We start from the raw sequence: 112634 nt of genomic DNA on the forward strand, positions 1-112634 counted from the left end.
CCGCACGGCGAGCGAGAGGCCGATGCTGACGATCATGAGCGGGATGAGCCCGACGCCGCGTCGCCGCAGCGGCTTCCAGATCGCCGCGTCGTTCGCCCAGCCGAAGAGCCCGCTGAGCACGAGCGCGATCGGGATCGCGAGCCAGATCGGCACGTCGAGGAAGACGCCGAACAGCAGCGTCATGAGGCCGCCGAAGGTGATCATCTCGGCGTGGGCGAAGTTCGACAGGCCCGTCGTTCCGAAGATCAGCGAGAGGCCGATGGCCGCGAGGGCCAGCAGCAGGCCGAAGTTGAGGCCGTTGAAGACGCGGTCGAGCACCTGGTCGACGTAGCTGACGGTGTTCCGCTCGCCCTCGCCGATGAAGAAGTTGGCGACGGTGCTGCCGCTCTGACCGACCGTGACCTCGCGCACGTTCGGCGTCTCGTCCTCCTCGTCGATCACGGCGATGCCCTCGGGCAGCGACTCCTCGTCGAGGGTGACGTTGTAGTCGGCCTTGTCGGGCACGCCGACCGCCCAGCGGCCTTCGGCGTCGGTCTCGACCTCGACCTCGAAGCCGCTGCCGGTGATGACCAGGCGCACGTCCTCCAGGGGCGCGTCGTCGAGCTCGACGATGCCGAAGATGCGGAAGTCGTACTCGTCGAGCCCGACTTCGTCAGCCGCCGCCGGTGATGCCAGCGAGAGTGAGAGTGCAGCGAAGACCGTCGCGAACAGGCTCACGACGAGTCGCCGGGCCTTCCGCGCGGGTGGGCTGCTAGCAGCGTGTGCCACGAAACCTCCAGGTCGTTTCGGGTGAGGCGCTCTGCCCCGCGGGCCGATGGCCCGAGTTCGTCCACGGTGACGATACGGAGCGCATGTTGCGCGGGTGTTTCCCGCGTGTTCAGGCGAACCGCTCAGCCATTATGACGGCGGAATACCCTCCGGCCTAACTCGTTAAGATGAGTCACCGGCATCCAGCGACGCATCCCGCACACCACTCGGCTTCGCGCGCGATCTCACCAAGGGGACTCATGGACCAGCCCGACCCGTTCGGCTTCATCGGACTCACCTACGACGACGTCATGCTGCTGCCCGCGCACACCGACGTCATCCCCTCGGAGGCCGACACGACCTCGCGGCTGACCCGCCGCATCCGGGTGCACGCGCCGCTGCTGTCGGCCGCGATGGACACCGTGACCGAGGCGCGCATGGCGATCGCCATGGCTCGCCAGGGCGGCATGGGCATCATGCACCGCAACCTCTCGATCGACGAGCAGGCCGAGCAGGTCGACAAGGTCAAGCGCTCCGAATCGGGCATGATCTCGAACCCCGTCACGACGACGCCCGATGCGACGGTCGCCGAGGTGGATGCACTGTGCGGCCAGTTCCGCGTGTCGGGTCTTCCCGTGGTCGAGGGCGACGGGCGCCTCGTCGGCATCATCACCAACCGCGACATGCGCTTCGTCTCGCCGTTCGAGGCCTCCACGACGCTCGTGCGCGACGTCATGACCCCGACGCCGCTCATCACCGGCCCGGTCGGCATCTCGCAGGACGAAGTGGTGGCGCTCTTCGCCCAGCACAAGATCGAGAAGCTTCCCCTTGTCGACGATGAGGGTCGCCTGCACGGGCTCATCACCGTGAAGGACTTCGACAAGAGCGAGCAGTACCCCAACGCCACGAAGGACGAGGAGGGGCGTCTGCGCGTCGGCGCGGCCATCGGCTTCTTCGGCGATGCCTGGGATCGCGCCGGTCGCCTCCGCGACGCGGGCGTCGACGTCATCGTCGTCGACACCGCCAACGGCGACAGCCGCGGCGTGCTCGAGATCATCGCGCGCCTCAAGGCCGACCCGGCGTTCGCGCACATCGACGTCATCGGCGGCAACGTCGCGACCCGCTCGGGCGCGCAGGCGCTCGTGGATGCCGGCGCCGACGCCGTGAAGGTCGGCGTGGGCCCCGGCTCGATCTGCACGACGCGCGTCGTCGCGGGCGTCGGCGTGCCGCAGGTCACGGCGGTCTACGAGGCCTCGCTCGCCGCGCGCGCCGCGGGTGTGCCCGTGATCGCCGACGGCGGCCTGCAGTACTCCGGCGACATCGCGAAGGCGATCGTCGCGGGCGCCGACACCGTCATGCTCGGCTCGCTGCTCGCCGGCACCGACGAGAGCCCGGGCGACCTCATCTTCGTCAACGGCAAGCAGTTCAAGTCGTACCGCGGCATGGGCTCGCTGGGCGCGCTGCAGACCCGCGGTAAGAAGACCTCGTACTCGCGCGACCGCTACTTCCAGGCCGACGTGCCGAGTGACGAGCAGCTCATCGCCGAGGGCATCGAGGGCCAGGTGCCCTACCGCGGCCCGGTCGGCTCGGTCGTGTACCAGCTGCTCGGCGGCCTGCGGCAGTCGATGTTCTACACGGGTGCGCGCACGATCGACGAGCTCAAGCAGCGCGGCAAGTTCGTGCGCATCACGGCCGCCGGCCTCAAGGAGTCGCACCCCCACGACATCCAGATGGTCGTCGAGGCGCCCAACTACCGCCGCTGACCCGCTCGGCGGGGGCCGAGGCCCACGCCGGTAGGCTGAACCCGTGACGGACATCGAGATCGGGCGGGCCAAGCGCGCCCGGAGGGCGTACTCCTTCGACGACATCGCGGTGGTGCCCAGCCGCCGCACGCGCGACCCCGAGGTGGTCTCGCTCGCCTGGGGCATCGACGCGCTCAAGTTCGAGATCCCCGTCATCGCGGCGCCGATGGACTCGGTCGTGAGCCCCGAGACGGCGATCGCGATCGGGCGGCTCGGTGGTCTCGGCGTGCTCGACCTCGAGGGCCTGTGGACCCGCTACGAGGATGCCGCGGCGCAGCTCGCCCGCATCCGCGAGCTCGACGCGGCCGACGCGACCGCCGAGATGCAGCGCATCTACGCCGAGCCGATCAAGCCCGAGCTCATCAGCGCGCGCCTGGCCGAGATCCGCGCGGCGGGCGTGCCGGTGGCCGCGGCACTGAGCCCCCAGCGCACGCAGGAGCACCACCAGGCGGTCATCGACGCGGGCGTCGACCTCTTTGTGATCCGCGGCACCACGGTGAGCGCCGAGCACGTGTCGAAGACGAGCGAGCCGCTCAACCTCAAGAAGTTCATCTACGAGCTCGATGTGCCCGTCATCGTGGGCGGCGCCGCGACCTACACCGCTGCGCTGCACCTCATGCGCACGGGTGCGGCCGGCGTGCTCGTCGGCTTCGGCGGCGGGGCTGCAAGCACGACGCGCCTGAGCCTGGGCATCCAGGCCCCGATGGCGACCGCGGTGAGCGACGTCGCCGCCGCGCGACGCGACTACCTCGACGAGTCGGGCGGCCGCTACGTGCACGTGATCGCCGACGGCGGCCTCGGCACGAGTGGCGACATCGTGAAGGCCGTCGCGATGGGCGCCGACGCCGTCATGCTCGGCTCGACCCTGGCGCGTGCGCAGGAGGCTCCGGGCGGCGGCTGGCACTGGGGCGCCGAGGCGCACCACCCCGAGCTGCCGCGCGGCAACCGCGTGCACGTCGGCCAGCTCGCGCCGCTCGAGCAGCTGCTGTTCGGCCCGAGCTCGCACGCCGACGGCCAGGTGAACCTGATGGGTGCGCTGCGCCGCTCGATGGCGACGACCGGCTACTCCGACCTCAAGGAGTTCCAGCGGGTCGACGTCGTCGTCGCGCCGTACCGGGCCCAGTAGCGCCGTGTGGAGGATCGCCCGCCGCCCGAAGTGGATCGCGGCCCTCCTGCTCGCCCTCGCGGTCGCGGCCACGTTCGCCGCGCTCGGGCAGTGGCAGCTCGAGCGCTCGCTCGAGCAGGCGACGGTGCTCGAGCGCGACACCGAGACGGCCGTGCCGCTCGAGGAGGTCGCCGAGCCACAGGAGGTCATGACCTCCGACGCGAGCGGCCGCACCGTCACCGTCGAGGGCACCTGGGTCGAGGGCGATGAGGTGATCGTGACGGGCCGCGAGAGCGCGGGGGAGCCGGGCGACTGGGTCGTGCGCCACCTCGTGACCGACGACGGGGCCAGCCTCGCGGTCGTCGTGGGGTACGTCGCGCCGGGGGCGAGCATCCCCGACCTGCCGCTCGGCGAGGCGAGCCTCACCGGCCGCTACGTGCCGAGCGAGTCGCCGCAGCAGCAGGATTTCGAGGCCGGCGAGCGCACCGTCATCGCCGTCGCCGAGCTCGTCAACCTGTGGAGCGAGGTCGGCACCGTCTACTCCGGGTACCTGGCGGCGGCGGATGCTCCCGCCGGGCTCGAGGCGATCGCAGCCCCGCCGCCCGAGGCCGACGTCGAGCTCAACCTGCTGAACCTCTTCTACGCCCTCGAGTGGGTCATCTTCGGCGGATTCGCCGTGTACCTGTGGTGGCGACTGGTCAAGGACGAGCACGAGAAGGAGCAGGCGGCGCTCGCCGAGACCGAGGGCCACCCCTCGGCGGCGGAGGGCTCAGGCGCGCCCGCCTAGAATCGAGGCATGGCGCTCGGCCCCCAGCCCTCTGACATCCCGCTCATCCGTCGCACGCTCGCCGTCTTCAAGGTCTCGTCGATCGTCACCGGCACCTTCCTGCTCGGCCTCGTCGTCATGATGGTCACGCGCTACGGCTTCGGGCGCGACATCGAGCTGCTCGGCCCCGACGGGTTCCTCGCCCTTACGCCGAAGGAGGAGCTGGTCGGCGTGAACCTGTCGATCGTGCTCCTGACCGTGCACGGCTGGCTCTACGTCGTGTACCTCGCGTGCGACTTCGTGCTGTGGCGCGTCGCGTATCAGGGCTCGGTGCCGATGGCGTTCCTGCGCTTCCTCTGGATCGCCATGGGCGGCATCGTGCCCTTCCTCTCCTTCTACTTCGAGCGGCAGGTGCCGCGCGAGGTCGGCGCGATCGTCGCGCGACTCGAGCAGCAGACCACGACCCAGGAGGCCGCCGCGTGACCGAGACCGACCACCGCCCCGTTCTCGTCGTCGACTTCGGCGCCCAGTACGCGCAGCTCATCGCGCGCCGCGTGCGCGAGGCGAGCGTCTACAGCGAGATCGTGCCGCACACGATCACCGCGGAGGAGGTCGCGGCGAAGAACCCGGTCGGCATCGTGCTGAGCGGCGGGCCGTCGAGCGTCTACGAGCCGGGCTCGCCGAACCTCGACCCGGGCATCCTGCAGCTCGGTGTGCCCGTGATGGGCATCTGTTACGGGTTCCAGGTGATGGCGCAGCAGCTCGGCGGCGAGGTCGCGCAGACCGGCCGCCGCGAGTACGGCGCGACGACCACGACGGTGCACGGCGACGGCGGCTCGCTGCTGGCCGAGCAGCCCGCCACCCAGACCACGTGGATGAGCCACGGCGACTCGGTCGCGAAGGCGCCGGAGGGCTTCGAGGTGCTCGCCTCGACGCCCGACACCCCGGTCGCGGCGTTCGCGAACGACGAGAAGAAGCTGTACGGCGTGCAGTGGCACCCCGAGGTGAAGCACTCCGACTTCGGCCAGCGCGTGCTGGAGAACTTCCTGCACCGCGCCGCCGGCATCGCCCCCGACTGGAACAGCGGCAGCGTCATCGCCGAGCAGGTCGAGCGCATCCGCGCGCAGGTCGGCTCGTCGCGCGTCATCTGCGGCCTCTCGGGCGGCGTCGACAGCGCCGTCGCGGCGGCCATCGTGCACGAGGCGGTCGGCGACCAGCTCGTCTGCGTCTTCGTCGATCACGGCCTGCTGCGCGCTGACGAGCGCCGTCAGGTCGAGGAGGACTACGTGGCCGCGACGGGTATCCGTCTGGTGACGGTGGATGCTCGGCAGCAGTTCCTCGATGCGCTCGCGGGCGTCACCGACCCCGAGACGAAGCGCAAGATCATCGGTCGCGAGTTCATCCGCACGTTCGAGCAGGCGGCGGCCGACCTGGTCGCCGAGGCGCAGGGCGAGGGTGAGGCCGTGCGGTTCCTCGTGCAGGGCACGCTCTACCCCGACGTCGTCGAGTCGGGCGGCGGCACCGGCACGGCCAACATCAAGAGCCACCACAACGTCGGCGGCCTGCCGGAGGACCTGGAGTTCGAGCTCGTCGAGCCGCTGCGCACCCTCTTCAAGGACGAGGTGCGGGCGATCGGCCGCGAGCTGGGCCTGCCCGAGGCGATCGTGAACCGTCAGCCGTTCCCGGGCCCGGGGCTGGGCATCCGCATCATCGGCGAGGTGACGGAGGATCGCCTGGAGATCCTGCGCCAGGCGGATGCGATCGCTCGCGAAGAACTGACGGCCGCCGGCCTCGACGGCGAGATCTGGCAGTGCCCGGTGGTGCTGCTCGCCGACGTTCGGTCGGTGGGCGTGCAGGGCGACGGTCGCACGTACGGCCACCCGATCGTGCTGCGCCCCGTGTCGAGCGAGGACGCGATGACGGCCGACTGGACCCGCCTGCCCTACGACGTGCTCGCGCGCATCTCGAACCGCATCACGAACGAGGTGCGCGAGGTGAACCGGGTCGTGCTCGACGTCACGTCGAAGCCCCCGGGGACTATTGAGTGGGAGTAGTCAGGAGTTCTGGGAGGCTGGCAAGCCTCCCATCCTGACTGCTCCTGCGGCGCCCCCGCCCGCAGAGCCTTGAGCGCGCGCGGCATGAACGCTGAGGGTGGATCGGCAGGGCGAGGTCGAGCCCGCGTGCACCCCCAGCCGAGCATCCGCCCCGCACGAAGAAGGGCCGCCCCGAAGGGCGGCCCTCTCGCGTCGCTGATGCGTGTTACTCGCTACCGCGAAGGATCGCGAGCAGACGCAGGATCTCGATGTAGAGCCACACGACCGTGACCATGATGCCGAAGGCGGCGGTCCAGCCGAAGGCGGCAGGGGCCCCGCGCTCGACGCCCGTCTTGATCGAGTCGAAGTCGAGCACGAGCGAGTACGCCGCGAGCAGCACGACCAGGATGCCGAGCCAGAAGCCGAGCGGCAGGCCGAGGAACTCGACATCGCGAAGCCCGAACATGCTGTCGGTGACGCCGAACAGCATCAGGCCGAGGTTGACGAGCGAGAAGACTGCGTAGCCGATCATGGCGACCAGGAAGATCTTCGTCGCGCGCTTCGAGGCGCGGATCTTCCCGCTCGTGAACAGCCAGAGCGTCACGCCGACGACCGCGAGCGTGCCGAAGACGGCCTGCGGCACGATGCCGTCCCACTGCGACGCGAAGAACGCCGAGATGCCACCGACGAAGAGACCTTCGAGCGCCGCGTACGCGAGGGTGAGCGGCGCGCTCGGCTTCTTCTTGAAGATCAGCACGAGGGAGACAATGAAGCCGGCGATGGCGGCAGGCAGTGCGAGAAGCGGGATGAACCAACCGATCGCCGCAGCGAGGACTAGAACAGCGAACGATCCGAGGATCTTGCGGATCGTGTTTTCGTACGTCATCCGGTCGGTCTGCTCGGCGGTCGCGGCGGGGCGGCCGTACAGCTCATCGAGCTGCTCGGCGCTCGGCGTCTGCGAGAACTGGATGGCCTTCGTCGCGCTCTGCGTGAAGGCGGGGGAGTTCGAGAAAGCGGGGTTGGACGTCGCCATGGTTTCCTCTTCGGTGTGTCGGCCGCGGGGGAGCTCCCCGGTCGGCACTGCGATCAGTCTAGGGAGCGTTTCTCAGCGACGGAATGCGGAAGCCTATGCGCTCGCTGTGGGCGCAACGGGGCGACGGATGCTCGCCACGGGCCGAGCGAGGGCCCGAGCGCCCCAGGCCGACCCGACGAGCACGGCGGCGGTGAGGGCGAGGGCGACGGGCGTCCACCGGTACTCGGCGAACAGGGTGGCGCACAGCACGCCGTTGGCGAGCACCGGGCCGACGGCGAGCGCGCTGCGCCACGGTCGGTGCCGCACGAGCAGCCAGCAGAGGAACGGCACGGCGAGCGTCCACATCGAGGCGGGGCCGGAGAGCAGCAGCCACACGACGAGCGTCGAGGGGGCGAGCGGCACGATGCGGCGCCAGCCGGCGGCCGGCATGACGAGCCACCCGGCGACGTGGGCGGCCGAGCCGGTGATGAGCGGCAGGAGGTCGCCGGTGTCGGCAGACTGCAGGTGCAGCAGTCCGCCCGCGATGAGCAGCAGGCCGAGCATCCACCGATCGCGGTAGCGGCCCCACCGCAGCGGCAGCAGCGAGGTGGGCTCCACCCAGCGGGAGGTGGCGGGGGGCGGCGGCGCGGCGCTCACGACTGCAGGGCCACCCAGACCCCGCCGACGGCGATGACGAGGGCGAGGGTCCAGACCCAGCCGAGGCCGGCGGCGACGAGAGCCATGGCGAGTCCGCGCTCGGTGCCGTACGAGCGGGTGATCTGACCCGCGGCGAGGTGGCCGAAGAGGGCGGCGAGGGGGCTCAGCAGCAGGGCGAGCACGAGGGCGAGCACGGCGAGCGGGTTGCGGCGCGGGCGCGGTGCGGCGTCGGGGCCGGTATCGGGGCCGGCGGGCGTCGGCGAGGGGCTCGGGGCGGGCATCCCGTCGATCATGCTCGGCAGGCTACCGCGTAGGGTGGGCGCCGTGATCGAGCCCACGCGACCGCCGCTCGTCGTCGCGCACCGCGGCGCGAGCGGGTACCGGCCCGAGCACACCCGCGCCGCCTACGAGCTCGCGATCGCCCTCGGCGCCGACGCGATCGAGCCCGACATCGTCGCCACGCGCGACGGCGTGCTGGTGCTGCGGCACGAGAACGAGATCAGCGGCACGACCGACGTCGCCGACCGGCCCGAGTTCGCCGGTCGCCGCACGACGAAGACCGTCGACGGCGAGCGGCTCACCGGCTGGTTCACCGAGGACTTCACGTGGGCCGAGCTGTCGACGCTGCGCGCGCGCGAGCGCCTGCCCGCGGTGCGGCAGGCGTCGACGCGCTTCGACGACCGGTACCCGATCCTGCGCCTGCGCGACCTCATGGCGATCCTGGATGCGGCGCCCCGCCCGGTGGGCATGGTCGCCGAGATCAAGCACGCGACGCACTTCGCGGCGCAGGGGCTGCCGCTCGACGAGCTGTTCGCCGCGGAGGTCGCGGGCTGGAGCCCGGCGGCCCCCCTCGTCGTGGAGGCGTTCGAGCAGTCGGTGCTCGGCGGCATCCGCGAGCGCGGGGTGCGGGCGCGGTACGTCTTCCTGCTCGAGAAGAGCGGATCACCCGCCGACCTCGTCGCGCGCTTCGGAGCCGCCGCGCTGTCGTACGCCGGGCACCTGACGAACGCCGGCCTCGCGCGGCTCGCGCGCGCGGTCGACGGCATCAGCGTCGACACGGCGCTCATCGCTCGACCTGCGACGCGGGGCGGGCCGGTGGTCGTGAGCGACCTGGTCGAGCGGGCGCACGCCGCCGGGCTCTCGGTCTTCACCTGGACGCTGCGGCCGGAGAATCGCTTCCTGCCCGGCGCGCTGCGCGTCGGCTCGCGCGCGGCCGACCACGGCGACTGGATGACGTGGTTCCGCACGCTCATGGGCACGGGGCTCGACGGCGTCTTCGCCGATCATCCCGACCTCGCCCTGGAGGCGCGGGCGGCACTGTAGGCGGGGCTCCGCCGTCGGGGGTGCGACCTAGACTTGGGCGGTCATGACGTTCCTGCCCGACGAGACCCTCGACATCCCCGGCATGGGTGCCGCGCCCCGCGCGGGCGCGCCCGCCGCGAGCGCGCCGACGGGCGACGACCCCCTGCTCGCGGGCCTGAATCCGCAGCAGCGCAAGGCCGTGCTCTCGCGGGCCGAGGCGCTGCTGATCGTCGCCGGCGCGGGCTCCGGCAAGACGAGCGTGCTGACGCGCCGCATCGCGCGCCTGCTGCGCGATCGCGAGCTGTGGCCGAGCCAGATCCTCGCCATCACCTTCACCAACAAGGCCGCGGGCGAGATGCGCGAGCGCGTCGGGCAGCTCATCGGGCACGACGCCGCGCAGGGCATGTGGATCTCGACGTTCCACTCGGCGTGCGTGCGCATCCTCCGCCGCGAGGCGCAGCAGTTCGGGTTCACGCAGGCGTTCACGATCTACGACTCGGCCGATTCGCGTGCCCTCATCAAGCGCATCGTGAAAGACCTGCAGGCCGACACCCTCGGCCTCACGGTGAGCGCCGCCGCTGGCAAGATCTCGCGACTGAAGAACGAGCTCGTCGACGCGGAGGGCTACAGCAGGCAGCTCAACCCGAACGACCCGACCGAGGTGATGTTCCTCGAGGTGTTCCGGCGCTACACGGCCGAGCTCGCGCGCGCGAACGCCTTCGACTTCGACGACCTCATCGCGCAGACGGTGTACCTGTTCCGCGCCTTCCCGCAGGTGGCGGCGCTCTACCAGCGGCGCTTCCGGCACATCCTGGTCGACGAGTACCAGGACACGAACCACGCCCAGTACGCGCTCATCCGCGAGCTGACGCGGCCGGTCGAGCCGCAGCACGTGCCCGCCGACACTCGCATCGAGACCGACGTGAGCGGGGGCATCCCGGCCGCAGCTCTCACCGTCGTCGGCGACTCCGACCAGTCGATCTACGCCTTCCGCGGCGCCGACATCCGCAACATCGTCGAGTTCGAGCGCGACTTCCCCGGCGCCGAGGTGGTGCTGCTCGAGCAGAACTACCGCTCGACGCAGACGATCCTCGACGCGGCCAACGCCGTCATCGGCAACAACTTCGACCGCATCGCCAAGAACCTCTTCACCGAGGTCGGCGCGGGCGAGAAGATCGTCGGCTTCACCGGGTACAGCCAGCACGACGAGGCGCAGTTCGTCGCCGACGAGATCCAGAAGCTGCACGAGGCCGGCGTGCCGTACAACCAGATCGCCGTCTTCTACCGCACCAATGCGCAGACCCGCGCGCTGGAGGAGATCTTCATCCGCTCGGCCCTGCCGTACCGGGTGCTCGGCGGCACGAAGTTCTACGAGCGCGCCGAGATCAAAGACGTCATGGCGTACCTCATCGCGGTCGCCAACCCCGCCGACGCCCTCGCGGTGCGGCGCATCCTCAACACCCCCAAGCGCGGCATCGGACCGGCGACCGAGACGGCGCTCGCGCTGCACGCCGACGAGCTCGGCGGCACGATGCGCGACGCGCTGCGCGACGCCGCGGCGCTCGGCCTCGGCCCGAAGGTGACCGGCGCGATGCTCGAGCTCGCGCGTATCCTCGACGAGGCGAGCGAGAAGCTCGACACCGCGCTCGTGCCCGACATCCTCACCGCCATCCTCGAGAAGACGAAGTACGTCGAGCTGCTGCGCGCCAGCCGCGACCCGCAGGACGAGGCGCGCGCCGAGAACGTCGAAGAGCTCGTCGCGGTCACGCGCGAGTTCCAGCGCAACAACCCCGAGGGGCGACTCGTCGACTTCCTCACCGAGGTGGCCCTCGTCGCGGCCGCCGACGACCTCGACGACTCCAGCGGCACCGTCTCGCTCATGACCCTCCACACCGCGAAGGGCCTCGAGTACGACGCCGTCTTCATCACCGGCGTGGAGGAGAACCTGCTGCCGCACCAGATGAGCGCGAGCGAACCCGGCGGCCCCGCCGAGGAGCGCCGCCTCTTCTACGTCGGCATCACGCGCGCCCGCAAGAAGCTGCACCTGAGCCTGGCGATGACGCGATCGACCTTCGGTGACACGCAGGTCGCCGCGCCCAGTCGCTACCTGCAGGAGATCCCGGCCGAGCTCATCGACTGGCGCGACGCCCCCGGCATGGGCTACCGCTCGACCACGCAGCGCTCGCTCGGCACCACGCGCGGCGGCCGCGAGCAGTTCAGCTACGGCACCTCGCTGCCGCCAGGCAAGCCGAAGACTGAGTGGGCGAACCGCGTCACCGCGACCGTGCGCGACAACGGCGATCTCACGCTCGCCGTGGGCGACCGCATCCGCCACGTCGACTTCGGCGAGGGGCGCGTCACCGGCGTCACCGGCGTCGGACCGAAGAGCATCGCCGAGGTGCAGTTCGAGACGGCCGGCCGCAAACGCCTGCTCATCAAGATCGCTCCGATCGAGAAGCTGTAGCGCTCGCCCGTGCGTCTCGTCGTTCCGCGGGATGGACCGAGCCGACCTGCGCGCCGTTCCGAACCCAGCTCGAGCCGGGGCCAGAATGAGAGGACCCCTTCGGCACGCGTTAGGAGTCGCTCATGGACCTCGTCTCGATCCAGCACCCCGGTGGCATCACCGAGGTGAGCCTCGACGGGCGCCTCAACATGGTGACGGCCGCGCGTGTGCGCGAGGCCATCCACGAGGCGATCGTCGCGAACAGCCCGAACGTGGCCGTCGACCTCTCGCGCACGTCCTTCCTCGACTCGTCGGGGCTCGGCGCGCTCGTGTGGGGCTTCAAGGCAGCCCGCGAGGCGGGCGGCGACCTGCGGCTCGTCAGCCCGACCGAGCAGGTCAAGCTCGTGCTCGACCTCACGAACATGAACAGCACGCTGCGCTCGTTCGACAGCCTGGACGAGGCGTACCCACGTGGCTGACATGGTGGCGCGCACGCTGCGCATCACCGCTCCACCCGACGACGTCGATTCCGTGCATCAGGCGCTCGAGTCGGTCTGGGCGGTCGTTCCGGATCTGGAACCTCGCGACCGGATGTCAATCGAGACGGCGGTCATCGAACTCACGGCGAACGTCATCCAGTACGCCAATCGCGGGAGGGCCGTCTCGTTCGCCCTCACGATCGTGGTCTACGACGACCGGGTCGAGGCGACGTTGAGCGATAGCGGTGAGGTCGACGACGTCGGACTCCATTCGCGCGGGATGCCCGACGCGATGGCGGAGTCGGGCCGGGGCATCCCGATGATCCAGGCGCTCGTCGACTCCGTGGAGCACCGCCGCGTGGAGGGCTTCAACCATTGGACGCTCGTGCGCGCGCGCGAGGCGGCGCGCGATTCCGTGACACCGGCGCGGGGCATGCCGTCGGTTTCGATCAGCGGCGTCATCGATGAGATGTCTCGACAGCGAGCACTCGAAGAACTGGGGATCCTCGACACGCCGCCGGAAGAGCGCTTCGACCGCGTCACGCGGCTGGCCACCCAGCTCTTCGGGGTGTCCGGTTCGGCGATCAATCTCATTGATCGCGACCGTCAGTGGTCGAAGTCGATGGTCGGGTCGTTCCCATCCGAGGTTCCGCGCTCGCAGTCGGCGTGCGCGATCACGATCGAGACGGACCAGACTCTCATCGTGCCTGACCTCTCCCAATGGGAGGGCCACGAGCACATCGGCATCCCCGGCGAGTTCGAGTTCTACGCCGGTCATCCGCTCTATGCCCCCGGAGGGGAGCGCATCGGCTCGTTCTGCGTCTTCGACGCAAGCCCACGCCATTTCTCGGAACGGGAGGTCGCGATGCTCCGCGACCTCGCCAGCTGGGTGCAGCAGGAGCTCTCCGTGAGTCAGGAGCTCAGTCGCGCCGCGGAGGTGCAACAGGGCCTGCTGCCGCAGCAGCTCCTCAGCATGCCCGGATGGGATATCGCGGGTATGTGCCTTCCGGCCCGGGCCGTCGGGGGCGACTTCTACGACTGGTACCCGGTCGGGGAGGGCGCCGCGTTCACGCTCGCGGACACGATGGGCAAGGGCATCGGCTCGGCGATCATCGCGGCGACCGTGCGCGCCGTGCTGCGATCCGCCGCGCGCTTCGGCGACGTTACCGGCGCCGTCGACGCGGCGGCGGCGGCCCTCACCGGCGATCTCGACTCGACGGGCGTGTTCGTGACGCTGTTCCACGCGCGACTCGACATGGATACGGGCGAGGTGACGTACGTCGACGCCGGCCACGGGTTGACGTTCATCGCGAAGCAGAGCGGCGAGGTGCGGCGGCTGCGCTCGACCGCTCCGCCGCTGGGCATCGACATCGAGACCGAGTGGGTGGCGCAGACCGAGTCGCTCGAGGCCGGGGATGCGCTCGTGAGCGTGAGCGACGGCGTGCTCGACCTCTACGCCGGTGTGGAGGAGGCGCTCGAGAGCGTCACCTCGATCGTCATGCTGGCCGAGTCCGCGGAGGAGATCGTCGACGCGATGCGTGCTCGCGCCCGCGGCGTCGCCCCCGATGACGTCACCGTCCTCGTGGTCAGGAGAGACGCGGCATGACGCCACGATCCGACGGTGAACCGGTCGACGCCGTCCCCGAGTCGCCTGCGCGGGTCCTGCTGCTGAAGCTGCTCGTGCTGCTGACCCTCACGACAGGCTTCATCTACATCTCGTGGCGGTGGACGGCCTCACTCAACTTCGATGCGTGGTGGATCGCGATCCCCCTCGTCGCCGCCGAGACCTACAGCCTCATCGACGTAGCGCTCTTCGGCATGACGATGTGGCGCGCCCGACAGCGTCCCTCACCCGCCGAGCCGTCGCCGAGCGCGACGGTCGACGTCTTCATCACGACCTACAACGAGGACGTCGACCTGGTCATGGCGACGGCCCGAGCGGCGAAGGCAATCCGATTTCCCCACCGCACGTACATCCTCGACGACGGCGCGCGGGCGGAGATGGCCCGCGCCGCCGAGCAGCTCGGGGTCGGTTACATCACGCGGTCGCCCGACTGGCGAAACAAGCCCCTGCACGCGAAGGCCGGCAACATCAACAACGCCCTGATGCAGACCGACGGCGAGTTCCTTCTGATCCTCGACGCCGACCAGATTCCGCGTCCAGAGATCCTGGATCGCACCCTCGGCTACTTCGACGACCCGAAGGTCGCGCTCGTGCAGACGCCGCAGCGCTTCACGAACGTCGTCGCGGGCGACCCGCTCGGCAGCCAGGCACCGCTGTTCTATGGCCCCATCCAGCAGGGCAAGGATGGCTGGAACGCGGCGTTCTTCTGCGGCTCGAACGCCATCCTGCGGCGCGACGCACTCATGCAGCTCGGCATCACGCGCTACGTCATCGAGCTCGAGGAGGCGCTCGAGCGCGCGCTGCGCGGCGCTCGTCGGGTCATCGCGCGCGCGCGCCGCCATCCGGCCGCGTCGCGCGCGGACGTGCGGGCAGCGCTCGACGACGTCCAGTCGGCGATTGTGGATGCGCGTCGCTCACTCCATGGGGGCCGACCGATCGGGCGGGTCACCTTCGAGCTTCAGCGCCGCATCGGGGCGATCTCGAGCGCGCTCGTCGAAGCTGATCTGACGCTCATCCGCGCCGACCTGGATGCGCTCCGCGAGCTGCCCGTCGTCTCCGACGAGCACGTTGACACCGTGAGCGACGTCGGCACGACGGTCGACAGGCTGACGGCGCGCGAGCTCAGCCCGCTCGGCGCGATCGAGTCGGTGCAGCGGCTCATCCGCTCGCTCGACGTCGATCGGCACGAGGAGGCGCAGCCGCTCATGCCGCTCGCCACCATCTCGGTGACGGAGGACATGGCCACGTCGATGCGCCTCCACGCTCTCGGCTGGTCGAGCGTCTATCACCACGAGACGCTCGCCGACGGTCTCGCGCCCGACGACCTGGGCACGATGCTCAAGCAGCGTCTGCGCTGGGCGCAGGGCACGGTGCAGGTGATGCTGCGCGAGAATCCTCTCGCGAAGCGTGGCCTCAGCCTGGCGCAGCGCCTCATGTACTTCTCGACGATGTGGAGCTACTTCAGTGGCTTCGCAGCGATCGTGTACTTCACGGCGCCTGTCGTCTTCCTGCTCTTCGGCATCCTGCCCGTCGATACGACCGCCGCCGAGTTCTTCCTGCGGTTCCTGCCGTTCATGATCATCAACCAGTTGATGTTCCTGGTCGCGAGTCGCGGCATCTCCACATGGCGCGGACAGCAGTACAGCCTCGCGCTCTTCCCGGTCTGGAACCGCGCCGTCGTCAGCGCGGCCGGCAACGTCTTCGCGGGCCGACCGCTCGACTTCGTCGTGACGGCGAAGAGCCGGCAGGTTTCGAGCGGCAGTTGGCGCCTCGTGCGATGGCAGGCCCTCGTCGCGGTCGTGCTCGTGATCGCCTCGGTGGTCGGCATCGTGCGCCTCGCGCTCGGTGTCGGCGAGCCTATCGGCACTGCGGTCAACCTGTTCTGGGTCGTGTTCGACCTGCTGATCCTCGCCGTCCTCGTGCCTGCGCTGCGGTATCGCGGCTACCCCGAGGAGGGCGAAACCCACTCACACGACGATACGGAAGGAGCGGCTCGTGGAGCTGCGTGAACGAACCCTGCCCGACGGCGTCGCCGTCGTCGCGCCCGTCGGGCGCCTCACGATGGTCGGCGCTCCCGACCTTCGTGGAAAGCTCGCCGAGCTCGTCGCCGACGGCCATACGCGGATCGTCGTCGACCTCTCCGAGGTGGTGTTCCTCGATTCCTCCGGCCTGGGGGCGCTCGTGGCAGGCCTCAAGTCCGCGCGTCAGGCCGGTGGCGACCTCCGCATCGCGAGCGCGACCGAGCAGGTGCTGCTGGTCCTGAAACTCACGAGCCTGGACCGCGTGCTCGAGCCGCATGCGACGGCCGAGTCGGCTTTCGCCGAGCTGCGACCGCGCGACCGCGGTGGCCGGTGATCGGGGTCATGAGGCCGCTGCGCCGCGACGCCTGACGGCGCCGACGCGAACGGGGGATGACCGCCCGGCGCACACGGGCATCCGCCCGTCGATCGCGCTGGGGCCTCGTGTCATGGGCGCACGCCGACGGGAGTACCCTGGTCGAGGCCGTTTCTCTCGATATCGAGAGATCTCTCGACGTCGAACCACCTCGAGACCGAGTGCCGCCGGCCGGTTCCTAGTACATCGCACGCGGATGGGAAGAGCAGAGCGTGGATCTTTTCGAGTACCAAGCCCGGGACATGTTCGAGAAGCACGGTGTTCCCGTGCTGGCCGGCATCGTCGCCGACACCCCTGAGGAGGCGCGCGCGGCTGCCGAGCAGCTCGGCGGCGTCACCGTCGTCAAGGCGCAGGTGAAGACCGGCGGCCGCGGCAAGGCCGGCGGCGTCAAGGTCGCCAAGACCCCTGAGGATGCTCAGGCCGCAGCCGAGGCCATCCTCGGCCTTGACATCAAGGGCCACGTCGTCAAGCGCGTCATGGTCGCGGCCGGCGCCGACATCAAGGAGGAGTACTACTTCTCGGTGCTGCTCGACCGCGCCAACCGCAGCTACCTCGCGCTGTGCAGCTACGAGGGCGGCATGGAGATCGAGCAGCTCGCCGAGGAGCGCCCCGAGGCGCTCGCGCGGGTTGAGGTCGACCCGGGTCGCGGCATCGACCTCGACAAGGCGCGCGAGATCGCGGTGGAGGCGAAGTTCCCGACCGAGCTGGTCGAGAAGGTCGCGCCCGTCTTCGTGAAGCTCTACGAGGTCTACGTGCAGGAGGACGCCACGCTCGTTGAGGTCAACCCGCTCGTGCTCACCGGCGCCGGCGACATCGTCGCCCTCGACGGCAAGGTCTCGCTCGACGAGAACGCCGCGTTCCGCCAGCCTGACCACGAGGCGCTCGAGGACAAGGCCTCGGCCGACCCGCTCGAGGCGAAGGCCAAGCAGCATGACCTCAACTACGTCAAGCTCGACGGCGAGGTCGGCATCATCGGCAACGGCGCGGGCCTCGTCATGTCGACGCTCGACGTCGTCGCCTACGCGGGCGAGCGCCACGGCGGTGTGAAGCCCGCGAACTTCCTCGACATCGGCGGCGGCGCCTCGGCCGAGGTCATGGCCGCGGGCCTCGACGTCATCCTCGGCGACGAGCAGGTCAAGAGCGTGTTCGTCAACGTCTTCGGCGGCATCACCGCGTGCGACGCGGTCGCCAACGGCATCGTGAAGGCCCTCGAGATCCTCGGCGACGCGGCGACCAAGCCGCTCGTCGTGCGTCTCGACGGCAACAACGTCGAGGAGGGCCGCCGCATCCTCGCGGAGGCGAACCACCCGCTCGTGACGATCGCGAGCTCCATGGACGAGGGCGCCGACAAGGCCGCCGAGCTGGCTGCGAAGTAGAGGACGGTAGCGACATGTCGATCTTCCTGAACAAGGATTCCAAGGTCATCGTCCAGGGCATCACCGGCGGCGAGGGCACCAAGCACACCGCACTCATGCTCAAGGCGGGTACGCAGGTCGTCGGCGGCGTCAACGCACGCAAGGCCGGCACGACCGTGACGCACGCCGCGGCCGACGGCTCGAGCGTCGAGCTGCCGGTCTTCGGCACGGTGGCCGAGGCGATGGCCGCCACGGGCGCCGACGTCTCGATCGCCTTCGTGCCGCCGGCGTTCGCGAAGGACGCCGCGATCGAGGCCATCGACGCGGGCATCCCGCTGCTCGTCATCATCACCGAGGGCATCCCGGTGCTCGACTCGGCCGAGCTGTGGGCGCACGCCAAGGCGAAGGGCGGCGCGACGCGCATCATCGGCCCGAACTGCCCCGGCATCATCACGCCCGGTGAGGCGCTCGTCGGCATCACGCCCGCGACGATCACCGGCAAGGGCCCGATCGGCCTCGTGTCGAAGTCGGGCACCCTGACCTACCAGATGATGTACGAGCTGCGTGACCTGGGCTTCTCGACCGCCATCGGCATCGGCGGCGACCCCATCATCGGCACGACCCACATCGACGCCCTCGCGGCGTTCGAGGCCGACCCCGAGACGAAGGCGATCGTCATGATCGGCGAGATCGGCGGCGACGCCGAGGAGCGGGCGGCCGACTTCATCAAGGCCAACGTCACGAAGCCGGTCGTCGGCTACGTCGCCGGGTTCACCGCCCCCGAGGGCAAGACGATGGGCCACGCCGGCGCGATCGTTTCCGGCTCGGCCGGCACGGCGCAGGCCAAGAAGGAGGCCCTCGAGGCTGCCGGCGTCAAGGTCGGCAAGACGCCGAGCGAGGCCGCCGCCCTCATGCGCGAGATCATCGCCGGGCTCTAGCGAGCATCCGCACCATCGACGGGCCCGTCGCTCTTCGTGAGCGGCGGGGCCGTTCGCGTGGACGCTACTCCCGACGCTCGTGTTGCACGGGCAGAACGTGCGCGGGAGGGCCGTCGCCCGCCGGCGGGAACTCGCATCGGAACCGGCCCTCGTAGCCGAACAGGAACCCGAAGAGTCGGTTCCGCACCTCGAGCCGGATGACGTACTCGCCCGCGTCGTCGTCAAACGACTCGCGCAGGTCGGCGCGGCCCGAGAACAGCATCGGGAAGCGGAACGAAAGCGGCCCGGCGTGGAAGCGCTGGGCATCCGAGGTGAGGTGCAGCGAGCCGTCGGGCTCGGCGGCCAGGTGCAGGTCGACCGCGAGGTGCTGGTGCGTGCCGAGGTAGTCGACGATCCGCCCGTCGCGGCCCCGGATCATCGTCGCGTCAAAGCGCCCCGGGCGCGCGCGATCGGGGTAGGCGAAGGTGCGCACGAACGTTACGGTCTCGCGGCCGAAGGGGTCGCGGTACGGGTGGTTCTCCACCGTGAAGGGCACGGACTCGCCCGGGAACGGCGCGAGGATGTTCCGGATGCGGCCCAGGTGCAGGAACGGCACGGTCCACCATGGCCCGCGGCAGATGCGCGTCATGACGCCGCGACCGACGCACGCGTAGCCGGCCGCGAGGCTCACCCCGAAGCGTCGTTGCAGCATCGGGTGGAGTCGCTCGAAGTCAGCACCCATCGCTGCGGCGAACATGCTGCGGGCCGCGAGTGGGGAGGGGACGGCAGTGGCATCGACCTCGGTCACGGTGCCGCCAGGGCGGCGAGCGTGCGCGGAGCATCCGTCATCGCATGCGGTCTGCCGATGCTCCAGACGCAATCGGATGCCCGCGGGCGGTCTCGCCGTGGGTCGAGCAGTGCCCGCCAGACCGGCCAGCGCTCGGGCGGCTCGTCCCGCTCGGCCCATCGCCGCAGCCGCGCGAAGCTCGCGGCGGTGAGCCACGCGACGACGGGTCGCACGGCGCGATCGAGCAGGGCGCCCCAGCCGGGCGCGTAGTCGAAGCCCGTGATGAAGCGCGTGCCGCCCTCGACGGGCTCGTAGCGCCAGTAGCCGCGGCCGTCGCGCAGCGGCGACCGGCGGTCGTCGGTCGTGAAGCGCAGGGCAGAGGTGCGTGCGCCGCCGGCGCCCTCGCGCGTGCCGAGGGCGATGCCGGTGCCGCGGATGGTGAGCCCGAGCATCCCTCGCTCGTACCGGAACCTGCACGGCGCGTCGTCGCCCGGCGCGCTCTCGATCGGCGTGATGCGGCTGAAGCGGGCGTCCCAGCGGGTGTGGAGCGAGGGCTCCTGCGTGAGGCGCCAGACCGTCTCGAGGTCAGCGGCGATCACGATCTCGACACGGATCGGACGATCGCTCACGTGCACAGTGTGGCACGCCGCGCGCGTCAGTCGTCGTCGCGCGGGCTGACCGCGGGGGGCCAGCTCGTGAAGCCGAGCTCGCGCGAGATGTTGCGCGCGGTCTCGCGCAGGTCGTTCAGCACGCCGGCCTCGGGCGGCCACTCGCTCGAGGGCATGACCACCGAGACGGCGGCGATGACGGTGCCGCTGCGGTCGGCGACGGGCACGGCGACCGACGACTCGCCGAGCACGGCCTCGTCCTCCTCGAAGGCGAGGGCCCGCTCGACGATCTGCGCGAACTGCACGCGCAGCGCGGCCGGGTCGGTGATGGTGTCGCCGGTGAGGCTGCGCAGCGGAGTCGCGAGCAGCGCGTCGGCCGCCGAGGGGTGGTAGGCGAGCAGCACCTTGCCGAGGGCGGAGGCGTGCGAGGGGATCGTGAGGCCCGTCTCGAGCATCTGCTGGCTGCCGTCGGGTCGACGGTTGTGGTGGATGATGATGACCTCGTCGAACAGTTCGGCGCCGAGGCGGGCGGAGAGGCCGGTGCGGCGGGCGAGCTCCTGGGTCCAGCGCATCGCGCGGGCGCGCACGTCGAGGGTGTCGAGGTAGACGTTCGACAGCTTCAGCAGGGCAGGGCCGAGCATGTAGCGCTGACCACCCGGCTCCTTCGCGACGAGCCCGTGCGCCTGCAGCGACTTCACGATGCCGTGCACCGTCGATGGCGGCAGCTCGAGGATGCCCGCGAGCTCGGTGATGCCGAGGTGCCGGGCGCCCTGCAGCGAGGTGAGCACGCGGGCCGCGCGGTCGATCGCCTGGATCACGGGAACCTCCTCGGTCGTCGCCCCATTATGCGGGGCGCGGGGCCCGGCATGCGCGATGGTCGCAGATGGTGCGCCTTCACTCTTGACAGGAGCCCAGCATCCGTTGCATATTCGACATTGTCGAAAAGCGTTCCAGAATCTGACGCGCTGGGCGACCCCCCGCCCGCTCGATATCCGCATGTTCGAAGGAGCACATATGGATGTCAATCGCCCGTGGCAGAAGCTCGCCGCGGAGTTCCTCGGCACCGCCTTCCTCGTCTTCGTCGGGGTCGGATCGGTGCCCGCCACGCTCATCGTGAACGGTGACGCGCCGTTCACGATGGCCGACCTGGGCATGATCTCGCTCGCGTTCGGCACGATCGTCGTCGTCACCGTCTACGTGTTCGGCTACATCTCGGGCAACCACATCAACCCGGCCGTCACGATCGCGCTCGCGGTGAGCGGCAGATTCCCGTGGCGCGAGGTGCCCGCCTACCTCGCGGCGCAGCTGCTCGGGGCGATCGCCGGATCGCTGGCCATCGTTGGCGTGCTCGGCATGCGCGCGAGCGAGGTCGGCCTCGGCGTCGCCGCCTACGACGCGGCGACCGTGCCGTGGTACCAGGCGTTCTTCGCCGAGCTCGTCGGCACCTTCCTGCTGGTGTTCGCGGTCTTCGGCGTCATCTACCGTCGCGCCGCACCCGGCTGGGCGGGGCTCGCGATCGGGTTCGTGGTGTTCGCCGCGATCATTCCGGTCGCGCCCACGACCGGCGCCTCGATCAATCCCGCACGCACGACCGGCCCGATGCTCGTGCAGCAGCTGCTCGGCGGCGAGGTCGCCTGGGAGCAGTGGCCGGTCTACGTCGGCGCCGAGCTGCTCGGCGGTGTGCTCGCGGCTGTGGTGTTCGCTGTGATGGCTCACACCCAGTCGGATAAGACTGGCCTCCAGGACACCCTTGCGAAGAAGGAAGGAACCCTCTCGTCATGAAGAAGCTCATCAACGACCCCGATCGGGTGCTCGCCGACGCCCTGCGCGGCATCGAGCTCGCCCACCCCGACCTGCGCGTCGACCACGCCAACCGCATCATCTACCGCGCCACCCCGAAGGATCATGGCACCGTCGCCCTGGTCAGCGGCGGCGGCTCCGGCCACGAGCCCCTGCACGGCGGCTTCGTCGGGTTCGGGATGCTCGACGCGGCCTGCGCGGGCGAGGTGTTCACCTCGCCGACGCCCGACCAGATGCAGGAGGCGACGAAGACCGTCGACCGCGGCGCGGGCGTGCTGCACATCGTGAAGAACTACACCGGCGACGTCATGAACTTCGAGATGGCCGCCGAGCTCGCCGCGATGGAGGCGAGCGTGGAGGTGCGCACGGTCGTCGTCAACGACGACGTCGCCGTGCAGGACTCGCTCTACACGGCCGGTCGTCGCGGCGTCGGCCTCACGGTGCTGCTCGAGAAGCTCGTCGGCGCGGCCGCCGAGCAGGGCCGCGACCTCGACGAGTTAGTCGCGCTCGCCGAGAAGGTCAACGCCGAGGGGCGGTCGATGGGCATGGCGCTCACGAGCTGCACGGTGCCGGCCGCCGGCAAGCCGACGTTCGACCTGCCCGAGGATCAGATGGAGATCGGCATCGGCATCCACGGCGAGCCCGGTCGGCACCGCGTGCCGCTCGCGAGCGCCAAGGAGATCGCCGAGATGCTCGTCGAGCCGATCCTCGGCGACCTGTCGTTCGGCGACGCCCCGACGATCGTCATGCTCAACGGCATGGGCGGCACGCCGCTCATCGAGCTGTACCTCATGTACGGCGAGGTGGCGGGCATCCTCGAGCGGCACGGCGTGACCGTCGCCCGCAGCCTCGTCGGCAACTACATCACCTCGCTCGACATGGCCGGATGCTCGGTCACGGTGCTGCGCGCCGACGACGAGCTGGTCTCGCTGTGGGACGCCCCCGTGGAGACCAGCGGCCTGCGCTGGGGCCGCTAGACCGAGAGCGCCGCCGCGACCACCCGTATTCCGCACCGCCCGCCACCCCGGCGACGACGCCGAGACTGAGGAGCACCATGAGCACCACCGACACCCTGACGATGCCGGCCTTCACCGCCTGGCTGGCCGCCTTCCGCGACCGGGTCACTGAGCAGCGGTCGTACCTGACCGAGCTCGACTCGGCGATCGGCGACGCCGATCACGGCGCCAACATGGCGCGAGGCATGGCCGCCGTCATGGAGAAGGTGGAGGCCGCCGCGCCCCCGACCGCCGACGAGCTGTTCAAGACGGTGGGCATGACCCTCGTCACGTCGGTGGGCGGGGCGAGCGGCCCGCTCTACGGCACGTTCTTCCTGCGGTTCGGCATGGCCGCCGGAGCGGTGACGGAATGCGATGCGGCGGCGCTCTCCACCGCCCTGCGCGCGGGCCTCGACGGCGTCGTGGCGCGCGGCAAGGCCGAGGCCGGCGACAAGACGATGTTCGACGCGCTCGCCCCGGCCCTCGAGGCGATGGATGCGGCGGTCGCCTCGGGCGCGTCGCTCGCCGAGGCGACGGCGGCGGCCCGCGATGCCGCCGCAGCGGGTCGCGATGCGACCGAGCCGCTCGTGGCCCGCAAGGGTCGCGCGAGCTACCTCGGCGAGCGCAGCGCCGGCCACCTCGACCCCGGGGCGACGTCGGCCGCCCTGCTCATGGAGGCCCTCGCGGAGGTCGCGGCATCGTGAGCGCACCCACGCGCGTCGGCATCGTCGCGGTCTCGCACAGCCGCCCGCTCGCCGAGGCGGCGACGGCGCTCGCGCTCGAGATGGTCGCCGGCGATCCGCCGCCGATCGCGATCGCGGCCGGCACCGACGACGGTCGTACGGGCACCGACGCGGTGCGCGTCGCCGAGGCGATCGGCGAGGCGGCCGCGGGCGGGGGCGGGGTGCTCGTGCTCATGGATCTCGGCTCGGCCGTGCTGAGCGCCGAGATGGCGCTCGAGTTCGTCGCCGACCCGCCGCCGGTGCGGCTGGTCGCGGCGCCGTTCGTCGAGGGGCTGCTCGCGGCGGTCGTGCGAGCCGCGGGCGGCGCCGACCTGGACACGGTCGCCATTGAGGCGCTCGGCGCGCTGCGTCCGAAGCGCGAGCAGCTCGACGACGCGGCCCCCGACGATGCGGCGCCGCCTGCTTCCGGGGCGGCGGATGCTCCGCCCACCCCGTCCGCGCCGGTCGCCGACGGCATGCCCGCCCCCGCGATCGCGGAGGCCACCGTGCGCAACGTGGCAGGCCTGCACGCCCGCCCCGCCGCCGATCTCGCCCAGCTCGTCATGGCCTCCGGTGCCGCGATCACGTTCGCGACCCCGAGCCGAGGTCCGGTCGACGCGTCGAGCCCGATCGGCATCGCGACCCTCGGCGCGGGCCCGGGCACGGTCGTGCGCATCGCGGGCAGCGGGCCGCAGGCGGCCGCGACGGTGGAGGCGCTGCGAGCGCTCATCGACTCGGGCTTCGGCGAGGAGCTCGCGCCGGGGCTCGAGGGCGAGGGCGCCGGCGCCGCGACGGGCGCGGGGGAGGCGAGCGGGGCATCCGCCGCCGCTGTCGCCGCGCCGGCGACGCCCGCCGCGGCCGCGACGCCCGCCCCTGCCCGCCCGACGAGCACCGCGAAGCCCATCGGGGTGAGCGGCGGCCGCGTGGTCGGCCCCATCGCCGTGCTCGTGCACGCCGCCGACGAGCCCGACGCCGCCGCGCGCGTGCCCGAGGCCGAGCGCGCCGACGCCCGCGCCCGGCTGCGGGAGGCGATGCTTGCGATCGCGGGCGAGCTGCAGCAGCGCGCCGACCGGGTGAGCGGCCAGCGCCGCGACGTGCTGCGCGCGACCGCCGCGATCGCCGCCGACCCGGCCCTGCACCGCGCCGCTGAGGCGCTCGTGCGCGACGACGGGCTCACGCCCGAGCGCGCCGTGTGGGTCGAGCTCGAGCGCACGGTCGCCCAGTACCGCGAGCTCGGCGGCCGCATGGCCGAGCGCGCCACCGACCTGCGCGACGTGCGCGACCGCATCATCGCGCGGCTGCGCGGCGTCGAGCCTCCGGGGGTGCCGGAGCGCGAGCATCCGTTCGTGCTCGTCGCCGACGACCTCGCGCCGGTCGACACGGTCGGGCTCGACCCGGACCGCTGCCTCGCGATCGTCACCGAGCAGGGCGGGCCCACCTCGCACACGGCGATCCTCGCGCGCGAGCTGGGCATCCCGGCGATCGTCGGCGCGACGGGCGCCACGGCGCTGGCCGATGGCACGGTCGTGCTCGTCGACGGCGACACGGGCGAGCTCGTCGAGCGCCCCGACGAGCGCGCGCAGGCGACGGCGACGGGCGTCATCACGCTGCCGCCCTTCGTCGGCCCCGGGCAGACGGCCGACGGCCACCGCGTCGTGCTCGGGGCGAACGTCGGGGCGCCGCGCGACATCCGCCGCGCCGTCGAGCGCGGGGCGGAGGGCGTTGGCCTGTTCCGCACCGAGTTCTGCTTCCTCGACCGGGTGACGGCGCCGAGCGTCGACGACCAGGTCGCCGCCTACCGCGAGGTGTTCGCCGCGTTCCCCGGCCAGACGGTCGTCGTGCGCACGCTCGACGCGGGCAGCGACAAGCCCCTGCCCTTCCTCACCGCCCTCGACGAGCCGAACCCGGCCCTCGGTGTGCGCGGGTACCGCACGGCCCGTCGCGACCCCGCGGTGCTCGACGACCAGCTGCGCGCGATCGCGATCGCGGCGGCCGCCGAGCGGGCGGATGTCGAGGTCATGGCCCCGATGATCGCCACGGTCGGCGAGGCGGTCGAGTTCGCCGCGCGCGCCCGGGCCGCGGGGCTGGAGCGGGTCGGGCTGACGATCGAGACGCCCTCGGCGGCGCTCGTCGCCGACGAGCTGTGCGCCGCGGTCGACTTCGTCAGCATCGGCACGAACGACCTGTCGCAGTACACGATGGCCGCCGACCGCATGTCGGGCGAGCTCGCCTCGCTCGCCGACGCGTGGCAGCCGGCGGTGCTGCGCTCGATCCGGCTCATCGGCGAGGCCGGTGCGCGCACGGGCACGCCCGTCGGCGTCTGCGGCGAGGCCGCGGCCGATCCGGCGCTCGCGCCGGTGCTCGTCGGGCTGGGCGCGTCGAGCCTGTCGATGGCGGCGCGCGGCATCACCGCGGTCGGTGCGGTGCTGTCGTCGGTGACGCTCGCGCAGTGCCGGGCTGCGGCCGAGGCGGCGTGCGCGGCGGTCGACCCGGCGGCGGCGCGCGCGGCGGCTCGGGAGGCGCTGGCCCGCTGAGCGTCGCCCGCGCGCCCGGGCTGCCGGGTCGCGGCCCGCCGGTAGGCTCGCCCCCGATGAATCGCCGGTCGACCGTCCTCTTCTCCGCGCTCGAGGCGCTGCTGGTCGTCGGCATCGGCATCGGCATCCCGCTCGCGGTGCTCACCGTGATGTGGGCGGTGCAGTTCGGGTTCCAGCTCGACTGGCTCGTCTTCTGGCGGGCATCCGTCGACATCTGGGCGATCGGGCACGGCGCCGACGTGACCTTCACGCTCGACCCGGTGACGGCGACCGCGCTCGGAGCGCTCGGGCCTGACGGCACCCCGGAGCCGTTCCTGTTCTCGCTCGCCCTGCTCGGCTTCGCTGCGCTCACGCTGCTCGCCGGCTGGCAGATGGGCCGGCGCTCGCTCGGTGAGCCGCACCGCGCCCTCGGCGGCGCGGTGGCCGTCGCGGGCATCGTCGTCATCGGCGGGCTCGCGGCGCTGAGCGCGAGCCACCCGGCGGCGCTGCTCTCGCGCTGGCAGACGGCCCTCTTCCCGGCCCTCGTCTTCGCACTCGGCTTCGGCATCGCGTCGCTGCGCGCCCGCGGGCCGTGGCGGGCGCGACTCGACGACGCGATCGACGGGCTGCCGCCGCTCGTGACGGGCGTCGCCGGTGCCGCGGTGCGCGCTGGTCTTGGCAGCGTCGCGACGATCGTCGGCGCCGCGGGCGTCGTCACCGCCGGTGCGCTGCTCGTCGGCTACGGGCAGGTGATCGCCCTGTACGAGAGCGTGCAGGCCGACGTGCTCGGCGGCATCGCGCTGACGCTCGGGCAGCTCGCGCTCGTGCCGACCGCCGTGCTCTGGAGCGCCTCGTGGCTCATCGGCCCCGGCTTCGCCCTCGGCACCGGCTCGGCGATCTCGCCGCTCGGCACGATCGTGGGCCCGCTGCCGGCCATCCCGCTGCTCGGCGCCCTGCCGACGAGCGAGCACAGCCCTGGCCTCGTCGTGGTGCTCGTGCCCGTGCTCGCGGCGTTCGTCGCCGGCATCGCGGTGCGGCCGAGGCTCGTGGCGGCGCTCGGGCCTGAGCGGCGACGGGAGCCCTGGGCGCTCGTGACGGCGCTCGTCGCGGGGGCGCTCGCGGGCATCCTCGCCGCCTTCCTGGCGTGGATCGCGGCGGGCGCGGCCGGCCCGGGACGCCTGGCGACCGTCGGCCCCGACCCGATCGCCGTCGGCCTGTGGATGCTCGCCGAGACGCTCGTCGGCTGCGCCCTCGGGCTGCTCGCCGGCGGGGTGCGGGTGCCGTGGGCCGAGCGGGCGTCCGCTGCTCATCCGCGCACGCCGTAGGCTGGAGGCGTGCTGCGGGTCGTCGTGCTGATCTCGGGCGGCGGGTCGAACCTGCGCGCCCTGCTCGAGGCCTCGGCGCACGCCGACTACCCCGCGCACGTCGTCGCCGTCGGCGCCGACCGCGAGGCCGATGGTCTCGCGCACGCCGAGGCCTTCGGCATCCCGAGCTTCACAGTGCCCTACTCGTCGTTCCCCTCGCGCGAGGCGTGGGGCGAGGAGCTGCTGGCCACCGTGCAGGAGTGGGAGCCGGACCTCGTCGTGCTGAGCGGCCTCATGCGCCTGCTGCCGGCGAGCGTCGTCGACGCCCTCGCGCCGCGCATCATCAACACGCACCCCGCCTACCTGCCAGAGTTCCCGGGCGCGCACGGCGTGCGCGACGCGCTCGCCGCCGGCGTCGAGCAGACCGGGGCGAGCGTCATCGTCGTCGACGCGGGCGTCGACTCGGGGCCGATCCTCGCGCAGGAGCGCGTGCCCGTGCTGCCCGGCGACACCGAGCACAGCCTGCACGAGCGCATCAAGCCCGTCGAGCGGCGCATGCTCATCGACGTCGTGCGCGACATCGCCACGGGCGCGATCGACCTCGACGCGCTCTAGCCCCGAGCATCCACCACCCCACACCACGAGGAGCACCCCCATGGCCGGCCCCGCCCACGACCCCGCCTCGTACCGCCACCGCGACGCCGTTCCCGTGCGCCGCGCGCTCGTCAGCGTGAGCGACAAGACCGGGCTGCTCGAGCTCGCCGCGGCCCTCGCCGGTGCGGGCGTCGAGATCGTGTCGACCGGCTCGACGGCGGCGACGATCGCGGCGGCCGGGCATCCGGTGACCGAGGTCTCGAGCGTCACGGGCTTCCCGGAGGCGCTCGACGGGCGCGTGAAGACTTTGCACCCGAGCGTGCACGCGGGCGTGCTCGCCGACCTGCGCCTGGAGAGCCACGAGCAGCAGCTCGCCGAGCTCGGCATCGCGCCGTTCGACCTCGTGGTCGTGAACCTGTACCCCTTCGTCGAGACCGTCGCGAGCGGCGCGCAGGGCGACGCCGTCGTCGAGCAGATCGACATCGGCGGACCCGCCATGGTGCGCGCCGCGGCGAAGAACCACGCCAACGTCGCGATCATCGTCGACCCGGCCGACTACGTCATGATCGGCAAGGCGCTCACCCTCGGCGGCACGACGCTCGCGCAGCGCCAGCGCTTCGCGGCGAAGGCCTTCGCGCACACCGCCGCCTACGACACGGCCGTCGCCGCGTGGTTCGCCGACACCCTCGGGGTGCGCGCCGAGCACCCCGCGCACGACGGCAGCCCCTCGACCGTCGACGTGCACGCGACGCTGCAGCAGGTGCTGCGCTACGGCGAGAACAGCCACCAGACCGCCGCGCTGTACCGCGTCGACGGCCACCAGGGCATCGCGCACGCGCGCCAGCTGCACGGCAAGGAGATGTCGTACAACAACTTCGTGGATGCCGATGCTGCTGTGCGCGCCGCGTACGACCACGAGGCTGCCGCCGTCGCGATCATCAAGCACGCAAACCCCTGCGGCATCGCCGTCGGCACCACGATCGCCGAGGCCCACGCGGCCGCTCACGCGTGCGACCCCGTGTCGGCCTTCGGCGGCGTCATCGCCGCCAACCGCGTCATCACGGCCGAGGCCGCCGCATCGATCGCACCGATCTTCACCGAGGTCGTCGTCGCGCCCGGCTTCGAGCCCGAGGCGCTCGAGCTGCTGATGGAGAAGAAGAACATCCGCCTGCTCGAGCTGCCCGCCGGCTTCGCCGTGCCCGAGGTCGAGCTGCGCCAGGTGAGCGGCGGGCTGCTGCGGCAGCAGGCCGACCGCCACTTCGCGGCCGCCGCCGACTGGACGCTCGTGAGCGGCGAGCCCGCCGATGAGGCGACCCTCGCCGACCTCGCGTTCGCGTGGCGGGCGTGCCGCGCGGTGAAGTCGAACGCCATCCTGCTCGCCTCGGGCGGGGCGTCCGTCGGCGTCGGCATGGGCCAGGTCAACCGCGTCGACTCGTGCCACCTCGCCGTGACGCGCGCGGGGGAGCGGGCGCGCAGCTCGGTCGCCGCGAGCGACGCGTTCTTCCCCTTCGCCGACGGTCTGCAGGTGCTGATCGACGCGGGCGTGCGCGCCGTCGTGCAGCCCGGAGGCTCGGTGCGCGACGAGGAGGTCATCGCGGCGGCGCAGGCGGCCGGCGTGACGATGTACCTCACGGGCGAGCGGCACTTCTTCCACTAGAGGCCGGCACCGCGAACGACCGCGGGTGCGGTCGCGCACCCGGTGTCGACAACTCCTCGCGGGCGGGTCTAGGCTGAAAGGCTCTGCTGCGACGCGGCCACCTCGGCCGCGATCGCGGCGCAGCGCTCACCAGCAGCCACCAGCATCCGCCACCGCACGCGGCATCCGCCGCGTCGATGCGCGCCCCGTCACGAGCGGAGCGCGCCGCCTCGAGGACCCACCATGTCGACGACGCAGCACGACCGACCCCGCCTGAGCACGGCCGCGGCCATCGCGCGCCTGTACCCGTACGCGAAGCCGGCGATGCCGCGCATCTACCTCGGCATGGTCGCGGCGCTGCTCGCCGGCGTCGTCGCGCTCGCGATCCCGCTCGTGCTGCAGCAGCTCGTCGACGGGCCGCTGTCGTCGGGCGACGCCACGCTCGTCGGGCCCGCCGTGGTGATCGTGCTTGTGCTCGGCGTGCTCGAGGCCGTCATGATCGCGCTGCGGCGCTGGTTCGTGCTCACGCCCGGCACCCACGTCGAGGCGCGCATGCGCAACGCGCTCTACGCCAAGCTGCAGGATCTGCCCGTCGCCTTCCACGACCGCTGGCAGTCGGGGCAGTTGCTGTCGCGCGCCGTGAGCGACCTCAACCTCATCCGCCGCTGGCTGTCGTTCGGCCTCGTGCTGCTCGTCGTCAACGCGGTGACGATCGTCATCGGCTTCGGCGTGCTCGTGTACTGGAACCTCTGGCTGGGCCTGCTGTTCCTCGTCTGCTCGATCCCGCTGTGGGTCTACGGCTACCTGTTCGAGCAGAAGTACTCGGTCATCGCCCGCCGCGCGCAGGATCAGCAGGGCGACCTCGCCACCGCGGTGGAGGAGAGCGTGCACGGCATCCGCGTGCTCAAGGCCTTCGGCCGCGGCAAGCACTCGCTGCTGAAGTTCGCCGACCAGGCCGAGCTGCTGCGCGCCACCGAGATCGAGAAGGCGCGCGCGATCGCGGGCATCTGGTTCTGGCTCATCCTGATCCCCGACGTCGCCTTCGCCCTGTGCCTGCTCGGCGGTGTCGCGCTCGGTGCCGCGGGGCAGCTGACGCCGGGCGAGCTCGTGGCCTTCTTCGCCACCGCGACGGTGCTGCGCTTCCCCGTCGAGTCGATCGGGTTCCTGCTTGCCATGACGTACGACACGCGCTCGGCGGCCGACCGCTTCTTCGAGGTCATGGACGAGACCAACGCGATCGTCGACCCCGAGCATCCGGTGACGATCACGGCGCCCGTGGGGCGGCTGACGTTCGAGAACGTGGTGTTCCGGTACCAGGATGCTCCCGCCGACCGCCCCGGAACCCTCGACGGCGTCGACCTCACCCTCGAGCCCGGCGAGACGATGGCGCTCGTCGGTGTCACGGGCAGCGGCAAGACGACGCTCACCGCGCTTGCGACGCGCCTGTACGACGTCAGGAGCGGGCGGGTGCTGCTCGACGGCGTCGACATCCGCGACCTCAGCCGCGAGGAGCTGCGTCGCCACATCGCGATGGCGTTCGAGGACGCCACGCTGTTCTCGACGAGCGTGCGCGAGAACGTGCTGCTCGGCCGTCCCGAGCTGGCCGGTGACGACCCGACCGTGCGCGCCGAGGCCGACCGCGTGCTCGCCGAGGCGCTCGAGATCGCCCAGGCCGACTTCGTGCACCGCCTGCCCGACGGCGTCGACACGACCGTCGGTGAGGAGGGGCTGAGCCTCTCGGGCGGGCAGCGGCAGCGCCTCGCGCTCGCGCGCGCCGTCGCCGCGCGACCCGCGGTGCTCGTGCTCGACGACCCGCTCAGCGCGCTCGACGTCGACACCGAGGCGCTCGTCGAGGCGGCGCTGCGGCGCGTGCTCGCGACCACGACCGGGCTCATCGTCGCCCACCGCCCCTCGACCGTGCAGATGGCCGACCGCGTCGCGCTGCTGCAGGAAGGCCGCATCACCGACGTCGGCACCCACAGCGAGCTGCTGCAGCGCAACGAGCACTACCGCTACGTCATCTCGTCGCTGGAAGACGAGGAGCTCGCCCAGAGCGAGCGCGAAGATCGCGAGCTGCGGCTCGCCGAGGAGGAGGGTCGGCGCCGCGAGGCCGTCGACCGCGAGTCGCGCGTCATCGAGCGCGAGGGGGAGGCGAAGCGATGAGCGGCACGACCGTCTCAGGCGTCTCGGGCGAGGAGCGCGACGACTTCACGAAGGCCGAGTCGCGGCAGATCCGCGCGCGCTCGCTGCGGCTGCTCGGCTCGCTCGTGCGCCCCGTGCGCGGGCGCGTGATCGCGACGATGGGCGTCATCGTGCTCTCGACGGCCCTGCAGGTCGCCGGGCCCGCGCTTATCGCGCTCGGCCTCAACGAGGGCCTGCCGGCGCTGCTCGAGCGCAATGACTGGATGCCCATCGCGCTCATCGTCGGCGCCTACCTGCTCACGGGCGTCGCGGGAGCCTCGCTCATCGCCGTGTTCCAGATCATGTCGGCGCGGCTGAGCCAGGCGATCCTGCTCGACCTGCGCAAGCGCGTCTTCCTGCACACGCAGCGGCTGTCGCTGCAGTTCCACGAGTCGTACACCTCCGGCCGCATCATCGCGCGGCAGACCAGCGACCTCGACTCCATTCGCGAGCTGCTCGACTCGGGGCTCACGCAGCTCGTGTCGGGCGCGCTCTACATGGGCTTCACGGCGGCGGCGCTCGTGCTGCTCGACCCGACCTCGGGGCTCGTGCTCGCGGCCGCGCTCATCCCGCTCGTCGCGCTCACGCGGTGGTTCCAGGTGCGATCGCAGAAGCTCTTCCGGCAGACGCGCGTGGCCTCGGCGCGCCTGATCGTGCAGTTCGTCGAGACGATGACGGGCATCCGCGCGGTGAAGGCGTTCCGCAAGGAGGGGCGCAACGAGCAGCACTTCGGCGAGCTCGTCGAGGACTACCGGCACGCCAACGCGCGCGTCATCCAGGTGTTCGGCATCTTCGACCCGGGGCTCGTGCTCATCGGCAACGTCACCGTCGCCGCCGTGCTGCTGACCGGCGGCTTCCGTGTCATCGACGGCGCGCTGTCGGTGTTCACCCTCCTGAGCGTCGTGCTCTACACCCGCCGCTTCTTCGACCCGGCGGAGGAGATGGCGATGTTCTACAACTCGTACCAGTCGGCCGCCGCGGCGCTGGAGAAGATCTCGGGCGTGCTCGAGGAGCGACCCTCGGTGCCCGACCCGACGACGCCGATCGACCTGTGGAAGGCGCGCGGCGCCGTGCACTTCGACCGCGTGCGGTTCTCGTACAACGACGACACCGTCGTGCTGCCGCGCCTCGAGCTGACCATCCCGGCTGGCCAGACGATCGCGCTCGTCGGCACCACCGGAGCCGGCAAGTCGACGCTCGCCAAGCTCATCGCGCGCTTCTACGACCCCACCGAGGGCGCCGTGACCCTCGACGGCGTCGACCTGCGGAAGCTGCATCCGAAGGATCTGCGCCGCGCGATCGTCATGGTGACGCAGGAGGCCTACCTGTTCTCGGGCACCGTCGCCGACAACATCGCGCTCGGCAAGCCCGACGCGACGCGCGACGAGATCATGGCGGCGGCGAAGGCGGTCGGCGCGCACGACTTCATCGAGTCGCTGCCCGACGGCTACGACACCGACGTCAACAAGCGCGGCGGTCGCGTGTCGGCGGGGCAGCGGCAGCTCATCTCGTTCGCGCGGGCGTTCCTCGCCGACCCGGTCGTGCTGATCCTCGACGAGGCGACCGCCTCGCTCGACATCCCGAGCGAGCGCCTCGTGCAGCGGGGTCTGCAGACCCTGCTCGCCGACCGCACCGCGGTGATCATCGCCCACCGGCTCTCGACGGTCGCGATCGCCGACCGCGTGCTCGTCATGGAGCACGGGCAGATCATCGAGGACGGCACGCCGGAGGAACTCATCGCCGGCACCGGCAAGTTCGCCCAGCTGCACGCCGCCTGGCGCGAGTCGCTCGTGTAGCGCGCGGCGCGGCGGCGTGTTCCGGACGTGCGTTGTGCTCCGGACGTGCGTTGTCGACGTGAGCGTGCGCTTCAGCGCACGGTCACGTCGTCACGGCACGTCCTCCGGGCCGGGGCACGGCGGCGGATGCTCCGCTAGCGCTCGACCGCGCCGACGTGCAGCGCCACGACCCCCATGCCGGGCACCTCGGCCCTGAAGCGGCCCTCGCCGTCGACCTCGACGACCTCGCCCGACACCGCGTCGGTGTAGCGCCCGGGCGCGAGCGACGAGTCGAACGAGGCGGTGGCGCCCGTGGCGCCGGCGTTGAAGGCGACGAACCCGTACTCACCGCGGCCGAAGCCCGTGACGCTGCGCAGCTCGCGCGTCTCGAACTCGGTCGCGTCGGTCAGCGGAGCGTCTCCGACCGCCGCGCGGAAGGCGAGCATGCCGCGCACGAGATCCCAGTTCTGCGGGCACACCCAGGTGCCGGGCTCGTAGCGCGGCTGCACCTCGGGGGGAGCATCCGCGCACGAGGCGTCGATGACGCGACCGTCGTCGTCGGCCGGCGCGCCCGCATCCCGCCCCTCGAAGGCGTAGCCGGAGGTCAGCTGCGGCGTGCCGTACGGGTGGGCGAGCAGGAAGGCGGTCGCGAGCGCGTATGCCTCGCCGTCCTTGTAGGAGAGCGTCTCGCCGTTGCGCTCGGTGTCGTGGTTGTCGACGAAGACGATCGCCTGCTCGCTCGGCAGCGTGCGACCCTCGGGGCCGAAGCGCACCTCCGGGTTGAGGGCGCCACTCTGCACCATGCTCGTGAGGGTGCGGGCGTAGGCGAACTCCCACACGGGGCCGGTCGGCGCGTACTCCTCCGGCTGGATCGGCTCGCCCTGGCCGCGGATCACCTCCTGGTAGACCCGCGTGCCCTCCGGCAGGTCGGCGACGATCGCGGCGATGTCCTCCGGCGGCATGTGCTTGGCGGCGTCGATGCGGAAGCCGGCGACGCCGAGCGAGAGCAGGTCGTCCAGGTAGGCGCGCAGCTGCTGCTGCACCCGTGGCGTCTCGGTCGCGAGGTCGGCGAGGTTGACGAGCTCGCAGCGCTGCACCTCGTCGCGGTCGCGGTAGTCGATGATGTCGCCCGTCGGCGACTCGGTGCAGGCGTGGAAATCGTCCGGCTCGAACAGCCCCGGGTAGCGGTAGTGCTCGTAGGTGCTGCCGGCCCAGCCGACGCCCGGGGCGTCCTGCCCCGACATGTGGTTGATGACGGCGTCGGCGACGACGTCGACGCCCGCCTCGCCGCAGGCCTCGACCATCGCGGCGAACTGCTCGCGGGCGCCGAGCCGCGACTCGACGCGGTGCGACACCGGTTGGTAGGCCACCCACCACTGTGGGCCGACGACGTGCTCCTGCGGCGGGCTCGTCAGCACCCAGTCGATGCCGATCTCGCCGAGAGCGGGGCATTCGGCGGCGATCGCGTCCCACGTCCACTGGAACATGAGGATGCCCGCATCGCGCCGATCCTGCGGCTGCGGCGGCTGCGTGCCCGGCGTGCACGCCGCGAGCCCGAGCGTCACGGTGGCGATGAGCCCGGCGAGCGCGGCGCGGGCGGGGCGGGCTTCTCGACGCATGGGACACTCCTTCGTGCGGTCTGCAAGCGCTTGCACCGAGTCTAGGGGGCGGCGGGCATCCGTCGAGGGTCGCCTCATGTCGCGAACGCCCGGTTCGCAGTCGCGACACGCCGTGATCGCACACCTCGCACGGCGTGTCGCGGCGCGACGCCGGGTGAACGCGACTCCGCGCGACGTGCGTCGGCACAGCCGGGCACGGCTCGGCGTGGCCCGAGCCCTGCGCGAGCCTCTCGGCGGCCGCAGCCGCGCCCGCCTCAGGCGAACCGGTGCCGCGCCTGGGCGAGGTCGATGCGGTAGGCGTCGGGCTCGCCGCGCGCGCCGACCCAGCGCAGCGGCGTGCCCTCGCGCTCGTAGTGCTCGAGCGCCTCGGCCTCGTGCCCGGCCGGCGGGCGGCCGTCGGAGCCGATGACGCGCCACCACGGCCCCGAGCCGTCGGAGGTGGCGAGAATGCGACCGACCGCGCGGGCGCCAAGCGAGCCGAGCTCGGCGGCGACGTCGCCGTAGGTCATGACGCGCCCCTCGGGGATGTCGCTCACGACGACGTGCACGAACGCCGCGAAGTCGAGTGGTGACTCGGGTCGCGCGCCGTGACCATCGCGAACGGGATCGCCCATCAGATGGGGAGCGAGCCGATCTTCTCGCCGTACTCGGTCTCGCCCACCTCTTCGAAGCCGAGGCGGCGGAAGAACTCGCCAGGGCCGCCCTCGCCGGTCTCCCAGATGACGGTGACGGTCTCGAAGCCGCGCGCGCGGGCCTCCTCCGCCAGCTGCCGCACGGCGAAGCGGCCGACGCCGCGGCCCTGCTTGGTCGCGTCGACGTTGATGCGCCAGATGCAGCTGCGGAATTCGGGCTTCTCGTGATCGGGGTCGAAGTTGCCGCGGATGAAGCCGACGACCTCGTCGCCGTCGAGCACGACGCGGGCCCACGTGGTGGTCGGGTTGAGGTAGGCGTCGGCCGCCGAGTACGAGACGGGGGTGACGAACTGCTCCTGCCCGGGTCGCAGCGTGAGGTTGTTCGCGGCCACGATGGTCTTCGCCGACAGCTCTTCCAGTCTCAGATCGCCCATGGGGCCAGGGTAGTCAGTCCGGCGGATGCGCGCCCGGAAGATTTATCTCGACATCGAGAGATCTCGGCCGAGGCGGTAGGATCCTTCGGGGCCTCACCGTGCCCTGCGATTCGGCCGCCGACGCGGCCCCCGGTCGTCGATCACCCTCGACGCCCGCGAACGTGCGAAAGGATCCCCGTGCAGAAGATCAAGGTCGAGGGCACCGTCGTCGAGCTCGACGGCGACGAGATGACCCGCATCATCTGGCAGTTCATCAAGGACCGCCTCATCCACCCCTACCTCGACATCACGCTCGAGTACTACGACCTGGGCATCCAGCACCGCGACGTGACCGACGACCAGGTCACGATCGACGCCGCCCACGCCATCCAGAAGCACGGCGTCGGCGTGAAGTGCGCCACCATCACGCCCGACGAGGCCCGCGTCGAGGAGTTCGGCCTCAAGAAGATGTGGAAGAGCCCCAACGGCACGATCCGCAACATCCTCGGTGGCGTCATCTTCCGCGAGCCGATCATCATCTCGAACATCCCGCGCCTCGTGCCCGGCTGGAACAAGCCGATCATCATCGGCCGTCACGCCTTCGGCGACCAGTACCGCGCCACCGACTTCCTGTTCAAGGGCGAGGGCACGCTGACCGTCGAGTTCACGCCGAAGGATGGCGGCGAGCCGCAGAAGTTCGAGGTCTACCAGGCCCCGGGCGACGGCATCGCGCAGGTGCAGTACAACCTCGACGCCTCGATCCGCGACTTCGCGCGCGCTTCGCTCAACTACGGGCTCTCGCGCGGCTACCCCGTGTACCTCTCGACGAAGAACACGATCCTCAAGGCGTACGACGGCCGCTTCAAGGACATCTTCCAGGAGATCTTCGACGCCGAGTTCAAGGACCAGTTCGAGACCGCCGGCATCACCTACGAGCACCGCCTCATCGACGACATGGTCGCCTCGGCCATGAAGTGGGAGGGCGGCTACGTCTGGGCCTGCAAGAACTACGACGGCGACGTGCAGAGCGACACCGTTGCGCAGGGCTTCGGCTCGCTCGGCCTCATGACGAGCGTGCTCACCACGCCCGACGGCAGGATCGTCGAGGCGGAGGCCGCGCACGGCACCGTCACGCGCCACTACCGCCAGCACCAGCAGGGCAAGCCGACGTCGACGAACCCGATCGCGTCGATCTTCGCCTGGACGCGCGGCCTCATGCACCGCGGCAAGCTCGACGGCAACGCCGAGCTCATCACCTTCGCCGAGACCCTCGAGGATGTCGTCATCACGACCGTCGAGAGCGGCAAGATGACGAAAGACCTCGCGCTGCTCGTGAGCCCCGAGCAGGAGTGGCTGACGACGGAGGACTTCCTCGCCGCCCTCGACGAGAACCTGAAGGCGCGACTCGGCGCGTAGCCGACCGCGAACCGACGGATGCCCGTGGCACGCGCCACGGGCATCCGTCGTTCTCGGGGCGGTCGCGATCCCATACCCCCGGGGGTATTATCGAGGTGCGCGGCATCGCGCGCCCCGTCTCCGGAAGGAACCGATCATGTGCTCTCCCGCTCGTTGCGACCGCTGCGGCAAGACCACCTGGGCCGGCTGCGGCCAGCACATCGAGCAGGCGCTCGAGGGCGTGCCGCAGGAGCAGCGCTGCACCTGCGCCTGACGACGCTCGGCGGTCAGGATGCCCTTCTTGGCGCCGCAGCAGCGTGGCGAGTAGACCTGACGGCGTGACTCGCCTCGCCTCGGCCGTGCGCCGCTTCCCGCTCGTCGCGCTGACCCTGGTGGTCGGCGCGGTCGCGGTCGCCCTGCTGCTCGCCGGTCTCGAGCCAGCGGCGCGGCTGCTGAGCTCGGTCTACGCGCTCGCGATCGCCGCGATGGAGGCCGTGCGCATGATCCGCGGCCTGCTTGCGAAGCAGTTCGGCCTCGACATCCTCGCCGTGACCGCGATCGTGAGCACGGTCGTGGTCGGCGAGTGGGGCGCGAGCCTCGTCATCGTGCTCATGCTGACCGGCGGCGAGGCCCTCGAGGTCGCCGCCGCGGGTCGCGCCCAGCGCGAGCTGCGCGCGCTGCTCGACCGGGTGCCGCAGCTGGCGCACCGGCTCGGGGGCGACGGCTCGGTCACCGACGTGCCGGCGGCGGATGTCCGGGTCGGCGATCGTCTGCTGGTGCGCCCCGCAGAGCTCGTCCCGGTCGACGCGGCCCTCGTGTCGGCGCGCGCCGAGCTCGACGAGTCGTCGCTCACGGGCGAGAGCCTGCCCGTCGAGAAGTCGGCGGGCGACACGGTGCTGAGCGGTTCGGTGAACGGCGCCGCCGCGATCGAGGTCGTCGCGACCGCCGTCGCCGCCGACTCGCAGTACCAGCGCATCGTCGAGCTCGTGCGCGACGCCTCGTCGTCGAGGGCGCCCCTGGTGCGCCTGGCCGACCGCTACGCGGTGCCGTTCACGCTCGTGAGCCTCGCGATCGCCGGCGTCGCCTGGGCGGTCAGCGGCGACCCGGTGCGCTTCGCGGAGGTGCTCGTCGTGGCGACGCCCTGCCCGCTGCTCATCGCGGCGCCGGTCGCGTTCATGGGCGGCATGTCGAGCGCCGCGAAGCGCGGCATCGTCATGAAGGACGCGGGCTCGCTCGAGCAGCTCGCGCGCGCGAGGACGGTCGCCTTCGACAAGACCGGCACCCTCACCGAGGGCCGCCCCGAGGTGCTCGGGGTGCATCCGCAGCCGGGGTTCGACGGCGACGAGCTGCTGGCGCTCGTCGGCTCGGCCGAGCGCGCCTCGTCGCACGTGCTCGCCGACTCGCTCGTGCGCGCGGCGACCGAGCGCGGGCTCGTGCTCGCCGACGCGGTCGACGCGCGCGAGGCGGCCACCTTCGGCGTCGAGGCGACCGTCGGCGGGCGCGGCGTCGTGGTCGGCAAGCCCGCCTTCGTGGCCGAGCACGCGCCCGACCTCGAGCGGCGGCCGGCGGCGAGCGGTGAGGCCGTCGTCTACGCGGCGGTCGACGGTCGCTTCGCCGGCACGATCACGCTGCGCGACGCCGTGCGTCCCGACGCCGCCCGCACCCTCGACGCCCTCGCACGCCTCGGCGTGACGCGCACCCTCATGGTCACGGGCGACGTGGAGGCGACCGCGCGCCCGATCGCCGAGGCGCTCGGCATCACCGAGCTGCACGCGGAGTGCCTGCCCGACGACAAGGTGCGGCTCATCCGGGAGGCGCGACCGCGCCCGGTCGTCATGGTGGGCGACGGCGTCAACGACGCCCCCGTGCTCGCCGTGAGCGACGTCGGCATCGCGATGGGGGCGAAGGGCTCGACGGCGGCGAGCGAGTCGGCCGACGTCGTCATCCTGCTCGACGACGTCTCGCGCGTGGCGCGCGCCGTCGCGATCGGGCACCGCACGGTGCGCATCGCGCTGCAGAGCATCTGGCTCGGCATCGCGATCTCGGTCGGGCTCATGCTCGTCGCCGCGGTCGGGCTGCTGCCGGCGATCGCGGGCGCAGCCCTGCAGGAGGTCGTCGACCTCGTCGCGATCCTGGGGGCGCTGCGCGCCGTGCGCGCGGGCGCCGGGCCGGTGGCCGGCCTCGACGGCCCGCGCGACGGCGCGGTCGCGAGCTAGGCGGTGACCTGCGCGCGATCCGTGGTGGTCGCCACGGCGATCTTGCGCGGCTTCGCCTTCTCGAGCACGGGCAGCATGACGCTCAGCACGCCGTTCTCGTAGTGGGCGCTGATGCCCTCGGTGTCGATGTCCTTGCCGAGGGTGAGCTGGCGCAGGTACTGGCCCGAGGGGCGCTCGCGCGTGAGCCACTGCACGCCCTCGTTCGAGCGGGGCGTGCGCTCGGCGCGGATCGTGAGCAGCTGACCGTCGACGTCGACGTCGACGCTGCCCGGGTCGACGCCCGGCAGGTCGGCGCTGAGTACGAAGTGGTCGCCGTCGCGATAGACGTCCATCGGCATGAGTCGCGGGCTCTCGCGGCGGTCGAGCAGGGTGCCGGCGACGCGGTCGAGCTCGCGGAACGGGTCGAAGAACATGGTCATGAGGTCCTCCTTCACAAGCGGTCTCGAAAGTTGAGTCGCTATGGCTCAACTACGTCGAGATTAGCACTCGGCATGGTCGAGTGCCAATGGTTCGCGCATGGCGAAGCTCGAGCACCTCGGCCTCCTGAAGGGCGGCGAGGATGCCCGACGCGAGCTCGCCGAGCAGCCCTAGTACCCCGCGAAGGAGTCGGTGCGCACGCGCTTCGCCCCGGCCGCGCGCAGCGCCGAGCGCCCCGCCGCCACGAGCGCGGGCGCCCCCGAGACGTACCCGCGACGACGCGCGATGTCGGGCACCGCGGCCCGCAGGCTCTCGCCGCTCAGGTCGTCGCGGTCGAGCTCGACGACGCGCGCGCCGGAGGCCTCGAGCACGTCGCGGTAGAGCACCTCGCCGTCGCGCGAGGGCACGACCACGACGACGACGTCGCGCTGCTCGCCGCGTCGCGCGACCTCGGCGAGCTGGCTCGCGAAGGGGGTGACCCCGATGCCGCCGGCGACGAGCACGACAGGCTCCGCCGGGTCGCGGGGGAGGAGGAAGTCGCCGCTCACCTGCGTCGCCCGCACGAGCGACCCCGGCTCGAGGGCGGCGAGCTCGCGCTTGAAGGAGGAACCCTGCTCGGGCATCCGCAGCCCGATCGCGACCTCGGGGGCCTCGCCGTCCGCCGCCGACGGCGCCGAGGCGATCGAGAAGACGCGGCGCGTGCCGCGGATGTCGGCGCGGTGCGGCAGGTGCAGCTCGAGCCACTGGCCGGCCTCGAAGGGCACGGGGCGGGTCGGCGCGAAGCGGAACTCCGTCGCCGACGGCGACAGGGCGCGAGTGCCCGTCAGCCGCAGGGCGAACCCTCGCCGGCGCGACACCGCGAAGGCGACGATGTTGCCGATGAGCAGGGCGAGCTCGGGCGAGGTGTAGATCAGCACGGGGCCGACCGGGAAGGAGAACGGCACCGAGAACGCGACCGCGACGACCGCGGCGGTCAGCCACTGCTGCCAGCGCCGCGGCGGCAGCGTGATCGGCTCGGTCAGCATGAAGCCGGCGAGGAAGACGACCGGGTACAGCACGAGGATCGAGAGGTAGGCATCGAGCGGGGTCGCGCCCGTGAGCGTCACCCGCGTGCCGATGATCGCGACGACGAGCACGACGAGCAGCAGGCCGATGTCGAGCCGCCGCGTGCGGTCGAGCAGCAGGAGGGCGCCGAGGGCGACGACGGGCAGCATCGCGGGCGTCGCGATCCACCAGATGCCGACCGTGAGGCCGGTGAGGCCGGCGACCCAGACGCCCGTCGCGGCCGGGTTGAGGATGTGCCGACCGCGCCACACGACGAGGTACTTCGACAGCGCCGCGACGATGCCCGCGAGCGCGGCGCCGACGAGATCCATCGTCGCGGCCGACGGCGGCAGGAGGCACGCGATGATGAGGGCGGTGATGACGCTCGACTCGCGGTGCGGCACGACGCGCGCGAGCCGCGCCGCCGCCTCGTTCGCGCCGAGGGTCGCGACGCCGACGACGCCGAGCATCGCGAGCAGCCCGAGCGGGTCGATGCCGATCACGCCGAGCGACCCCAGCAGCACGCCCATCGCGAGCACGGCGGCGAGGGCGATGACCGTCAGCCGGTACATGCTCACGCGGCCGGTCACGGCATCCACGATCGCTCTCATCGGAACAGCTCGCCCTCCCATCGGACGCTCGCCTCGAGGCGCCCGTCGCTGAACATCCTCACCCAGGTGAAGTCGAACGCCGCCTCGAGCTCGGCCGGCTCGGCGACGAAGAGCGCCGTCGCGAGGCCGTCGGCCTCGAGGGCGGTAGCGGCGACGACCCACGTGCCGATGATCCCGCCGACGGGGCGGCCCGTCACGGCGTCGATGATGTGGTGCAGGCCCTCGCCCCACGCCCGTCGCGACGGCGACGAGGCGGCGAGCGCGGCATCGCGCAGCTCGACGACGCCGACCGCCTTCGTCGGGTTGGCGGGGTTCTCGAGGGCGACCCGGATGCCCGCCCCGCCCAGCGCCCGCAGGTCGCCGCTGCCGTCGACGACCGTCTCGACCGCGCCGCGGGCCGCGAGCAGGTCGCCGACGAGGTCGACGAGGTACCCCTTGCCGGCCGCGCCCACGTCGAGCAGCACGCCGGTGCGCGTGCGCAGCCGCACAGCCCCGGCGTCGGCGCGCTCGAGGTCGAGCGTCTCGGCCCAGGCGGGTGCCGGCACCGGCTCGCCGCTGGGCCGCAGCCGGTAGGTCGCGTCGTAGCCGAGCCGCTCGAGCGAGGCGCCGACGAGCGGGCTCACCCGCCCGCCGGTCGCGGCGTGCAGGCGCTCGTAGAGGTCGAGCAGCGGGCCCGCGTCATTGGGCAGCGGCCACTCGCCGCCGTCGCGCGCGGCCGCGATGCGGGCCACGAGCGAGTCGTCACGGAAGCGCGACCAGTCGCGGTCGAACCGCTCGACGCGCGCCAGCACCGCGGAGCGGTCGTCGTCGTCGAGCCCGCGCGCGGCGTCGATGCGCCACGCGGTGCCGATCGCCTCGAAGAGCCAGGCGTCGCCCGCGTCAGCCGGCGAGGGCATCCGCCTTGATCTGCTCGAGGGCGTCGCGGAACCCGCCGCTCGTCAGCGACGACCCGGCCACGCGCGTCACGTTGAGGGTGTCGATGTCCTTGCCGACGACCTCGGCGGCGATGCCGCCGGCGAACAGGCCCTGGAACCGCTCGGTCGTCGGGTTGTTGGCGTTCGTCTGCACCGTCACGTCGGTGACGATGTCGCCCTCGAGGGTGAGCTCGACGATGATGCTCTCGCCGCCGTTCGGGCTCTGGTACTCGCCGCTGGCGCTGTAGGTGCCGTCGTCGTAGACGGCGGAGGTGTCGGCCTCGGCGCCGCTCGGCGCCTCCGGTGCCGCGTCGGTGCCGGCGTCGGCGGCGGTCGCGCAGCCGGCGAGCGTCGTCAGCAGCGCGGCCGCGGCGGCGGCGCCCGCGAGCGGCGCGGCGGCGGGTCGGGTCGAACGGGTCATGGATCCTCCGGGCGAGGCAGGCTGTGGTCGGGCGGGCTGAGCGGGCGGATGCTCGACGCGAGCGAGCGGCAGACCCGGGTTCAGCATCCCGATGATCGATGAGTATTCGCTGGAGCGGGCTGGAGGGTTTGCTCCGCGCGCCATGAGCGTCGCGCGAGAGCGGCCGCCGAGCGGCGGCGCGAAGCTTTACACAGTCGAAACAGAAAAGGTTGTCTACCCGTGTTCACGGGGCATATGTTTGGCCAATCCACGGTTGCAGACCATCGTTTCTGCAGCGCCCACCTCCACACGAAGGATGCACAACGCTGTGACACCACGGGCACGCCGCACACCGGCATCACCTCCCCTCCGTTCCCTCCTCTCCCTCGCCACCGGCACCGCGCTCGTCGCGGCTGGCGTGCTCGCGGCGCCGATGACGTCGACCGCGGCGCCGAAGGAGCCCACCGTCTCGGCCGCGGCCTTCGACGATGGCCGCTACGTCGTGCTGCTCGCCGACGATGCCGCCGCCGCCTACGAGGGCGGCGTCGACGGCTTCGCGCGCACCGCCCCGAAGAAGGGCGAGCAGCTCGACCCGAAGCGCTCGGCGGTCGCCGAGTACCGTCAGTACCTCAAGCAGCAGCAGCAGGAGACCGCGGCAGCGGTCGACGCGCAGATCGCCGCCTCGTACACGACCACGGTCAACGCCTTCACGGCCGACCTCACCGCCGCGCAGGCGGCGAAGCTCGCCGCCCAGCGCGGCGTCGTGGCGATCGCGCCCGACGAGCTGCTGAAGGTCACGTCGGTGCCGGGCACCGAGTTCCTCGGCCTCGAGGGCCCCGGCGGGCTGTGGGAGAAGGTCGGCGGCGCCGAGACCGCGGGCGAGGGCATCGTGATCGGCGTGCTCGACACGGGCATCGCGCCTGAGAACCCGTCGTTCGCCGGTGACAAGCTCGGCAAGAAGCCGGGTGACACCCCGTATCGCTCGGGCAAGACCATTGTCTTCGAGAAGGCCGACGGCGGCACGTTCGTCGGCGAGTGCCAGACCGGCACGCAGTTCTCGGTCGACGACTGCAGCACGAAGGTCATCGGCGCCCGCTACTTCGTCGACGGCTTCGGCAAGCAGAACATCGGCGACGTGAAGACCGGGCCGGGCGAGTTCCTCTCGCCGCGCGACGGTGACGGCCACGGCTCGCACACCGCGGGCACCGCGGCGGGCAACCACCTCGTCGACGCGGAGGTCGCCGGCATCGACTTCGGCCAGATCTCCGGCGTGGCCCCCGGCGCGAAGATCGCGGCGTACAAGGTCTGCTGGAACGGCAAGGACGCCGCCTCGACCGCCGACGACGGCTGCGCGACGAGCGACCTGCTCGCCGGCATTGAGGCCGCGACGCTCGACGGCGTCGACGTGATCAACTACTCGATCGGTGGCGGTGCCGCCGATTCGACGGTGTCGATCATCGACCAGGCGTTCCTCGGCGCGGCCGCGGCGGGCATCTTCGTCTCGGCGTCGGCCGGCAACTCCGGACCGGGTTACTCCACGCTCGACAACGCGAGCCCGTGGATCACGACGGTCGCCGCGAGCACGATCCCCTCGTACGAGGCGACTGCGACGCTCGGCAACGGCGACGCCTACGCCGGCGCCTCGATCACGGTCGACATGACCGAGGGCGCGGAGCCGCTCACCGGCTCGCTCGTGCTCTCTGACGTGCTGGGCGCCGCGGGCGCCACCGAGGCCGACGTCAAGCTCTGCGCGCCGGGCGCGCTCGACGCGGCGAAGGTCGCCGAGGGCACGATCGTGGTCTGCGACCGCGGCGTCTACGACCGCGTGGCCAAGTCGGCCGAGGTCGCTCGCGTGGGCGGCATCGGCATGATCATGGTCAACGTCACGCCCGGCTCGGTGGATGCCGATGCGCACTCGGTGCCGACGGTGCACCTCAACAGCGAGTACCGCGACGCCGTGCGCGCGTACGCCGCGACCGCGGGAGCGACCGCGAGCCTCGCGTTCGGCAACTCGACCGACGTCGTGACGGCCGTGCCGCAGGTGGCGGGCTTCTCGTCGCGCGGTCCGGTGCTGGCGGACGGCAGCGACATCCTCAAGCCCGACATCGCGGCTCCCGGCGTGGGCATCCTCGCCGCCACGTCGCACCGCGAGGGCGTCGCTCCGACGTTCAACTTCCTCAGCGGCACGTCGATGGCGGCTCCCCACATCGCCGGCCTCGCGCTGCTGTACCTGGGCGAGCGTCCGACGGCGACGCCTGCGGAGGTCAAGTCGGCTCTCATGACGACCGCCTACGACACCAAGAAGTCCGACGGCTCGCCGATGACCGACCCGTTCGCGCAGGGCGCCGGCCACGCCGACCCGACGCGATTCTTCGAGCCGGGCCTGCTGTACCTCAACGACCTCGGCGACTGGTACAGCTACATCGAGGGCATCGGCTACGGGCTGGGCGACTCGGTCGACCCCGTCGACCCGAGCGACCTCAACCTCGCCTCGCTCACCGTCGGTGAGATGACCGCCCCGCAGACGGTGACCCGCACGGTCACCGCGACGCAGGCCGGCACCTTCACCGCCTCGGTGCAGGGCATGGCGGGCATGGACGTCACGGTCGAGCCCTCGACGCTGAGCTTCGGCGCGGCGGGCGAGACGGCGACGTTCACGGTCACCTTCGCCCGCACGACCGCCACGCTCGACGCCTGGGCGACCGGTTCGCTCACGTGGACTTCGGGCGACACGACGGTGCGCTCGCCCCTCGCGGCCAAGCCCGTGACGATCATCGCCGCGGCCGAGGTCGCCGGCGAGGGCGTCGACGGCTCGGTCGAGGTCAGCGTAACCCCCGGCGGCACGGGCGACATCGCTCTGGCCACCACGGGGCTCTCGCTCGGCGACGTGCTCTCCGGCACGGGGGCGACGGGCTTCACCGCCGAGTACACGGTCGATGTGCCGGCAGGTGCCGCGATGGCGCGCTTCGACCTCGACTCGCTCGACGACACGGCCGACCTCGACCTCGTGGTCTACCAGCTCGACGACACCGGCACCCCGATCGCGGTCTGGGTCTCGGCGACGGGTGCGGCCGACGAGCGCGTCGATCTCGTCGCGCCGGAGGCCGGCCAGTACCTCGTGCTCGCGGACGTCTACTCGGCGCCGGGCACGGTCGGCTGGGATCTCACCGTCACCTCGGTGGTGCCGGGCGGCGCCGAGCTCGCGCTCGACCCGGCCGTGCTCGCCGGCGAACAGGGCGTCGAGACCAGCTACACCGCCTCGTGGAGCGGGCTCGAGCCCGACTCCAGCTACCTCGGCCTCGTGAGCTACGGCGACACGGGCGCCTTCACGGTGGTCACGGTCGACACGGGGGCGGCAGCGCCGACGCCGTAGTGCGATGAACCACGACGGCCCGGGTCCTGTTCAGGAGGCCCGGGCCGTCGTCATGCGCACGGACCTACTTGAAGATGATGGTGCGCTGGCCGTCGAGCAGCACGCGATCCTCCGCGAACCAGGTGACGGCCTGGCTGAGGGTGCGGCTCTCCTCGTCCTGCCCGATCGCGACGAGCTCGGCGACGCTGCGCGAGTGGTCGACGCGCACCACGTTCTGCTCGATGATGGGGCCCTCGTCGAGGTCGCTCGTGACGAAGTGCGCGGTCGCGCCGATGAGCTTCACGCCGCGCGTGTGCGCCTGCTTGTACGGGTTCGCGCCCTTGAAGCCCGGCAGGAACGAGTGGTGAATGTTGATCGCCCGCCCGGCGAGCCGCTCGCACAGCTCGGGGGAGAGGATCTGCATGTAGCGGGCCAGCACGACGAGCTCGATGTCGTGCGCCTCGACCGCCTCGAGCACGCGCGCCTCGAACGCCGCCTTCTCCTCCGGGTTCGTCACCGGCCGCGACTCGAACGGCACGCCGTAGAAGCTCGCGAGCTCGCCGAGGTCGGGGTGGTTGCCGAGCACGAGCGGGATCTCCACCGGCAGCTGCCCCGCCCGCTGCCGGAACAGCAGATCGTTGAGGCAGTGCGCCGCCTTCGACACGAGCACGAGCGTGCGCAGCGGGCGACCCACCCGGTCGATGCGGCAGGCCATGCCGTAGCGGTCGATGACGGGCTGCAGCGCCGCAAGCAGGCGGTCGTGGTCGGCGGGCGTCTCGGTCTGCAGGCGCAGGAAGAAGCGGCCCGACTCGAGGCTCGAGAACTGCTGCAGCTCGGTGATGTTGCCCTCGGCCTCGACGATCGAGCCCGTGACGGCGTGCACGATGCCGGGCTGGTCGTCGCAGACGAGGGTGACGATCCAGTGGTGGAGGGTGGCGGTCACACGCCCCAGCCTATTGCGGGGGCGCGGGCACGTTAGCGTAGACGCGGATGCTCCGCCGAGCATCCCCGGATGCGTCGGCCCGCCACGCCGACCACGAGAGCGTCACCATGAACTCCACCACCCCCTCCGCCGAGCGCCCCTTCCCCTGGGTCGGCCTGCTGACCCTCGCCGCCGCGATCTTCGTGCTCGTCACGAGCGAGTTCCTGCCGACTGGCCTGCTGCCCGACATCGCCGGCGACCTCGACGTCAGCCAGTCGCAGGTGGGCCTGCTCGTCACGATCTTCGCCGCGACCGTCGTCGTCTCGACCACCCCGCTCGCCGCGCTCACCCACCGCTACTCGCGCAAGTGGCTGCTCATTGCCGTGCTCGGCGTCTTCGCGCTCGCCAACGTGCTCGCCGCCGTCGCGCCGAGCTACGAGCTGCTCGTCGGCGCCCGGGTGCTCGGCGGCCTCGCGCACGGCCTGTTCTGGGCGATCGCGGGCGCCTACGCGGGCCACCTCGTGCCGCGCGAGCAGCTCGCGAAGGCGGTTGCCGTGACGAGCATGGGCGGCACGACCGCGTTCGTGCTCGGCGTGCCCGTCGGCACCGCGATCGGCCAGGCGCTCGGCTGGCGCGCCGCCTTCGGCATCATCGCCGCCTCCGTCGTCGTGCTCGCGCTGCTCGTCGTGCGCTTCCTGCCGGGCGTCGATCACCGCGTCTCGCTCGCCACGGGCGAGGTGCCGCTGCCGGCCCGCCGCGACCCGACCTTCCCCGGCGTGCTGTTCGTGTGCCTGCTCGTGGCGATCATCGTCATCGGCCACAACGTCTTCTACACCTACATCGCGCCGTACATCATCGACGAGGCCGGGTTCCCGCGCGACTCGGTGAGCGTGCTGCTGTTCCTGTACGGCGGCGCCGGCGCGATCGGTCTCGTGCTCGCCGGGGTCGTCGGCGGCCGGTTCCCGCGCGCGGGGCTGTACGGGATGCTCGGCGGCGTCGTCGTCGCCGTGGCCGTCCTCGCCGCGTTCTCGGGCATCCCCGTCGTGGTCGTCGTCGCGATCGTGGTGTGGGGCGTCGCCTTCGGCGGCATCCCGGCGATGCTGCAGACGCGCCTGCTGCACGTGGCCTCGCCGCGCATCCGCGATGTCGGCGCCGCGCTGCTCACCACGTCGTTCAACATCGGCATCGGCGGCGGCGCCCTCGTCGGCGGCGTGCTGCTCGACAGCGCCGGACTGCTCGTGCTGCCCGTCGTCGAGGCCGCGGTCATCGCCCTCGCGCTCGTGCTGCTCGTGGTCGTCGACGCCCGCCGACGGCGGCTCGACGAGCCCGTCGAGCGTCGAGCCGAGCCCGTCGAGCGCGAGTTCGGCTCGCCCCTGACGGGGCCGATCCCGACGCTCGAGCGCGACGACGCGAGCCGTTAGGCGCGCCGCGCCCTCAGCCCCGCGAGCGGTCGCCGCGACGCAGCCGCAGCGCCGTGTCGGCGGCCGCCGCGCTCGCGAGCACGAGCGTCGACAGCAGCGACAGCACCCACGGCGCGACGACGGGCGCGAGCGGCACGAGCGCGGCGCACGCGAGCGCCCCGCCGAGCGCGACGCCGAGCCCCGGCGCACCCACGATGCGCCGGAACAGGGCGTTGCCGAGCAGGAACAGCGCGGGCCCGCCGAGCACCGCCGCCACGGCGATCGCGGTGCGCTCGTCGGGGTGGGCGATGATCGTCTTGTCGGCCGCACCGACGAGCACGATGCCGGCGATGATCGGCAGGTGCGCGTAGGCGTACGCGGCGCGCGCGATCGCGCCCGCACGGGCATCCCTGCTCATTCTTCGCTCGCCCCACCACTCGCCGTGGTCGAAGTACAGCCACCACATCGCCCCCGCCGCGACGAAGGCGCTCGCGATGGCCGCGTTGCGCTCGAGCGAGCTCTCGTTCTCGACGAAGGCGAAGCCGCTGACGAGGAAGCCCTCGCCGATCGCGATGATGACGAACAGGGATGCCCGCTCGGCGAAGTGGTGGGCCGACAGATCCCACCCGTCCAGGCGACCGGGACCCAGGCCCGGCAGCGCGTACGAGAGGGCGGGCCCGGCCAGCTCGATGACGATCGCGGCCGTCCAGGCGGTCAGCAGCGGCAGCGGGCCGAGGGCCGAGCCGAGCAGGGCGCCGCCGATCCACAGGGTGCCGCTCGCGGCGAACCAGCCCAGGATGCGCGCGAAGTCGGCCGCGACCGCGCCGTCGTGCCGCACGGCCGCCGCGATCATGAAGAGCGTGCGGGCGAGGTGCAGGCCGACGGCGGCGAGGGCAAAGGCGAGCGCGCGCTCGCCGAGCGACTCCTGGAGCGAGGTCGAGACGAGCAGCCCGGCACCCGCGAGCACGATGAGGGCCAGGCGCACCGGGAGCCGCTGCGGGTCGAGCCAGTTCGACACCCACGTGGTGTGCATCCACAGCCACCAGACGGCGATGAGAACGATGACGGCGTGCAGCGCCGACTCGACGCCGTCGACCTTCGCCACGAGCTCGCCGATCTGCGTGAGGGCGAAGACGAACACGAGGTCGAAGAACAGCTCGACGAAGGCGACACGCTCGCCGCGCTCGCGGTCGGCGGGGCGCAGCAGGTCGGCCCGGAAGCCCCAGCGCGGCGTGGACGGCATGGCCGCATCCTCGCAGACGAGCCCGTAGACTGGGAGAAGTCGCGACTGGCGTTGAGATGGGTCACCATCAGGGAGCGACCGACACGGTGAGCAGCCGTCCGCCTGGGCCGCTCGTCCGCCCGCTCGCGGGGGCCGTGCGCCTCCGCCCGTTCCTCAGGAGTCGTCCGTGTCCGCACTGCCCAGCTCGTTCAACGAGCCCCTCTCCGTCGTCGACCCCGAGATCGCCGCCGTGCTCGAGCAGGAGCTCGGCCGCCAGCGCGACACCCTCGAGATGATCGCGAGCGAGAACTTCGTCTCGCGCGCCATCCTCGAGGCGCAAGGCTCGGTACTCACCAACAAGTACGCCGAGGGCTACCCCGGCAAGCGCTACTACGGCGGCTGCGAGTTCGTCGACATCGCCGAGAACCTCGCCATCGAGCGCGCCAAGGCCCTGTTCGGCGCCGAGTTCGCCAACGTGCAGCCCCACTCGGGCGCCTCGGCGAGCGCGGCCGTGCTGCACGCCCTCGCGCAGCCGGGCGACACCATCCTCGGCCTCGAGCTCGCTCACGGCGGCCACCTCACGCACGGCATGAAGCTCAACTTCTCGGGCAAGGTCTACAACGCCACCTCGTACGGCGTCGACCCCGAGACGATGCTCGTCGACATGGACGTCGTGCGTGCGAAGGCCCACGAGGTCAAGCCGACCGTCATCATCGCCGGCTGGTCGGCGTACTCGCGCCAGCTCGACTTCGCCGCCTTCCGCCAGATCGCCGACGAGGTCGGCGCGAAGCTCTGGGTCGACATGGCCCACTTCGCCGGTCTCGTCGCCGCGGGCCTGCACCCGTCGCCGCTGCCGCACGCGCACGTCGTCTCGACGACCGTGCACAAGACGCTCGCCGGCCCCCGCTCGGGCCTCATCCTCAGCAACGAGGAGGAGCTGTTCAAGAAGCTCAACTCGGCCGTCTTCCCCGGCCAGCAGGGCGGCCCGCTCATGCACGTGATCGCCGCGAAGGCCGTGGCGTTCAAGCTCGCGTCGACGCCCGAGTTCGTGGAGCGCCAGGAGCGCACGATCGCCGGTGCGCGCATCCTCGCCGATCGTCTGACGCGGGATGACGCGACCGGGGCCGGCGTGAACGTGCTCACCGGCGGCACCGACGTGCACCTCGCCCTCGTCGACCTGCGCGAGTCGCCGCTCGACGGCAAGCAGGCGGAGGACCTCCTGCACGAGGTCGGCATCACCGTCAACCGCAACGGCGTGCCCTTCGACCCCCGCCCCCCGATGGTGACGAGCGGCGTGCGCATCGGCACCCCGGCCCTCGCGACCCGCGGCTTCGGCGAGGTCGAGTTCACCGAGGTGGCCGACATCATCGCGCACACGCTCATGCCGAACCCCGACGTCGCCGCCCTGCGCGGGCGCGTCGAGGCCCTCACGGCCGCCTTCCCTCTCTACCCGGGTCTGTGAGCATGACGGATCACCGGCCCACCGGCGCATCCGCTCAGCTCCTCGACGGCACCGCGACCGCTCGCGCCATCAAGGCCGAGCTGGCGACGCGGGTGTCGGCGCTGCGCGAGCGCGGCGTCGTGCCCGGCCTCGCCACGGTGCTCGTCGGCGACGATCCCGGCTCGCGCTGGTACGTCGCCGGCAAGCACCGCGACTGCGCCGAGGTCGGCATCGCGTCGATCCGCCGCGATCTGCCCGAGTCGACGACGCAGGCCGAGCTCGAGGCCGTCATCGACGAGCTCAACGCCGACCCCGAGGTGACGGGCTTCATCGTGCAGCTGCCGCTGCCGAAGCACCTCGACACCGATGCGATCCTCGAGCGCGTCGCGCCCGAGAAGGACGCCGATGGGCTGCACCCGACGAACCTCGGCCGCCTCATGCTGCGCGTCGACCGCGCGATCGACACGCCGCTGCCGTGCACGCCGCGCGGCGTCATCGAGCTCGTCGAGCGGCACGGCCTGTCATGGGCGGGCAAGGATGTCGTGGTCGTCGGCCGCGGCGTCACCGTCGGCCGGGCGATCGGCAGCCTGCTCACCCGGCGCGAGTACAACGCGACCGTCACCCTCACGCACACCGGCACGACCGATCTCGCCGCGCACCTGCGTCGCGCCGACGTCATCGTCGCCGCGGCGGGCGTGCCGGGCATCGTCTCGGCGGCCGACGTGAAGCCGGGCGCGATCGTGCTCGACGTCGGGGTCTCGCGCGTCACCGACGCCGAGACGGGCGAGAGCCGCATCGCGGGCGACGTCGCCGACGACGTGCGGTCGGTCGCCGCGTGGGTGTCGCCGAACCCCGGCGGTGTCGGCCCGATGACGCGCGCCCTGCTGCTGGCGAACGTCGTCGAGACGGCGGAGCGCGCCGCGGGGGTGTGACGGTCAGACGATCGTCGGTTGACGGGTGCGGGGGCGTGACGTAGCCTCGTCTCCGCTATGGAGAGTTGACGCAGTCTGTCCCGCGCCCGAGGCTTCGCCCGGCGGGAGACCTGCGAGCCGATCGGCATCCTCTTGGCACCGTCTTCGTCCTCCGCGCGCGTCGCGCGCACCGCATCGCCCGTCCGTCCTCTCGTCGCCTCGGGCGTCGTCCGCTCCTTCCCCGACCGCGTCGTGCTCGACGGCGTCGACCTCGTCGTCTCGCCCGGCGCGCGCGTCGGGCTCATCGGTGAGAACGGCGCCGGCAAGTCGACGCTGCTGCGTGCGCTCGCCGGCGTCGACCCGATCGATGCCGGCGAGGTCTCCGGCCCCGACCTCGTCGGCTACCTGCCGCAGGAGGTGCGGCACGACCCGAACGCGCCGCTCGAGAACGTCATCGAGGATGCCGTGGCGCCGCTGCGCGCGCTCGAACGGCGCCTCCAGGCGGCAGCTGGCGATCTCGAACGCGACCCGCACGCGGCGGAGCGCTACGCGACTGCGCTCGCCGAGGCCGAGGCCGTCGACCTCTGGGGCTGGGAGGCGCGCCGCGACGCCCTGCTCGAGGGCTTCGGCCTCGCGCATCTGTCGCTGCGCACCCCGCTCGGCGCCGTCTCCGGCGGCCAGCGCAGCCGGCTGGCGCTCGCCGCGCTGCTGCTCGCCCGCCCCGACGCGCTGCTGCTCGACGAGCCGTCGAACCACCTCGACGATGCGGCGGTCGCGCTGCTCGTGCGCGAGCTGCGCGCGTGGCCGGGCCCGGTGCTCGTCGCGAGTCACGATCGGGCGCTGCTCGACGACGTCGCGACGGAGCTCGTCGACCTCGACCCGAGCCGCCGCTCGGCGTCGGGTGAGACTCGCGGCGCGCTCACCCGCTATGGCGGCGGCTTCAGCGCCTACCTGGTCGAGCGAGCGCTCGAGCGCGAGCGCTGGGAGGCGCGCGTCGCCGCGGAGGAGCGCGAGCTGCGCCTGGCCCGCGCCGCCGTCGTCGGCTCAGCCCGCGAGCTCGAGGGGCGCGAGCGTGCGCCGCGTGACAACGACAAGTTCGTGCAGCACTTCAAGGGCGCGCGGCAGCAGTCCGCGACGAGCCGCCGGGTGCGCGCCGCCGAGCAGCGCGTGGCGGAGCTCGAGGCCGGGCGCCTGCCGCCGCCGCCCGCGCCGCTGTCGTTCGCGGGCATCCCCGCGGGGTCGACGGCGCTCGCCGACGAGGTGCTCGTGACCCTCGAGGATGCCCGCGTCGGCGATCGCCTGGCGCCGACGTCGCTGCGGGTGGCGGGCTGCGATCGCGTGCTCGTGTCGGGGGCGAACGGGGCGGGCAAGTCGACGCTGCTCGCGGCGCTCGCGGGGCTGCTGCCGCTCGATGCGGGTCGGCGGGTGGCGCGGCGCGGGCTGCGCGTGGCCCTGCTCGAGCAGGACGTGCGCTTCGCCGAGCCGGCGCGCTCGGCGCGCGAGCTGTACGCGCGCGCCGTCGGCGACCGTCGTGCCGAGCTGCTGCCGCTCGCCGACCTGGGGCTGCTCGCCGCGCGCGACCTCGACCGGCCGGTCGGCGCGCTGTCGGTGGGGCAGCAGCGTCGGCTTGCGCTCGCGCTCGTCGTGGCGCGGCCGCCGCACGTGTTCCTGCTCGACGAGCCGACGAACCACCTGTCGCTGCAGCTCGCGGGCGAGCTCGAGCGGGCGCTCGGCAGCTATCCGGGCGCGGTCGTCGTCGCGACCCACGACCGCTGGCTGCGCGCCCGGTGGGAGGGTCGGGAGGTGCGGCTCGGGGCCTAGCGGCGACCGGTGGCGAGGCGCAGGCGCACCGCCTGCCCGGGGCGGGCCTGCGCGAGGGCGTCGAGCCCGGCATCCGTGACGACGGCGATGACGGGGTAGCCGCCGGTGACGGGCGCGTCGGGGCCGAGGATCGTCGGGGCCCCGTCGGGCGAGACCTGGATCGAGCCGGGCAGCATGCCCTCGCTCGGCAGCTCGCGGCCCGCCGCCTCGGGGGTTCTCGCGAGCGCGGGCCCGTCGAGGCGCACGCCGGTGCGGTCGGCGCGCGCCGAGACCCGCCACTCGGCGTCGAGCAGGGCGTCGTGCGCCTCGGTCGTGAACCAGTCGTGCCGCGGGCCGGGGCGCACGGCGAGCTCGAGCGGGCCGTCGTCGGGGGCGTCGAGCGGCACGAGGTCGATCGTCGGCACGGGGCCCGCGACCGCGTCTCCGATGGCGAGGATGCTCCCCGCCGTCAGCGCCGCCGGCCCGAGCCCCGCGAGCGTGTCGCGCGATCGCGACCCCAGTTCGCTGGGGGCGTCGAGTCCACCGCGCACGGCGACGCTCGCGCGGAGGCCCCGCTCGAGGCGGCCGACGTGCAGCAGCGCCCCGTCGCGCTCGGCGTGCACGGGCAGCCGCGGCGGCACGCTCGCGCCGTCGAGCGTCACGGGGCCGTCGCCGCCCGTGACGGCCACCCAGGCGCCGGCCGGCAGCGCGAGGGTCAGCCCGCCGAGCAGCACTTCGAGGGCGGCTGCCGTCTCGTCGTTGCCGACGAGCCGGTTCGCGAGTCGGTGAGCCGCGCGGTCGAAGGCGCCCGCCGCCCCCACCCCGAGGGCGGCGCGTCCCGGGCGCCCGAGGTCCTGCACGAGGGTGAACGCGCCGGGGTCGAGCACCCGCACGGCGCGGGCGGCGCCGGCCGCGGCGGCGCCTGCGGCGCCCGCCGCGCTCGCGCCGCCGCGCGCCCCGTCTGCGTCCACGGCACGGGCCGCTTCGCCCGCCGCGGCGCTCGGCTCGGCGCCGCCGGGCAGCGCGCGCACCGACATGAAGCGCACGAGCGCGCCCGGCGCGACGAGCGCGGGCGGGTCGCGTCGGGCATCCCACAGCGTCGCGTCGGTGCGGCCGATGAGCTGCCAGCCTCCCGGCGAGCTCCGCGGGTACACGCCCGCATACTCGGCGGCGAGGGCGACGGCGCCCGCGGGCACGGCCGGCCGGGAGGTCGCGCGCCGCGGCACGGGCGGCGGAGCGGTCGCGGGGTCGGCGGGCACGAGGTACGGGAAGCCGGGCGCGAAGCCGACGAACGCGCAGCGCCACAGCGTCGCCGCGTGCCGCTCGGCGACCGCATCGGGCGAGCAGCCCCACAGCTCGGCGACCGCCGCCAGGTCGTCGCCGTCGTAGACGACGGGAAGCTTGACGGCGGCGCCCTCGGGCAGGTGCGCGCGCGGGTCGGCGTCGGCGAGCGTCTCGCGCAGCCAGTGCTCGGCGTGCCCCAGCCCGAGCCGCCGCGGGTCGAGCCGCACGAGCACCGTGCGCGCCGCGGGAACCAGCTCGAGCAGCCCCTCCGGCGGGGCGGCGGCGAGCGCGGAGTGCGCGGCGACCGCGAGCTCGAGCGAGCCGACCTCGACGAGCAGCGCGCGGTCGCCGCACGGCAGCACGCGCGCCTCGATCACGGCACGCCGCCGCCCGTGGGGCGCACGGAGACCCCGGCCCGCTCGAGCGCCTCGCGCACGGCCCGCGCGAGCGCGGCGGCCCCCGGAGTGTCGCCGTGCACGCACAGCGACTCGGCCGCGACGCGCACGATCGAGCCGTCGACAGCCTCGACCTCGCCCTCGACGGCGAGCCGCACGGCGCGCGCGGCGACGAGCCCGGGGTCGTGCAGCACGGCGCCCGGTCGCGACCGCGGCGCGAGCGAGCCGTCGGGCTGGTAGGCGCGATCGGCGAAGGCCTCGGCGACGAACGGGATGCCCGCCTCGCGGCACGCGCGCTCGATCGCCGACCCGGGCATCCCCAGCACTGGCAGCGCGCTCGCGGCCGCGACGCGCGCGACGACTTCCGCGCGCTCCGCGTCGCGCACGATGCGGTTGTAGAGGGCGCCGTGCGGCTTCAGGTGCGCGAGCGTCGCGCCCGCGTCGGCGGCGGCCGCCGCGAGCCGCTCGACCTGCTCGCGCAGCTGGCGCTCGAGCGTCACGGCATCGACCTCGACGTCGCGACGGCCGAAGCCCTCGCGGTCGTCGTAGGAGGGGTGCGCGCCGATGACGACGCCGCGCGCGAGTGCTTCGCGGATCGCGGTGGCCATCGTGACAGGGTCGCCGCCGTGGGCTCCGCAGGCGAGGTTCGCGCTCGTGACGACCGCGAGCATCGCCTCGTCGTCGCCGACCACGGTCGGCAGCCACGACTCGCCGAGGTCGGCGTTGAGGTCGATCGCGGGCATGCTGCGAGCCTACGACGCGGGCTCGGCCGAGCATCCGGCCCCTTGCCGGATTGTCGAACATGTGTTCGAATGTCGGGCATGCGGTGGAGCGGGCAGGCGGCGACGGCGACGGCCGACGACGCCCTGCCCGAGCTCGAGAGCACCGTCGCGATCGCGCGCCTCTCCGGGCTGCAGCGCACCGTGCGGCCGCCCGAGTTTGCCGGTCTCGTCTTCCACGAGGTGCTCGCCAAGACCGCCCTCAACCGCGTGCCCGGCGGGGGAGGGGCGCTGCCCTTCGGCCACACCGTCAACCCGTACCGCGGCTGCACGCACGCGTGCGTCTACTGCTTCGCCCGCCCCACCCACGGCTACCTCGACCTCGACACGGGCGAGGGCTTCGACCGCCAGATCGTCGTCAAGATCAACGTCGCCGACGTGCTCGCGCGCGAGGTGCGCCGAGCCTCGTGGGGCCGACACCCGGTCGCGCTCGGCACCAACACCGACCCCTACCAGCGCGCCGAGGGCCGCTACGCGCTCATGCCCGGCATCATCACGGCGCTCGCCGAGAGCGGCACGCCCCTCAGCATCCTCACCAAGGGCACGCTGCTGCGGCGCGACCTGCCCCTGCTGCGCAGCGCCGCCGAGCTCGTGCCGGTCGACGTCGCCATGTCGATCGCCATCTACGATGACGCGCTGCAGCAGTCGCTCGAACCGGGCACCCCCACGACGGATGCCCGGCTCGCCACCGTCGCCGCCGCCGTCGAGGCGGGGTTCGATCCGGCCGTGTTCCTCATGCCGGTGCTGCCCGACCTCACCGACACGCGCGCCCACCTCGACGAGGCGTTCGCCCGCATCCGCGCGACCGGGGCCCGCACCGTGCTCACGAGCGCGCTGCACCTCAAGCCCGGCGTGCGCGAGTGGTTCTTCGCCTGGCTCGAGCGGGAGCATCCGCATCTCGTCGCCCGATACCGGGCCCTCTACGCGGCCGGGCCGTACGCGCCCGCCGGCTACCGCGAATGGCTCGCGGCGCGCGTGCGCGAGCTGCGCGCCCGGCACGGGCTCGGCACGCGACCGCTCGACCAGGCCACCGGCACCGTGCGCAGCCGTGCGCTGCGCACCGACCGGTCGGCAGCGGATGCCGCACCCGACGTGCACGCGGGCACGCCGACGCTCTTCTGAGGCGTGGGGCCGACGCACGCGCGCCCGCGTCTTCTAGAGTCGGAGCATGCAGATCAGCGAGCGCAGCGGCACGCCCGTGCGGCTCGCGATCCTCGACGACCACGAGCTGCTGCTCGACAGCATGACCTCGTGGATCAGCGCCAACGCGCCCGACTTCGAGCTCGTGCTCACCGCGAGCACGTGGTTTGGGCTCGTGCAGAGCGACCGGTTCCCGACCGACCTCGTGCTGCTCGACTTCCAGCTGCAGGAGCCCGTCTCCATAGAGGCCCGTGTGCGCACCTGCCGCGCCGCCGGCGCCAAGGTCATCGTGCTCTCGAGCCTCGACAGCGCCGACGACCGCGACCGGGCCTTCGACGCCGGTGCCTCCGCCTTCCTCTCCAAGACCCTCGGCCTGCCCGAGGTCATGGAGACCGCGCGTCGCGTGATGGGCCTCCAGACCACCGGCGCCCCCGTGCGCGACTGGCGCCCTCTGCCCAGCGGCGCGACCAGTCCCGCCAAGCCGAAGCTCTCCGTCAGCGAGAAGGAGGCCCTCGTGCTCTACGCGAGCGGCCACTCCACGACCGAGGTCGCGCGGCAGATGCACGTGCAGTACGAGACGGCGAAGACCTACCTGCGGCGAGTGCGCGAGAAGTACGCGCGCGCCGGCCGCCCCGCGAGCACCAAGACCGACCTCATCCGACGAGCAGCAGAAGACGGGCACCTGCGCTGATGGCGAAGCTGTACTTCCGATACGGGGCGATGAACAGCGGCAAGAGCACCGCGCTGCTCCAAGCCGCCTACAACTACGAGGAGCGCGGGCAGCAGGTGCTGCTCGCCAAACCGCGCATCGACACCAAGGGCGACCAGCTCATCGTCTCGAGGCTCGGCGTGACCCGCGCCGTCGACTTCACCGTCGGCGCCGACGACGACATCTACGCCGTCTTCCAGCGCGAGCGCGAAGCCGTCATCCGCTCCACCGGCCGCGACGTCGCCTGCCTCCTGCTCGACGAGGCCCAGTTCCTCTCACCGCAGCAGGTCGACGACCTTCTGCGCATCGCGATCCGGGAGGACATCCCCGTGCTCGCCTACGGCATCCGCACCGACTTCCAGACCGCCGCCTTCCCCGGCAGTCGGCGACTGCTCGAAGTCGCGCACTCCCTCGAAGAGCTCAAGACCATCTGCCGCTGCGGCCGCAAAGCCGTCTTCAACGCCCGCACCATCGGAGGCGTCTTCGTCTTCGACGGCGACCAGGTCGCCATCGACGGCGAGGATGTCACGTACGAGAGCCTCTGCGGAGCGTGCTACCTCGACGAGTCGGGCGACTCGCTCGCCTCCGGGTGGCGGGCGCCCGTCGCGCTCGGCGGGGTGGAGCTCGGTCCCGACCCTGACTTCAGCTAGCGGGATGGCCGGGGCGGCTCCTCGCCCCGTTCGACGTCGGACAGACGAGAAGGGACCGCCCTCTGGGCGGTCCCTTCTCGCTTCCGGTCGGGGTAACAGGATTTGAACCTGCGGCCTCGTCGTCCCGAACGACGCGCGCTACCAAGCTGCGCCATACCCCGGTGCGCCGCGTGAGCGGCAACTTGTCAAGAATAGCCGATGTCGCCGGCCTCGAGCGTCACGAGCACCGCCTCCGGGGGGCACGCGAAGCGGAACGGCGCGTAGATCGAGTGGCCGAGGCCCGCCGAGACGTTGAGGAACGCGGCGCGATGCGCGTGATGCCACACGCTCAGGCCCCGAGCGCGCTCGCGCGGGAGATCGCAGTTCGTGATGATCGCCCCGAACCCCGGCAGCGCCACCTGCCCGCCGTGCGTGTGGCCGGCGAAGATGACGTCGGCGGCCTGGGTGGTGAAGGCGTCGAGCACGCGGCGGTACGGCGCATGCGTGACACCGATCATGACCGCGGGGTCGTCGGTGTCGTCCTCGTCGAGCTCGCGCAGAGCATCCACGAGCCCCGGCAGCACGTCGAGACGATCCCAGCCGCGGTGGGCGTCGTTCGTTCCCATGAATTCCAGGATCGAGCCGTTGATCGTCAGCTGCGCCACGTCGTTGTTGAGCGAGTGCCAGCCGAAGCGCTCGGTGAACAGGCGCTCCATGGCATCGATGTCGAGCGGCTCGGCCTCCGACTCGCCGCTCGCCCTCGACGGGCCGGTCAGGTAGCGCAGCGGGTTCTTGAGCGTCGGCGCGAAGTAGTCGTTCGAGCCGTGCACGAACACCCCGGGCACGCCCTCGAACACCGACAGCGCGTCCTCGACGGCCGGCAGCGCGTCGCGATGCCCCATGCTGTCGCCGGTCAGCACGATGAGGTCGGGGCGCAGGTCGGTGAGCGAGCGCACGAATTCGATGCGGTCGAACTGCCACGGTGCCAGGTGCAGGTCGCTGAGGTGCAGCACGCGGATGCTGTCGGCCCCCGGTGCGAGCACGGCCACCGTCTCGCGGCGCAACTGGTAGGCGCGGCGCTCGACCGCGGTCGCGTACACGGCGGCGGCCGCCGCGGCTCCGAGAGCCACGGCGGCCGCCACGCGCGCGCTAGTCGTCATCACCCGGGCCGGGGCCGGGGCTCGGGCTGCCGCCGCCGCCTCCGCCGCCGCCTCCACCGTTGCCGCAGCTCTCGCTCGCGACGCCGATGGTGATGAGCGTCGCCTTGCTCGTCGACGTGCCGGGTGCGGGATCCTGGGTCTCGACGATGCCCTCGCGGTCGGGGTCGGGGCCGCCGTTGATCGGCACGCACTCGACGCCGATGTTGCTGAAGCCGGCGCCCTGCAGAGCGGCCCTGGCCTGTGCCTCGTCGTAGCCTGCGCTCACGACGTCCGGCACGGCGGCGAGGTTGCCGTTGGAGAGCGAGACCCGCACGATCAGGCCACGACCGACGACGGAGCCGGCAGCCGGCGACGTCGCGGCGACCGAGCCCTCAGCGACGGCCGAGTCGATGCGGTCACCCTCGGCGTACCGGAGCCCGAGTCCCTCGAGGATCGCCCTCGCCTGCGCGGGAGTCTGCCCGACCAGGTTGGGCAGCTCGATGCCGTTGCCGCGCAGCAGGCGCTGCGGCGGCTCGGGGAAAGCGTTGCCGCCGTACTGCGCATTGCCCGCCGTGAGGATCTCGCGCATGATCCGGTGACGGAGCTCGCCGCCCCAGAAGCCCTCGGGGTTCTGGTACTGACGGATGCGGAAGTCGCCGACGATGTTGCCGACCCAGACCGCGGTCGCCATCTCCGTCGTCGACGTGATCACCCACGTGTCCTTCGACCGGTCGGTGGTGCCGGTCTTGCCGATGATCGGCGTGCCGTCGAACGGATTGCTCAGCGTCGCCGTGCCCCCATCGACCATGGTGGAGGCCATGGCGTACTGCGCGGCCGCGGCGACCTCGGGGTCGATCGCCTGGTCGCACTGGGGTGCCTGGCCCGGCAGCTCCTCGCCCTCGCGAGTCACGAAGCGGTCGACGATGATCGGAGCGCAGGTCTGCCCGTTGTTCGCGATGGCGGCGTAGGCCACAGCCATGGAGAGCGGGGAGACCTCGTTCGTGCCGAGGACGGAGGCCGGGGTCGAGCCGAGCTCGCCGCCATCAGCCCGCACGACGCCGAGGTCGACCGCGCGGTTGCGGATCTCACAGAGGTCGAGCTGCGTCGCCATCGAGACGAAGGCGGAGTTCACGGAGCGCCGGGTCGCCTGGATGGCGTTCATCGACGCGGCCGCGCCCTCATCGTTGCCGAACCGGTACCGGTCGACACCGATGTCGACACAGCTGTTCGTGAACGCCGAGAACGGGTACTCGAACGTCGACGCGTCGACGACCTCCTGCAGCCCGCGACCCTGATTGAGCCACTCGATGAGGGTGAACATCTTGTACGTCGAACCCGGCTGGAAGCCGCTCGAGCCGCCGTAGTCGATGCTCGTGTTGAAGTTCACGGCCGTGTACTCGGGGCCCGGCGGCGTCTCGCTGTTGTCGAACACCTTGTTCTGGGCCATCGTCAGCACCCGACCCGTGCCCGGCTCGACCGAGATCGCCACGGCGCCGAGCTGCAGGCGGGTCTCGCTGGCCGGTGCGTAGCGCCACACCGCGTCCTGCGCGACGGTCTGCAGCGAGAGATTGAGGGTCGTGTAGACGTCGAGTCCGCCCGTCTTCCACGTCGCGAGTCGCGCGTCGGCGTCGGCGCCGAGCGATTCGAAGTTCTTCACGTTCCGCACGACGTAGTCGCAGAACCACTTCGCGTACTGCTGCGCGGCGATGCACCCGTTGCGCGGCGCGGTGGGGGTGACGAAGTTCTCGTCGACCGGGATCGCGACGGCGTCGTCGTACTCCTGCTGCGTGATCATGTCGTACGCGAGCATGTTGCCGAGGATGACGTCGCGTCGCTCCTGATTACCCGCGTAGTTCTCCGGCGTCTTGAGCGATCGGGCTCCCGGCTCCTGCACGATGGCGATGAGGCTCGCGGCCTGCGGCAGGGTGAGGTCGACGGCGTTGACGCCGAAGTACTCCTGCGCGGCGGCCTGGATGCCGTAGGTGTTGCCCCCGAAGCCCGCGATGTTGAGGTAGGCGAGGAGGATCTCGTCCTTCGAGAACTCCTTCTCGAGGTTGATGGCGAGCTTGGCCTCGTTGAGCTTGCGCTGCAGGCTCGACACCTGGCACTCCTGCACTCCGGCGCGGGCGGCGTCGAAGTCCGTGTCCTCGACCTTCAGTGCCTCCTGGATGCAGATGTTCTTCACGAGCTGCATCGTGAGCGTCGAGGCGCCCGATTCGATGCCGCCCGAGGCGAGGTTGCCGACCGCGGCGCGCACGATCGACTGCACGTCGACGCCGTTGTGCTCGTAGAACCGGCGGTCCTCACCGGCGAGCGTCGCGTTCTTCACGAAGTCGTTGAGCTGGTCGAAGGCGATCTCCTCGCGGTTCTGCGCGTAGACCGTCGCGATCGCGGTGTAGCCGTCCTCCGGGTTCGCCGTGTTCTGCGCGTAGAGGGTGTTGCGCCCCGGCAGCTCGTTGATCTCGATGTACTCGGGGAGGCTCTCGAAGACCCCGATGGTGTTGCTCGCGGCGATGCCCGTGAGGGCGATCGCGGGGGTGACCATGACCGTGGTGAGGACTCCTGCGACGACGGAGAGACCGAGCATCCCCAGGAGGGCCCCCGATCGCGACGAAGCCGTGCGATTCTGCGCAGACATAGGCTCTAGGGTACGGGAAGACCTTGGAGCGAGGCCGAAGGAGCCGACGATGACTCAGTGGGAGTACACGACCACGCCGCTGCTGATCCACAGCACGACCGCGATCCTCAACAACTGGGGCGAACAGGGCTGGGAGCTCGTGCAGGTCGTCACCGGCCCCGAGGGCGGACTCGTCGCCTACCTCAAGCGCCCGAAGGCGGCGTGAGATGAGCCGCATCGAGTCGCGCCTGACCGAGCTCGCCCTGAGCATCCCCGCGATTGCGAAGCCGGTCGCCGCCTACGTGCCCGCGACGATCACCGGCCACCTGGTGCTCACCGCCGGCCAGCTGCCCTTCGTCGACGGCGCGCTGCCCGCGACCGGCAAGGTCGGCGCCGAGGTGAGCGCGGAGGACGCGGCCCGCTACGCCGGCCAGTGCGTGCTCAACGCGCTCGCAGCCGTGCAGGGCGTCATCGGCTCGCTCGACCGCATCACGCGCATCGTCAAGGTGACGGGCTTCGTCGCCTCCGCCCCCGACTTCACCGGGCAGCCGGCCGTGCTGAACGGCGCGAGCACCCTGCTGGGCGACATCTTCGGCGACGAGATCGGCGCGCACGCTCGCAGCGCCGTCGGCGTGGCGGTGCTGCCGCTGGATGCTCCGGTCGAGGTCGAGCTCATCGTCGAGTTCGCCTAGCCGAACCCGACGCGCCGCGCGCACAAGAACGGGGCCCCTCCCGCGCGAAGGGGCCCCGTTCTCGTGCCGATCGTCTCAGCGCACCGTGTCGGTGATGACGTTGATGACCGTGGAGTCGGTGAGCGTCGTCGTGTCGCCGATCTCGCGACCCTCGGCGACATCCCGCAGCAGGCGTCGCATGATCTTGCCGGAGCGCGTCTTCGGCAGCTCGGCGACGACGAAGATCTCGCGGGGGCGGGCGATCGCGCCGATCTGCTCGGCGACGTGCGCGCGCAGCAGCTGGCTGGCCTCCGTCGCCGAGACGTCCTTCGCCTTCTTCGAGCGCAGGATCACGAACGCCACGACGGCCTGACCGGTCGTCTCGTCGCTCGCGCCGACGACGGCGGCCTCGGCCACGATGGGGTGCGACACGAGCGCCGACTCGATCTCCATGGTCGACAGCCGGTGGCCGGAAACGTTCATGACGTCGTCGACGCGGCCGAGCAGCCAGACGTCGCCGTCGGCGTCGAGGTGCGCGCCGTCACCGGCGAAGTACTTGTCGCCGAACTTCGACCAGTAGGTCTCCTGGAAGCGCTCGGGGTCGCCCCAGATGCCCCGCAGCATGCTCGGCCACGGCTCGGTGACGACGAGCAGGCCGCCCGCCTCCTTGCCAACGTGCGTGCCGTCCTCGTCGAGCACGTCGATCGAGATGCCCGGCATGGGCACCTGCGCCGAGCCCGGCTTCGTCGTCGTGACACCCGGCAGCGCGCTGATCATGATCGCGCCGGTCTCGGTCTGCCACCACGTGTCGACGACGGGCGTCGTCCCCCCGCCGATGATCTCGCGGTACCAGACCCACGCCTCGGGGTTGATGGGCTCACCGACCGAACCGAGCACGCGCAGGCTCGACAGGTCGTAGGCGAGCGGGATCTCGCGGCCGGCCTTCATGAACGAGCGGATGGCCGTCGGCGCCGTGTAGAAGATGGTCACGCCGTACTTCTGGATGATCTCCCACCACCGCCCCGGGTGCGGGGTGTCGGGGGTGCCCTCGTACATGACCTGGGTCGCGCCGTTGGCGAGCGGGCCGTAGACCATGTAGCTGTGGCCGGTGACCCAGCCGACGTCGGCGGTGCACCAGTACACGTCGGTCTCGGGCTTGAGGTCGAAGACGACCCGGTGCGTGAACGACGCCTGCGTGAGGTAGCCGCCACTGGTGTGCAGGATGCCCTTGGGCTTCCCCGTCGTGCCGCTCGTGTACAGGATGAACAGCGGGTTCTCGGCCTCGAAGCCCTGCGCCTCGTGCTCGGGCTCGGCCTGCGCCATGGCGTCGTGCCACCAGAGGTCGCGGCCCTCCTCCCACTCGACCTCGTTCTCGCCGCGGCGCACGACGACGACGTGCTCGACGCTCGTCTCGGCGGCGGCCAGCGCTGCGTCGACGGCGTTCTTGAGCGGGAAGACCCGGCCCTTGCGCCAGCCGCCGTCGGCGGTGATGACGAGCTTGGCATCGGCATCCTCGACGCGGGCGCGGATGCTCTCGGCGCTGAAGCCGCCGAAGACGACCGAGTGAATAGCGCCGAGGCGCGCGACGGCGAGCATCGACACGACCGCCTCGGGGATCATCGGCAGGTAGATCGCCACGCGATCGCCCTGCCCGACGCCGAGGTTCGCGAGCATGTTGGCGGCACGCTTGACCTCCGCGGTGAGCTCGGCGTAGGTGATAGTGCGGCTGTCGCCGGGCTCGCCCTCCCAGTGCAGGGCGACGCGGTCGCCGTTGCCGGCTTCGACGTGCCGGTCGAGGCAGTTGTAGGCGACGTTGAGCTCGCCGTCGTGGAACCAGCGCGCGAAGGGCGGGTTCGACCAGTCGAGCGTCTCGGTGAAGGGGCGGTGCCAGTGCAGCGCGCGCGCCTGCTCGGCCCAGAAGCCGAGCCGGTCGGCGCGGGCCTGCTCGTAGAGCTCGGGGCCGGCCACGGCCTGAGCGGTGAACGCCGGGTCCGGCGCGAAGCGCCGTTCCTCGTGCAGGAGGCTGTCGATCGAAGTCGTGGACATCGTCATCCTTGGTCGATGTGCGTCACAGGCCTGGACTGCCGCAACGGTGAGGTGGTCGCCTGTCATCCTATGCACGCGCGCGGCCCGTGCCAGGGCTCGGAGGCGGGGTGCGACGAACGCGCGCGTCGAGGCGACGAGCGGGCGCATCCGCGCCCTTCGACGGCGATGTCGGATGCTCGGGTCGCGTCGCGACCGCGTTCCTGGCCCCTCCTCCGCCCGTTCTCGGCACTCGGTGCCCTTGATTTTCCGGCCCCCGAGCGAGGGTCGGCATTTCGGAGGACAAAATCATCCCCTAAACGCTTGACGGGGAACTCTCCTCACGTAAACTGAACGACGTCAGCAGCAAGACTGACTTGCGCGGCACGAGCACGATTCCCCCCAATCGCGTGCCGCCGAGGCGGCGTCCATGTCCCCCCAAGTTGGGCGCCGCCCCCCAACGTGCGAACGGCTCCTCCCCAGCGGAGGGGCCGTTCCTCGTTTCCCGAGCGGACGACCGTGTCCTCCCGCGGGCGGTGCCCGTCCGCGAGCCTGGCGCCATGAGCGCCGTCGACTTCGTGCCCCGTGACCCGCGTCGATCGGCGTCGGAGCCCTCGCCGTCGGCGGCACGGATGCTCCCCGCCGAGCTGCGCGCCCTGCTCGGGCCGCTCGCCGCCGCCGTCGACGACGAGCTCGTCACCGACGTGTTCGTGACGGGCGACGGTCACGTCTGGCGCGACGCGGGGGAGGGGCCCGAGTTGGTCGACGGCGTGCGTCTCAGCGCCGAGAGCGCTCGCGAGCTCGCGGTGCGCCTCATCGAGCACGGCGGTCGGCACATCGACGAGGCGACGCCGTGCGCCGACGTCCGCATCGGCGACGGTCTGCGCGTGCACGCCGCCCTGCCGCCCATTGCCTGGGCGGGGCCGGCGCTCTCGCTGCGACTGCCGCGATCCCGACCGGTCACGCTCGAGACCTCCGGTCATGCGCCGCAGGTCGTGGCCGCGCTGCGCGACGCGCTGCTGCAGCGGCGCACGGTGCTCTTCACGGGCGCGACCGGATCGGGCAAGACCACGATGCTCTCCGCGTGGCTGTCGGCGGCCTCCGCGCGAGAGCGCATCGTTGTCATTGAAGACGTCGCCGAGGCTCGGATCGACCACCCGCACGTCGTCGGGCTCGAGTGCCGCCAGGCCAATCTCGAGGGCGCGGGCGAGGTCGACCTGGCCAGGCTCGTCCGCGAGGCCCTGCGCATGCGGCCCGACCGTCTCGTGGTCGGCGAGTGCCGGGGCGCCGAGATCCGCGAGTTCCTCGCCGCGCTCAACACCGGCCACCGCGGAGGGGCGGGCACGCTGCACGCGAACTCGCTCGCCGACGTGCCGAGCCGGCTCGAGGCGATCGGCATGATCGCGGGGCTCGACCCGCCCGCGCTCGCCCGTCAGGCGAGGAGCGGGATCGATCTCGTCGTGCACCTGGCGCGCGACCGCTCGGGGGAGCGATCGGCGGCGCTCGGGCGCTTCGTGCTCGACGATCGGGAGCGGCTCGCGATCGCCCCCTGGCGCGCGCCGGCGCAGGCCGAGGGCGGCGCCGAACCCGAGGCGGCGCATCCGTGACCGCCGAGGCCGACGCGCTCGCCCGCCACGTCCATCGCCTGTCTGTGCTCGTCGCGGCCGGCGTGGCCCCGGCGTCCGCCTGGCGCCACGTGGCGGGGGCGGCGCAGCCGGCGGATGCTCGGCTCGACGCCCTCGTCGCTCGACTCGACGCCGCCCAGCCGCTGTCGTCGGCGCTGCCGGAGGTCGCCCGCGACGCAGGTGAGCCGTGGCGGGCCCTCGCCGCGGCGTGGGCGGTCGCGGCGGAGAGCGGGGCGCCGCTGGCGCCGGCGCTCGCCGCCTACGCGACAGCGCTGCGCGATCGGGCAGCGGCCGAGCGCGACGTCGTCGTCGCGCTCGCCGGCCCACGGGCCACGGCGCGCGTCGTGCTCCTGCTTCCCCTCGTGGCCGTCGTGCTGGCGCTGCTGATGGGGGTCGACCTGCTCACCACCCTGCAGCAGCCCCTCGCGATCGCGAGCGTTGTGCTGGGGCTGCTGCTCGTCGTCGCTGCGCGGTGGTGGATCACCCGCCTGCTGCGCGCGGCGGCTCCTCCCTCCTCCTCGACGGGGCTCGACCTGGACCTGCTCGCCGTCGCGGCTTCCGGTGGGGGCTCGCCGGAGGCGGCGCGGCGTCTCGTGCGGCGCGCCCTCGACGCCGTCGCGCTCGAGCACGCGGTCTCCGCGGAGGCGGGCGCCGACCTCACCGCGGAGCTGGTCGTGCTCTCCCGGCGCTCCGGCGCTCCGCTCGGCGCTCTCGCGCGCGCCGAGGCGAGTGAGCTCCGTGGTCGGGCTCGCGCCGAGGCTCGGCGCACCGCGGAGGTGCTCGCCGTGCGGCTCATGCTGCCCCTCGGAGCCTGCGTGCTCCCTTCCTTTCTGCTGCTGGGGGTCGTGCCGATGCTCATCGGGCTCCTCTCCTCCACAGCGACGCTCGGGCTCTGAGCTGCTCCGTTCGGCCGGATCGCGCCCCGACGCCCGGCGCGCCGCTGCAGACTCGAGCCGGTTCGTGCCCCGACCGCGACGCGAGGCGTCGCCCGACCGAAAGGTGCCCGTCATGGCACGTCACCGCCCGACCTTCTCCTCGTCCTTCCGTGCCGCGGCGCCGTCGCCGACGTCGGGGCTGCTCCCCCCGCACCGGCAGCGCGCGACGCTCCAAGCCGCCATCACGGCGGGGCAGGGATCCTCGCGCTCCGTCCTCGCGGATGACACGGGCGCGGCCACCGCCGAGTACGCGATCGCGACGATGGCCGCGGTCGGCTTCGCCAGCCTCCTCGTGGTCATCCTCCGCAGCGAGGAGGTGCGCGGCATCCTCACCGGTCTCGTGCGCACCGCCCTCACCGTCGGGGGCTGAGCGGTGGGACGAGCGTCTGCGCCGCGCGGTGGCGACCGTCGCCGGCGCTCGGCCCGCGACCGCGGCGCCGTGTCGGCGGAGGTCGCCGTCGCGCTGCCCACCGTGGTCGTCGTGCTCGTGGCGTGCCTCGGGGGCATCGGTGCCGCCGTGGCGCTCGGGCGAGCGCACGACGCCGCCGCGGACGCCGCCCGGCTCGTCGCCCGGGGCGACCCCGTCGAACGGGCCCGAGGCCACGTCGCGAGTGCCGCGCCGGGCGCGAGCCTGACGATCTCCCGCTCGGGTGACCTGGTCTGCGCTGTCGTCAACGTCACGCCGACGGTGCTCGGCATGCCCATCCCGCTGTCGGCGCGCTCCTGCGCCCTCGCTCCGTCGGCGACCGAGAGCCCCGTCCGCGCTCTCGAGGTGAGGACCGCCTGATGGCGGGCGCCGTCCTCGTGGTGAGTGCGCTCGTGACGACCGCGAGCCTGGGGGTCACCGGAGTCGCCGCAGCGACGGCGCTCGCCGAGTCGCAACGGCTCGCGGGCGTCGCCGACGCGGCGGCCCTCGCCGGCGGAGACGCGATGCTCGGGTGGGTCTCAGAGCAGCCGTGCGACGCCGCGACGCGCGTCGCTCGCGCCAACGGGGCGCCCCTGACGGCGTGCTCCATCGAGGGCGCGACGGTCGTCGTGACGGTGTCCGGTGCGGCTCTCGGGCTGCCGCTGCAGCGATCCGCCCGAGCGGGAGCGCCGCGAACATGAGGGGTCCGCCGTCGGGCGGCGTCCTGCACGGACTGTGTATGGTGTGCCTGACCGCGGCGTGCGAGCCGCGGCGACCGCCGGGGTGCGGAGTCATCCCCCCGGACGCCCCCGAGATCGAGGAGTACCGTGCCGAGCACGAAGAAGCTGGTCATCGTCGAGTCGCCCGCCAAGGCGAAGACGATCGGCAAGTACCTGGGCGAGGGCTACGAGGTGCAGGCCTCGGTCGGGCACGTGCGCGACCTCATCGAGCCGAAGAACCTGCCGGCCGAGCTGAAGAAGGGGCCGCTGGGCAAGTTCTCCATCGACGTGGACAACGGCTTCGAGCCCTACTACGTGGTCTCCGACGAGAAGAAGCGCGTCATCGCCGACCTCAAGCGGGCGCTCAAGCAGGCCGACGAGCTCTACCTCGCGACCGATGAGGACCGCGAGGGAGAGGCCATCGCCTGGCACCTGCTGCAGGTGCTCAAGCCGAGCGTGCCCGTCAAGCGCATGGTCTTCCACGAGATCACCCCGGAGGCAATCGCCCGGGCGACCGAGGCGACGCGCGAGCTCGACACGGCACTCGTCGACGCGCAGGAGACCCGCCGCATCCTCGACCGCCTCTACGGCTACGAGGTGAGCCCCGTGCTGTGGCGCAAGGTCGGCCCCGGCCTGAGCGCCGGCCGCGTGCAATCGGCAGCGACTCGACTCGTGGTTGACCGCGAGCGCGAGCGGCTCGCGTTCGTGTCGGCCCAGTACTGGGATCTCGACACCACCCTCCTGCCCGCCGACGGCGGCGCGGCCTTCGGTGCGCGCCTCACCCGTCTGGACGGTCGGAAGGTCGCGAGCGGTCGCGACTTCGATGACCGCGGCGCGCTCAAGGCGGCCGACACGATCGCGCTCGATGAGGCCGCGGCGACGGCGCTCGCCGAGGCGCTCCGCGCGCCCGGGCTGGCGGTGACGGTCACGAAGGTCGAGTCGAAGCCCTACACGCGCCGCCCCGCCGCGCCGTTCACGACCTCGACCCTGCAGCAGGAGGCCGCGCGCAAGCTGCGCTTCACCGCCCGGCAGACGATGTCGGTGGCGCAGTCGCTCTACGAGAACGGCTACATCACCTACATGCGCACCGACTCCTCGTCGCTGTCGCAGCAGGCGATCAGCGCCGCCCGCGCGCAGGCCGCCGCGCTGTACGGCGCCGACACGGTGCCCGAGAAGCCCCGCACCTACGCGAGCAAGTCGAAGAACGCGCAGGAGGCCCACGAGGCGATCCGCCCCGCCGGCGACACCTTCCGCACGCCGAGCGCCCTCGAGGGAACGCTGCGCGGCAACGACTGGAAGCTCTACGACCTGATCTGGAAGCGGACGATCGCGAGCCAGATGGCGGATGCCCGGGGCCAGACCGCCTCGGTCACGCTCCAGTCGGCCCCGCTCGCCGCCCCCGCCCAGCCGGGCGTCGTCGCTGAGTTCGCGGCGAGCGGCACGGTCATCACTTTCCGCGGCTTCCTCGCCGCCTACGAGGAGGGCCGCGACGAGGAGCGCGAGGCAGACTCCAGCGCCGACGCCACGGAGTCGAAGCTGCCCCCGCTCAGCGAGGGGCAGTCGCTCGGCGTGGAGGAGGTCGAGGCGAAGGGCCACGAGACGAGCCCGCCGCCGCGCTACACCGAGGCCAGCCTCGTGAAGGCGCTCGAGGAGCGCGGCATCGGCCGCCCGTCGACCTACGCGGCGATCATCTCCACGATCGTCGACCGCGGCTACGTCACCCCGCGCGGCACCGCGCTCGTGCCGAACTGGATCGCCTTCAGCGTCGTGCGGCTGCTGGAGGAGCACTTCGGCGACCTCGTCGAGTACGACTTCACCGCCGAGATGGAGTCGGATCTCGACCGCATCGCCGGCGGCGAGGCGGACCGCACCGAGTGGCTCAGGAGCTTCTACTTCGGCGACGACCACCAGCCGGGCCTGCGCCCCGTCGTCGACAACCTCGGCGACATCGACGCCCGTGCGCTCAATTCCATGCCGATCACCGACGACATCACCCTGCGCATCGGCAAGTACGGCCCCTACCTGGAGGTCGTCGAGCCGGGCGCGGAGACCCCGCGGCGGGTGAACCTGCCCGCCGAGCTCGCGCCCGACGAGCTGACCCCGGCGAAGGCCCGCGAGCTCGTCGACGCTCCCGTCACGGGCGATCGCGAACTCGGCGTGAACCCCGCGACGGGCAAGCTCGTCGTCGCGAAGGACGGCCGCTTCGGCCCTTACGTCACCGAGGTCGAGCCGGAGCCCGAGCCGGAGGTCGCCGCCGACCCCGCCACGGGCGAAGTGGCCGAGCCGGGCGCGAAGAAGGCGCCGGCGAAGAAGAAGGCGGCGGCCGAGAAGCCGCGCACGGCATCCCTGTTCAAGAGCATGGACCCGGCGACGATCGACCTCGAGACGGCGCTGAAGCTGCTCGACCTGCCGCGCGTCGTCGGCGACGACCCGGAGTCGGGCGAGCCCATCACCGCGCAGAACGGGCGCTACGGCCCGTACCTGAAGAAGGGCACCGACACGCGCTCGCTCGACGGGGAGGACCAGATCTTCGAGATCGACCTCGCCGGGGCCCTGGCGAAGTTCGCCGAGCCCAAGTACGGCGCCCGCCGTGCCTCCAGTGCGCTCAAGGAGTTCGACGCCGACCCCGTCAGCGGCAAGCCGATCAAGGTGAAGGACGGCCGCTTCGGGCCGTACGTGACCGACGGCGAGACGAACGCGACGATCCCGCGCGGGGAGGACGTCGAGGCGGTCGACTTCGAGCGCGCCGTGCAGCTGCTCGCCGACAAGCGCGCCAAGGGCCCGGCGAAGAAGCCCGCGAAGCGCACCGCCGCGAAGAAGGCTCCCGCGAAGCGCTCGACGGCCGCGAAGAAGAAGTAGCCGCAGCGTGACCGGCCTCTTTCTCACGCTCGAGGGCGGCGACGGCTCCGGCAAGTCGACCCAGTCGGCGCTGCTGACCGAGTGGCTCGTCGCCCGCGGCGAGACGGTCGTGCACGCGCGTGAGCCCGGCGGCACCGAGCTCGGCCTCGAGCTGCGCGAGATCATCCTGCACCGCCGTGGGTACATGGCACCTCGCGCCGAGGCCCTGCTCTACGCCGCCGATCGCGCGCACAACATCGCCACTGTCGTGCGGCCCGCCCTCGCCCGCGGCGAGGTCGTCATCCAGGATCGCTACCTCGACTCCTCCGTCGCGTACCAGGGCGCGGGGCGCGTGCTGTCGATGGCCGAGGTGCGCGAGCTGTCGCTCTGGGCGACCGAGGGGCTGCTGCCGCACCTGACGGTGCTGCTCGACCTCGACCCCGCGCTCGGGCGCGAGCGGCTCGACGCGAGCCGCACCCGCTACGACCGGCTCGAGGCGGAGGCCGCGGTCTTCCACGAGCGGGTGCGCGCGGCCTACCTGGAGCTCGCGGCCGCCGAGCCGGAGCGCTTCCTCGTGCTCGACGCGGCCCTGCCGGTCGACGAGCTGCAGCAGCGCATCCGCGACCGGGTGTCGGCGCTCATCGCTACGCTGACCGCATGACCGGCTGGAGCGACCTCACCGGGCAGGAGGCCGCGATCGCCCTGCTGCGCGAGGCCGCCTCCGATCCGGCGGCGATGACGCACGGCTGGCTCGTGACGGGCCCGCCCGGGTCGGGCCGCTCGAACCTCGCCTTCGCGTTCGCCGCCGAGCTGCTCACGCCTCCGGCGTCGGCGGATGCGCCCGGCGGTGACCCGACCACGGGTGCCGGCGCGACCGCCCGCGACGCCGTCGCCGCGCAGGTCGCGGCGCGCACCCACCCCGACCTGGCGGTGCTCGCGACCGACCGCGTCGTCATCACGATCGACGAGGTGCGCCAGCTCGTCGCGCAGAGCCAGTACTCGCCGAGCGTCGCGCCGTATCGCGTCATCATCGTGGAGGATGCGGATCGCATGAGCGAGCGCACCTCGAACGTGCTGCTCAAGGCGCTCGAGGAGCCCCCGCCGCGCACGGTGTGGATCCTGTGCGCGCCGAGCGCCGCCGACCTCATCCCGACCATCCGCTCGCGCGTGCGCGCGGTGCGCCTGCGGGTGCCGAGCGTGACCGAGGTCGCCGACCTGCTCACGCGGCGCGACGGCGTCGAGCCGACTCTCGCCGAGCAGGCCGCTCGCGAGGCGCAGAGCCACATCGGCATGGCGCACCGGCTCGCGACCGACGCCGAGGCGCGCGAGCGACGCCGCCGCACCCTCGAGCTCGCCCTCGGGGTGCAGAGCGTGAGCGGCGCCGTGCTCGCCGCCGAGCAGCTCGTCGCCCTCGCGACCGACGACGCGAAGGCGTTCACCGCCGAGCGCGAGGCGCTCGAGCGCGAGGCGGCGCTGCGCTCGCTCGGCATCGAGCCGGGCGGCACCGTGCCGCCCGCCCTGCGCGGCAGCCTCAAGGCCCTCGAGGAGGACCAGAAGCGGCGCGCCACCCGATCGGTGCGCGACGGCGTGGATCGCGTGCTCGTCGACCTGCTCTCGCTGCACCGCGACGTGCTGCTGCTGCAGCTCGGCGCTGACCTCGAGCTCGTCAACGAGTCGATGCGCGCTCGCCTCGAGGAGGCGGCGCGTCGCGGCTCGGCCGAGCAGTCGCTCGCCGCCCTCGACGCCATCGCGCAGGCTCGCCGCCGCGTCGAGGGCAACACGCCCCCGCTGCTGGCGATCGAGGCGATGCTCATCACGGCCAGCGGTCGCGCGGCGTTAGGCTCGCCCGCGTGACCGCGCCCGCCTCCACGCTCTCTCCCGCGAGCCGTCCGGCCGCCCGCCTCCGCCGTGCCGCCACCGCGATGGTGCTCATCGGGGTGCTCGCGCTCTCCGGCTGCGTGCCCGCGTGGCTCGCCGACCTCACGGGGCAGGATCGCTCCACGCCGACGAGCGAGGAGGTCGACGCCGCGCTCGAGCCGTACTACCGGCAGGTGCTGGTCTGGAACGACTGCGGCGGCGGCGCGCAGTGCGCCACGGCGATCGCTCCGCTGGACTGGGAGCAGCCGGGCGAGGGCGATGACGTCGAGCTCGCGCTCGTGCGGTACCGGGCGACCGAGCAGAAGCAGGGCTCCCTGTTCGTGAACCCTGGCGGCCCGGGCGCCTCGGGCTTCGACTTCGTGCGCGACAGCATCGACTTCGCCGTGAGCGAGCGACTGCGCGAGGGCTTCGACGTGATCGGGTGGGATCCGCGCGGCGTCGGCCGGTCATCCGCCGTCACCTGCTACACCGACCCGGCCGACATGGACGAGTTCATCTACGGCGTGCCCGAGGCCGAGTACGGCTCGCCCGCGTGGGTCGACGAGCTCACCGCGAGCGCCGAGCGCTTCGTCGACGCGTGCGTCGAGAACAGCGGGCCTCTGCTCGAGCACGTCGACACCGACTCGACGGTGCGCGACCTCGACATGCTGCGCGCCGTCGTCGGCGACGAGGCGCTGCACTACTTCGGCTACTCCTACGGCACCGAGATCGGCGCCCGCTACGCCGACCGCTTCCCCGAGCGCGTGGGCCGACTCGTGCTCGACGGCGCGACCGACCCGACGACGACCCAGTTCGAGGTCGTGCTCGCGCAGTCGATCGGCTTCGAGGCCGCGCTCACGACCTACCTCACCGAGTGCACGGCCGCTGCGACCTGCCCTTTCCCGGCCGACGTCGAGGCGGCGCTCGCGCTCGTCGAGCAGCTCTACCAGCGGCTCGCCGACGAGCCGATCCCCGCGGAGGACGGCCGCCTGTTCAGCGACAGCGTGCTCGACATCGCGATCGCGACGGCGCTCTACGACGAGGGGTCGTGGGAGTTCCTGAGTCAGATGTTCACCGAGCTGCGCTCGGGCGTCGTCGAGACCGGGTTCCTGCTCGCCGACTTCTACTACGGCCGCGAGAACGGCGAGTACGTCGACAACTCGCTCGAGGCCTTCATCGCCATCAACTGCCTCGACTATCCGGTCGAGCGCGACCCGCAGACGATCATCGAGCAGAACGAGCAGATCGCCGAGGCGGCGCCCGTCACGAGCGAGCCGAGCCCGCTCGGCGACGTGGTCTGCCAGAGCTGGCCCCACGAGTTCGAGGGAGAGCTCGCGCCCGTGCGCGGCGAGGGGGCGGCGCCCATCCTCGTCATCGGCACGACCGGCGACCCGGCGACCCCGTACGTGTGGGCCGAGGCGCTCGCCGATCAGCTCGAGAGCGGCGTGCTGCTGACCTACGACGGCGAGGGGCACATCGCCTACGACGAGGGCGACCCGTGCATCAACGACCTCGTCGACGACTACCTGCTGACGGGTGCGGTGCCCGCCGCCGACCCGGTCTGCGCCGGCTGATCGAGGGCCGCCCACGGTGACATCGCGCCCCCGGCGATGGGCTAGACTTCATAGCCGTGTCACGGTGCAAGCCGAGCACGCCGCCTTAGCTCAGTCGGCAGAGCGATTCACTCGTAATGAATAGGTCGTGGGTTCGATTCCCACAGGCGGCCCCACTCCCTCTCCCCGCGCAACGTCGACCGTCGAGGGCCGCGCCCGAGCGCGGAAGGCTCCGATGACGACGATCCCCGCCGCGGCCCTGCGCCGCACCGCGCTGTTCGTCGCCGGGCTCAACCTCGGCTACTTCGCCGTCGAGGCGAGCGTCGCCGTTGCGATCCGCTCCGTGTCGCTGCTGGCTGACAGCGTCGACTTCCTGGAGGACACGGCGGTCAACCTGCTCATCGCCCTCGCGCTCGGCTGGTCGCTCGCCGCGCGCGCTCGCGTCGGCCGACTGCTGGCGCTCGTCATCCTCGTGCCGGCGATCGCGGTCGTCGTGCAGCTCGTGCTGAAGGTCGGCGAGCCGGAGGCACCTGCCGTGCTGCCGCTCGTGCTCACCGCCGCCGGTGCCGCCGCCGTCAATCTGACCGCCGCACTGCTGCTCGCCCGCATCCGCGCCGAGGCGGGCGCGATGGGGCGCGCGGCGTGGCTCGCGGCGCGCAACGACGTCATCATCAACGTCGCGGTCATCGCGATGGCGCTCGTGACGCTCGCCGTCGGCACGGGCTGGCCCGACATCGTGCTGGGCGCCCTCGTCATCGCCCTCAACGGCCGGGCGGCCCTCGACGTCTGGCGGCTCGCCGGGGAGGAGAGCCTCGCGGCGCGCGCGCTCGCGGGGGAGGATCTCGACAATGACTGACGGCAGCACGCGGCACCCGCACCTGCTCACCGCGGGCGCGATCGGGGCGACGATCGTCGCCGGCGTCGGCGTGGCCTCGCAGCACCGCGTCAACGGCGAGCTCGGGCAGGTGCTCGACGACGGCTTCACCGCAGCCCTGCTGTCGTTCACCATCGGGCTCGTGCTCGTCGTGGCGACGGCCCTCGCGCTGCCGAGCGGGCGCTTGGGCCTGCGCCGCGTGCCGCAGCAGCTGCGCACCGGCGAGCTGCGCTGGTGGATGCTCCTCGGCGGGCTCGGCGGAGCCGTGCTGGTGCTCGGCCAGGGCCTCGTGGCGGGCATCCTCGGGGTCGCCGTCTACACCGTGGCGACCGTCACGGGCCAGACCATCATGGGACTCGTGCTCGACGCGATCGGGTTCGCGGGCGCACCGCGCAAGCCCGTGACGATCGCCCGCGTCGTCGGAGCGTCGCTGACCGTCGCGGCGGTGGTCGTCGCGGTCGCGCCGGAGCTGGGTGGGAGCATCCCGGTGCTCGCCCTGCTGCTGCCGCTCGTGGCGGGCCTCGGCATCGGCACGCAGCAGGCCCTCAACGGTCGCGTGCGCACCGCGACCCGCTCGGCCGCCGCGGCGACGACGGTGAACTTCGTCGTCGGCACGAGCGCGCTTGCCGTCGCGACGGCCGTGCACCTGCTCCTCGTGGGGCTGCCCGAGCAGCTGCCGTCGAACCCGGCCCTCTACCTCGGCGGGCTGCTCGGCGCGGCCTTCATCGCGATCCAGGTCGTGACGGTCGCCCGCATCGGCGTGCTGCTGCTGGGGCTGTGCCTCGTCGCCGGGCAGCTGCTCGGCGCGCTCGTGTTCGACCTCGTGATCCCGATCGGCGTGCCGACGACGGGGTGGACGGCGCTCGCCGTGGGCCTCACCCTCGGCGGCGTCGCGATCGCCGCGCAGCCGTGGCGCGCCCGCGCGGCCCTGCGCGCGGCGCGTTCCGCGAGCGCCAGCCCCGGCAGCTCCGGCCGCGCCCCCGACTAGAAGAACGCCGACCGCACCTCTGGCGCGACGCGCGCCACGACGGGCAGGGCCCTCGCGACGGCGGTCTCGATGCGCTGCTGCAGCTCGTCGCTCGTGATGCGGTAGTCGGTGAAGTCGGCGTCGGAGGCGTAGACGCCGTTCGGCAGGGTCAGCGACTGGAAGAACGAGAACAGCGGCCGCAGCTGGTGCTCGATCATGAGCCCATGCCGCTCGCTGCCGCCCGTCGCGGCGAGGAGCACGGGCGTGCCGACGAGCGCGTACTGCTCGACGAAGTCGAACAAGTGCTTGAACAGACCGGTGTAGGAGGCGCGGTAGACGGGGCTCGCGACCACCAGCAGATCGGCCGACTCGATGCGCTCCAGCTCGAGCTGCACCGACGCCGGCAGCGCGTCGCGACGCACCGTGCCGGCCAGGCCCGGCCCGATGCGGTCGACCTCGACGAGGTGCGTGGCGACGTCGGCGCGGTCGCGCGCGACGACATCGAGGATGCTGCTGACGAGCGCGGTGGTCTTCGAGGGGGCGTGCGTGCTGCCCGAGACTCCGACGACGGAGAGCGGACGGTCGAGGGTGGCGGCTGGCATGCCCAGCACGGTAGGTCGGGCGCGGATGCCCGGCCAGGCCCGTCGTCATGCGAGGTCGCCCGGCGTCACACGGCGTAGCCGCGCGTCATGATGTGACGCGCCGTGACCGAGCGTGACGGCCGCCGTCGCGGGGAGCGCGCGCCGCCGCGACGATGGCTCGCATGTCAGCACAGAACGATCCCTCGACGACGGCGCGCCGCATCCGCTTCAACGCCTTCGACATGAACTGCGTCGCGCATCAGTCGTCCGGCCTGTGGCGCCACCCCCACGATCAGTCGCACCGCTACAAGGAGCTCGGCTACTGGACGGAGCTCGCCCAGCTGCTCGAGCGCGGCACCTTCGACGGCATCTTCATCGCCGACGTGCTCGGCACCTACGACGTCTACGGCGGCTCGAACGAGGCGGCGATCCGGCACGGCGCGCAGGTGCCGGTGAACGACCCCATCCTGCTCGTCTCGGCGATGGCGGCCGCGACCGAGCACCTCGGCTTCGGCATCACCGCTGGCACCGCCTACGAGCACCCGTACCCCTTTGCGCGGCGCATCACGACGCTCGACCACCTCACCAACGGCCGCGTCGGCTGGAACGTCGTCACCGGCTACCTGCCGAGCGCCGCCCGCAACATGGGTCACGACGACCAGCTCGAGCACGACGACCGCTACGACCACGCCGACGAGTACCTCGAGGTGCTCTACAAGCTGTGGGAGGGCTCGTGGGAGGACGACGCCGTCGTGCGCGACCGCGAGGCGGGCGTCTACACCGACCCGAGCAAAGTGCACGAGATCGGCCACTCGGGCCGCCACTTCACGGTGCCGGGCATCCACATCTCGGAGCCCAGCCCGCAGCGCACCCCCGTCATCTACCAGGCGGGCGCGAGCCCTCGCGGCATCGCGTTCGCGGCCGGCAACGCCGAGGCGATCTTCGTGGCCGCACCGACGAAGGAGGTGCTGCGCGGCACGGTGCAGCGCATCCGCGACGCGCTCGAGGCGGCCGGCCGCGACCGGTACGCCGCGCGCATCTACACGCTGCTGACGATCATCACCGACTCGACCCCCGAGAAGGCGCAGGCGAAGTACGCCGACTACCTGCAGTACGCGAACCCCGAGGGCGCGCTCGTGTTCATGTCGGGCTGGATGGGCATCGACCTCTCGCAGTACGCCCTGGACGAGCCGGTGGGCAATGTGCGCAGCAACGCGATCCAGTCCGTCGTGTCGAACTTCGCCGCCGCCGCCGAGCACGGTCAGCAGTTCACGGTCGGCGACATCGGGCGCCACGGCGCGATCGGCGGCCTCGGCCCGCTCATCGTCGGCTCGGGCGAGCAGATCGCCGACCAGCTGCAGGAGTGGGTCGCCGAGACCGACGTCGACGGCTTCAACCTCGCCTACGCGATCACGCCGGGCACATTCGCCGACATCGTCGAGCACGTGATCCCGGTGCTGCGCGAGCGCGGCGTGTACCCCGAGGCCTACGAGCAGGGCACGCTGCGGCAGAAGCTGCACGGGCGCGGCGACCGACTGCCGCCGGAGCACCGCGGCGCCGGCTACCGCGTCGAGGCGCGGCTGACCGTCTGATCCGTCTCCCGCTGTCGTGAGCGGGGGATGCGAAGGGCCCCGGCGGTGATTCCGCCGGGGCCCTTCGTCCTAGTCGTCGAGCGCTCGCTCGCGGCGACTCAGCTCTCGTCGGCCGCCTCGAAGTTCAGCGCGAGCGAGTTCATGCAGTAGCGGTCGCCGGTGGGCGTGCCGAAGCCGTCGGGGAACACGTGGCCGAGGTGCGAGCCGCAGTTCGCGCAGCGCACCTCGGTGCGCACCATGCCGAGCGAGGTGTCTTCGAGCAACTCGACCGCCTCGGGGCGCACCGACTCGTAGAAGCTCGGCCAGCCGCAGCCCGAGTCGAACTTCGTGCCGGCCTGGAACAGCTCGGCCCCGCACGCGCCGCACGTGTAGATGCCGGCGCGGCTCTCGTCGAGCAGCTCGCCCGTCCAGGCGCGCTCGGTGCCGGCCTGGCGCAGCACCTGGTAGCGCTCCTCCCCGAGCTCCTCGAGCCATTCCTGCTCGGTCTTCTCGACGGCGTACTTGCCGGTCTGCTGGTCGGTCTGCTGGTCGGTCATGCGACCCTCCTCACTCGCCTCGTGGGGCGATACGTCCTCTCCATTCAACACGACGCACGCCGGGGTTCTTCCCCGCGGACCCGGGCTCTCTGCCAGGATGCGAGCGTGAGCACCGCCGAGAGGTACCGCCGGTTCGCGCGCGAGGCGGCGGGGCGCTCGCCGATCTACGCCGCCTGGTCGCAGGCGATCGCCGACGACGACGAGCTCATCGCCCTCATCGACACCCTGCCGGTCGCCGACCGCCAGCCCGTGCTCGTGCTCACCGCCGCGCGGTTCACCGGCCTGAGCCCGCGCGGCGACGTGCGCACGTGGCTCGAGGGGGAGTGGGACGCGGTGGCGGCCGTCGCGCGCTCCCGCGCGACCCAGACGAACGACCCGCGCCGCACCGGCCCGCTGCTCGCCGCGCTGCAGCACGTCGTGGGCCCGATCGCGCTGCTCGAGGTCGGCGCCTCGGCGGGGCTCGGGCTGCTCGTCGACCGCTACAGCCACGTCTTCGCAGGGCCGCAGGGCGAGGCGCGCCTCGACCCGGTCGAGGGGCCCGCCGAGCTCCTCCTGCGCTGCGAGCTCGGCGACGGCGTGCCGCTGCCCCGGCGGATGCCCGACATCGTCTGGCGCGCCGGTCTCGACCGCAGCCCCCTGCGCCTCGATCGCGCCGATGACGAGCGCTGGCTGCGCACGCTCATCTGGCCCGAGGAGCGGGCGCGGGCCGCGCAGCTCGACGCGGCGATCGGCATCGCGCGCGAGCATCCGCCGCACCTCGTCGCGGGCGATGCGGTCGAGGGCGTCGCGGCCCTCGCCGCGCACGCTCCTGCCGAGGCGACGCTCGTCGTGTGGAGCCCCGCCGTGCTCGTCTACCTGCCGCCCGCCGAGCGTGAGCGCTTCGCTGCGGCGGTGTCGGCGCTGCCGGGGGTCTGGCTCTCGCTCGACGGCCGCCGCGTGCTGCGCGCGGTGGGCGAGCGGGCGGACGCGGCGCTGCCCGGCGACGACGACGACTTCCTGCTCAGCCGCGACGGGCATCCCCTCGCCGTCGTCAGCCCCCACGGCGACCGCATCGAGCGCTGGGTCGGCTGAGGCCGCGCCCGCGCGTCAGGCCGGGCGGTGCGCGCAACCGCGCCTACCATGCGGTCATGGCCCTCGACGCGACCGACCTCGAGCGGGTGCTCGAGTTCGAGCGCCGCTGGTGGGGCAGCGCGACGGGCCGCAAGGAGGCCAGGATCCGGCGCGAGTTCGACTGGAGCCCCGCCCGGTACTATCAGGTGCTGAACGCGCTCCTCGACGAGGAGGCCGCCCTCCGCTACGACCCGGTGCTCGTCGGTCGCCTGCGCGAGGTGCGCACCGCCCGCGCCGAGCTGCGCCGCACGCGCCGACCCGGCGCCGGCGCCGCCTGAGGCGCCCCGCCCGCTCCGCTTCGCCCATCCCGCCCCGGAGGCACCCGACCGCATGTCCGAGTTCCCGAGCGATCGCTTCGACGCGGTGCCCGCCGAGCTGGGGCGCGTCGGCGCGCACCGCGCACCGGCGCCGCGCGGTCGGGGCTGGCGCGTGCTCGCCTGGTGCGCCCTCGCGACGGGCGTGCTCGTCGGCGTAGGACTACTGGCCCTGTCGGCGATCGAGAACGGGCTCGACCTCGGCACGCCGCCGCCGGTGGCCGAGAGCCCGTCGGCGTCGCCGACGCCCGAGGTCACGCCCGTGACCGACCCGACGACGGTGCAGCTGCCGGAGGGCTTCACGATCACGGTGCTCAACGGCGCCAGCGTCGCGGGTCTCGGTCAGCAGAGCGCCGACGTGCTGACGGCGGCGGGCTGGCCGGTGGGTGCGGTGACGAACGCCGCGGCCGACGACATCGAGGTGACGACCGTCTACTACTCGAACCCCGCCGACGAGGGCATCGCGCTCGGCATGGTCGAGCTGCTCGGTCTCGGCGAGATCGAGCTCTCGGACGCCTTCCCTGGTGCTCCTGTGACGATCGTGGTCGGAGCCGACGCCGCGGGGTGAGTCGTCGGCCGACGGGCTCTGTTACGAGCGTGAGTCGGCGCCGTAACGATTCCGGCACGCGCGGTCGTAACCTCTGGTGCGCGGCCCGGACGCCGGGCTAGCATCGCGCTCGCCAGCACAGCGAGGAGTCACCATGGCAACCGGCACCGTCAAATGGTTCAACGCCGAGAAGGGCTTCGGCTTCATCACGCTCGAGGGGGGCGGCAACGACGTCTTCGTGCACTACTCCTCGATCGACATGCCCGGCTTCAAGGTGCTCGAAGAGGGTCAGGAGGTGACCTTCGAGGTCGGCGAGGGCACCAAGGGCCCGCAGGCCGAGAGCGTGCGCCCCGCCTGATCGCGGCACGCCCCGACGCCACCCCGAGCGGACGCTCGTGCCGGGTTATCGTTCGACCATGATCCGCCCGCGCTCCCGCCGATTCGCCGCCGCCCTCGCCCTGGGGGCGGCCGTCGCGATCGTGGCCGGATGCACGGCCGAGCCCTCGCCCGTGGCGACCTCGGCGGCTCCCGAGCCCGAGCCGCCCTTCACGCCGACCTACGAGGAGCCGGCGCCCTTCGACCTCGCGCCGCTCACCGGCGAGCCCGTCGAGGTCGGCGCGCTGGGCATCCCCTCGCTTGCCGCGAAGATCGACAACCACCCGGCAGCTCGGCCGCAGATCGGGCTCGATCGCACTGACATCGTGTTCGAGGAGCTCGTCGAGGGCGGCCTCACGCGGTACGTCGCCGTCTGGCACTCGGACGTTCCCGCGGAGATCGGGCCGATCCGCTCCATCCGCCCGATGGACCCGGACATCATCTCGCCGCTCGGCGGCATCGTCGCCTACTCCGGCGGGCAGCAGCGCTTCGTCGACATGATGCGCGCGACGGAGGTGTACAACGCCATCCACGGCCAGAGCGACACGAACTCGGTCATGTACCGCGGCAGCAACGCGCCCGCCCCGCACAACGTCATCGTCAAGGCGCCCGAGCTCATCGGCATGCACGGCGGTCTCGCGAAGCCGCAGCAGCTCTTCCCCTACGCGGCGAGCGCGGCGCAGGCGACCGCTGCGGTCGAGGGGAGTCCCGTCGCCGGGGCCTCGATGGTCTTCGGCTCGCTCGCCTCGCCCTCCTGGGCGTGGGACGCCGCGTCGGGAACGTGGCTGCGGTCGATGACCGGCGGAGCGCCGGACATGGCGGCGAGCGGGGCGCGACTGTCGGCCGTGAACCTCGTGATCCTGCGCGTGCCCGTGGGGACCATCCAGCAGATCCCGACGACGAAGATGATCGGCTCGGGGGAGGCCTGGGTGCTGACGGGCGGGAAGGCGCTGCAGGGCACGTGGAGCAAGGCCGATCCGACGGCCCCGATCCGTATCGTGACCGCCGACGGGCTCCCCATCCGGCTGGCGCCGGGCAACACGTGGGTCGAGCTCGTGCCGAACGCCGGCTCGGTGTCGATCGGCTGATCCTCCCGCGACGGTCGCGCCGGGCATCCGGCCGCCCCTCGTCGGCTTGCACTCGCTCTGCGAGAGTGCCAGAATCGCTGTTAGCACTCCGGTTCTGCGAGTGCCAGAAGCTACCGTACGTACTGCGTCCGGGAGGGACGAAAGACACACATGGCTAAGATCATCGCTTTCAACGAGGAGGCCCGTCGCGGCCTCGAGCGCGGCCTCAACACGCTGGCTGACGCCGTCAAGGTCACGCTCGGCCCCCGTGGTCGCAACGTCGTGCTCGAGAAGAAGTGGGGCGCCCCCACGATCACCAACGACGGCGTCTCGATCGCGAAGGAGATCGAGCTCGACGACCCGTACGAGAAGATCGGCGCCGAGCTGGTCAAGGAGGTCGCCAAGAAGACCGACGACGTCGCCGGTGACGGCACGACCACCTCGGTCGTCCTCGCCCAGGCGCTCGTGCGCGAGGGCCTGCGCAACGTCGCGGCCGGTGCCGACCCGATCAGCCTCAAGCGCGGCATCGAGAAGGCCGTCGCCGCCGTCTCGGAGCAGCTGCTCGCGAGCGCCAAGGAGGTCGAGACCAAGGACGAGATCGCCGCGACCGCGAGCATCTCGGCCGCCGACCCGGAGATCGGCGCTCTCATCGCCGAGGCCATCGACAAGGTCGGCAAGGAGGGCGTCGTCACCGTCGAGGAGTCGAACACCTTCGGCACCGAGCTCGAGCTCACCGAGGGCATGCGCTTCGACAAGGGCTACCTGTCGGCGTACTTCGTCACCGACCCGGAGCGCCAGGAGGCGGTCTTCGAAGACCCGTACATCCTCATCGTCAACGGGAAGATCTCGGCCATCAAGGATCTGCTGCCCGTCGTCGACAAGGTGATCCAGAGCGGCAAGCAGCTGCTCATCATCGCGGAGGACGTCGAGGGCGAGGCCCTCGCGACGCTCGTCGTCAACAAGATCCGCGGCATCTTCAAGTCGGTCGCCGTCAAGGCCCCCGGCTTCGGCGACCGCCGCAAGGCCATGCTGCAGGACATCGCCATCCTCACCGGCGGCCAGGTCATCAGCGAGGAGGTCGGCCTCAAGCTCGAGAACGCGACCCTCGACCTGCTCGGCCGCGCCCGCAAGGTCGTCATCACGAAGGACGAGACCACGATCGTCGAGGGCGCCGGTGACGCCGACGCGATCGCCGGTCGCGTGAAGCAGATCCGCGCCGAGATCGAGAACACCGACTCGGACTACGACCGCGAGAAGCTGCAGGAGCGCCTCGCCAAGCTCGCCGGCGGCGTCGCCGTCATCAAGGCGGGTGCCGCGACCGAGGTCGAGCTCAAGGAGCGCAAGCACCGCATCGAGGACGCGGTGCGCAACGCGAAGGCCGCCGTCGAGGAGGGCATCGTCGCCGGTGGTGGCGTCGCCCTCATCCAGGCCGGCAAGCTCGCCTTCGACTCGGAGGCCCTCACCGGCCTGACCGGTGACGAGGCCACCGGCGCCAACATCGTCAAGGTCGCCATCGACGCCCCGCTCAAGCAGATCGCGCTCAACGCCGGTCTCGAGCCCGGTGTCGTCGTCGACAAGGTGCGTCACCTCGAGGTCGGCCACGGTCTCAACGCGGCCACCGGCGAGTACGTCGACATGCTCGGCGCTGGCATCGCCGACCCGGTCAAGGTGACCCGCTCGGCGCTGCTCAACGCCGCGTCGATCGCCGGCCTCTTCCTCACGACCGAGGCCGTCGTCGCCGACAAGCCCGAGAAGGCCGCGCCCGCGATGGCCGACCCCTCGGGTGGCATGGACTTCTAGTCCGAGCCCTCTCACGAGACACGAGAACGGGGCGGTTCCCTTCGGGGAGCCGCCCCGTTCCGCACTCGCGGGGCGCGTCGTCGGGTCGCGCGCCCGCGAGCTCGAGGTGCAGCGGCGGCGCTGCGGGGCGATGGCCGCGCTGCGCGGTGCCGCGCCGCGACGATCGCGCTGCGCGGTGCCGCCCCGCGGCTACCGCGAGAACAGCCGCGCGTTGGCCTGCTCGATCTCGGCGTAGTGCTGCCCCGCGCTGCCGAGCGCCTCGGTGAGCGCTGCGAGGGTCTGCTCGATGCGCTGCTGGGTCGCCGTCCACTCGCCGACGAGCCCCTGGAACGCCGTCGACGCCGATCCCTGCCACGAGCCCTGCAGGGCGCCGAGCTGGCCGCTGAGCGACGCCACCTCGGCCTGCAGTCGCCCGATCGAGGCGCGGGCGGCGCTCGTGGCGCTGATGATGGCGTCGCTGTCGACCTGGAACCTGGTCATGGGTGCCTCCTGCACTGGATGCGCCGGGGCCTGCCCCCGACGTCGCGAGCAGGTTAGGAGGCGGATGCCGCCGAGCCGCCACTCGCGGCCGGCGCGGAGGAGGGCGCCGTGCGCGCGCCGCTGGGGAGGAGCGGCAGCGACACCTGGAACGTCGCCCCGCCGCCGGGGGTGTCGAGGACGTCGACGCGCCCGCCGTGCTGCGCGACGATCGAGGCGACGATCGCGAGGCCGAGCCCCGAGCCGCCGGTGTCGCGCGTGCGCGAGCTGTCGGCGCGGAAGAACCGCTGGAAGATCTTCTCCTTGAGCGCCGCCGGGATGCCCTCGCCGTGGTCGACGACCGAGATCGTGCCCATGCCGCGTGCCCGGTCGACGCCGACGACGAGCTCGATGGGCGAGCCGGCGGGCGTGAAGCGCATGGCGTTGCCGACGAGGTTGGTGACGACCTGCCGGATCTTGTCCTCGTCGCCGAGCACGACGGCCTCGGCGGCGGGCAGCTCGGGCACCGCGAGCTCGAGCACGGGCTCGGCCGCGGGAGCGGCCGCGCGGCCCCGCCGCCCGCGCAGGCGGGCGATCGCGGCGATGGCGGCGGTGCTCAGCGACGACGTGGTGGGCGGCTCGGCGGCGACGGGCGGCTCGGGCGCGGCATCCGGCGAAGGGTCGACGGATGCCGTGGCGTCGTCGACCGCGACCGTCACCTCGCGGTCGGGGGCGCCCGCCATCGCGTCGAGGGCCGCGTCGCGCGCGAGCGGGACGAGGTCGACGGGGCCGGCTTCGAGCGGCTTGGACTCGTCGAGGCGGGCGAGGGCGAGCAGGTCGGAGACGAGCGCGCCCATGCGGATCGCCTCCTTCTCGATGCGCTCCATGGCCTGGGCGACGTCCTCCGGCTTCTGGATGGCGCCCATGCGGTAGAGCTCGGCGTAGCCGCGCAGCGACACGAGCGGCGTGCGCAGCTCGTGGCTCGCGTCGCCGACGAAGCGGCGCATCTGGTCGATCGTGGCGGCGCGGTCGGCGAAGGCGCGGTCGATGCGCGAGAGCATCGTGTTGAGCGAGCGGCTGAGGCGGCCGACCTCGGTGTTGGGGGTCGCGCCGCCGAGGCGCTGGCTGAAGTCGCCGCCGGCGAACCGCGCGGCGGTGGCCTCGACGTCGCGCAGCGGCCGCAGCGTCGAGGTCACGAGCAGGCGCGTGAGGGCGGCGCTGACGATGATCGCGACGAGGCCGAAGCCGAGGAAGATCGAGGCGAACGAGCCGATGACGCTGTTCGATTCGGCGAGGTTCGCGCCGATGACGAGCGTGGCCCGCATCGTCTCGTCGCCGGCCTCGTCGCGCAGGGTCAGCGAGAAGGGCGCGAGCCGCCACTGCGCGGTGCGGTCGATGCTCGCGACCGTGATGCCCTCGCCGTAGCGGCCCTCGACGCGCGCGAGTGTGAGGCTGCCGACGTCGGGCGCCTGGTCGGCCTGCGAGGGGTCGACGTTGTCGACGAGCGTGTCGCCGTCGAGGTCGACGGCGCCGAAGTAGAAGGGGCTCGAGAACACCGAGCCGGTGAGGTCGTCGAAGTCGTCGAAGTCGTCGATCGACAGCGGGTCGGGCGCCTGCGGCAGCTCGCTCGCGGCGGCGCGCAACTGCCGGTCGACCTCGCCGACGAGCGTCTGCTGCAGCACCGACAGAGTGCCCATGCCGACGACGATGAGGCCGACGGTGACGATGAGCACCGTCACCCCGGTGATCTTGGATCGGAGGGAGACGCCCTCCCACCACTGGCTCAGCTGCTCATGCATCGCGCACGAGAGCGCCCGCGGGCACTAGGCCTTCGCGGCCTTCAGCATGTAGCCGAAGCCGCGCTTGGTCTGGATGAGCGGCTCATCGGTGTGCTGGTCGAGCTTGCGGCGCAGGTACGAGATGTAGCTCTCGACGATGCCGGCGTCGCCGTTGAAGTCGTACTCCCACACGTGGTCGAGGATCTGCGCCTTCGACAGCACCCGGTTGGGGTTGAGCATGAGGTAGCGCAGCAGCTTGAACTCGGTGGGGCTGAGCTCGATGACGGCGTCGCCGACGGTGACCTCGTGCGTGTCCTGGTCCATGGTGAGCTCGCCGGCGCGGATGATCGCGTCGTCCTCCTCCTGCATGGTGCGGCGCAGGATCGCCTTGATGCGGGCGACGATCTCGTCGAGGCTGAACGGCTTGGTGACGTAGTCGTCGCCGCCGACGGTGAGACCCATGATCTTGTCGTCGGTGTCGTCCTTGGCGGTGAGGAAGAGGATGGGGCTCGTGTAGCCGCTCGACCGCAGGCGCTTGGTGACGCCGAAGCCGTTGATGTCGGGCAGCATGACGTCGAGGATGATGAGGTCGGGCTCCTCCTCGAGCACGGCCGAGATCGCCTGTGCTCCGTTGCCGACCGCGCGCACCATGAAGCCCGCGAAGCGCAGCGAGGTGGTGAGGAGGTCGCGGATGTTCGGTTCGTCGTCAACGATGAGGATCTTGGGTCCGTCAGCCATGCGCCCAGTCTCTGCGCGTTCGTTGTATGTTTCCTGAACGCCGCGCCGACGATCATCGAATGGATGCCCGACGCCGGTCGGCGCGCGCTGTGAGTCGCCCCTGGCCGAGCGTCGGTGCTCGGCTCTAGGTTCGGCGCATGGACATCGTGCTCATCCCCGGCTTCTGGCTCGACGGCGCCTCCTGGAGCCCCGTCACCCCGCCCCTCGCCGCCGCGGGCCACCGTGTGCACCCGCTCACGTTGCCCGGCAAGGAGGCCGACGCGGCCCCGCACGCCGGCATCGGCCTGCAGACCCACATCGACGCCGTCGTCGCCGAGCTCGACCAGCTCGCCGGCGAGGGCGCGGCGCCCGTCGTGCTCGTGGGCCACTCCGGCGGCGCGGCGATCGCCTGGGGCGCGGCGGATGCCCGGCCCGACCTCGTCGCCCGCCTCGTGTTCGTCGACGCCTTCCCGATGGGCGAGGGCAGCGTCGTCAACGACGAGCTGCCCGTCGAGGGCGACTCGTTGCCGCTGCCCGACTGGGAGGTCTTCGAGGAGGCCGACCTGCGCGACCTCGACGACGAGGCGCGCGAGCGCTTCCGCGCGATCGCGGTCGCCGAGCCCGCGGGGGTCGCGCGCGACCCGCTGCGGCTGGCGGACGAGGCCCGGTACAGCATCCCCGTCACGATCATCGCGTGCGAGTTCCCGGCCACCGACCTCGAGGGCGCGATCGAGCGCGGTGCGCCGTGGGCGGATGAGCTCGCTCGGCTCGAGTCGCTCGAGGTCGTCGAGCTGCCGACCGGGCACTGGCCGCAGCTGACGCGGCCGGTCGACCTCGGCGAGCGCATCCTCGCCGTCGTCGGCCCCGCCTAGACTCGCCAAGGTGACCGTCCTCATCACCGGCGGCGCCGGGTTCATCGGCAGCACCGTCGCGACCGCCTGCCGGGAGGCGGGGCTCGCGACCGTCGTGCTCGACGACCTCTCGACGGGAGCGCGAGCGTTCACGAGCGGCGGGGCCTTCTACGAGGGGGACGCCGCCGACGGTGCGCTCATCGACCGCATCGTCGCCGAGCATCCCGACATCGACGTCGTCATCCACTGCGCGGCGAAGATCGTCGTGCCGGAGTCGGTCGAGCAGCCGCTCGACTACTACGAGAACAACGTCGGCAAGGGCATCGACCTGCTCGGGCACCTGCGACGTCACGGCATCGAGCGCGTCGTGTTCTCGTCGTCGGCCTCGATCTACCGCGCGAGCGACGACTTCACGGTCGACGAGCGCTCGCCGATCGAGCCGCTGAGCCCGTACGCCGCGACGAAGGCCATGTTCGAGGCGATCCTGCGCGACGCCGCGCTCGCCGGCCAGGTGCGCGCGATCAGCCTTCGGTACTTCAACCCCATCGGCGCCGACCCGCAGCTGCGCACGGGACTGCAGCTCGCCGAGCCGTCGCACGCGCTCGGCCGCCTCATCCGTCTGCACGCCGAGGGTGCGCCCTTCACGATCACGGGCGTCGACTGGCCGACGCGCGACGGCACCGGCATCCGCGACTACATCCACGTGTGGGATCTCGCGCGCGCCCACGTCGCCGCCGTGCGCCGGTTCGACGCCGTCACCGCGAGCGAGGGGCCGGCCGCCGTCATCAACCTCGGCACGGGCGAGGGCGTCACGGTGCGTGAGCTCGTCGCGGCCTTCGAGCGCGTCGTCGGCGAGCCCGTCGCGACCGTCGACCTGCCGCCGCGCCCCGGCGACAGCGCGGGCGTCTACACGCGGAGCGAGCGGGCGCGCGAGCTGCTCGACTGGGAGGCGGAGCTCGACCTCGAGCGGGGCATCCGCGACGCGCTCGCCTGGCGGGAGCGACTGCTGGCCGGCGCGCTCTCGCCGCGCTGACCCGCGGTCGTCGCGGACGGCCCGAGAGCCCCTACGCGGCAGCGGCGCCGATCGAGGTCGCGTCCATGATCGTGTAGCTGTAGCCCTGCTCGGCGAGGAACCGCTGACGGTTCTGCGCGAAATCCTGGTCGACGGTGTCGCGCGCGACGAGCGTGTAGAAGTGGGCGGGCAGGCCGCTCTCCTTCGGCCGCAGCAGGCGGCCGAGGCGCTGCGCCTCCTCCTGCCGCGAGCCGAACGAGCCGGAGACCTGGATCGCGACGGTCGCCTCGGGCAGGTCGACCGAGAAGTTGGCGACCTTCGACACCACGAGCACCGGCGTCTCGCCGACCCGGAACTCCTGGAACAGCCGCTCGCGCTCGTCGACGGGCGTCGAGCCGGTCAGCTGCGGCACCCCGAGCGCCTCGCTGAGCTCGTCGATCTGGTCGAGGTACTGCCCGATGATGAGGATGCGCTCGCCCTCGTGCTGGGCGACGAGCTGCTTCACGACCTCGAGCTTCGCCGGGGCCGTCGCGGCGAGCCGGTAGCGCTGGTCGTCGGCGCTCGCCGCGTACTCGAGCCGCTCGCTCGCGGGCAGGTCGACGCGCACCTCGTAGCAGGAGGCGGGGGAGATGTAGCCCTGCGCCTCGATCTCCTTCCACGGCGCGTCGAAGCGCTTCGGGCCGATGAGGCTGAACACGTCGCCCTCGCGGCCGTCCTCCCGCACGAGCGTCGCCGTGAGACCCAGGCGGCGGCGCGCCTGCAGCTCGGCGGTGAGCTTGAACACCGGCGCGGGCAGCAGGTGCACCTCGTCGTAGACGATGAGACCCCAGTCGAGGGCGTCGAGCAGGGCGAGGTGGGCGTAGTCGCCCTTCCGCTTCGCGGTGAGGATCTGGTACGTCGCGATCGTGACCGGCTTGACCTCCTTCACCTGCCCCGAGTACTCGCCGATCTCGTCGGCGGTGAGCGAGGTACGCCGCAGCAGCTCGTCGCGCCACTGCCGGGCCGAGACGGTGTTCGTCACGAGGATGAGCGTCGTCGTGTCGGCCGCCGCCATCGCCGCCGCGCCGACGAGCGTCTTGCCGGCGCCGCACGGCAGCACGACGACGCCGGAGCCGCCCTCGAAGAAGTGGTCGACCGCGGTCTGCTGGTAGGGCCGCAGGCTCCACCCGTCCTCATGCAGGTCGATCTCGTGCGGGGTGCCGGGCGTGTAGCCGGCGAGATCCTCCGCCGGCCAGCCGATCTTCACGAGCTCCTGCTTGACCTGGCCGCGGGCCCAGGCGGCGAGCTCGAAGGCCGCGTGATCGATGCGCCGCGTGAGCAGCGGGGCCACCTTCTTGTTGTGGGCGATCTCGGTCAGTACCGCGGCATCCGTCGACCGCAGCACGAGATTGCCCTCGTCGTCGCGCACGATGATCAGCCGGCCGTAGCGGCCCACCGTCTCGGTGATGTCGAGCGACACCGACTGCGGCACGGGGAACTTCGCGTACTTCTCGAGCACCGCGAGCATCTCGGCGGCCTCGTGGCCGGCGGCGCGGGCGTTCCACAGGCCGAGCCGGGTGATGCGGTAGGTGTGCACGTGCTCGGGGGCGCGCTCGAGCTCGGCGAAGACGGCGAGCGCGTGGCGGGCCTCCTCGGCGAGCGGGTTCGCGACCTCCAGCAGCACGGTGCGGTCGCTCTGCACGATGAGCGGGCCCTCGGGATTCATAACGGGCCAGTCTAGGTGCGCCGCCTGAGAGGCCCCGACCGCGGATGCCCGCCGCGCGCCGCGACCGACGACTCAGTCGGCCGGCTCGAGCGCGGTGATGCTCGACACGGGCAGCGTGCGCTCGACGTCGGCCTGCACGTCGCGCCCGCGCACGCGCGCCCCGGCGATGCCCGTGGGCTCGAGCACGAGCACGCGCGACGACCCGTCGGGCATGGCGATCGTCGCCCGCACGGTGAGCCGGCCGCGCACGGCGAGCTCCCACTGCCGCGCCACCCAGGCCTCGCCGCTCTCGGTCCGGGTGGCCTCGGCGGCCTGGCGCATCCGCTGCACGGCCGCGGCGATCGGATCGTCGACGGGCGGCGGGGTGCGGCGCGCGGCGGTGGGGCTGGGGCGCTCGGGCGGCAGCGCGCCGTCGTCGGGGGCGGCGGGGTAGCGGGCGTCGATGAGGCTCCACAGCACGACGGCGGGTTCGACGCGGCTCACCAGTCGGTGCGGGCCGGTGCGGCGCAGCCCGAGCGAGGCGGTCGCGGCGTCGACCAGCACGGCCTCGAGCATGACGGCGTCGTCGCTGCGGATGCCCGTGCGGGCACCCAGCTCGGCGGCCTCCTCGGGCGCGAGCGGCCCGACCCGCACGGTGCCGTAGCGACGCGCGGTCTCGCGCACGAGGTACTCCAACGGCTGCGGCACGCCCGTGAGCGAGATGCGGCCGAGGAACCGCACGAGGCTCTCGGCCGTCTCGCCGAGCGCGATGGCGCGCGTCACCGACTCTTCCGTGACGCGGTAGCGGCCGGCGAGGCCCGACGACTCCATGACGGCGACGCGGCGCAGCTGCTCGTCGATCGCGCCCTCGAGCGGGCCGGGCGACACGATCGTGAGGTCGTGCTGCAGGTACACCTTGTCGACCGCGGGCGGCACGAGCGGCGCGAGCGCCTCGGCGGCCGCCTCGGCTCCGGCCGTGACGAGTGCCGCACCGATCGACGACGGGCGGCCGTCGGAGGCGATGCCGAGCCGGTCGCCCTGGGCGCCGCGCCGATGCAGGCGGCGCAGCAGGGCATCCCCGCCGGCCGGGTACAGCCAGTCGACGAAGTCGCTCACGCCCTCGCCCCAGCGGGCGTCGACGCGGTCGGCGAGCAGCTCGCGCAGCTCCACCGGCAGCGAGGATGCCCAGGCCGCGGCGAGCGCGCTCCACCGGTCGGCGACGGAGCGGCCCCGCCACTCGGCGGCGGCCGCGAGCGCCCGAGTGCGCCCGCCCTCGTCGACGGCGAGTCCCGCGAGCTGCGCCAGGTCGAGCAGCACCGGCACCTCGTCGAGTGCGGCGTCGGCGGCGGCCGCGAGTCGCTTCGCCTCGGGCAGCGCGAGGCCGCCCTTCGCGAGCATGCGCGCGGGCGCATCGTGCAGAGCGACGAGCAGCTCGGTCACCCGCACGACCGTCGTGTACGCCTTCTCGGCGGCGCCGCGGTCGAGGAACCGGCGGTCGGTGTCGTCGACGGGCTCGAGCACGGGCGGGGCTGGCGCGTCGCGCAGCTCGTCGGCGCTCGGCAGGCCGCGGGTCGGCCAAGCGCGCAGCTCGGCGACCACGGTCGGCCAGACGAGCACGAGCGGGTCGGCGCCGTGCGCCTCCGACTCGTCGAGGGCGAGCAGGGCGGCCTCGTCGGCGGGTTCGAGGTCGTGCCGCACGGCGGCGATGTCGCGGCCGAGGCGGGCGGCGAGGCGCGAGAGCGGCATCCCCTCGCTGTCGTCGCCGGCCGTCGCGATCGCGGCGAGGGCGCGGCGGCTGAGGTTCGCGAGCGCCGGGGCGACGCTGTGCGGCTCGAGCAGCGCCTCGGCGAGATCGAACACATCGCGCAGGCCCGCGGGCCCGACGCCGCGGTCGCGGATGAGCCGCGCGAGGCTCGCGTCGCTCCGGTCGCGCAGCCGCGCGGCCAGGGCCAGGGAGGCGGCGCTAGTTGACGGCATCCCGCGCGGCCCGCCCACGTCGCACGGCGCTCACGACGAGCAGCGTGATGATGAGGACGAACCCGATCGGCAGGCCGATGAGGGGCAGCACGGTGATGACGGGCCACACGCCCGAGGTGAAGTCGCGCGGCTCGAGGCCGGAGGCGGTCGCGATGATGACGGCGACGAAGCTCGCCAGGCTCAGCACGATGATGCCCGCGACCATGTAGGCCAGGATGCGCTCGACGCGGTTGTTCATCACGACGGATTCCTCGGGCACCCCTCCAGGATAGGTGCGGCCGCCGACGCCCCAGTACCCCCGATCCTGGGGGAGCCGCCGCGGGGTATCCTCGAAGGCTGGACCATCCACAGGCGAGGAGTGCGCGCATGCCCACCGGCAAGGTCAAGTTCTACGACCAGGAGAAGGGTTTCGGATTCATCCACGCGGATGACGGATCCGAGGTCTTCCTGCACGCCTCCGCGCTGCCCCAGGGTGCCGTCGTCAAGGCCGGCAGCCGCCTCGAGTTCGGCGTCGCCGACGGCAAGCGCGGCGCGCAGGCGCTCTCGGTGCGCGTGCTCGACGCCAAGCCCAGCCTCGCCAAGGCGCACCGCAAGCCCGCCGACGAGATGGCGGTCATCGTGGAGGACCTCATCAAGCTGCTCGACGGCGTCGGCGGTCGCCTCAAGGGCGGCCGCTACCCCGACAGCGAGCACGGCGCGAAGATCGCCGCCGTGCTGCGCCGCGTGGCGGACGAGCTGGATGCCTGACGCCGTCGCGCACGACCGCGCGGCTCTCGAGGCGCTCGCCCGCGAGGCGCTGCTCGAGATCACCCCGGCGAAGACCGTCGGCGCGCTGCGCGAGATCGAGGTCGCCGACGACGTGGCGACCGTGCGCTTCTCGACCACGCAGGGCGGCTACCTCGGCTGGGCCTGGACGGTGAGCATCGCCGTCAACCCCGGCATGGAGCCCTCGGTGCTCGAGACCGAGCTCATGCCCGGCGACGGCGCGCTGCTCGCGCCCGACTGGGTGCCGTGGGCCGACCGGCTCGAGGAGTACCTCGCGCAGCAGGCGGAAGCGGGTGCCGAGGAGGGCGACGGCGACGACGCCGACGATGAGAGCGCCGACGACGAGCACGACGACGACCACCCCGAGCACGATGACGACGTCGACGGCGTCGACGTCGACCTGCACGCGGACGAGGACGACGATGAGTCAGACGACGACGTCGATGAGGACGACGACGAGGATGACGAGTCGGACGACAACCTCGATGAGGACGACGACGATGACGCCGACGAGGACGACGACCTCGACGACGAGGACGACGACTCGGGCCTGTGAGACTCGGCTCCGCGCGCGCTGACTAGCGGCGGCGCGACGAGACGAGCAGCCCGGCGAGGCCGAGCACGAGCCCGACGGCGATGGTGACCAGGCCGCCGACGGAGTCGACGAGATCGGTCAGCAGGAGCATCCCCAGCGTGATGACGCCCGCGATGACCCAGCCGATGAGCCCGACGACGAACGCGAGCCGGTCGTTCGTGCGCAGCGGCGGCGGGTCGGGCAGTCGCTCGTCGTGCCGCACCCACAGCCGCACGGCTCAGCCCGCCAGCCGCTCGAGCACGAAGTCGATCGAGCGCGTCAGCTGCCGCACGTCGTCGGGATCGATCGCGACGAAGGTGGCGATGCGCAGCTGGTTGCGGCCGAGCTTGCGGTACGGCTCGGTGTCGACGATGCCGTTGGCGCGCAGGGTCTTCGCGAGCGCTGCGGCGTCGACCGAGTCGTCGAAGTCGATCGTCACGACCACCTGCGAGCGGTGCGCGGGGTCGGCGACGAAGGGCGTCGCGAGGGCGTGCTGCTCGGCCCAGTCGTAGAGGTGGCTCGAGCTCTCGGCGGTGCGCGACGCGGCCCAGGCGAGGCCGCCCTCGCCGTTGATCCAGCGCACCTGCTCGTCGAGCATGACGAGCGTCGCGAGGGCCGGGGTGTTGAGCGTCTGCTGCAGGCGCGAGTTCTCGATCGCGGCCGTGAGCGACAGGAACGGGGGGATGTACCGGCCGCTCGCGGCGATGCGCTCCGCTCGCTCGATCGCGGCGGGGCTCATGAGCGCGAGCCACAGGCCGCCGTCGCCGGCGAAGTTCTTCTGCGGGGCGAAGTAGTAGACGTCGGTCTCGGCGACGTCGAAGTCGATGCCGCCCGCGGCGCTCGTTGCGTCGACGACGGTGAGGGCGTCGGGGGATGCTCCGACGCGCGTGACGGCGGCGCTCACGCCCGTCGAGGTCTCGTTGTGCGGGTAGGCGTAGACGTCGGCGCCGTCGACCACGGTCAGCTCGCCGCGCGTGCCGCCGGCGGTCTTCACGACGTGCGGGGTCTCGAGCCAGGGCGCGCTGGCGGAGGTGACGAACTTGCTGCCGAACTCGCCGAAGTCGAGGTGGGCGCTGCGGCGCTCGATGAGGCCGAACGCGGCGACATCCCAGAAGGCGGTCGAGCCGCCGTTGCCGAGCACGACCTCGTAGCCCTCGGGCAGGCGGAAGAGATCGGAGAGCCCCGCGCGCACGCTCGCGACGAGGTTCTTCACCGGGGCCTGGCGGTGCGACGTGCCGAGCAGGTCGTGGGCCGAGGCGAGGGCCGAGAGCTGCTCGGGCCGCACCTTCGAGGGGCCGCAGCCGAAGCGTCCGTCGCGAGGCAGCAGTTCGGCGGGAATCACGATGTCGGCCATGCGTTGATCCTACTGAGGCGCACGGGGGCCGTCGGCGCGGCCCGTTAGGCTTGCCTCACCATCCGGCGGGCGACAGAGGAGGACGCGGCGTGACCGATCTGGTCGACACCACCGAGATGTATCTGCGCACCATCCTCGACCTCGAGGAGGAGGGCATCGTGCCGCTGCGCGCCCGCATCTCGGAGCGCATCGGCCACTCCGGCCCGACGGTGTCGCAGACCGTGGCGCGCATGGAGCGCGACGGTCTGCTGAGCGTCGAGGGCGATCGTCACCTCGAGCTCACCGAGGAGGGGCGCCGCAAGGCCATCGGCGTCATGCGCAAGCACCGCCTCGCCGAGCGGCTTCTCGCCGACGTCATCGGCCTGGAGTGGTCGCTCGTGCATGATGAGGCCTGCCGGTGGGAGCACGTGATGAGCGAGCAGGTCGAGCGTCGCCTGCTGCAGCTGCTCGACACGCCCACCGAGTCGCCGTACGGCAACCCCATCCCCGGTCTGGACGAGATCGGCGGGCCCGCTGCCGAGCCCTTCCTCGAGGGTGTGATCTCCCTGCCGAACGCCGTCGCGGCGGGCACGCGGCACTGCACGGTGCGGCGGCTGGCCGAGCCCGTGCAGTTCGACCCCGACCTGCTGCACCAGCTGCACGAGGCGGGTGTGACGCCCGGCGCCGAAGCCCAGGTGCGCGGCGAGACGAGCGGGTACTTCACGGTCGAGGTCGTCGGCCGGGCCGAGGGCATCGAGCTGCCGCTCGAGGTCGCACGACACATTTACGTCGGCGACTGACAGATAGCCACTACATCTAGTGCGGGCGAGTCGATTGTTACTTTCCCGTAACTTCGCCTACACTCGCTGAGTCCGACCCGGCCACCCAGCCGACCCAGGACTCCGCACGCGGCGCACTCGCTCGCCCGTCTCGCGCGCGGACCGTGAACATCACGAAAGCTGGACGGGCCGCACCAAGGAGCGGCGAGGCGCAGGAGGTCACACTCTTGATCCAAGGCAACCCCACCGCGTCCGCGCTCCCTGCGGAGGCCACCCGCTCCACCACCCGCGCCGCTCGCCGCTCCACCCTCCGCGGCACCGCGCTCAACGTCACCGTCATGGCCGTCGCGACCGGCATCGTCGCGACGCTCGCCCTGCCGGGTTACGCCGTGAACCCGGCCGCGAACGCCGAGGGCGTCGGCACCGCCGAGGCGATGGCGCAGCTGCGCTCGACGCAGTCGCAGAGCCTGCGCGTCGACACCGTCACCGCCCAGACCGTGTCGCGCGACGAGTTCACCGCCACGAGCGAGGCCGAGCTGGCCGCTGCGGCCGCCGCCGAGCGCCGGGCGCAGCTCGCCGCGAGCTACCAGGCCTGGAGCGGCCCGACCGCCGAGGACTACCTCGCCGCCCCGGTCGCCGCCTACGACCAGAACGCGGTCGTGCAGATCGGCCTGCAGTACGTCGGCGTGCCCTACCAGTACGGCGGCACGACGCCCGCCGGCTTCGACTGCTCCGGCTTCACGTCGTACGTCTTCGCCCAGGTGGGCATCGCCCTGCCGCACAGCGTCTCCGGCCAGGCGGCGATGGGCACGAAGATCTCGCGAGCGGATGCCCGCCCCGGCGACCTCGTCGTGCTCAACGACCACAGCCACGTCGGCATCTACATGGGCAACGGCGCGATCCTCGATGCGCCGTACCCGGGCAAGACCGTGCAGGCTCGACCGCTCTGGACCGACGCCTACTACATCGTCCGCATCGGCTGAGCCGACCACTCGCCCCCTGACGCGTTCCTCGAGGGCGCGCGCCGCGCATCCGCTGCTGTCGCGCGCAGCGCGCCGGGAGTGAACGGCCCGTGAATCGGCGCGCCCGCACAGCGGGTCGCGCCGATTCATGGGTTAGCCTGAAGCCCTCGGCGCCATCAGAGGAGCTTCGGGAGAGCCATGTGCGAGCGACGCGACATCCAAACCGTGGATGCGCGCGCCGTCTTCCGCATACGGCACAGCGTGCGCACGTCCCTGCCCTGTCAGGGACGCGCGACAGCGAGCACTGCAGTCTGACTGCGGTGCTTTTTTTGTGCCCGCAGCAGCGGGCGCGCTGACCTCCCGCCCGCGAGAACGGCGAGGAGCGAACCACCGCCCGCAGGCCATGCGGGCCGGTCACCGGAGGTCAGACATGCGCACTCTCGTTCTCAACGCGGGCTACGAGCCGCTCGCCGTCGTGTCGTTCCGTCGAGCGCTCATGCTCGTCATGAACGGCAAGGCCGTCGTGCTTGCCCGCGACGACGCCCACCCCGTCATCGGCATCCACGACGCGTTCGATCGCCCGAGCGTCATCGTGCTGCGCCGCTACGTGCGCGTGCCGCACAGCCGGCAGGTGCCGCTCACCCGGCGCGGAGTTCTGCGGCGCGACGGCAATCGCTGCGCCTACTGCGGTGGGTTCGCCTCGACGATCGACCACGTCATGCCCCGCTCGCGCGGCGGCGCCGACACGTGGGAGAACCTCGTCGCGTGCTGCCTGCGCTGCAACAACGTCAAGAGCGACCGCACACCGGCGGAGATGGGGTGGCGGCTGCGCGTGCAGCCCAAGGCCCCGCACGGCACCGCGTGGCTCGTGCGCGGCATCGAGCGGCCGCAACCGGCGTGGGAGACCTTCCTCGCGCCGATCGCGGCCTGAGCCCGCAGCCGCCGGCCGCGCGGCCGGTCAGCCGCCGAACGCCTCGTCGTAGAACGCGCGCAGCTCGGGCGAGTCGGCGCCGCTCACGCCGCAGCCCGTGATGGTGCCGTCGAGCGCGCCCACCAGGTAGTCGGCGCCGACCTCGAAGGGCACGTCCGAGAAGTCGCTCGAGACCGCGTCGACCTGCGTCACCTCGACGCGGTCGGCGACCTCGCCGGCGAAGACGTCGGTGACCTCGAGCAGCACCGTGTCGTCGCCGACCTCGAGCACAGTCGCGGCGAAGGCCTGCTCCTGCGCCGCGATCGTCGCGGCGTCGAGCGCGAGGCAGCTGCCGCTCGCGAGTCCGCCGCCCTCGGGTGCGGCGAGCTGCTCGACGGTGGGCTGCGTGCCGCCCAGTGCGAGGGGCGCGACGATCGCCGCGGCGATCGCGACGGCCGCGGCGGCGCCGGCGAGGGGCATCCATCGGGGGATGCGCGGGCGCGCAGGGGTGGTCGCCTCGGCCGCGGCGAGGGTCGTGGTCGTGTCGGTCATGAGTTGCTCCATCCTGTGGTCGAGCCACGTCGGGGGGAGGGGAGCGGTCTCGGCCGCCGGGTCGGCGGCGCGGAGTCGTGCGCGCAAGGCGTCGTCGCCGAGCGCGCGGCCGTCATCGTGCATGGGTGCTTCCCTCCTTCGCTGCGACATGTCCGGCAGGCGGCGGAGATTTCAGGGGATGCTCGGCGCGCACGTCGTCGGCCGCCAGAGCCTCTGCGCGCTCGAGCTCGGCCCGCAGCCGCGCCTTCGCCCGGTGCAGGCGGATCGAGGCGGCGTTCGGCGAGATGCCGAGCACGGTCGCGAGCTGCGGGGTGGTGAGCTCGTCCCACGCCCAGAGGCGCAGCAGCTCGGCGTCGTCGCGGCGCAGCCGGTCGAGCGCCGCGTGCAGGGCGGCGTCGCGGCCCTCGTCGCCCCCTGCGTCGACAGCGGCGCTCGCCGCCGGGGCCGGGGCGACGACGGCGGGCGGGTCGATCGCAATGATGCGCCCGACGAGTCGCGTGCGCCGGCGCTCGGCGCGCTCGGCGTTCGCGAGGCACTGGCGCGCGACGACGATCGCCCACGGCAGCGCCTCGTCGGGGTCGGCGGGCACGTCGTCGAGCCGCCGCCACAGCACCAGCAGCACGTCGCCGAGCACGTCGTCGGCGGTCGCGGCGTCGGTGCGGCGGCGGAGGTAGCGGCGCACGGGGTCGGCGACGTGCGCGACGAGGGCGCGCATCCGTCGCTCGCGGTCGCCGGCGGTGCTCACACCCGGGTTATGTGCGGCGGGGGTGCGGATCTTTCAGGCGAGCGGGTCGTGCTGGAACTCGCGCACCTCCTGCGGGCAGCGGCACGCCACCGCGAGCTTCGCCGCCCAGGCGTGCGCCTCCTCGCGCGACGGCACCTCGATGATCGCCATGCCGCCGCTGAGGTCGCGGGTCTGCGGGTAGAGCTCGTCGGTCAGGGAGCCGTCGCCGGCGACGCGGGTCGGCTCGACGTCGTCGCGCAGCCCGCCGCTCGTGACGTAGACGCCCGCGGACCGCATCTCATCGATGACGGCGTGGGCCGCGTCGGAGACGTCGCCCCACTCGTCGTCGCGCACGATCATCGCGGGGCTCGGGAACGAGATCAGGTAGCGGGGCATGGATCCTCCGTGGTGGTGGGTCGGCGAGCGGTGCGGGTCGGTCAGCGGTCGAGGGCGGCGTCGATCTCGGCGCGGCGGGCGAGCACGAGAGCGTCGAAGGCGGCGGGCGGCAGCGGCAGGGCATCCGTGAACGAGATCGCGCCCTTCGACCGCGCGACGCCCTCGAGGTGCTCGGCGCACGCGTCGATCACGGCTGGGCTGAACGGGTAGAGCGAGTAGCCGGTCTTCGTCGCGGCGACGGCCACGAGCGGGCGCGCGCGGTAGCGCAGGGCGGGCATGCCGTACGAGACTCCCTCGGTGGCGTGGGGCTCGAGCTCGAGCGCGCGGGCGTGCCAGCCGGCGAGCACGTCGCGGGCGGGTGGCGGCGCCGCGGCGATGAGATCGGTGACCGGATGCTCGGAGCTCGAGTCGGGCATCCCGTCATGCTCGCAGAGCCGGCGTCGCGCCGGAAGGGTCGTGCACCGGTGCCCGCTCGGCGGCCGCCGTCTAGAGTGGAGGCACCGCCTCTGTAGCTCAATGGAAGAGCAGTTCCGTCCTAAGGAAAGGGTTGGGGGTTCGAGTCCCTCCAGGGGCACCGATGGGCCGATTGCGGAAATGTCGGATCTCGATCGCGGAAATGTGGCGATCTGACCTGCCGCAGTCAGCCCGGCAGGCACTGCTCCGACACGCCCGATCGGGCTGTGTGTTGCATAGGACGTCGGGGCGACATACGTTCGACCTACGTCAACGAAGAAGCCCCCGGCAGATGGGCCAACATCCACCGGGGGCGTTGCTAGTCCAGCTAGCTGTTGCTGGCCATAACGCTGTGGTCACGTAGGAAGGTCGCGGCAGGAGGCTCCGCCTCTGCGCGCGTCATCTCGGATTGGCTACAGGTACCTGCAGACCTCGTCGGCGTTGCAGGTCTCGGGTTCGGGTTCTGCGGCTGCGTCGCGGAGGGCGGCAACGTTGTCGCGGAGGGAGACGAGATCCGAGATCTGGCGCTCAATGTCCTTCAGACGAACGTCTAGGAGGTCCCGGACGTGGCCGCAGGGAATCTCGCCTCCATCGCGGATGTCGAGGATCTGTTTGATCTGCGCGAGGGTAAGTCCGGCAGCCTGGCCGCGGTGGATGAAGTCGATCCGAGTCGCTGCTTCCGGATCGTAGTCGCGGTATCCCGACGCGGTGCGCTCGGCCGCGGGAAGCAGGCCCTGCTCCTCGTAGAACCGCAGGGTCTTGGCGGTGGTGCCGGCCGCCTCGGCGAGTTCGCCGATCCTCATCTGGGTCTCCGATGTGTCACAGGTCGCACTTGACCTTCCCCCGTACTGGAAGGTCCATTGTGGCTGCATCAAGAGCAATTCCCAAGACTCAGGGGAGGAATCGGGATGCAGTCCAGGTACGACCTTGCGATCATCGGATCCGGTGGCGCCGCGTTCGCCGCCGCCATCCGCGCGACCACGCTCGGCAAGTCGGTGGTGATGATCGAGCGCGGCACTTTCGGCGGCACGTGCGTGAACACCGGCTGCGTGCCGTCGAAGGCGCTCATCGCCGCCGCTGAGGCCCGCCAGACCGCTGCCGAGGCGAGCAACCGTTTCCCGGGGATCGCCACCACAGCGGACGACGTAGACATGCCCGCGCTGATCAGCAGCAAGCAGGACCTCGTCGAGGAACTTCGGGGTGAGAAGTACGTCGACGTCGCCGACGCCTACGGCTGGCAGATCCGCCACGGCGACGCTGCGTTCGCCGGCACGCCAGAAGCGCCCGTTCTTGAGGTCACCGCGACTGACGGTGCGGTCGAGACGATCGACGCTGATCACTACCTGGTCGCCACCGGCGCCAGCGCATGGGCTCCACCGATCGACGGTCTTGAGGAGGCCGGCTACCTGACCTCGACCACGGCGATGGAGTTGACCGAGGTTCCCGACTCGCTGCTGGTGCTCGGCGGCGGCTACGTCGCCTTGGAGCAGGCCCAACTGTTCGCCCGGCTCGGGTCGAAGGTCACCCTTCTGGTTCGTTCCCGGCTGGCGTCGAAGGAGGAGCCGGAGGTATCCAAGGCGCTGCAGGAGGTCTTCGCCGACGAGGGCATCCGCGTGGTCCGCCGTGCGGTCCCGACCCGCGTTGCCCGTGACGACGTCAGGGGCCAGGTTGTTGTCACCGCTGACATCTCCGGCGGCGAGCAGGAATTCCACGCCGAACAGGTCCTCGTCGCCCTCGGCCGCCGACCGGTCACCGATGGGCTGAACCTCGATGCGGTGGAGGTGAAGACCGGCGACACGGGCGAGATCGTGGTCACCGACCAACTGCAGTCCTCCAACCCCCGGATCTGGGCAGCCGGCGACGTGACCGGGCACCCCGAGTTCGTCTACGTCGCCGCCCAACACGGCAACATGGTCGCCGAGAACACGTTCGCTGGCGCTGAGCGGTCGGTGGACCACAGCCGGCTGCCGCGGGTGACCTTCACCAGTCCGGCGATCGGCGCGGTCGGGATGACCGAGGCCCAGGTGCTCGCTGCCGGAATCCGCTGCGACTGCCGCGTCCTGCCGCTGGACTACGTGCCCCGGGCGCTGGTCAACCGCGACACCCGCGGCTTCATCAAGATCGTCGCCAACGCTGAGACCGGCGAGATCCTCGGTCTCACCGCCGTCGCCAAAGACGCCGGCGAGCTCGCCGCCGCCGGTGTCCACATCCTCGGCAAGACCGTCACCGAGGTCGCCGACGCATGGGCGCCCTACCTGACCATGACCGAAGGCATCCGGATCGCCGCCAAGGCCTTCACCACCGGCATCTCCAAGCTGTCCTGCTGCGCGTGACCCGCAGCCGACAGCCTCCACCCGACTCATGAAGAAGGTACCGCCATGTCGGAGCTCACGACGCAACTGCCCGAACGACTCAACAACACCGAAGAGACCGGCCTTGACGCCGTCCTATTGATCCCGCTGCTGCGGCTGATCGTCGAGGGCGGCTTGGGCGGGTGGGCCACACGAAGGAGTGGGCATGGGTGACCACCTGGCCGGTGGACGATCCGGCTGCCATCGCCCAGGCATGCGGACGGGTGGACCGCGGGTTCGTCGTCGAAGTCGGCTGGCGATGGAAGACGAGTCAGATCGTCCGATTCGGCGCTGCCCGTTTCCCGCGCGTCAACGTCGCGATGCGGGAGTGGCCCTGCTGGAGCTCGCTCGATGAGCTCCACGGACTGGGGGAAGCTGCAGCGATCATGGGCGACTGGCTGGTCGACCGTGCGATCGAACAGGCTCTTGAGCGTCGCGCGCCCGACCCATACGCGTCACGATGACATCGGACATCCATGTCCCCCCGAAGGACAGAGCGCGGACATTCGGAGGACACACCTGTCCCGTGGTGTTTCGCCACATCGGACGTGCACGTCTCGCGCTCGGGACAAGCAGCGTGGGCGAAGGTCGCGCCGCGACGAGAAGATCTACCAGCCTCGCGGTGCCAAGCGAGCGTGGAGCGGCTCCCACTTTGCCTGCCACGGATCGGCGTCCTAACGACGGGCCTCGGAAGTCGCGAGCCAGCTGTCGCGCTGAAGGGAACGGCGATACCGTGTGGATGCGGGGTCAGGTTTGACAAGGAAGGGATAACGTGGCGCCGTGCAGGCTGCAGCCGAGGAGTCCGACCGATCCGCGAAGAGCGGCAGCCTGTTTCCGCCAATGCGATGGTGGGTGCCGGCCGCATCTGCGGCGCTGCTGGTCTTGTTCCTGATCGCGGTAGTCGCCATCCTCGTACGGCCGCCGGGGCCTCTCGATGACCCTCGGCCAGCGTTCCAGCGGGATGGACTTCTCCGTGATGGACCGGTACTCGATGCCGACGTCGCGGGTGTTCGATTCGGGGAGCGCACTGTGATCGTGCTTTTCGAGCGGGAGGAACCCGAAGGCCGAACGTGGGACCAGTGGTCCGCGGACGTGACTTCGGGTGGCGCCGCGTTGGTCGTCGTGACGCCGGTTGAGGTTGCCCACGGATCGTTGGTGGACGCGATCGGCATGCCCGCACCGGTCGATGGCGGGCCGCCCATCGGCTACGCGGTGGTCGATTCGAGCCGCCAGGTGCGGTACGCAACGATCGACCCCCAGTACCTCAAGAACGCCTTCGAAGTCGACGTCATCAGCGGGGCCGTGGAATGAGTGCAGAGCATCGGCCCGGCGCGTCCAGCTATCGAGCGCTCCATCCGCGTTCATTGACGATCCAGCTGGCGCTTCTCCTAGTCGTTGAGGTCCTGCTGTTCCTGAGCTACAGCGTCCACGACGCCCGATTCCACTGGGCGACCCACTTCCTCGTCGCCGTGATCGTGGCGATCATCGTCATGGCGATCTACCTCCGCGTGCGGAAGGCACCGGGTCCGCGTTTCCTCCTCATGCTCGTCCTCGGGCTTCACGTCTTCGCTATGGCGCCGGACCTGCTGTTCCGGGCAGGAGCTCCTCACGCTGCATGGATGGACGTCTTCCTCGGGCACGTATCTGCGCACTACATGCCGGGAGGTGACACGACATGGCTCGTCATCGCCGTGACCGCGATCACCGGCTACGTCGTCGCGCTAACGCGATGGCTTCGATCACAAGCTCCCGAGGCTGGCACCATCGACCGTGGCGGCGTGGACAGATGAGCCGAGATCGGGCCTCTGCTGCCCCGCGACCCGCTCACACACAGTCATTCCGCACCACCTCGTGGCACCATTACCGAGTGAGAATCGGCCTGAGCACGACGAGCGCGCGCGCGATGAGTCTCCTCATCGCGCTGGCACTTGCCCTGTTTGGAGCCCTGATGGCAGGGCACGGCGCGGGATCGGCGAGCCACGACGAGCACACGCTCTCCGCCGCTCTCACTCTCGACACTCACTCGAGCATCCAGGCGCCCACTGCATCCAGCCACCACGCCGGATCTGCGGCGCTCACCGCCAACCCGGGCGAAGACCCTCCCACAGACACGTGTTCGACCTGTCTCACTGAGGGGCAGATGCACGTGCTGACGGTCTGCGGCCTTCTCATCATGTCCGCGGTGACGCTGCTGCTCATGCCCCGGTGGCGCGAATCGATCCACCGAGCCGCGGAAGCGATCGGCCTCCTAGTCGCGCAGCCGGCTGTTGCTGCCGCGGGCGCAACGACCCCGAACCTTCTCTCGCTCGGCATCAGTCGCAGGTGATGCGCGGAGGTCGGTTTCCCGCCGACTCCACTGCTCACCAGACAACACCGACAGATGAAGGACCAATGATGACCACCAATGCAATGCGGCGCGCCCTCGCGGGCGCCCTGACCTTCGCCGTGGCGGCGACCCTCACGGCCTGCGCAATGCCCTCCGACATGGACATGAGCGCCGGAAACTCGGACCGGACAGCATCCTCCGCCCCCGACGCCTCGGTCGAGCCGAACAACGCCGACGTCATGTTCGTCGGCATGATGATCCCGCACCATGAAGAAGCCGTCGAGATGGCCGACATGCTCCTCGAGAAGGACGGCGTCGAGTCGGAGGTGATCGAGCTTGCCGAGGCGATCAAGGCAGCGCAGGAGCCTGAGATCGAGTTGATGGAGTCCTGGCTCGAGGAGTGGGACTCGATGCCCGCCGAGGGCATGGGCGGCATGGATCACGGAGATTCTGGCATGGGCTCGATGATGGGCATGTCCGAGGAGGACATGCAGGCTCTGGAGGAAGCGCCGGGCCCCGAGGCGGGTGACCTGTTCTTGGAGCTGATGATCGTGCACCATGAAGGGGCGATTGTCATGGCGCAGGACGTGTTGGATGACGGTCGCCACCCGGACGTCCTCGACCTTGCGACCCAGATCATTTCCGATCAGGCGGCGGAGATCGAGCTGATGCGCTCGATGCTCGACTCATGATCGCGCCGAAGTCTGCACTCGCAGCGGTCGTGACCGCCCTCACATTGTTCATCGCTGGGTGTACGGCGCCGAACGCTGAGCGCAATCGGGAGGAGGCGCCCGCACCGGAGTTCCAAGCTGGCGTGTCGCATGTTCACGCGATCGACCTCGACGAGATGACCGGATTCGTCCACATCGCCACTCACGAGGGAATCCTTCTTGCGGGCATGCCGCACGATGGCGAGACCGTCTCAGAGGCGAATCCCCTCGGAGACTGGCGAGGCGATGCCATGGGGCTGGTTCGAGTGGGCGATCGTCTGCTCGTCTCGGGGCACCCTGGACCGACTGAGGAGGGGCCGGGCGCTATCGGGCTCCGCGAGTCCGACCTCTCCGGCGATGAGTGGACAGCGATCAGCTTGGAAGGCGAGGCCGATTTCCACTCGCTCGCAGCCGGAGGCACCAGTCCGGGGATGGCCATGCTCGCCGGTGTGGACTCCATCTCCGGGCGCGTCATGGTCAGCCCGGACGGCGGAGCTGGCTGGCAGCAGGGCGCCGCCATCGCAGCGGCGTCAGTGGCGTGGAATGCCGATGCCTCGGCGCTGCTCGCCACCACATCCAACGGCCTGGTCGTGAGTCGGGATCGAGGGCAGAGCTTCGAGGCAGTTCCGGATGCTCCCTACCTCGTTCTTCTCGCGTCGAGCCCGACGGAGTCCGACACCTTCACCATGGTCGGCATCGACGTTCAGGGTGTCCTGCACCGCTCGAGTGACGGACTGACCTGGGAGGCAGTCGGGGCTGTCCCCCTCGAGCCGGCCGCCATCTCGGTGGGCGCGATGGGCGCGATCATCGTCGCGGACACAACACAGGTGATGCACTCAGTGGACGGCGGAACCACCTGGAATCTCATCGTCGAACTCTGATCCCCCGTGTCGGCGGGGTGGGCCCGCCCGTTTCAGGCCCACCCCGTCGTGACACCCGGTCGATGAGCGTGCTGGCTTCAGTCAGCGCCGCAGCTGCGCGCCGCGGACTGGCTGAAGTCCGGTACCTGTCGACCCGCGGCCTCCTCGGTCGTCGTGACCGGCCCGTTTTCTTGGATGTCACGGACTAGCCAGTCCATTTCGTCGATCTCCCGCCGCTGGGCCTCACTGATCTCGACCGCGAGCTCGCACACCCGGATGTCCTCGTTCTGGAAGCGCTCTGATCGCGTGATCGCCATCGAGTGGTGCGGAATCATCGCCGTCATGAAGTCGACATCATCGACGCTCGCTTGGCTGCGGTCGAGCGTGATGCCGCCGCCGATCAGAAGCACGCTTCCGGCGACGACCGCGATGTTGCCTCTGGTGTTCTTGTACATCCCGAGCATCCAGGCCAGCATCACCAACCCCATCGTGCCGCCCATCGTCACGGCCATGAAGACGCGGCTCTCGCTGAAGCGGATATGGGTCCACTCCCACACGCTCGCGAACATCACGAAGTACATGACGACCATGGACGTCAGGATCATCGCGGCGAAACGGAGGTAGCTCTTCGCCGAGCTGTCAGGCCCTTCCGTGCTGTTGTGCTCGTCACCCTGGGGGCGGCTCGACGGTGCTTTTCCCTCGTCTAACGGCCGATCAGTGGGCTTGTCCATCTCTTCCCTCCCACGGTTGCTTTCCTCTCCATCCGACGTCAAAGTCGAGGCTCCAGTTAGGGCGTTGCGAGCACCAGCGACCGGTGGTACCTCTCCCCGCCGCGGCCACGGACGCCCTGATGGCGCGTGCTCGACTGGTAGCCGCCATCTCGGAGGCGTCATGGGATTTCGCCGAGGCGACGGTGGGATCGCGTCTGATCTCGATCGCGGAAATGAGCCCTCCGGCTAGGCTCATCCCCGGGGCTGCGCTATTCCGCAAACGCCCCACCGCCGAAGCGTCAGACGATGCGCGCTCAGCGCCGCTGCCGCGCCGGTACGACCACCTCGCGCAGGATCAGCGCGATCGACGCCGCGACCGGCACGCCGATGAGGGCTCCGGGCAGGCCGAGCAGCGAGCCGCCCGCCGTGGCCGAGATGAGCACGACCGAGCCGGGCACCTGCACCGCGCGGCTCATCACCTTCGGGGTGAGCACGTAGGCCTCGACCTGCATGTAGATGAGCATCGCGATGAGCACGGGGATCGTCGCCGACGGCACCGTCGCCAGGGTGAGCAGGGTGATGCCGATCGTGGTGAGCACGGTGCCGATGAGCGGGATGATCGTGATGAAGAACACGACGATGCCGAGCAGCGGCGCTCCTGGGATGCCGACGACGAGCATCACGATCGTGCTGAAGGTGGCGTTCAGCAGGGCGAGCACGACCATGCCGCCGAGGTAGCGGCCGACGCTGTCGATGATGCGGTCGGCGAGGTCGACGAACCGGGCGCGGCGCGAGGCGGGCACGAGCGAGTAGCCGAAGCCCTTCACCGACTCGAAGGTGATGACGAAGTACAGCGTCAGGATCAGCACGAAGAAGCCGCCAGTGACGCCGCTGACGACGGATGCTCCGAAACCGAGCACGCCGTTCGACACCGCGATCCACGTCTGCGGGTCGAGCAGCGTCTCGACGACCCACGCGAGCGCGGCCGTCACCCCGCCGCTGGTGAGCTCGTCGACGGTGGTGAACCACGGCTCGTCGCGCAGGCCGGCGAGGCCGCCCGGCACCGTCTCGATGAGGCGGGCGACCTGCTCCTGCAGCGCCTGCACGGCGAACAGGATGATGCCCAGCCCGATCGCGACGACGAGCGCCGTGAGCACGGCGGTCGCGGCCGGTCGGCTCCATCCGCGACGTCCGAGGGCGCGGATGATCGGCTCGAGCGCCACGGCGATGAACAGGGCCGCGAGCACCGAGGCTGCGACGCCGCGCAACGTGTAGAGCGCGAGCGCGAAGGCGATCGCGGCGATCGCGCCGAGGGCGAGGAGGAAGCCGCGGTGCAGCGGCCGCTCGGCGCGGGTGGCGGTGCGGGAGTCGGCGCTGCGGTTAACGGTCGGCCTGGGCGAGCGGGGGATCGGCATCTCGTCCTCCCTCGGACATCGGTGAGCGGGCGCTGCTCTCCGGAGCCGTCGGGCGGGAGCCGTCGTCGTCGAGCCGGCGTCAGTATACGGCGCGGGGTGCCGTTCTTCGCGGTGACGAAGTTCGGCGACGTGGCGCTGCTCGCTCCGAGGATGCGAGCACATCAGTACATCCCAGCGTGTACTATCGGCGCCATGGCCATCACCTCCGCTCCGCAGCTCGACGCTCTGCACCGCATCGGGCGCGCGCTGGCCGACCCCACCCGTGCCGCGATCCTCCTCACGCTGCTCGACGAGCCGCGTTACCCGGCCGACCTCGCGAACCATCTCGCCATCACGAAGCAGAGCGTCTCCAACCACCTCGCCTGCCTCCGCGACTGCGGCATCGTCGTCGCCGAACCCGCCGGTCGCCGGGTGCTCTACGACATCGCGGATGCTCGACTGGGGCATGCGCTGCGCGACCTGCTCGGCGTCGTGCTCGCCGTCGACACCACCGACCGGTGTGCGCTGAACGAGGTCGAGGTGCTCGCATGAGCGTCGACCTTCGCACGCCCCTCGCCCCCGAGCGCACGGCGCTGCTGCGCAGACGGGTCAAGATCATCGTGGGGCTCACGATCGGCTACAACCTCGTCGAGGGCATCATCGCCCTCATTGTCGGCTCGGCCGCCGACTCCGCAGCCCTCATCAGCTTCGGTCTCGATTCCGGGGTCGAGGTGCTCTCCGCCACCGCCGTCGCCTGGCAGTTCACGCGTCGAGACCCCGAGCGGTACGAGAAGCCCGTGCTGCGCGTGATCGCCATCGCCTTCTTCGCGCTCGCCGCCTACACGATCGTCGGCTCGACGATGTCGCTGCTCGGCCTAACGACGCCCGAGACGAGCGGCGTCGGCATCCTGCTCGCCACCGTGAGCGTGATCATCATGCCCGCTCTCTCCCTCCTCGAGCGGCGAACGGGCCGCGAGCTCGGCTCGGCGACCGTGGTCGCCGACTCGCGGCAGACGCTCATCTGCTCGCTGCTCTCGGCCGCTCTACTGCTCGGCCTGCTCGCCCACGCCCTCTTCGGCTGGACCTGGGCGGACGCCGTCGCGGCACTCGTCATCGGAGCCTTCGCCATCCGCGAGGGAATCGAGGCGTGGAACGGCGACACGTGCTCGACCGCGATCGGTGAGCTGCTGGAGCACCCTCACCCCGACCAGACCGAGGCCTGTGCCCACGATGGGGAGGCGTGCTGCCGGTGACCGGCCACGCTCATGCACACTCGCCTCGAGGCGGGAACCGGCGGAGACTGGCCATCGCGTTCGGGTTGACGGCGTGCATCCTCGTCGCCCAGGTGATCGGTGCGATCATCACCGGATCGCTCGCGCTGCTCGTCGACGCGGCGCACATGCTCACGGATGCCGGCGGGCTGCTGATCGCACTCATGGCTGCCGGGCTCATGAAGCGGGCAGCGACGACGCGCCGCACCTGGGGGCTGCTGCGCGTCGAGGTGCTCGCCGCGACGGTGCAAGCCGCCGTGCTGCTCGGCGTGGGCATCGTCGTGGTCGTCGAGGCCGTGCAGCGTCTCCGCGAGCCAGCCGAGATACCGGGCGCCGAACTGCTCGTCTTCGGCGTCATCGGGTTGGTCGCCAACGCGATCTCGATCCTCGTGCTCGCCGGCGGTCGCGCCGCGAACCTGAACATGCGCGCCGCCTTCCTCGAGGTGCTCAACGACGCTCTCGGTTCGCTCGCGGTCATCGCGGCGGCGATCGTGATCATGACCACGGGGTTCCAGCAGGCGGACTCCCTCGCGGCGCTGCTCGTGGGCGCCCTGATCATCCCGCGCACCCTGAGACTGCTCCGCGACGCCGTCGACGTCCTGCTCGAGTCCGTCCCTCGCGGGATCGACATCGCCGACGTCCGCCGCCACCTCATGGAGGAGGAGCACGTCCTCGACGTTCACGACCTGCACATCAGCCAGATCGCGACGGGGCTGCCGGTGCTCACCGCGCACGTCATCGTCGAGAGCGAGTGCTTCGTCGACGGTCACGCGCCGGAGATCACGAGAGCGCTGCAGGCCTGCGTGGCGCAGCACTTCTCCGTCTCGATCGATCACGCCACGTTCCAGCTCGAGCCTGCGGGCGCCGAGCGGTCGCACGACCTGCACTGACGTCGCAGCCGCGCCGCCCGCCTACCGCAGCCGCCAGGGCGACACCGCGTGGAGGCCCGGCAGGGCCGCCGCCCACAGCAGCACCGTGCCGAGCACCTCATCGCTCGGGCGCAGCAGGGCCCCGGCGATGAGCAGGCCCGCGGCGAGGATCGCCGAGGTCGTGCGGCGCAGGCTGCCGTCGACGACGCGCGATGGGCTCGGCGGGCTAGCCTCAAGGAGCGGATCGTGAAGCTGCCCCGCAGAGGTCCCGGCCGGTGTGTTGGCTTTGATGGGAAACAAGGCGCGGACCGAGAACCGCGCGGTCATCACCCTTTGAGCTTGAGCGACGAACGATGCTTCCCTGGGTTAGTGGTGTGGGGTTAGCGCTCGGGTCGGCGCACGCTCGCCTGGATGATCGGGATCGGGAAGTGCGAGGCCCGCAGAGGGTCGACGAGATCGTCGGTGATGCCCGCCGTGAAGGCGTCCATCCCGAAGACCTTGAAGAGCGCCTCCCGCCCGAACTTCGAGCTGTCTGCAACGAAGAAGGCCTCGTGGGCGATCGAGCGCATGAGTCGCTTCAGTTCGATCTCGTAGCTGCTCGCGTTGTAGATGCCGTCCTCGCTCACCGTGTCGGCGCTGAAGATCGCGACGTCGACGCGCAGGTTCGAGAGTTGCTGCACCGAGGTCGGCCCCCACATTGTGTACGAGTTGGGCAGCAGCTCGCCACCGATGAAGACCAGATGGATCGTCTGCTTGCGGGCGATCTCAGTCGCGATGCGCAGATCGTTCGTCACCACGGTGAGGCGCTGGTGCGTCATGTGCCGAGCGACCTCGAGGTTGGTGGTGCCGCCGTCGAGCAGGACGGTCTGGCCTTCCAAA

At 71.9% G+C, this 112634-nt stretch carries 109 protein-coding genes, 3 tRNA genes, 1 pseudogene and 1 riboswitch (2 of these 114 only partly in view); of the genes and pseudogenes, 72 read left to right on the forward strand and 41 right to left on the reverse strand.

Annotated features, from left to right (window positions below):
* Positions 1-768, reverse strand: the 5' portion of a protein-coding gene (locus ID804_RS01390) for a branched-chain amino acid ABC transporter permease (RefSeq protein WP_169077174.1). The gene continues 552 nt to the left of window position 1, outside the view; only the first 768 of its 1320 coding nucleotides appear in the window; its start codon is at positions 766-768; the stop codon falls past the left edge of the window.
* 239 nt (positions 769-1007) lie between these two features.
* Between ID804_RS01390 and guaB the strand changes: the two genes are divergently transcribed.
* From guaB to guaA, 5 genes are read left to right on the forward strand one after another with little or no spacing between them, the layout of a single operon-like run.
* Entirely contained in the window at positions 1008-2510 is a 1503-nt protein-coding gene (guaB, locus tag ID804_RS01395; RefSeq protein ID WP_169077175.1) for an IMP dehydrogenase, read from the forward strand.
* Positions 2511-2553: 43 nt separating this feature from the next.
* The gene (locus ID804_RS01400) at positions 2554-3675 is read left to right on the forward strand and encodes a GuaB3 family IMP dehydrogenase-related protein (protein WP_169077176.1); all 1122 of its coding nucleotides are present in this window, start codon (positions 2554-2556) and stop codon (positions 3673-3675) included.
* Between the two features lie 4 nt (positions 3676-3679).
* Positions 3680-4441 carry an SURF1 family protein gene (locus ID804_RS01405; RefSeq protein WP_169077177.1) on the forward strand — a complete coding sequence of 254 codons (762 nt, stop codon included), beginning with the start codon at positions 3680-3682 and terminating at the stop codon, positions 4439-4441.
* Between the two features lie 9 nt (positions 4442-4450).
* A complete protein-coding gene (locus ID804_RS01410; RefSeq protein WP_169077178.1) occupies positions 4451-4903 on the forward strand; it encodes a DUF3817 domain-containing protein in 453 nt (150 codons plus the stop codon).
* Positions 4900-6474, forward strand: coding sequence for a glutamine-hydrolyzing GMP synthase (gene guaA / locus ID804_RS01415; RefSeq protein ID WP_169077179.1), 1575 nt, complete (start codon positions 4900-4902; stop codon positions 6472-6474). The genes ID804_RS01410 and guaA overlap by 4 nt, the downstream gene beginning before the upstream one ends.
* Positions 6475-6679: 205 nt before the next feature.
* Here the strand turns inward: guaA and ID804_RS01420 are convergent, their stop codons facing one another.
* The 3 genes from ID804_RS01420 to ID804_RS01430 form a co-directional block, all read right to left on the reverse strand.
* The gene (locus tag ID804_RS01420; protein WP_169077180.1) at positions 6680-7486 is read right to left on the reverse strand and encodes a Bax inhibitor-1/YccA family protein; all 807 of its coding nucleotides are present in this window, start codon (positions 7484-7486) and stop codon (positions 6680-6682) included.
* A gap of 93 nt (positions 7487-7579) precedes the next feature.
* Positions 7580-8122: a hypothetical protein gene (locus ID804_RS01425; protein ID WP_169077181.1), complete on the reverse strand. Its 543-nt coding sequence runs from the start codon at positions 8120-8122 to the stop codon at positions 7580-7582.
* Positions 8119-8415, reverse strand: a complete 297-nt coding sequence (locus ID804_RS01430) for a hypothetical protein (protein WP_169077182.1) — start codon at positions 8413-8415, stop codon at positions 8119-8121. The genes ID804_RS01425 and ID804_RS01430 overlap by 4 nt, the downstream gene beginning before the upstream one ends.
* Here ID804_RS01430 and ID804_RS01435 point away from each other — a divergent pair.
* From ID804_RS01435 to sucD, 8 genes are all read left to right on the forward strand, one after another.
* Complete coding sequence (locus ID804_RS01435) at positions 8414-9445, forward strand: glycerophosphodiester phosphodiesterase family protein (RefSeq protein ID WP_169077183.1); 1032 nt, start codon at positions 8414-8416, stop codon at positions 9443-9445. The two genes, ID804_RS01430 and ID804_RS01435, sit on opposite strands and share 2 nt — an antisense overlap.
* Positions 9446-9527: 82 nt before the next feature.
* Entirely contained in the window at positions 9528-11888 is a 2361-nt protein-coding gene (locus ID804_RS01440) for an ATP-dependent helicase (RefSeq protein WP_169077755.1), read from the forward strand.
* A gap of 122 nt (positions 11889-12010) precedes the next feature.
* A complete protein-coding gene (locus ID804_RS01445; RefSeq protein ID WP_169077184.1) occupies positions 12011-12346 on the forward strand; it encodes an STAS domain-containing protein in 336 nt (111 codons plus the stop codon).
* A 1-nt stretch (position 12347) separates the two neighbouring features.
* The gene (locus ID804_RS01450) at positions 12348-13952 is read left to right on the forward strand and encodes a SpoIIE family protein phosphatase (protein ID WP_223158915.1); all 1605 of its coding nucleotides are present in this window, start codon (positions 12348-12350) and stop codon (positions 13950-13952) included.
* Complete coding sequence (locus ID804_RS01455; protein ID WP_169077186.1) at positions 13949-15979, forward strand: glycosyltransferase family 2 protein; 2031 nt, start codon at positions 13949-13951, stop codon at positions 15977-15979. The genes ID804_RS01450 and ID804_RS01455 overlap by 4 nt, the downstream gene beginning before the upstream one ends.
* Positions 15966-16325: an STAS domain-containing protein gene (locus ID804_RS01460; RefSeq protein WP_317451130.1), complete on the forward strand. Its 360-nt coding sequence runs from the start codon at positions 15966-15968 to the stop codon at positions 16323-16325. Before ID804_RS01455 ends, ID804_RS01460 begins: the two co-directional genes overlap by 14 nt.
* A gap of 251 nt (positions 16326-16576) precedes the next feature.
* Positions 16577-17740, forward strand: coding sequence for an ADP-forming succinate--CoA ligase subunit beta (gene sucC / locus ID804_RS01465; RefSeq protein WP_169077187.1), 1164 nt, complete (start codon positions 16577-16579; stop codon positions 17738-17740).
* A 14-nt stretch (positions 17741-17754) separates the two neighbouring features.
* Positions 17755-18657: a succinate--CoA ligase subunit alpha gene (gene sucD / locus ID804_RS01470; RefSeq protein ID WP_169077188.1), complete on the forward strand. Its 903-nt coding sequence runs from the start codon at positions 17755-17757 to the stop codon at positions 18655-18657.
* A 64-nt stretch (positions 18658-18721) separates the two neighbouring features.
* Here the strand turns inward: sucD and ID804_RS01475 are convergent, their stop codons facing one another.
* The 3 genes from ID804_RS01475 to ID804_RS01485 form a co-directional block, all read right to left on the reverse strand.
* Entirely contained in the window at positions 18722-19378 is a 657-nt protein-coding gene (locus ID804_RS01475) for a DUF4166 domain-containing protein (protein WP_223158881.1), read from the reverse strand.
* Positions 19379-19440: 62 nt separating this feature from the next.
* Positions 19441-20052: an SRPBCC family protein gene (locus ID804_RS01480; protein WP_317451131.1), complete on the reverse strand. Its 612-nt coding sequence runs from the start codon at positions 20050-20052 to the stop codon at positions 19441-19443.
* A 26-nt stretch (positions 20053-20078) separates the two neighbouring features.
* Positions 20079-20849 carry an IclR family transcriptional regulator gene (locus ID804_RS01485; protein WP_169077190.1) on the reverse strand — a complete coding sequence of 257 codons (771 nt, stop codon included), beginning with the start codon at positions 20847-20849 and terminating at the stop codon, positions 20079-20081.
* A gap of 196 nt (positions 20850-21045) precedes the next feature.
* On the opposite strand from ID804_RS01485, the gene ID804_RS01490 reads away from it, so the two are divergent.
* From ID804_RS01490 to ID804_RS01530, 9 genes are all read left to right on the forward strand, one after another.
* Entirely contained in the window at positions 21046-21813 is a 768-nt protein-coding gene (locus ID804_RS01490) for an MIP/aquaporin family protein (protein WP_169077191.1), read from the forward strand.
* Complete coding sequence (gene dhaK, locus ID804_RS01495) at positions 21810-22808, forward strand: dihydroxyacetone kinase subunit DhaK (protein WP_169077192.1); 999 nt, start codon at positions 21810-21812, stop codon at positions 22806-22808. The genes ID804_RS01490 and dhaK overlap by 4 nt, the downstream gene beginning before the upstream one ends.
* Positions 22809-22885: 77 nt before the next feature.
* A complete protein-coding gene (gene dhaL / locus ID804_RS01500; protein ID WP_169077193.1) occupies positions 22886-23530 on the forward strand; it encodes a dihydroxyacetone kinase subunit DhaL in 645 nt (214 codons plus the stop codon).
* Positions 23527-26082, forward strand: coding sequence for a phosphoenolpyruvate--protein phosphotransferase (gene ptsP, locus ID804_RS01505; RefSeq protein WP_169077194.1), 2556 nt, complete (start codon positions 23527-23529; stop codon positions 26080-26082). Before dhaL ends, ptsP begins: the two co-directional genes overlap by 4 nt.
* A 56-nt stretch (positions 26083-26138) precedes the next feature.
* The gene (locus ID804_RS01510) at positions 26139-27386 is read left to right on the forward strand and encodes a cell division protein PerM (RefSeq protein WP_169077195.1); all 1248 of its coding nucleotides are present in this window, start codon (positions 26139-26141) and stop codon (positions 27384-27386) included.
* A 9-nt stretch (positions 27387-27395) separates the two neighbouring features.
* Positions 27396-27980, forward strand: a complete 585-nt coding sequence (purN, locus tag ID804_RS01515) for a phosphoribosylglycinamide formyltransferase (protein ID WP_169077196.1) — start codon at positions 27396-27398, stop codon at positions 27978-27980.
* Between the two features lie 40 nt (positions 27981-28020).
* Positions 28021-29616, forward strand: coding sequence for a bifunctional phosphoribosylaminoimidazolecarboxamide formyltransferase/IMP cyclohydrolase (gene purH / locus ID804_RS01520; RefSeq protein WP_169077197.1), 1596 nt, complete (start codon positions 28021-28023; stop codon positions 29614-29616).
* A gap of 222 nt (positions 29617-29838) precedes the next feature.
* On the forward strand, positions 29839-31758 hold the full coding sequence (locus ID804_RS01525; protein WP_169077198.1) for an ABC transporter ATP-binding protein: 1920 nt from the start codon (positions 29839-29841) through the stop codon (positions 31756-31758).
* A complete protein-coding gene (locus ID804_RS01530) occupies positions 31755-33572 on the forward strand; it encodes an ABC transporter ATP-binding protein (RefSeq protein ID WP_169077199.1) in 1818 nt (605 codons plus the stop codon). Before ID804_RS01525 ends, ID804_RS01530 begins: the two co-directional genes overlap by 4 nt.
* Before the next feature lie 134 nt (positions 33573-33706).
* Here ID804_RS01530 and ID804_RS01535 read toward each other — a convergent pair whose 3' ends face one another.
* From ID804_RS01535 to ID804_RS01545, 3 genes are all read right to left on the reverse strand, one after another.
* Positions 33707-35170, reverse strand: a complete 1464-nt coding sequence (locus ID804_RS01535; RefSeq protein WP_169077200.1) for an alpha-amylase — start codon at positions 35168-35170, stop codon at positions 33707-33709.
* A gap of 254 nt (positions 35171-35424) precedes the next feature.
* On the reverse strand, positions 35425-35784 hold the full coding sequence (locus ID804_RS01540) for an MGMT family protein (protein ID WP_169077201.1): 360 nt from the start codon (positions 35782-35784) through the stop codon (positions 35425-35427).
* Positions 35784-36236, reverse strand: a complete 453-nt coding sequence (locus ID804_RS01545) for a GNAT family N-acetyltransferase (protein WP_169077202.1) — start codon at positions 36234-36236, stop codon at positions 35784-35786. The genes ID804_RS01540 and ID804_RS01545 overlap by 1 nt, the downstream gene beginning before the upstream one ends.
* Positions 36237-36413: 177 nt before the next feature.
* On the opposite strand from ID804_RS01545, the gene ID804_RS01550 reads away from it, so the two are divergent.
* Complete coding sequence (locus ID804_RS01550) at positions 36414-37631, forward strand: NADP-dependent isocitrate dehydrogenase (protein ID WP_169077203.1); 1218 nt, start codon at positions 36414-36416, stop codon at positions 37629-37631.
* Positions 37632-37948: 317 nt separating this feature from the next.
* Positions 37949-39826: a heavy metal translocating P-type ATPase gene (locus tag ID804_RS01555; protein WP_169077204.1), complete on the forward strand. Its 1878-nt coding sequence runs from the start codon at positions 37949-37951 to the stop codon at positions 39824-39826.
* Here ID804_RS01555 and ID804_RS01560 read toward each other — a convergent pair.
* From ID804_RS01560 to ID804_RS01575, 4 genes are all read right to left on the reverse strand, one after another.
* Positions 39823-40245 carry an Hsp20/alpha crystallin family protein gene (locus tag ID804_RS01560; protein ID WP_169077205.1) on the reverse strand — a complete coding sequence of 141 codons (423 nt, stop codon included), beginning with the start codon at positions 40243-40245 and terminating at the stop codon, positions 39823-39825. The two genes, ID804_RS01555 and ID804_RS01560, sit on opposite strands and share 4 nt — an antisense overlap.
* A gap of 168 nt (positions 40246-40413) precedes the next feature.
* Entirely contained in the window at positions 40414-41886 is a 1473-nt protein-coding gene (locus tag ID804_RS01565; RefSeq protein WP_169077206.1) for an FAD-dependent oxidoreductase, read from the reverse strand.
* An 8-nt stretch (positions 41887-41894) separates the two neighbouring features.
* A complete protein-coding gene (locus ID804_RS01570; protein WP_169077207.1) occupies positions 41895-42794 on the reverse strand; it encodes an FAD:protein FMN transferase in 900 nt (299 codons plus the stop codon).
* A complete protein-coding gene (locus tag ID804_RS01575) occupies positions 42778-43233 on the reverse strand; it encodes a hypothetical protein (protein WP_169077208.1) in 456 nt (151 codons plus the stop codon). Before ID804_RS01575 ends, ID804_RS01570 begins: the two co-directional genes overlap by 17 nt.
* 412 nt (positions 43234-43645) lie before the next feature.
* Here ID804_RS01575 and ID804_RS01580 point away from each other — a divergent pair, with 412 nt between their 5' ends.
* Positions 43646-46585 carry a S8 family serine peptidase gene (locus tag ID804_RS01580; RefSeq protein ID WP_223158882.1) on the forward strand — a complete coding sequence of 980 codons (2940 nt, stop codon included), beginning with the start codon at positions 43646-43648 and terminating at the stop codon, positions 46583-46585.
* Between the two features lie 64 nt (positions 46586-46649).
* On the opposite strand, the gene purU is transcribed toward ID804_RS01580, so the two are convergent.
* Positions 46650-47507 carry a formyltetrahydrofolate deformylase gene (gene purU / locus ID804_RS01585; protein ID WP_317451132.1) on the reverse strand — a complete coding sequence of 286 codons (858 nt, stop codon included), beginning with the start codon at positions 47505-47507 and terminating at the stop codon, positions 46650-46652.
* A gap of 47 nt (positions 47508-47554) precedes the next feature.
* Here purU and ID804_RS01590 point away from each other — a divergent pair, with 47 nt between their 5' ends.
* On the forward strand, positions 47555-48907 hold the full coding sequence (locus tag ID804_RS01590; RefSeq protein ID WP_223158883.1) for an MFS transporter: 1353 nt from the start codon (positions 47555-47557) through the stop codon (positions 48905-48907).
* Positions 48908-48920: 13 nt separating this feature from the next.
* Here ID804_RS01590 and ID804_RS01595 read toward each other — a convergent pair whose 3' ends face one another.
* A complete protein-coding gene (locus tag ID804_RS01595; protein WP_169077211.1) occupies positions 48921-50129 on the reverse strand; it encodes a low temperature requirement protein A in 1209 nt (402 codons plus the stop codon).
* A gap of 31 nt (positions 50130-50160) precedes the next feature.
* Positions 50161-50244, forward strand: a riboswitch (ZMP/ZTP riboswitch).
* A 51-nt stretch (positions 50245-50295) separates the two neighbouring features.
* On the opposite strand from ID804_RS01595, the gene glyA reads away from it, so the two are divergent.
* The 3 genes from glyA (at position 50296) to ID804_RS01610 (ending at position 54281) form a co-directional block, all read left to right on the forward strand.
* Positions 50296-51570, forward strand: coding sequence for a serine hydroxymethyltransferase (gene glyA / locus ID804_RS01600; RefSeq protein ID WP_188219134.1), 1275 nt, complete (start codon positions 50296-50298; stop codon positions 51568-51570).
* Positions 51571-51572: 2 nt separating this feature from the next.
* The gene (locus ID804_RS01605) at positions 51573-52481 is read left to right on the forward strand and encodes a bifunctional methylenetetrahydrofolate dehydrogenase/methenyltetrahydrofolate cyclohydrolase (RefSeq protein ID WP_169077760.1); all 909 of its coding nucleotides are present in this window, start codon (positions 51573-51575) and stop codon (positions 52479-52481) included.
* Positions 52482-52613: 132 nt separating this feature from the next.
* Positions 52614-54281, forward strand: coding sequence for an ATP-binding cassette domain-containing protein (locus ID804_RS01610; protein ID WP_169077212.1), 1668 nt, complete (start codon positions 52614-52616; stop codon positions 54279-54281).
* Here the strand turns inward: ID804_RS01610 and ID804_RS01615 are convergent.
* Together ID804_RS01615 and ID804_RS01620 are read right to left on the reverse strand one after the other, a co-directional pair.
* Positions 54278-55921 carry a 5-oxoprolinase subunit B/C family protein gene (locus ID804_RS01615; RefSeq protein ID WP_169077213.1) on the reverse strand — a complete coding sequence of 548 codons (1644 nt, stop codon included), beginning with the start codon at positions 55919-55921 and terminating at the stop codon, positions 54278-54280. The genes ID804_RS01610 and ID804_RS01615 overlap by 4 nt on opposite strands.
* Positions 55918-56682, reverse strand: a complete 765-nt coding sequence (locus ID804_RS01620; protein ID WP_169077214.1) for a LamB/YcsF family protein — start codon at positions 56680-56682, stop codon at positions 55918-55920. Before ID804_RS01620 ends, ID804_RS01615 begins: the two co-directional genes overlap by 4 nt.
* Before the next feature lie 78 nt (positions 56683-56760).
* Between ID804_RS01620 and ID804_RS01625 the strand changes: the two genes are divergently transcribed.
* Genes ID804_RS01625 through ID804_RS01635 form a run of 3 tightly spaced genes read left to right on the forward strand, consistent with a single transcriptional unit; the run spans position 56761 to position 59217 of the window.
* On the forward strand, positions 56761-57840 hold the full coding sequence (locus ID804_RS01625; RefSeq protein WP_169077215.1) for an Rv2578c family radical SAM protein: 1080 nt from the start codon (positions 56761-56763) through the stop codon (positions 57838-57840).
* Positions 57841-57886: 46 nt separating this feature from the next.
* Complete coding sequence (locus ID804_RS01630) at positions 57887-58549, forward strand: response regulator transcription factor (RefSeq protein WP_169077216.1); 663 nt, start codon at positions 57887-57889, stop codon at positions 58547-58549.
* Positions 58549-59217: a thymidine kinase gene (locus tag ID804_RS01635; protein WP_169077217.1), complete on the forward strand. Its 669-nt coding sequence runs from the start codon at positions 58549-58551 to the stop codon at positions 59215-59217. The genes ID804_RS01630 and ID804_RS01635 overlap by 1 nt, the downstream gene beginning before the upstream one ends.
* Positions 59218-59304: 87 nt before the next feature.
* Here the strand turns inward: ID804_RS01635 and ID804_RS01640 are convergent.
* The 3 genes from ID804_RS01640 to ID804_RS01650 all read right to left on the reverse strand — a co-directional run bounded on the left by ID804_RS01640 (position 59305) and on the right by ID804_RS01650 (position 62973).
* Positions 59305-59378 (reverse strand) — tRNA-Pro (locus ID804_RS01640).
* Between the two features lie 24 nt (positions 59379-59402).
* A complete protein-coding gene (locus tag ID804_RS01645; protein WP_317451133.1) occupies positions 59403-60326 on the reverse strand; it encodes a metallophosphoesterase in 924 nt (307 codons plus the stop codon).
* A 19-nt stretch (positions 60327-60345) separates the two neighbouring features.
* Complete coding sequence (locus ID804_RS01650; protein WP_169077219.1) at positions 60346-62973, reverse strand: transglycosylase domain-containing protein; 2628 nt, start codon at positions 62971-62973, stop codon at positions 60346-60348.
* A 49-nt stretch (positions 62974-63022) separates the two neighbouring features.
* On the opposite strand from ID804_RS01650, the pseudogene ID804_RS01655 reads away from it, so the two are divergent.
* Both ID804_RS01655 and ID804_RS01660 read left to right on the forward strand, forming a co-directional pair.
* A pseudogene (locus ID804_RS01655) lies at positions 63023-63166 on the forward strand (DUF4177 domain-containing protein); the annotation flags it as partial.
* A 13-nt stretch (positions 63167-63179) separates the two neighbouring features.
* Entirely contained in the window at positions 63180-63644 is a 465-nt protein-coding gene (locus tag ID804_RS01660) for a RidA family protein (protein WP_169077221.1), read from the forward strand.
* 75 nt (positions 63645-63719) lie between these two features.
* On the opposite strand, the gene acs is transcribed toward ID804_RS01660, so the two are convergent.
* Positions 63720-65669: an acetate--CoA ligase gene (gene acs / locus ID804_RS01665; RefSeq protein WP_169077222.1), complete on the reverse strand. Its 1950-nt coding sequence runs from the start codon at positions 65667-65669 to the stop codon at positions 63720-63722.
* Positions 65670-66205: 536 nt separating this feature from the next.
* On the opposite strand from acs, the gene ID804_RS01670 reads away from it, so the two are divergent.
* From ID804_RS01670 to ID804_RS01725, 12 genes are all read left to right on the forward strand, one after another.
* Positions 66206-67252, forward strand: coding sequence for a CpaF family protein (locus ID804_RS01670; RefSeq protein WP_223158884.1), 1047 nt, complete (start codon positions 66206-66208; stop codon positions 67250-67252).
* Positions 67249-68166 carry a type II secretion system F family protein gene (locus ID804_RS01675; RefSeq protein WP_169077223.1) on the forward strand — a complete coding sequence of 306 codons (918 nt, stop codon included), beginning with the start codon at positions 67249-67251 and terminating at the stop codon, positions 68164-68166. Before ID804_RS01670 ends, ID804_RS01675 begins: the two co-directional genes overlap by 4 nt.
* A gap of 220 nt (positions 68167-68386) precedes the next feature.
* Positions 68387-68575 carry a DUF4244 domain-containing protein gene (locus ID804_RS12395; RefSeq protein WP_317451170.1) on the forward strand — a complete coding sequence of 63 codons (189 nt, stop codon included), beginning with the start codon at positions 68387-68389 and terminating at the stop codon, positions 68573-68575.
* Between the two features lie 69 nt (positions 68576-68644).
* Positions 68645-68992, forward strand: coding sequence for a TadE family type IV pilus minor pilin (locus tag ID804_RS01685; RefSeq protein WP_317451134.1), 348 nt, complete (start codon positions 68645-68647; stop codon positions 68990-68992).
* A complete protein-coding gene (locus ID804_RS01690) occupies positions 68992-69312 on the forward strand; it encodes an Rv3654c family TadE-like protein (protein ID WP_169077226.1) in 321 nt (106 codons plus the stop codon). Before ID804_RS01685 ends, ID804_RS01690 begins: the two co-directional genes overlap by 1 nt.
* A gap of 126 nt (positions 69313-69438) precedes the next feature.
* On the forward strand, positions 69439-72189 hold the full coding sequence (gene topA / locus ID804_RS01695) for a type I DNA topoisomerase (protein WP_169077227.1): 2751 nt from the start codon (positions 69439-69441) through the stop codon (positions 72187-72189).
* Positions 72190-72196: 7 nt separating this feature from the next.
* Positions 72197-72829: a dTMP kinase gene (tmk, locus tag ID804_RS01700; RefSeq protein WP_169077228.1), complete on the forward strand. Its 633-nt coding sequence runs from the start codon at positions 72197-72199 to the stop codon at positions 72827-72829.
* Complete coding sequence (locus tag ID804_RS01705; protein WP_169077229.1) at positions 72826-74022, forward strand: DNA polymerase III subunit delta'; 1197 nt, start codon at positions 72826-72828, stop codon at positions 74020-74022. Before tmk ends, ID804_RS01705 begins: the two co-directional genes overlap by 4 nt.
* The gene (locus tag ID804_RS01710) at positions 74019-75599 is read left to right on the forward strand and encodes an alpha/beta hydrolase (RefSeq protein ID WP_317451135.1); all 1581 of its coding nucleotides are present in this window, start codon (positions 74019-74021) and stop codon (positions 75597-75599) included. The genes ID804_RS01705 and ID804_RS01710 overlap by 4 nt, the downstream gene beginning before the upstream one ends.
* A 79-nt stretch (positions 75600-75678) precedes the next feature.
* Positions 75679-75754 (forward strand) — tRNA-Thr (locus tag ID804_RS01715).
* Between the two features lie 59 nt (positions 75755-75813).
* Complete coding sequence (locus tag ID804_RS01720; protein WP_188219135.1) at positions 75814-76434, forward strand: cation transporter; 621 nt, start codon at positions 75814-75816, stop codon at positions 76432-76434.
* Positions 76427-77440 (forward strand): DMT family transporter, encoded by a 1014-nt coding sequence (locus ID804_RS01725; RefSeq protein WP_169077230.1) that lies wholly within the window; start codon positions 76427-76429, stop codon positions 77438-77440. The genes ID804_RS01720 and ID804_RS01725 overlap by 8 nt, the downstream gene beginning before the upstream one ends.
* Here ID804_RS01725 and msuE read toward each other — a convergent pair.
* Positions 77437-78021 (reverse strand): FMN reductase, encoded by a 585-nt coding sequence (gene msuE, locus ID804_RS01730; protein WP_169077231.1) that lies wholly within the window; start codon positions 78019-78021, stop codon positions 77437-77439. The two genes, ID804_RS01725 and msuE, sit on opposite strands and share 4 nt — an antisense overlap.
* A 161-nt stretch (positions 78022-78182) precedes the next feature.
* On the opposite strand from msuE, the gene ID804_RS01735 reads away from it, so the two are divergent.
* Positions 78183-79592: an LLM class flavin-dependent oxidoreductase gene (locus tag ID804_RS01735; protein ID WP_188219136.1), complete on the forward strand. Its 1410-nt coding sequence runs from the start codon at positions 78183-78185 to the stop codon at positions 79590-79592.
* Positions 79593-79690: 98 nt separating this feature from the next.
* Here the strand turns inward: ID804_RS01735 and msrB are convergent, their stop codons facing one another.
* Positions 79691-80128, reverse strand: coding sequence for a peptide-methionine (R)-S-oxide reductase MsrB (msrB, locus tag ID804_RS01740; RefSeq protein ID WP_169077233.1), 438 nt, complete (start codon positions 80126-80128; stop codon positions 79691-79693).
* 105 nt (positions 80129-80233) lie between these two features.
* On the opposite strand from msrB, the gene ID804_RS01745 reads away from it, so the two are divergent.
* The 6 genes from ID804_RS01745 (at position 80234) to groL (ending at position 85341) form a co-directional block, all read left to right on the forward strand.
* Positions 80234-81199, forward strand: a complete 966-nt coding sequence (locus tag ID804_RS01745) for a DUF2332 family protein (protein ID WP_169077234.1) — start codon at positions 80234-80236, stop codon at positions 81197-81199.
* Positions 81200-81255: 56 nt separating this feature from the next.
* Complete coding sequence (locus ID804_RS01750) at positions 81256-81516, forward strand: DUF3263 domain-containing protein (RefSeq protein WP_169077235.1); 261 nt, start codon at positions 81256-81258, stop codon at positions 81514-81516.
* Positions 81517-81568: 52 nt separating this feature from the next.
* Positions 81569-82120 carry a LytR C-terminal domain-containing protein gene (locus tag ID804_RS01755; protein ID WP_169077236.1) on the forward strand — a complete coding sequence of 184 codons (552 nt, stop codon included), beginning with the start codon at positions 81569-81571 and terminating at the stop codon, positions 82118-82120.
* Between the two features lie 133 nt (positions 82121-82253).
* The gene (locus ID804_RS01760) at positions 82254-82457 is read left to right on the forward strand and encodes a cold-shock protein (RefSeq protein WP_169077237.1); all 204 of its coding nucleotides are present in this window, start codon (positions 82254-82256) and stop codon (positions 82455-82457) included.
* A gap of 58 nt (positions 82458-82515) precedes the next feature.
* Positions 82516-83562: a DUF3048 domain-containing protein gene (locus ID804_RS01765; RefSeq protein WP_169077238.1), complete on the forward strand. Its 1047-nt coding sequence runs from the start codon at positions 82516-82518 to the stop codon at positions 83560-83562.
* Positions 83563-83712: 150 nt separating this feature from the next.
* A complete protein-coding gene (gene groL, locus ID804_RS01770; protein WP_169077239.1) occupies positions 83713-85341 on the forward strand; it encodes a chaperonin GroEL in 1629 nt (542 codons plus the stop codon).
* Between the two features lie 189 nt (positions 85342-85530).
* Here the strand turns inward: groL and ID804_RS01775 are convergent, their stop codons facing one another.
* Genes ID804_RS01775 through ID804_RS01785 form a run of 3 tightly spaced genes read right to left on the reverse strand, consistent with a single transcriptional unit; the run spans position 85531 to position 88313 of the window.
* Entirely contained in the window at positions 85531-85821 is a 291-nt protein-coding gene (locus ID804_RS01775) for a WXG100 family type VII secretion target (protein ID WP_169077240.1), read from the reverse strand.
* Positions 85822-85874: 53 nt separating this feature from the next.
* Complete coding sequence (locus ID804_RS01780; RefSeq protein ID WP_169077241.1) at positions 85875-87596, reverse strand: sensor histidine kinase; 1722 nt, start codon at positions 87594-87596, stop codon at positions 85875-85877.
* A 24-nt stretch (positions 87597-87620) separates the two neighbouring features.
* The gene (locus tag ID804_RS01785) at positions 87621-88313 is read right to left on the reverse strand and encodes a response regulator transcription factor (protein ID WP_169077242.1); all 693 of its coding nucleotides are present in this window, start codon (positions 88311-88313) and stop codon (positions 87621-87623) included.
* A 137-nt stretch (positions 88314-88450) separates the two neighbouring features.
* Between ID804_RS01785 and ID804_RS01790 the strand changes: the two genes are divergently transcribed.
* Complete coding sequence (locus ID804_RS01790; protein WP_169077243.1) at positions 88451-89164, forward strand: alpha/beta fold hydrolase; 714 nt, start codon at positions 88451-88453, stop codon at positions 89162-89164.
* Between the two features lie 10 nt (positions 89165-89174).
* Positions 89175-90176, forward strand: coding sequence for a UDP-glucose 4-epimerase GalE (gene galE, locus ID804_RS01795; RefSeq protein WP_169077244.1), 1002 nt, complete (start codon positions 89175-89177; stop codon positions 90174-90176).
* A gap of 31 nt (positions 90177-90207) precedes the next feature.
* Here the strand turns inward: galE and ID804_RS01800 are convergent, their stop codons facing one another.
* The 3 genes from ID804_RS01800 to ID804_RS01810 all read right to left on the reverse strand — a co-directional run bounded on the left by ID804_RS01800 (position 90208) and on the right by ID804_RS01810 (position 94075).
* Positions 90208-91860, reverse strand: coding sequence for a DNA repair helicase XPB (locus ID804_RS01800; protein ID WP_169077245.1), 1653 nt, complete (start codon positions 91858-91860; stop codon positions 90208-90210).
* Between the two features lie 72 nt (positions 91861-91932).
* Positions 91933-93816: a helicase-associated domain-containing protein gene (locus ID804_RS01805; protein ID WP_169077246.1), complete on the reverse strand. Its 1884-nt coding sequence runs from the start codon at positions 93814-93816 to the stop codon at positions 91933-91935.
* Entirely contained in the window at positions 93803-94075 is a 273-nt protein-coding gene (locus ID804_RS01810) for a multidrug ABC transporter ATPase (RefSeq protein WP_169077247.1), read from the reverse strand. Before ID804_RS01810 ends, ID804_RS01805 begins: the two co-directional genes overlap by 14 nt.
* A 107-nt stretch (positions 94076-94182) precedes the next feature.
* Between ID804_RS01810 and ID804_RS01815 the strand changes: the two genes are divergently transcribed.
* Together ID804_RS01815 and ID804_RS01820 are read left to right on the forward strand one after the other, a co-directional pair.
* Positions 94183-94563 carry a cold-shock protein gene (locus ID804_RS01815; RefSeq protein ID WP_169077248.1) on the forward strand — a complete coding sequence of 127 codons (381 nt, stop codon included), beginning with the start codon at positions 94183-94185 and terminating at the stop codon, positions 94561-94563.
* Positions 94556-95137: a DUF3027 domain-containing protein gene (locus tag ID804_RS01820; RefSeq protein WP_169077249.1), complete on the forward strand. Its 582-nt coding sequence runs from the start codon at positions 94556-94558 to the stop codon at positions 95135-95137. Before ID804_RS01815 ends, ID804_RS01820 begins: the two co-directional genes overlap by 8 nt.
* Before the next feature lie 22 nt (positions 95138-95159).
* On the opposite strand, the gene ID804_RS01825 is transcribed toward ID804_RS01820, so the two are convergent.
* Positions 95160-95390 (reverse strand): DUF2530 domain-containing protein, encoded by a 231-nt coding sequence (locus ID804_RS01825; protein WP_211160879.1) that lies wholly within the window; start codon positions 95388-95390, stop codon positions 95160-95162.
* A 3-nt stretch (positions 95391-95393) separates the two neighbouring features.
* Positions 95394-96509 carry a phosphoserine transaminase gene (serC, locus tag ID804_RS01830; RefSeq protein ID WP_169077250.1) on the reverse strand — a complete coding sequence of 372 codons (1116 nt, stop codon included), beginning with the start codon at positions 96507-96509 and terminating at the stop codon, positions 95394-95396.
* A gap of 89 nt (positions 96510-96598) precedes the next feature.
* On the opposite strand from serC, the gene ID804_RS01835 reads away from it, so the two are divergent.
* From ID804_RS01835 to ID804_RS01845, 3 genes are all read left to right on the forward strand, one after another.
* Positions 96599-97288, forward strand: a complete 690-nt coding sequence (locus tag ID804_RS01835) for a metal-dependent transcriptional regulator (RefSeq protein WP_169077251.1) — start codon at positions 96599-96601, stop codon at positions 97286-97288.
* A 206-nt stretch (positions 97289-97494) separates the two neighbouring features.
* A complete protein-coding gene (locus ID804_RS01840) occupies positions 97495-98250 on the forward strand; it encodes a C40 family peptidase (protein WP_169077252.1) in 756 nt (251 codons plus the stop codon).
* A gap of 409 nt (positions 98251-98659) precedes the next feature.
* Positions 98660-99160 carry an HNH endonuclease gene (locus ID804_RS01845; RefSeq protein WP_169077253.1) on the forward strand — a complete coding sequence of 167 codons (501 nt, stop codon included), beginning with the start codon at positions 98660-98662 and terminating at the stop codon, positions 99158-99160.
* Positions 99161-99187: 27 nt separating this feature from the next.
* Here the strand turns inward: ID804_RS01845 and ID804_RS01850 are convergent, their stop codons facing one another.
* From ID804_RS01850 to ID804_RS01865, 4 genes are all read right to left on the reverse strand, one after another.
* Positions 99188-99691, reverse strand: a complete 504-nt coding sequence (locus ID804_RS01850) for a hypothetical protein (RefSeq protein WP_169077254.1) — start codon at positions 99689-99691, stop codon at positions 99188-99190.
* Positions 99692-99803: 112 nt separating this feature from the next.
* A complete protein-coding gene (locus tag ID804_RS01855; protein ID WP_211160880.1) occupies positions 99804-100436 on the reverse strand; it encodes an RNA polymerase sigma factor in 633 nt (210 codons plus the stop codon).
* 33 nt (positions 100437-100469) lie between these two features.
* Entirely contained in the window at positions 100470-100811 is a 342-nt protein-coding gene (locus ID804_RS01860) for a YciI family protein (protein ID WP_169077255.1), read from the reverse strand.
* 41 nt (positions 100812-100852) lie between these two features.
* Positions 100853-101227, reverse strand: a complete 375-nt coding sequence (locus ID804_RS01865) for an iron chaperone (RefSeq protein WP_169077256.1) — start codon at positions 101225-101227, stop codon at positions 100853-100855.
* Positions 101228-101313: 86 nt separating this feature from the next.
* Between ID804_RS01865 and ID804_RS01870 the strand changes: the two genes are divergently transcribed.
* Positions 101314-101385 (forward strand) — tRNA-Arg (locus ID804_RS01870).
* A 292-nt stretch (positions 101386-101677) separates the two neighbouring features.
* Here the strand turns inward: ID804_RS01870 and ID804_RS01875 are convergent.
* Positions 101678-102067, reverse strand: coding sequence for a heavy metal-responsive transcriptional regulator (locus tag ID804_RS01875; RefSeq protein ID WP_040347802.1), 390 nt, complete (start codon positions 102065-102067; stop codon positions 101678-101680).
* Between the two features lie 105 nt (positions 102068-102172).
* Between ID804_RS01875 and merA the strand changes: the two genes are divergently transcribed.
* The 8 genes from merA (at position 102173) to ID804_RS01915 (ending at position 107532) form a co-directional block, all read left to right on the forward strand.
* Entirely contained in the window at positions 102173-103597 is a 1425-nt protein-coding gene (gene merA / locus ID804_RS01880) for a mercury(II) reductase (protein WP_169077257.1), read from the forward strand.
* Between the two features lie 45 nt (positions 103598-103642).
* Positions 103643-103789, forward strand: a complete 147-nt coding sequence (locus tag ID804_RS01885) for a hypothetical protein (protein ID WP_211160881.1) — start codon at positions 103643-103645, stop codon at positions 103787-103789.
* Positions 103786-104079 (forward strand): hypothetical protein, encoded by a 294-nt coding sequence (locus ID804_RS01890; RefSeq protein WP_169077258.1) that lies wholly within the window; start codon positions 103786-103788, stop codon positions 104077-104079. The genes ID804_RS01885 and ID804_RS01890 overlap by 4 nt, the downstream gene beginning before the upstream one ends.
* 316 nt (positions 104080-104395) lie before the next feature.
* Positions 104396-104926: a hypothetical protein gene (locus tag ID804_RS01895; RefSeq protein WP_169077259.1), complete on the forward strand. Its 531-nt coding sequence runs from the start codon at positions 104396-104398 to the stop codon at positions 104924-104926.
* 53 nt (positions 104927-104979) lie between these two features.
* Positions 104980-105405, forward strand: a complete 426-nt coding sequence (locus ID804_RS01900) for a hypothetical protein (protein WP_169077260.1) — start codon at positions 104980-104982, stop codon at positions 105403-105405.
* A 77-nt stretch (positions 105406-105482) separates the two neighbouring features.
* Positions 105483-105941: a hypothetical protein gene (locus ID804_RS01905; RefSeq protein WP_169077261.1), complete on the forward strand. Its 459-nt coding sequence runs from the start codon at positions 105483-105485 to the stop codon at positions 105939-105941.
* A 68-nt stretch (positions 105942-106009) separates the two neighbouring features.
* Positions 106010-106633, forward strand: a complete 624-nt coding sequence (locus ID804_RS01910; RefSeq protein WP_211160882.1) for a DUF305 domain-containing protein — start codon at positions 106010-106012, stop codon at positions 106631-106633.
* Positions 106630-107532 carry a WD40/YVTN/BNR-like repeat-containing protein gene (locus ID804_RS01915; RefSeq protein WP_169077262.1) on the forward strand — a complete coding sequence of 301 codons (903 nt, stop codon included), beginning with the start codon at positions 106630-106632 and terminating at the stop codon, positions 107530-107532. The genes ID804_RS01910 and ID804_RS01915 overlap by 4 nt, the downstream gene beginning before the upstream one ends.
* Positions 107533-107609: 77 nt before the next feature.
* Here the strand turns inward: ID804_RS01915 and ID804_RS01920 are convergent, their stop codons facing one another.
* On the reverse strand, positions 107610-108242 hold the full coding sequence (locus ID804_RS01920) for a DUF305 domain-containing protein (protein ID WP_169077263.1): 633 nt from the start codon (positions 108240-108242) through the stop codon (positions 107610-107612).
* A gap of 293 nt (positions 108243-108535) precedes the next feature.
* Positions 108536-109636, reverse strand: coding sequence for an AI-2E family transporter (locus ID804_RS01925; protein ID WP_169077264.1), 1101 nt, complete (start codon positions 109634-109636; stop codon positions 108536-108538).
* A gap of 192 nt (positions 109637-109828) precedes the next feature.
* On the opposite strand from ID804_RS01925, the gene ID804_RS01930 reads away from it, so the two are divergent.
* The 3 genes from ID804_RS01930 to ID804_RS01940 are packed head-to-tail and all read left to right on the forward strand — an operon-like array spanning position 109829 to position 111776.
* Positions 109829-110167 (forward strand): ArsR/SmtB family transcription factor, encoded by a 339-nt coding sequence (locus tag ID804_RS01930; RefSeq protein ID WP_169077265.1) that lies wholly within the window; start codon positions 109829-109831, stop codon positions 110165-110167.
* Positions 110164-110868 carry a cation efflux transmembrane domain-containing protein gene (locus ID804_RS01935; RefSeq protein ID WP_169077266.1) on the forward strand — a complete coding sequence of 235 codons (705 nt, stop codon included), beginning with the start codon at positions 110164-110166 and terminating at the stop codon, positions 110866-110868. The genes ID804_RS01930 and ID804_RS01935 overlap by 4 nt, the downstream gene beginning before the upstream one ends.
* Positions 110865-111776, forward strand: a complete 912-nt coding sequence (locus ID804_RS01940; protein ID WP_317451136.1) for a cation diffusion facilitator family transporter — start codon at positions 110865-110867, stop codon at positions 111774-111776. Before ID804_RS01935 ends, ID804_RS01940 begins: the two co-directional genes overlap by 4 nt.
* A gap of 21 nt (positions 111777-111797) precedes the next feature.
* Here ID804_RS01940 and ID804_RS01945 read toward each other — a convergent pair whose 3' ends face one another.
* Both ID804_RS01945 and ID804_RS01950 read right to left on the reverse strand, forming a co-directional pair.
* Positions 111798-112082: a hypothetical protein gene (locus tag ID804_RS01945; protein WP_169077268.1), complete on the reverse strand. Its 285-nt coding sequence runs from the start codon at positions 112080-112082 to the stop codon at positions 111798-111800.
* A 53-nt stretch (positions 112083-112135) separates the two neighbouring features.
* Positions 112136-112634 carry the 3' portion of a DeoR/GlpR family DNA-binding transcription regulator gene (locus ID804_RS01950; protein ID WP_169077269.1) on the reverse strand. The gene runs 254 nt beyond the window's last position, so 499 of the gene's 753 nt are visible here — the last part of the coding sequence; its start codon lies beyond the right edge, outside the window; it ends in the stop codon at positions 112136-112138.

It is taken from the genome of Microcella alkalica (genome assembly GCF_014595885.1).
Lineage (GTDB): Bacteria > Actinomycetota > Actinomycetes > Actinomycetales > Microbacteriaceae > Microcella > Microcella alkaliphila_B.

What these genes read in the sequence shown, in the direction of transcription:
- guaB (WP_169077175.1), top strand. Translation starts at nt 1,008, where the DNA reads ATGGACCAGCCCGACCCGTTCGGCTTCATCGGACTCACCTACGACGAC.
- ID804_RS01410 (WP_169077178.1), top strand. Translation starts at nt 4,451, where the DNA reads ATGGCGCTCGGCCCCCAGCCCTCTGACATCCCGCTCATCCGTCGCACG.
- ID804_RS01420 (WP_169077180.1), bottom strand. Translation starts at nt 7,486, where the DNA reads ATGGCGACGTCCAACCCCGCTTTCTCGAACTCCCCCGCCTTCACGCAG.
- ID804_RS01435 (WP_169077183.1), top strand. Translation starts at nt 8,414, where the DNA reads ATGCTCGGCAGGCTACCGCGTAGGGTGGGCGCCGTGATCGAGCCCACG.
- ID804_RS01430 (WP_169077182.1), bottom strand. Translation starts at nt 8,415, where the DNA reads ATGATCGACGGGATGCCCGCCCCGAGCCCCTCGCCGACGCCCGCCGGC.
- ID804_RS01440 (WP_169077755.1), top strand. Translation starts at nt 9,528, where the DNA reads ATGGGTGCCGCGCCCCGCGCGGGCGCGCCCGCCGCGAGCGCGCCGACG.
- ID804_RS01445 (WP_169077184.1), top strand. Translation starts at nt 12,011, where the DNA reads ATGGACCTCGTCTCGATCCAGCACCCCGGTGGCATCACCGAGGTGAGC.
- ID804_RS01450 (WP_223158915.1), top strand. Translation starts at nt 12,348, where the DNA reads ATGGTGGCGCGCACGCTGCGCATCACCGCTCCACCCGACGACGTCGAT.
- ID804_RS01455 (WP_169077186.1), top strand. Translation starts at nt 13,949, where the DNA reads ATGACGCCACGATCCGACGGTGAACCGGTCGACGCCGTCCCCGAGTCG.
- sucD (WP_169077188.1), top strand. Translation starts at nt 17,755, where the DNA reads ATGTCGATCTTCCTGAACAAGGATTCCAAGGTCATCGTCCAGGGCATC.
- ID804_RS01475 (WP_223158881.1), bottom strand. Translation starts at nt 19,378, where the DNA reads ATGGGTGCTGACTTCGAGCGACTCCACCCGATGCTGCAACGACGCTTC.
- ID804_RS01490 (WP_169077191.1), top strand. Translation starts at nt 21,046, where the DNA reads ATGGATGTCAATCGCCCGTGGCAGAAGCTCGCCGCGGAGTTCCTCGGC.
- dhaK (WP_169077192.1), top strand. Translation starts at nt 21,810, where the DNA reads ATGAAGAAGCTCATCAACGACCCCGATCGGGTGCTCGCCGACGCCCTG.
- dhaL (WP_169077193.1), top strand. Translation starts at nt 22,886, where the DNA reads ATGAGCACCACCGACACCCTGACGATGCCGGCCTTCACCGCCTGGCTG.
- ID804_RS01510 (WP_169077195.1), top strand. Translation starts at nt 26,139, where the DNA reads ATGAATCGCCGGTCGACCGTCCTCTTCTCCGCGCTCGAGGCGCTGCTG.
- purH (WP_169077197.1), top strand. Translation starts at nt 28,021, where the DNA reads ATGGCCGGCCCCGCCCACGACCCCGCCTCGTACCGCCACCGCGACGCC.
- ID804_RS01525 (WP_169077198.1), top strand. Translation starts at nt 29,839, where the DNA reads ATGTCGACGACGCAGCACGACCGACCCCGCCTGAGCACGGCCGCGGCC.
- ID804_RS01530 (WP_169077199.1), top strand. Translation starts at nt 31,755, where the DNA reads ATGAGCGGCACGACCGTCTCAGGCGTCTCGGGCGAGGAGCGCGACGAC.
- ID804_RS01535 (WP_169077200.1), bottom strand. Translation starts at nt 35,170, where the DNA reads ATGCGTCGAGAAGCCCGCCCCGCCCGCGCCGCGCTCGCCGGGCTCATC.
- ID804_RS01540 (WP_169077201.1), bottom strand. Translation starts at nt 35,784, where the DNA reads ATGGGCGATCCCGTTCGCGATGGTCACGGCGCGCGACCCGAGTCACCA.
- ID804_RS01545 (WP_169077202.1), bottom strand. Translation starts at nt 36,236, where the DNA reads ATGGGCGATCTGAGACTGGAAGAGCTGTCGGCGAAGACCATCGTGGCC.
- ID804_RS01560 (WP_169077205.1), bottom strand. Translation starts at nt 40,245, where the DNA reads ATGACCATGTTCTTCGACCCGTTCCGCGAGCTCGACCGCGTCGCCGGC.
- ID804_RS01570 (WP_169077207.1), bottom strand. Translation starts at nt 42,794, where the DNA reads ATGCCCTCGCCGGCTGACGCGGGCGACGCCTGGCTCTTCGAGGCGATC.
- ID804_RS01575 (WP_169077208.1), bottom strand. Translation starts at nt 43,233, where the DNA reads ATGACCCGTTCGACCCGACCCGCCGCCGCGCCGCTCGCGGGCGCCGCC.
- ID804_RS01580 (WP_223158882.1), top strand. Translation starts at nt 43,646, where the DNA reads ATGACGTCGACCGCGGCGCCGAAGGAGCCCACCGTCTCGGCCGCGGCC.
- ID804_RS01590 (WP_223158883.1), top strand. Translation starts at nt 47,555, where the DNA reads ATGCTCCGCCGAGCATCCCCGGATGCGTCGGCCCGCCACGCCGACCAC.
- ID804_RS01595 (WP_169077211.1), bottom strand. Translation starts at nt 50,129, where the DNA reads ATGCCGTCCACGCCGCGCTGGGGCTTCCGGGCCGACCTGCTGCGCCCC.
- ID804_RS01605 (WP_169077760.1), top strand. Translation starts at nt 51,573, where the DNA reads ATGACGGATCACCGGCCCACCGGCGCATCCGCTCAGCTCCTCGACGGC.
- ID804_RS01620 (WP_169077214.1), bottom strand. Translation starts at nt 56,682, where the DNA reads ATGCCCGCGATCGACCTCAACGCCGACCTCGGCGAGTCGTGGCTGCCG.
- ID804_RS01625 (WP_169077215.1), top strand. Translation starts at nt 56,761, where the DNA reads ATGCGGTGGAGCGGGCAGGCGGCGACGGCGACGGCCGACGACGCCCTG.
- ID804_RS01630 (WP_169077216.1), top strand. Translation starts at nt 57,887, where the DNA reads ATGCAGATCAGCGAGCGCAGCGGCACGCCCGTGCGGCTCGCGATCCTC.
- ID804_RS01635 (WP_169077217.1), top strand. Translation starts at nt 58,549, where the DNA reads ATGGCGAAGCTGTACTTCCGATACGGGGCGATGAACAGCGGCAAGAGC.
- ID804_RS01650 (WP_169077219.1), bottom strand. Translation starts at nt 62,973, where the DNA reads ATGTCTGCGCAGAATCGCACGGCTTCGTCGCGATCGGGGGCCCTCCTG.
- ID804_RS01660 (WP_169077221.1), top strand. Translation starts at nt 63,180, where the DNA reads ATGAGCCGCATCGAGTCGCGCCTGACCGAGCTCGCCCTGAGCATCCCC.
- acs (WP_169077222.1), bottom strand. Translation starts at nt 65,669, where the DNA reads ATGTCCACGACTTCGATCGACAGCCTCCTGCACGAGGAACGGCGCTTC.
- ID804_RS01670 (WP_223158884.1), top strand. Translation starts at nt 66,206, where the DNA reads ATGAGCGCCGTCGACTTCGTGCCCCGTGACCCGCGTCGATCGGCGTCG.
- ID804_RS01690 (WP_169077226.1), top strand. Translation starts at nt 68,992, where the DNA reads ATGGCGGGCGCCGTCCTCGTGGTGAGTGCGCTCGTGACGACCGCGAGC.
- ID804_RS01705 (WP_169077229.1), top strand. Translation starts at nt 72,826, where the DNA reads ATGACCGGCTGGAGCGACCTCACCGGGCAGGAGGCCGCGATCGCCCTG.
- ID804_RS01720 (WP_188219135.1), top strand. Translation starts at nt 75,814, where the DNA reads ATGACGACGATCCCCGCCGCGGCCCTGCGCCGCACCGCGCTGTTCGTC.
- ID804_RS01725 (WP_169077230.1), top strand. Translation starts at nt 76,427, where the DNA reads ATGACTGACGGCAGCACGCGGCACCCGCACCTGCTCACCGCGGGCGCG.
- msuE (WP_169077231.1), bottom strand. Translation starts at nt 78,021, where the DNA reads ATGCCAGCCGCCACCCTCGACCGTCCGCTCTCCGTCGTCGGAGTCTCG.
- ID804_RS01735 (WP_188219136.1), top strand. Translation starts at nt 78,183, where the DNA reads ATGTCAGCACAGAACGATCCCTCGACGACGGCGCGCCGCATCCGCTTC.
- msrB (WP_169077233.1), bottom strand. Translation starts at nt 80,128, where the DNA reads ATGACCGACCAGCAGACCGACCAGCAGACCGGCAAGTACGCCGTCGAG.
- ID804_RS01750 (WP_169077235.1), top strand. Translation starts at nt 81,256, where the DNA reads ATGGCCCTCGACGCGACCGACCTCGAGCGGGTGCTCGAGTTCGAGCGC.
- ID804_RS01755 (WP_169077236.1), top strand. Translation starts at nt 81,569, where the DNA reads ATGTCCGAGTTCCCGAGCGATCGCTTCGACGCGGTGCCCGCCGAGCTG.
- ID804_RS01760 (WP_169077237.1), top strand. Translation starts at nt 82,254, where the DNA reads ATGGCAACCGGCACCGTCAAATGGTTCAACGCCGAGAAGGGCTTCGGC.
- ID804_RS01765 (WP_169077238.1), top strand. Translation starts at nt 82,516, where the DNA reads ATGATCCGCCCGCGCTCCCGCCGATTCGCCGCCGCCCTCGCCCTGGGG.
- groL (WP_169077239.1), top strand. Translation starts at nt 83,713, where the DNA reads ATGGCTAAGATCATCGCTTTCAACGAGGAGGCCCGTCGCGGCCTCGAG.
- ID804_RS01775 (WP_169077240.1), bottom strand. Translation starts at nt 85,821, where the DNA reads ATGACCAGGTTCCAGGTCGACAGCGACGCCATCATCAGCGCCACGAGC.
- ID804_RS01780 (WP_169077241.1), bottom strand. Translation starts at nt 87,596, where the DNA reads ATGCATGAGCAGCTGAGCCAGTGGTGGGAGGGCGTCTCCCTCCGATCC.
- ID804_RS01785 (WP_169077242.1), bottom strand. Translation starts at nt 88,313, where the DNA reads ATGGCTGACGGACCCAAGATCCTCATCGTTGACGACGAACCGAACATC.
- ID804_RS01790 (WP_169077243.1), top strand. Translation starts at nt 88,451, where the DNA reads ATGGACATCGTGCTCATCCCCGGCTTCTGGCTCGACGGCGCCTCCTGG.
- ID804_RS01800 (WP_169077245.1), bottom strand. Translation starts at nt 91,860, where the DNA reads ATGAATCCCGAGGGCCCGCTCATCGTGCAGAGCGACCGCACCGTGCTG.
- ID804_RS01805 (WP_169077246.1), bottom strand. Translation starts at nt 93,816, where the DNA reads ATGCCGTCAACTAGCGCCGCCTCCCTGGCCCTGGCCGCGCGGCTGCGC.
- ID804_RS01815 (WP_169077248.1), top strand. Translation starts at nt 94,183, where the DNA reads ATGCCCACCGGCAAGGTCAAGTTCTACGACCAGGAGAAGGGTTTCGGA.
- ID804_RS01820 (WP_169077249.1), top strand. Translation starts at nt 94,556, where the DNA reads ATGCCTGACGCCGTCGCGCACGACCGCGCGGCTCTCGAGGCGCTCGCC.
- serC (WP_169077250.1), bottom strand. Translation starts at nt 96,509, where the DNA reads ATGGCCGACATCGTGATTCCCGCCGAACTGCTGCCTCGCGACGGACGC.
- ID804_RS01845 (WP_169077253.1), top strand. Translation starts at nt 98,660, where the DNA reads ATGCGCACTCTCGTTCTCAACGCGGGCTACGAGCCGCTCGCCGTCGTG.
- ID804_RS01850 (WP_169077254.1), bottom strand. Translation starts at nt 99,691, where the DNA reads ATGACCGACACGACCACGACCCTCGCCGCGGCCGAGGCGACCACCCCT.
- ID804_RS01860 (WP_169077255.1), bottom strand. Translation starts at nt 100,811, where the DNA reads ATGCCCCGCTACCTGATCTCGTTCCCGAGCCCCGCGATGATCGTGCGC.
- ID804_RS01865 (WP_169077256.1), bottom strand. Translation starts at nt 101,227, where the DNA reads ATGCCCGACTCGAGCTCCGAGCATCCGGTCACCGATCTCATCGCCGCG.
- ID804_RS01875 (WP_040347802.1), bottom strand. Translation starts at nt 102,067, where the DNA reads ATGAGGATCGGCGAACTCGCCGAGGCGGCCGGCACCACCGCCAAGACC.
- merA (WP_169077257.1), top strand. Translation starts at nt 102,173, where the DNA reads ATGCAGTCCAGGTACGACCTTGCGATCATCGGATCCGGTGGCGCCGCG.
- ID804_RS01885 (WP_211160881.1), top strand. Translation starts at nt 103,643, where the DNA reads ATGTCGGAGCTCACGACGCAACTGCCCGAACGACTCAACAACACCGAA.
- ID804_RS01910 (WP_211160882.1), top strand. Translation starts at nt 106,010, where the DNA reads ATGACCACCAATGCAATGCGGCGCGCCCTCGCGGGCGCCCTGACCTTC.
- ID804_RS01915 (WP_169077262.1), top strand. Translation starts at nt 106,630, where the DNA reads ATGATCGCGCCGAAGTCTGCACTCGCAGCGGTCGTGACCGCCCTCACA.
- ID804_RS01920 (WP_169077263.1), bottom strand. Translation starts at nt 108,242, where the DNA reads ATGGACAAGCCCACTGATCGGCCGTTAGACGAGGGAAAAGCACCGTCG.
- ID804_RS01925 (WP_169077264.1), bottom strand. Translation starts at nt 109,636, where the DNA reads ATGCCGATCCCCCGCTCGCCCAGGCCGACCGTTAACCGCAGCGCCGAC.
- ID804_RS01930 (WP_169077265.1), top strand. Translation starts at nt 109,829, where the DNA reads ATGGCCATCACCTCCGCTCCGCAGCTCGACGCTCTGCACCGCATCGGG.
- ID804_RS01935 (WP_169077266.1), top strand. Translation starts at nt 110,164, where the DNA reads ATGAGCGTCGACCTTCGCACGCCCCTCGCCCCCGAGCGCACGGCGCTG.
- ID804_RS01945 (WP_169077268.1), bottom strand. Translation starts at nt 112,082, where the DNA reads ATGACCGCGCGGTTCTCGGTCCGCGCCTTGTTTCCCATCAAAGCCAAC.